Source organism: Kurthia sp. ISK08 (assembly GCF_046159805.1).
In the GTDB taxonomy this organism is placed as follows: domain Bacteria; phylum Bacillota; class Bacilli; order Bacillales_A; family Planococcaceae; genus Kurthia; species Kurthia gibsonii.
Window position 1 is genome coordinate 115,344 of record NZ_JBJXHL010000002.1, and the last position, 115,343, is coordinate 230,686.

At 36.6% G+C, this 115,343-nt stretch carries 105 protein-coding genes, 2 tRNA genes, 1 riboswitch and 3 other annotated features (2 of these 111 cut by a window edge); of the genes, 88 read left to right on the plus strand and 19 right to left on the minus strand.

Going from position 1 to position 115,343, the window contains the following annotated elements; translation table 11 throughout:
- On the minus strand, positions 1–933 hold the 5' portion of the coding sequence (locus ACKVQX_RS04185; RefSeq protein ID WP_068451911.1) for a Xaa-Pro peptidase family protein. 168 nt of this gene lie to the left of the window's left edge; 933 of the gene's 1,101 nt are visible here — the first part of the coding sequence; it begins with the start codon at positions 931–933; its stop codon lies off the left edge, out of view.
- Between the two features lie 244 nt (positions 934–1,177).
- Here ACKVQX_RS04185 and ACKVQX_RS04190 point away from each other — a divergent pair, with 244 nt between their 5' ends.
- The 28 genes from ACKVQX_RS04190 to rplT all read left to right on the plus strand — a co-directional run bounded on the left by ACKVQX_RS04190 (position 1,178) and on the right by rplT (position 33,787).
- The gene (locus tag ACKVQX_RS04190) at positions 1,178–1,858 is read left to right on the plus strand and encodes a metal-dependent hydrolase (protein ID WP_068451914.1); all 681 of its coding nucleotides are present in this window, start codon (positions 1,178–1,180) and stop codon (positions 1,856–1,858) included.
- A 131-nt stretch (positions 1,859–1,989) separates the two neighbouring features.
- Entirely contained in the window at positions 1,990–3,300 is a 1,311-nt protein-coding gene (locus ACKVQX_RS04195; RefSeq protein WP_068451918.1) for a DRTGG domain-containing protein, read from the plus strand.
- A 143-nt stretch (positions 3,301–3,443) separates the two neighbouring features.
- Complete coding sequence (locus ACKVQX_RS04200; RefSeq protein WP_068451920.1) at positions 3,444–4,382, plus strand: bifunctional oligoribonuclease/PAP phosphatase NrnA; 939 nt, start codon at positions 3,444–3,446, stop codon at positions 4,380–4,382.
- Positions 4,383–4,398: 16 nt separating this feature from the next.
- Positions 4,399–7,467 carry a DNA polymerase III subunit alpha gene (dnaE, locus tag ACKVQX_RS04205; RefSeq protein ID WP_068451922.1) on the plus strand — a complete coding sequence of 1,023 codons (3,069 nt, stop codon included), beginning with the start codon at positions 4,399–4,401 and terminating at the stop codon, positions 7,465–7,467.
- Between the two features lie 197 nt (positions 7,468–7,664).
- Positions 7,665–8,318, plus strand: a complete 654-nt coding sequence (locus tag ACKVQX_RS04210; protein ID WP_068451924.1) for a FadR/GntR family transcriptional regulator — start codon at positions 7,665–7,667, stop codon at positions 8,316–8,318.
- Entirely contained in the window at positions 8,315–9,169 is an 855-nt protein-coding gene (accD, locus tag ACKVQX_RS04215) for an acetyl-CoA carboxylase, carboxyltransferase subunit beta (RefSeq protein WP_068451927.1), read from the plus strand. Before ACKVQX_RS04210 ends, accD begins: the two co-directional genes overlap by 4 nt.
- Positions 9,170–9,171: 2 nt before the next feature.
- Positions 9,172–10,125, plus strand: a complete 954-nt coding sequence (accA, locus tag ACKVQX_RS04220) for an acetyl-CoA carboxylase carboxyl transferase subunit alpha (RefSeq protein ID WP_068451930.1) — start codon at positions 9,172–9,174, stop codon at positions 10,123–10,125.
- A gap of 185 nt (positions 10,126–10,310) precedes the next feature.
- Positions 10,311–11,267 carry a 6-phosphofructokinase gene (gene pfkA / locus ACKVQX_RS04225; protein WP_068451933.1) on the plus strand — a complete coding sequence of 319 codons (957 nt, stop codon included), beginning with the start codon at positions 10,311–10,313 and terminating at the stop codon, positions 11,265–11,267.
- 21 nt (positions 11,268–11,288) lie between these two features.
- Positions 11,289–13,049 (plus strand): pyruvate kinase, encoded by a 1,761-nt coding sequence (gene pyk, locus ACKVQX_RS04230; RefSeq protein WP_068451935.1) that lies wholly within the window; start codon positions 11,289–11,291, stop codon positions 13,047–13,049.
- A gap of 35 nt (positions 13,050–13,084) precedes the next feature.
- Positions 13,085–13,480 carry an FxsA family protein gene (locus ACKVQX_RS04235; RefSeq protein WP_068451939.1) on the plus strand — a complete coding sequence of 132 codons (396 nt, stop codon included), beginning with the start codon at positions 13,085–13,087 and terminating at the stop codon, positions 13,478–13,480.
- Positions 13,481–13,923: 443 nt separating this feature from the next.
- Positions 13,924–15,039, plus strand: coding sequence for a citrate synthase (gene citZ / locus ACKVQX_RS04240; RefSeq protein WP_068451942.1), 1,116 nt, complete (start codon positions 13,924–13,926; stop codon positions 15,037–15,039).
- Positions 15,040–15,138: 99 nt separating this feature from the next.
- Positions 15,139–16,401 carry an NADP-dependent isocitrate dehydrogenase gene (icd, locus tag ACKVQX_RS04245; protein ID WP_087680402.1) on the plus strand — a complete coding sequence of 421 codons (1,263 nt, stop codon included), beginning with the start codon at positions 15,139–15,141 and terminating at the stop codon, positions 16,399–16,401.
- A 198-nt stretch (positions 16,402–16,599) separates the two neighbouring features.
- Positions 16,600–17,538: a malate dehydrogenase gene (gene mdh / locus ACKVQX_RS04250; RefSeq protein WP_068451951.1), complete on the plus strand. Its 939-nt coding sequence runs from the start codon at positions 16,600–16,602 to the stop codon at positions 17,536–17,538.
- A 148-nt stretch (positions 17,539–17,686) separates the two neighbouring features.
- The gene (locus ACKVQX_RS04255) at positions 17,687–18,127 is read left to right on the plus strand and encodes a MaoC/PaaZ C-terminal domain-containing protein (RefSeq protein WP_068451954.1); all 441 of its coding nucleotides are present in this window, start codon (positions 17,687–17,689) and stop codon (positions 18,125–18,127) included.
- Positions 18,128–18,184: 57 nt separating this feature from the next.
- Positions 18,185–18,916, plus strand: coding sequence for a response regulator transcription factor (locus tag ACKVQX_RS04260; RefSeq protein ID WP_068451957.1), 732 nt, complete (start codon positions 18,185–18,187; stop codon positions 18,914–18,916).
- A complete protein-coding gene (gene pnpS, locus ACKVQX_RS04265) occupies positions 18,913–20,451 on the plus strand; it encodes a two-component system histidine kinase PnpS (RefSeq protein WP_068451961.1) in 1,539 nt (512 codons plus the stop codon). Before ACKVQX_RS04260 ends, pnpS begins: the two co-directional genes overlap by 4 nt.
- A 218-nt stretch (positions 20,452–20,669) precedes the next feature.
- Entirely contained in the window at positions 20,670–23,297 is a 2,628-nt protein-coding gene (gene polA / locus ACKVQX_RS04270; protein WP_409136048.1) for a DNA polymerase I, read from the plus strand.
- 13 nt (positions 23,298–23,310) lie between these two features.
- Complete coding sequence (gene mutM, locus ACKVQX_RS04275) at positions 23,311–24,183, plus strand: bifunctional DNA-formamidopyrimidine glycosylase/DNA-(apurinic or apyrimidinic site) lyase (protein WP_068451969.1); 873 nt, start codon at positions 23,311–23,313, stop codon at positions 24,181–24,183.
- Between the two features lie 11 nt (positions 24,184–24,194).
- Positions 24,195–24,788, plus strand: coding sequence for a dephospho-CoA kinase (gene coaE, locus ACKVQX_RS04280; RefSeq protein WP_121177877.1), 594 nt, complete (start codon positions 24,195–24,197; stop codon positions 24,786–24,788).
- A 160-nt stretch (positions 24,789–24,948) separates the two neighbouring features.
- The gene (locus ACKVQX_RS04285) at positions 24,949–25,968 is read left to right on the plus strand and encodes a glyceraldehyde-3-phosphate dehydrogenase (protein WP_068451971.1); all 1,020 of its coding nucleotides are present in this window, start codon (positions 24,949–24,951) and stop codon (positions 25,966–25,968) included.
- A 179-nt stretch (positions 25,969–26,147) separates the two neighbouring features.
- Entirely contained in the window at positions 26,148–26,630 is a 483-nt protein-coding gene (nrdR, locus tag ACKVQX_RS04290) for a transcriptional regulator NrdR (RefSeq protein WP_068451972.1), read from the plus strand.
- A gap of 21 nt (positions 26,631–26,651) precedes the next feature.
- Positions 26,652–28,370 (plus strand): DnaD domain protein, encoded by a 1,719-nt coding sequence (locus ACKVQX_RS04295; protein WP_068451978.1) that lies wholly within the window; start codon positions 26,652–26,654, stop codon positions 28,368–28,370.
- Between the two features lie 14 nt (positions 28,371–28,384).
- A complete protein-coding gene (gene dnaI, locus ACKVQX_RS04300) occupies positions 28,385–29,326 on the plus strand; it encodes a primosomal protein DnaI (protein ID WP_068451981.1) in 942 nt (313 codons plus the stop codon).
- A gap of 68 nt (positions 29,327–29,394) precedes the next feature.
- Positions 29,395–29,626: a binding site (T-box leader), on the plus strand.
- 80 nt (positions 29,627–29,706) lie between these two features.
- A complete protein-coding gene (gene thrS / locus ACKVQX_RS04305) occupies positions 29,707–31,641 on the plus strand; it encodes a threonine--tRNA ligase (protein WP_068451984.1) in 1,935 nt (644 codons plus the stop codon).
- A gap of 100 nt (positions 31,642–31,741) precedes the next feature.
- Positions 31,742–32,332, plus strand: coding sequence for a glycoside hydrolase family 25 protein (locus ACKVQX_RS04310; RefSeq protein WP_409136049.1), 591 nt, complete (start codon positions 31,742–31,744; stop codon positions 32,330–32,332).
- Between the two features lie 59 nt (positions 32,333–32,391).
- Positions 32,392–32,542, plus strand: a sequence feature (ribosomal protein L20 leader region).
- Between the two features lie 85 nt (positions 32,543–32,627).
- Positions 32,628–33,134, plus strand: coding sequence for a translation initiation factor IF-3 (infC, locus tag ACKVQX_RS04315; RefSeq protein ID WP_068451989.1), 507 nt, complete (start codon positions 32,628–32,630; stop codon positions 33,132–33,134).
- A 34-nt stretch (positions 33,135–33,168) separates the two neighbouring features.
- Positions 33,169–33,369: a 50S ribosomal protein L35 gene (gene rpmI / locus ACKVQX_RS04320; protein ID WP_068451992.1), complete on the plus strand. Its 201-nt coding sequence runs from the start codon at positions 33,169–33,171 to the stop codon at positions 33,367–33,369.
- Between the two features lie 58 nt (positions 33,370–33,427).
- Positions 33,428–33,787, plus strand: a complete 360-nt coding sequence (rplT, locus tag ACKVQX_RS04325) for a 50S ribosomal protein L20 (RefSeq protein ID WP_409136050.1) — start codon at positions 33,428–33,430, stop codon at positions 33,785–33,787.
- A gap of 149 nt (positions 33,788–33,936) precedes the next feature.
- Here the strand turns inward: rplT and ACKVQX_RS04330 are convergent, their stop codons facing one another.
- Entirely contained in the window at positions 33,937–34,374 is a 438-nt protein-coding gene (locus ACKVQX_RS04330) for an Rrf2 family transcriptional regulator (RefSeq protein WP_068451998.1), read from the minus strand.
- A gap of 168 nt (positions 34,375–34,542) precedes the next feature.
- On the opposite strand from ACKVQX_RS04330, the gene hmpA reads away from it, so the two are divergent.
- From hmpA to argF, 7 genes are all read left to right on the plus strand, one after another.
- Positions 34,543–35,703: an NO-inducible flavohemoprotein gene (hmpA, locus tag ACKVQX_RS04335; RefSeq protein WP_068452001.1), complete on the plus strand. Its 1,161-nt coding sequence runs from the start codon at positions 34,543–34,545 to the stop codon at positions 35,701–35,703.
- 415 nt (positions 35,704–36,118) lie between these two features.
- Positions 36,119–37,588: a DUF5776 domain-containing protein gene (locus ACKVQX_RS04340; protein ID WP_409136051.1), complete on the plus strand. Its 1,470-nt coding sequence runs from the start codon at positions 36,119–36,121 to the stop codon at positions 37,586–37,588.
- 281 nt (positions 37,589–37,869) lie between these two features.
- Positions 37,870–39,354 carry a DUF5776 domain-containing protein gene (locus ACKVQX_RS04345; protein ID WP_409136052.1) on the plus strand — a complete coding sequence of 495 codons (1,485 nt, stop codon included), beginning with the start codon at positions 37,870–37,872 and terminating at the stop codon, positions 39,352–39,354.
- Between the two features lie 85 nt (positions 39,355–39,439).
- A complete protein-coding gene (locus ACKVQX_RS04350; RefSeq protein WP_121177886.1) occupies positions 39,440–39,718 on the plus strand; it encodes a DUF1294 domain-containing protein in 279 nt (92 codons plus the stop codon).
- A 5-nt stretch (positions 39,719–39,723) separates the two neighbouring features.
- Positions 39,724–40,209 carry a dUTP diphosphatase gene (locus ACKVQX_RS04355; protein WP_068452010.1) on the plus strand — a complete coding sequence of 162 codons (486 nt, stop codon included), beginning with the start codon at positions 39,724–39,726 and terminating at the stop codon, positions 40,207–40,209.
- Positions 40,210–40,257: 48 nt separating this feature from the next.
- Positions 40,258–41,343, plus strand: a complete 1,086-nt coding sequence (locus ACKVQX_RS04360; RefSeq protein WP_068452013.1) for a M42 family metallopeptidase — start codon at positions 40,258–40,260, stop codon at positions 41,341–41,343.
- A gap of 163 nt (positions 41,344–41,506) precedes the next feature.
- Positions 41,507–42,472: an ornithine carbamoyltransferase gene (gene argF, locus ACKVQX_RS04365; RefSeq protein ID WP_068452016.1), complete on the plus strand. Its 966-nt coding sequence runs from the start codon at positions 41,507–41,509 to the stop codon at positions 42,470–42,472.
- Positions 42,473–42,523: 51 nt separating this feature from the next.
- Here the strand turns inward: argF and ACKVQX_RS04370 are convergent, their stop codons facing one another.
- Positions 42,524–43,495: a bile acid:sodium symporter family protein gene (locus ACKVQX_RS04370; protein ID WP_068452019.1), complete on the minus strand. Its 972-nt coding sequence runs from the start codon at positions 43,493–43,495 to the stop codon at positions 42,524–42,526.
- A gap of 117 nt (positions 43,496–43,612) precedes the next feature.
- On the opposite strand from ACKVQX_RS04370, the gene ACKVQX_RS04375 reads away from it, so the two are divergent.
- The 9 genes from ACKVQX_RS04375 (at position 43,613) to ACKVQX_RS04415 (ending at position 55,253) form a co-directional block, all read left to right on the plus strand.
- Positions 43,613–44,590 carry a zinc-binding dehydrogenase gene (locus tag ACKVQX_RS04375; protein ID WP_325943257.1) on the plus strand — a complete coding sequence of 326 codons (978 nt, stop codon included), beginning with the start codon at positions 43,613–43,615 and terminating at the stop codon, positions 44,588–44,590.
- 15 nt (positions 44,591–44,605) lie between these two features.
- Positions 44,606–45,367: an RNA methyltransferase gene (locus tag ACKVQX_RS04380; protein ID WP_068452024.1), complete on the plus strand. Its 762-nt coding sequence runs from the start codon at positions 44,606–44,608 to the stop codon at positions 45,365–45,367.
- Between the two features lie 355 nt (positions 45,368–45,722).
- On the plus strand, positions 45,723–46,760 hold the full coding sequence (gene pheS / locus ACKVQX_RS04385) for a phenylalanine--tRNA ligase subunit alpha (RefSeq protein WP_068457291.1): 1,038 nt from the start codon (positions 45,723–45,725) through the stop codon (positions 46,758–46,760).
- A gap of 12 nt (positions 46,761–46,772) precedes the next feature.
- Complete coding sequence (gene pheT / locus ACKVQX_RS04390; protein ID WP_409136053.1) at positions 46,773–49,181, plus strand: phenylalanine--tRNA ligase subunit beta; 2,409 nt, start codon at positions 46,773–46,775, stop codon at positions 49,179–49,181.
- 403 nt (positions 49,182–49,584) lie between these two features.
- Positions 49,585–50,613: an ABC transporter ATP-binding protein gene (locus tag ACKVQX_RS04395; RefSeq protein WP_068452030.1), complete on the plus strand. Its 1,029-nt coding sequence runs from the start codon at positions 49,585–49,587 to the stop codon at positions 50,611–50,613.
- Positions 50,594–51,541 (plus strand): ATP-binding cassette domain-containing protein, encoded by a 948-nt coding sequence (locus tag ACKVQX_RS04400; RefSeq protein WP_068452032.1) that lies wholly within the window; start codon positions 50,594–50,596, stop codon positions 51,539–51,541. The genes ACKVQX_RS04395 and ACKVQX_RS04400 overlap by 20 nt, the downstream gene beginning before the upstream one ends.
- A 1-nt stretch (position 51,542) precedes the next feature.
- Positions 51,543–52,505 (plus strand): oligopeptide ABC transporter permease, encoded by a 963-nt coding sequence (gene opp4B, locus ACKVQX_RS04405; protein ID WP_068452035.1) that lies wholly within the window; start codon positions 51,543–51,545, stop codon positions 52,503–52,505.
- A gap of 30 nt (positions 52,506–52,535) precedes the next feature.
- Positions 52,536–53,444, plus strand: coding sequence for an ABC transporter permease (locus tag ACKVQX_RS04410; protein ID WP_082701379.1), 909 nt, complete (start codon positions 52,536–52,538; stop codon positions 53,442–53,444).
- Positions 53,445–53,462: 18 nt separating this feature from the next.
- The gene (locus ACKVQX_RS04415) at positions 53,463–55,253 is read left to right on the plus strand and encodes an oligopeptide ABC transporter substrate-binding protein (protein WP_068452038.1); all 1,791 of its coding nucleotides are present in this window, start codon (positions 53,463–53,465) and stop codon (positions 55,251–55,253) included.
- 64 nt (positions 55,254–55,317) lie between these two features.
- Here ACKVQX_RS04415 and rnhC read toward each other — a convergent pair whose 3' ends face one another.
- Positions 55,318–56,250, minus strand: coding sequence for a ribonuclease HIII (gene rnhC / locus ACKVQX_RS04420; RefSeq protein WP_068452041.1), 933 nt, complete (start codon positions 56,248–56,250; stop codon positions 55,318–55,320).
- 88 nt (positions 56,251–56,338) lie between these two features.
- Here rnhC and zapA point away from each other — a divergent pair, with 88 nt between their 5' ends.
- The 13 genes from zapA (at position 56,339) to ACKVQX_RS04485 (ending at position 71,052) form a co-directional block, all read left to right on the plus strand.
- Positions 56,339–56,611, plus strand: a complete 273-nt coding sequence (gene zapA, locus ACKVQX_RS04425) for a cell division protein ZapA (protein WP_068452044.1) — start codon at positions 56,339–56,341, stop codon at positions 56,609–56,611.
- Positions 56,604–57,143 (plus strand): CvpA family protein, encoded by a 540-nt coding sequence (locus ACKVQX_RS04430; RefSeq protein ID WP_068452046.1) that lies wholly within the window; start codon positions 56,604–56,606, stop codon positions 57,141–57,143. Before zapA ends, ACKVQX_RS04430 begins: the two co-directional genes overlap by 8 nt.
- 80 nt (positions 57,144–57,223) lie before the next feature.
- Positions 57,224–58,930, plus strand: coding sequence for a DNA polymerase/3'-5' exonuclease PolX (gene polX, locus ACKVQX_RS04435; RefSeq protein ID WP_068452048.1), 1,707 nt, complete (start codon positions 57,224–57,226; stop codon positions 58,928–58,930).
- Positions 58,931–58,943: 13 nt separating this feature from the next.
- Complete coding sequence (locus tag ACKVQX_RS04440; protein ID WP_068452051.1) at positions 58,944–61,307, plus strand: endonuclease MutS2; 2,364 nt, start codon at positions 58,944–58,946, stop codon at positions 61,305–61,307.
- Between the two features lie 24 nt (positions 61,308–61,331).
- Positions 61,332–61,739: a DUF350 domain-containing protein gene (locus tag ACKVQX_RS04445; RefSeq protein ID WP_068452054.1), complete on the plus strand. Its 408-nt coding sequence runs from the start codon at positions 61,332–61,334 to the stop codon at positions 61,737–61,739.
- Between the two features lie 311 nt (positions 61,740–62,050).
- Positions 62,051–63,757 carry a long-chain-fatty-acid--CoA ligase gene (locus ACKVQX_RS04450; RefSeq protein ID WP_068452057.1) on the plus strand — a complete coding sequence of 569 codons (1,707 nt, stop codon included), beginning with the start codon at positions 62,051–62,053 and terminating at the stop codon, positions 63,755–63,757.
- Between the two features lie 96 nt (positions 63,758–63,853).
- On the plus strand, positions 63,854–64,435 hold the full coding sequence (locus ACKVQX_RS04455; protein ID WP_068452060.1) for a TetR/AcrR family transcriptional regulator: 582 nt from the start codon (positions 63,854–63,856) through the stop codon (positions 64,433–64,435).
- A gap of 69 nt (positions 64,436–64,504) precedes the next feature.
- Positions 64,505–65,269, plus strand: a complete 765-nt coding sequence (locus ACKVQX_RS04460; RefSeq protein WP_068452063.1) for an enoyl-CoA hydratase — start codon at positions 64,505–64,507, stop codon at positions 65,267–65,269.
- A gap of 22 nt (positions 65,270–65,291) precedes the next feature.
- Positions 65,292–66,065: an electron transfer flavoprotein subunit beta/FixA family protein gene (locus ACKVQX_RS04465; RefSeq protein ID WP_068452066.1), complete on the plus strand. Its 774-nt coding sequence runs from the start codon at positions 65,292–65,294 to the stop codon at positions 66,063–66,065.
- A gap of 33 nt (positions 66,066–66,098) precedes the next feature.
- Positions 66,099–67,076 (plus strand): electron transfer flavoprotein subunit alpha/FixB family protein, encoded by a 978-nt coding sequence (locus tag ACKVQX_RS04470; RefSeq protein WP_068452069.1) that lies wholly within the window; start codon positions 66,099–66,101, stop codon positions 67,074–67,076.
- 245 nt (positions 67,077–67,321) lie between these two features.
- The gene (trxA, locus tag ACKVQX_RS04475) at positions 67,322–67,636 is read left to right on the plus strand and encodes a thioredoxin (RefSeq protein WP_068452072.1); all 315 of its coding nucleotides are present in this window, start codon (positions 67,322–67,324) and stop codon (positions 67,634–67,636) included.
- 69 nt (positions 67,637–67,705) lie between these two features.
- Complete coding sequence (uvrC, locus tag ACKVQX_RS04480; RefSeq protein ID WP_068452076.1) at positions 67,706–69,481, plus strand: excinuclease ABC subunit UvrC; 1,776 nt, start codon at positions 67,706–67,708, stop codon at positions 69,479–69,481.
- Positions 69,482–69,535: 54 nt separating this feature from the next.
- Positions 69,536–69,711: riboswitch (Lysine riboswitch) on the plus strand.
- Positions 69,712–69,816: 105 nt separating this feature from the next.
- Entirely contained in the window at positions 69,817–71,052 is a 1,236-nt protein-coding gene (locus ACKVQX_RS04485) for an aspartate kinase (RefSeq protein ID WP_068452079.1), read from the plus strand.
- A gap of 55 nt (positions 71,053–71,107) precedes the next feature.
- Here ACKVQX_RS04485 and ACKVQX_RS04490 read toward each other — a convergent pair whose 3' ends face one another.
- Entirely contained in the window at positions 71,108–71,539 is a 432-nt protein-coding gene (locus ACKVQX_RS04490) for a YslB family protein (RefSeq protein WP_068452083.1), read from the minus strand.
- 274 nt (positions 71,540–71,813) lie between these two features.
- Between ACKVQX_RS04490 and ACKVQX_RS04495 the strand changes: the two genes are divergently transcribed.
- From ACKVQX_RS04495 to ACKVQX_RS04555, 13 genes are all read left to right on the plus strand, one after another.
- On the plus strand, positions 71,814–72,425 hold the full coding sequence (locus ACKVQX_RS04495; protein ID WP_068452087.1) for a succinate dehydrogenase cytochrome b558 subunit: 612 nt from the start codon (positions 71,814–71,816) through the stop codon (positions 72,423–72,425).
- Positions 72,426–72,488: 63 nt separating this feature from the next.
- On the plus strand, positions 72,489–74,240 hold the full coding sequence (gene sdhA / locus ACKVQX_RS04500) for a succinate dehydrogenase flavoprotein subunit (RefSeq protein WP_068452089.1): 1,752 nt from the start codon (positions 72,489–72,491) through the stop codon (positions 74,238–74,240).
- A gap of 2 nt (positions 74,241–74,242) precedes the next feature.
- Positions 74,243–75,010 (plus strand): succinate dehydrogenase iron-sulfur subunit, encoded by a 768-nt coding sequence (sdhB, locus tag ACKVQX_RS04505; RefSeq protein ID WP_068452092.1) that lies wholly within the window; start codon positions 74,243–74,245, stop codon positions 75,008–75,010.
- Between the two features lie 154 nt (positions 75,011–75,164).
- Entirely contained in the window at positions 75,165–75,602 is a 438-nt protein-coding gene (locus tag ACKVQX_RS04510) for a thioesterase family protein (protein ID WP_325943263.1), read from the plus strand.
- 112 nt (positions 75,603–75,714) lie between these two features.
- Entirely contained in the window at positions 75,715–76,167 is a 453-nt protein-coding gene (locus ACKVQX_RS04515) for a MarR family winged helix-turn-helix transcriptional regulator (protein ID WP_068452098.1), read from the plus strand.
- Between the two features lie 25 nt (positions 76,168–76,192).
- Positions 76,193–76,987, plus strand: a complete 795-nt coding sequence (racE, locus tag ACKVQX_RS04520) for a glutamate racemase (protein WP_325943264.1) — start codon at positions 76,193–76,195, stop codon at positions 76,985–76,987.
- Positions 76,988–77,209: 222 nt separating this feature from the next.
- Positions 77,210–77,794, plus strand: a complete 585-nt coding sequence (locus ACKVQX_RS04525) for an XTP/dITP diphosphatase (protein WP_121176286.1) — start codon at positions 77,210–77,212, stop codon at positions 77,792–77,794.
- 21 nt (positions 77,795–77,815) lie between these two features.
- Complete coding sequence (locus ACKVQX_RS04530; RefSeq protein ID WP_068452106.1) at positions 77,816–78,331, plus strand: metallophosphoesterase; 516 nt, start codon at positions 77,816–77,818, stop codon at positions 78,329–78,331.
- Positions 78,332–78,403: 72 nt separating this feature from the next.
- Positions 78,404–78,477: transfer RNA gene (locus tag ACKVQX_RS04535), tRNA-Arg, on the plus strand.
- A 463-nt stretch (positions 78,478–78,940) separates the two neighbouring features.
- The gene (locus tag ACKVQX_RS04540) at positions 78,941–79,183 is read left to right on the plus strand and encodes a hypothetical protein (RefSeq protein WP_325943266.1); all 243 of its coding nucleotides are present in this window, start codon (positions 78,941–78,943) and stop codon (positions 79,181–79,183) included.
- A 483-nt stretch (positions 79,184–79,666) separates the two neighbouring features.
- The gene (locus ACKVQX_RS04545) at positions 79,667–80,224 is read left to right on the plus strand and encodes a histidine phosphatase family protein (RefSeq protein ID WP_325943267.1); all 558 of its coding nucleotides are present in this window, start codon (positions 79,667–79,669) and stop codon (positions 80,222–80,224) included.
- Positions 80,225–80,613: 389 nt separating this feature from the next.
- On the plus strand, positions 80,614–81,807 hold the full coding sequence (locus tag ACKVQX_RS04550; protein WP_325943269.1) for an excalibur calcium-binding domain-containing protein: 1,194 nt from the start codon (positions 80,614–80,616) through the stop codon (positions 81,805–81,807).
- 234 nt (positions 81,808–82,041) lie between these two features.
- Entirely contained in the window at positions 82,042–82,416 is a 375-nt protein-coding gene (locus ACKVQX_RS04555; protein ID WP_325943271.1) for a hypothetical protein, read from the plus strand.
- Positions 82,417–82,499: 83 nt separating this feature from the next.
- Here the strand turns inward: ACKVQX_RS04555 and ACKVQX_RS04560 are convergent, their stop codons facing one another.
- Positions 82,500–83,165 carry a VanZ family protein gene (locus tag ACKVQX_RS04560; RefSeq protein WP_325943273.1) on the minus strand — a complete coding sequence of 222 codons (666 nt, stop codon included), beginning with the start codon at positions 83,163–83,165 and terminating at the stop codon, positions 82,500–82,502.
- Positions 83,166–83,242: 77 nt separating this feature from the next.
- On the minus strand, positions 83,243–84,598 hold the full coding sequence (locus ACKVQX_RS04565) for an MATE family efflux transporter (protein ID WP_325943274.1): 1,356 nt from the start codon (positions 84,596–84,598) through the stop codon (positions 83,243–83,245).
- Between the two features lie 126 nt (positions 84,599–84,724).
- On the opposite strand from ACKVQX_RS04565, the gene ACKVQX_RS04570 reads away from it, so the two are divergent.
- From ACKVQX_RS04570 to ACKVQX_RS04580, 3 genes are all read left to right on the plus strand, one after another.
- On the plus strand, positions 84,725–85,402 hold the full coding sequence (locus ACKVQX_RS04570) for a TetR/AcrR family transcriptional regulator C-terminal domain-containing protein (RefSeq protein ID WP_325943275.1): 678 nt from the start codon (positions 84,725–84,727) through the stop codon (positions 85,400–85,402).
- Positions 85,403–85,471: 69 nt separating this feature from the next.
- Positions 85,472–85,804 carry an EamA family transporter gene (locus ACKVQX_RS04575; protein WP_409136054.1) on the plus strand — a complete coding sequence of 111 codons (333 nt, stop codon included), beginning with the start codon at positions 85,472–85,474 and terminating at the stop codon, positions 85,802–85,804.
- Between the two features lie 131 nt (positions 85,805–85,935).
- Positions 85,936–86,385, plus strand: a complete 450-nt coding sequence (locus ACKVQX_RS04580; RefSeq protein ID WP_156422331.1) for a hypothetical protein — start codon at positions 85,936–85,938, stop codon at positions 86,383–86,385.
- A gap of 39 nt (positions 86,386–86,424) precedes the next feature.
- On the opposite strand, the gene ACKVQX_RS04585 is transcribed toward ACKVQX_RS04580, so the two are convergent.
- Complete coding sequence (locus ACKVQX_RS04585) at positions 86,425–86,895, minus strand: hypothetical protein (protein ID WP_068452132.1); 471 nt, start codon at positions 86,893–86,895, stop codon at positions 86,425–86,427.
- Positions 86,896–86,968: 73 nt separating this feature from the next.
- Entirely contained in the window at positions 86,969–88,159 is a 1,191-nt protein-coding gene (locus ACKVQX_RS04590) for an MFS transporter (protein ID WP_068452135.1), read from the minus strand.
- Between the two features lie 61 nt (positions 88,160–88,220).
- Positions 88,221–88,466, minus strand: a binding site (T-box leader).
- Positions 88,467–88,576: 110 nt separating this feature from the next.
- Here ACKVQX_RS04590 and ACKVQX_RS04595 point away from each other — a divergent pair.
- Positions 88,577–88,723: a hypothetical protein gene (locus ACKVQX_RS04595; RefSeq protein WP_325943278.1), complete on the plus strand. Its 147-nt coding sequence runs from the start codon at positions 88,577–88,579 to the stop codon at positions 88,721–88,723.
- A 65-nt stretch (positions 88,724–88,788) separates the two neighbouring features.
- Here the strand turns inward: ACKVQX_RS04595 and ACKVQX_RS04600 are convergent, their stop codons facing one another.
- The 4 genes from ACKVQX_RS04600 to ACKVQX_RS04615 form a co-directional block, all read right to left on the minus strand.
- Positions 88,789–88,938, minus strand: a complete 150-nt coding sequence (locus tag ACKVQX_RS04600; protein WP_325922330.1) for a hypothetical protein — start codon at positions 88,936–88,938, stop codon at positions 88,789–88,791.
- A gap of 176 nt (positions 88,939–89,114) precedes the next feature.
- Positions 89,115–90,050, minus strand: coding sequence for a metal ABC transporter substrate-binding protein (locus tag ACKVQX_RS04605; protein ID WP_068452150.1), 936 nt, complete (start codon positions 90,048–90,050; stop codon positions 89,115–89,117).
- Complete coding sequence (locus tag ACKVQX_RS04610; protein WP_325943280.1) at positions 90,047–90,889, minus strand: metal ABC transporter permease; 843 nt, start codon at positions 90,887–90,889, stop codon at positions 90,047–90,049. Before ACKVQX_RS04610 ends, ACKVQX_RS04605 begins: the two co-directional genes overlap by 4 nt.
- Before the next feature lies 1 nt (position 90,890).
- A complete protein-coding gene (locus ACKVQX_RS04615; protein WP_325943281.1) occupies positions 90,891–91,610 on the minus strand; it encodes a metal ABC transporter ATP-binding protein in 720 nt (239 codons plus the stop codon).
- Between the two features lie 352 nt (positions 91,611–91,962).
- Between ACKVQX_RS04615 and ACKVQX_RS04620 the strand changes: the two genes are divergently transcribed.
- A complete protein-coding gene (locus tag ACKVQX_RS04620; RefSeq protein ID WP_087680369.1) occupies positions 91,963–92,940 on the plus strand; it encodes a proline dehydrogenase family protein in 978 nt (325 codons plus the stop codon).
- A gap of 177 nt (positions 92,941–93,117) precedes the next feature.
- On the opposite strand, the gene ACKVQX_RS04625 is transcribed toward ACKVQX_RS04620, so the two are convergent.
- On the minus strand, positions 93,118–94,446 hold the full coding sequence (locus ACKVQX_RS04625) for a helix-turn-helix domain-containing protein (protein ID WP_068452161.1): 1,329 nt from the start codon (positions 94,444–94,446) through the stop codon (positions 93,118–93,120).
- Between the two features lie 181 nt (positions 94,447–94,627).
- Here ACKVQX_RS04625 and pruA point away from each other — a divergent pair, with 181 nt between their 5' ends.
- Positions 94,628–96,172, plus strand: a complete 1,545-nt coding sequence (gene pruA / locus ACKVQX_RS04630) for an L-glutamate gamma-semialdehyde dehydrogenase (RefSeq protein ID WP_068452163.1) — start codon at positions 94,628–94,630, stop codon at positions 96,170–96,172.
- Positions 96,173–96,336: 164 nt separating this feature from the next.
- A complete protein-coding gene (locus ACKVQX_RS04635; RefSeq protein WP_068452166.1) occupies positions 96,337–96,639 on the plus strand; it encodes an antibiotic biosynthesis monooxygenase in 303 nt (100 codons plus the stop codon).
- A gap of 104 nt (positions 96,640–96,743) precedes the next feature.
- Here ACKVQX_RS04635 and ACKVQX_RS04640 read toward each other — a convergent pair whose 3' ends face one another.
- The 3 genes from ACKVQX_RS04640 to ACKVQX_RS04650 form a co-directional block, all read right to left on the minus strand.
- Complete coding sequence (locus ACKVQX_RS04640; protein WP_068452169.1) at positions 96,744–97,469, minus strand: 3-ketoacyl-ACP reductase; 726 nt, start codon at positions 97,467–97,469, stop codon at positions 96,744–96,746.
- A gap of 171 nt (positions 97,470–97,640) precedes the next feature.
- Positions 97,641–98,813: an aminotransferase gene (locus ACKVQX_RS04645; RefSeq protein WP_325943282.1), complete on the minus strand. Its 1,173-nt coding sequence runs from the start codon at positions 98,811–98,813 to the stop codon at positions 97,641–97,643.
- A complete protein-coding gene (locus ACKVQX_RS04650) occupies positions 98,813–99,313 on the minus strand; it encodes an Lrp/AsnC family transcriptional regulator (protein ID WP_087680366.1) in 501 nt (166 codons plus the stop codon). Before ACKVQX_RS04650 ends, ACKVQX_RS04645 begins: the two co-directional genes overlap by 1 nt.
- 541 nt (positions 99,314–99,854) lie before the next feature.
- On the opposite strand from ACKVQX_RS04650, the gene mqo reads away from it, so the two are divergent.
- On the plus strand, positions 99,855–101,333 hold the full coding sequence (gene mqo / locus ACKVQX_RS04655) for a malate dehydrogenase (quinone) (protein WP_325943283.1): 1,479 nt from the start codon (positions 99,855–99,857) through the stop codon (positions 101,331–101,333).
- A 41-nt stretch (positions 101,334–101,374) separates the two neighbouring features.
- On the opposite strand, the gene ACKVQX_RS04660 is transcribed toward mqo, so the two are convergent.
- Complete coding sequence (locus tag ACKVQX_RS04660) at positions 101,375–102,664, minus strand: globin-coupled sensor protein (protein ID WP_068452181.1); 1,290 nt, start codon at positions 102,662–102,664, stop codon at positions 101,375–101,377.
- Positions 102,665–103,067: 403 nt separating this feature from the next.
- Between ACKVQX_RS04660 and sstT the strand changes: the two genes are divergently transcribed.
- Together sstT and ACKVQX_RS04670 are read left to right on the plus strand one after the other, a co-directional pair.
- A complete protein-coding gene (gene sstT / locus ACKVQX_RS04665) occupies positions 103,068–104,273 on the plus strand; it encodes a serine/threonine transporter SstT (protein ID WP_325943284.1) in 1,206 nt (401 codons plus the stop codon).
- A gap of 56 nt (positions 104,274–104,329) precedes the next feature.
- Positions 104,330–104,403 (plus strand) — tRNA-Arg (locus tag ACKVQX_RS04670).
- Positions 104,404–104,559: 156 nt separating this feature from the next.
- On the opposite strand, the gene ACKVQX_RS04675 is transcribed toward ACKVQX_RS04670, so the two are convergent.
- The gene (locus ACKVQX_RS04675) at positions 104,560–105,093 is read right to left on the minus strand and encodes a recombinase family protein (RefSeq protein WP_068452187.1); all 534 of its coding nucleotides are present in this window, start codon (positions 105,091–105,093) and stop codon (positions 104,560–104,562) included.
- A 99-nt stretch (positions 105,094–105,192) separates the two neighbouring features.
- On the opposite strand from ACKVQX_RS04675, the gene ACKVQX_RS04680 reads away from it, so the two are divergent.
- The 8 genes from ACKVQX_RS04680 to lon form a co-directional block, all read left to right on the plus strand.
- On the plus strand, positions 105,193–106,611 hold the full coding sequence (locus tag ACKVQX_RS04680) for a SulP family inorganic anion transporter (RefSeq protein WP_325943285.1): 1,419 nt from the start codon (positions 105,193–105,195) through the stop codon (positions 106,609–106,611).
- Between the two features lie 65 nt (positions 106,612–106,676).
- Positions 106,677–107,717 (plus strand): AbrB family transcriptional regulator, encoded by a 1,041-nt coding sequence (locus tag ACKVQX_RS04685; protein ID WP_068452193.1) that lies wholly within the window; start codon positions 106,677–106,679, stop codon positions 107,715–107,717.
- 690 nt (positions 107,718–108,407) lie between these two features.
- Positions 108,408–108,833 (plus strand): DUF1641 domain-containing protein, encoded by a 426-nt coding sequence (locus ACKVQX_RS04690; RefSeq protein WP_068452196.1) that lies wholly within the window; start codon positions 108,408–108,410, stop codon positions 108,831–108,833.
- Positions 108,834–108,870: 37 nt separating this feature from the next.
- Positions 108,871–110,064 (plus strand): NAD(P)/FAD-dependent oxidoreductase, encoded by a 1,194-nt coding sequence (locus tag ACKVQX_RS04695; RefSeq protein WP_068452199.1) that lies wholly within the window; start codon positions 108,871–108,873, stop codon positions 110,062–110,064.
- Between the two features lie 387 nt (positions 110,065–110,451).
- On the plus strand, positions 110,452–111,450 hold the full coding sequence (locus tag ACKVQX_RS04700) for a lipopolysaccharide assembly protein LapB (RefSeq protein ID WP_068452203.1): 999 nt from the start codon (positions 110,452–110,454) through the stop codon (positions 111,448–111,450).
- Between the two features lie 105 nt (positions 111,451–111,555).
- The gene (gene tig, locus ACKVQX_RS04705) at positions 111,556–112,842 is read left to right on the plus strand and encodes a trigger factor (protein ID WP_068452206.1); all 1,287 of its coding nucleotides are present in this window, start codon (positions 111,556–111,558) and stop codon (positions 112,840–112,842) included.
- A 208-nt stretch (positions 112,843–113,050) separates the two neighbouring features.
- On the plus strand, positions 113,051–114,319 hold the full coding sequence (gene clpX, locus ACKVQX_RS04710) for an ATP-dependent protease ATP-binding subunit ClpX (RefSeq protein ID WP_068452210.1): 1,269 nt from the start codon (positions 113,051–113,053) through the stop codon (positions 114,317–114,319).
- A 108-nt stretch (positions 114,320–114,427) separates the two neighbouring features.
- Positions 114,428–115,343: the beginning of an endopeptidase La gene (gene lon, locus ACKVQX_RS04715; protein WP_409136055.1), read on the plus strand. Its footprint extends 1,412 nt past the window's final position; the window shows 916 of its 2,328 coding nt (coding positions 1–916); its start codon is at positions 114,428–114,430; its stop codon lies off the right edge, out of view.

A 115,343-nucleotide genomic window follows, 5' to 3' on the forward strand; every position in this document is an offset into this window, starting at 1 on the left:
ACCGTGGATAGAAGGAATTTCGTGTAAACCAATTCCAAGACCATGTCCTAGACGGTGTGTGAAATATTCACCAAAACCAGCATCTTCAATTTTTTGACGCGCTGCACGGTCTAAGTCCATTGTACGAACACCTGGTTTAACTAAATCAATTGCGGCTTTATTCGCGCTTAGTACAGCATCATATACTGCTTTTTGCTCTACATTTGGTTCACCGAATGCAACTGTACGTGTGATATCAGAACAGTAACCTTCATAAACAACACCTAAATCAAACAGTACTAGGTCACCTTTTTTAATTTTTGTGTTACCTGGCGTGCCATGTGGAGAAGCAGCATTTAATCCTGTTAATACCATTGTATCGAATGACATATAGTAACCTTTTTGAAGGATTGCAGCTTCGATTGCCGATAGTACTTCAAGTTCTGTTTTACCTTCAGCTAATTCATCGCAACCTACTTGAATCGCATAGTCAGCAAGTTTTGCTGCTTCACGAATTTTTTCCACTTCATCAGCAGATTTAACAATACGTAAATCTGTTAATACTTGATCAATTCCAACAACTGAACTGTTCGGATAGAAGCGTTGTAAAGTATCTAAACGTTCTACTGTTAAATGTGATTTTTCAATTGCTAATGTTTGAATGGCACTAACAGATTGAGCTGCTTTATTTGCAAGTACTTCAAAAGCATCTTCCTGATCGTCGTGACCTACTACATCGTATGTCCAGCCAGCTGCCTTCGCATCAGGAACCTCCATTTTTGGACAAATCATAAATGGTGCAGCATCTTTAAAAATAAGAATGCCTAGTAAGCGCTCATGTGGATCACTTAAAAATCCTGATAGATAAAAAACATTTTCAGGAGTTGTGATGAATGCAGCATCAATGTTTGCTGCTTGTAAATGATGTTGAATTTTTTCGATTTTAGATGACATAATGTCGTCTCCTCTCAAATCTCTATAATTGAATTTCGTCTGACTTGGGTATAGAACAAACGTAAGAAAAAATGTGTGTACTAGTTATCTTAGGTTTCCATTTTGTAACAGAATATGTTACAAATGAAATACGTACATTTCACATGAAGTCACGTCAATCTAAAACAAGTGTAACGCTTTACCAGTGTATCAAAAAAACAGCATTTGTGTGTAATGTAATCCATATTTTAAGGAGGATTTTTCAATGCAAATATCATTTCATGGACATTCAGTTGTAAAAATCAAAACGAATGACAAGGTCATTTTAATCGACCCATTCATTAATGGAAATAGCCAAACCGATTTAAAAGTAGAGTCAGAATCACCAGATGTAATCTTACTAACACATGGTCACAATGATCATGTTGGTGATACAGTTGAGTTGGCGAAAAAACATGATGCCCTTGTGGTCGCTCCAAACGAATTAGCAGATTATCTATCTTGGCAAGGTGTACGCGTTCATAATATGCATATTGGTGGCGCTTATACATTTGATTTTGGAACAGTCAAATATACACAAGCATTTCACGGGTCTTCTTATGTAACAGAAGACAAACAAATTATTTATACGGGCATGCCAGGTGGTATTTTATTTACAGCAGAGGATAAAACAATCTATCACGCAGGTGATACAGCGCTGTTTAGTGATATGAAATTAATTGGTGAACGACATCCGATTGATGTTGCGTTTGTACCGATTGGTGACAACTTTACGATGGGACCAGAAGATGCTGCGACGGCAGTAGCGTTTTTAAAACCAAAATTAGCTGTACCGATTCACTACAATACATTCCCCGTAATTGAGCAAGATCCAACCCATTTTGCAAAATTAGTTGAGGGAACAGAAGTATTAATTATGTCCGCAGGGGATGTAATCGAACGCTAGTTTTATGAGAAATCCACTGAAAACGCTAAATTTGTAGCAAATTTACTGTACTTTTGTTTTAAAAAGCAGCACGACAAAACAGGAAATATGGTACACTAGGGGTAGAATGAAGTTGGAAAATAGGTGATTCTTTGGCTACTAAACATGAAAAGATAATTCAATACATCGAGACTTTACCTGTAGGTGATAAAATCTCTGTACGTCAAATTGCAAAAGATATGGCAGTAAGTGAAGGAACAGCTTATCGCGCGATTAAAGAAGCAGAGACACGTCGCTTAGTTAGTACGATTGAGCGTGTAGGGACGATTCGTATTGAGAAGAAGAAAAAAGAGAATATTGAACGTTTAACTTTTGCTGAAATTGTTAACATTGTAGATGGACAAGTATTAGGTGGTAAAAGTGGATTGCATAAAACATTAACGAAATTTGTTATTGGTGCAATGAAGTTAGATGACATGATGCGTTATACGGATGCAGGCAGTTTATTAATTGTTGGTAACCGTTCGAATACGCATTTGAATGCTTTAAAAGCAGGAGCTGCTGTATTAATTACAGGTGGTTTTGATGCGGATGAAGAAGCGCGTCGCTTAGCGGATGAACTTGATTTACCTATTATTTCTTCAAGTTACGATACCTTTACAGTTGCAACGATGATTAACCGTGCTATTTATGATCAGTTAATCAAAAAAGAGATTCTATTAATTGAAGATATTGTTGTACCAATTGAAGACACTTCATATTTAAAATCAACTGACACAGTACGTGACTTTAATGAATTAAATTCTCGTACAACGCATGGTGGCTATCCAGTTGTTGATAAACAGAAGAAAACAGTTGGTATTGTGACATCAAAAGACGTAATTGGTAAGCAAGAATCAGACTCGATTGATCGTTTGATGACACGTAATCCAATTACAGTTACAATGAAGACGAGTGTAGCAACAGCTGGACACCGTATGATTTGGGAAGGAATCGATTTATTACCTGTTACGGACGAACATGGCGTGTTACAAGGCGTTGTAAGTCGTCAGGATGTATTAAAGGCGATGCAAATGGCTCAGCGTCAACCACAGCATGGCGAAACGATTGATGACCTTGTGAAAAATGAGATGAAGCTTGAAAAAGACGAAGACGATTCAACGGTTGAATTTACGGTAACACCGCAAATGACGAATCAGTTTGGTGCGATTTCATATGGAGCTTTCACAACATTACTAGTAGAAGCAGGGGCAGCCGCTTTGAAAAAAACAAAGCGAGGCGACAGTGTGGTTGAAAATATGACCATCTATTTCATGAAGCCTGTGCAAATGGAAAAAACCATTCAAGTGTTACCGAAAATTTTAGACATGAGTCGTAAATTTGCGAAAATTGATTTTGAAGTTTATAGCGATGAAATATTAGTATGTAAGGCACTTGTGACATTCCAAGTATTAGAACGATAAAGAGTATTGGGCGATTTTGTTGCCCAATACTTTTTTTATTTACGATTTCAGATAAAATAACTCAGAAATAAATACACCTCATGTAAAAACTGTTAAAATAGAAAGTAGTATTTTCGTTAATTTATTTTAAGGGAGCGATTTAGATGAAACAACAAATTATTGAATGTATTGAAAAGTATCAAACGATTATCATTCATCGTCATGTACGTCCAGATGAAGATGCCTATGGTTCGCAAATGGGACTAGCTGCACTCATTCAATCAAATTATCCCGAAAAAACAGTGTACACACCTGGTACACATGATCCGGCACTTACATATTTAGGTGAACCCGTACATGTGGAAGATGAAGCATATAATGGTGCTCTAGTGATTGTCACAGATACAGCGAATCAAGAACGTATTGATGATCAACGTTATACAATGGGTGAGACATTAATTAAAATAGACCATCATCCAAATGACGATGCTTATGGTGACATTACATGGGTAGACACATCTGCGAGTTCTTGCTCAGAATTGATTTATGAGCTATATGAATATGGGGAAGAACATCGTGCTTGGGGGCTTCCTGCACAGGCAGCACGTTATTTATTTGCTGGAATTGTAGGCGATACAGGACGTTTTAAATTCCCAAGTGCAACAGAAAAAACATTTAAAACAGCAAGTAAATTAGTGAAGCATGACTTTGATCGCTCTACGCTATTTGATGGTATGTATGAATTGAGTAAAGAATTGCTACAATTACAAGGCTACATTTATCAAAATTTCCATATGAACGAAAATGGTGCAGCTTATATTAAGTTGCCAAAAGAATTACTAGAAGAATATGGAGTCACAGCGCTCGAAACAAGTGCGCTTGTCAGTTCTTTAGGAAATGTAAAAGGAATTCGTGCATGGGCTATTTTTGTTGAAGAGCCAGATCAAATTCGTGTTCGTTTACGCTCGAAAGGTTTAGTTATTAATACGATTGCTAAACAATTTAGAGGCGGCGGTCACCCATTTGCTTCGGGGGCTACAATTTATGATTGGTCAGAAGCAGATGATTTAATCGCACAATTAGATGAGGTTTGTGCGCAATAGAAAGGAGAAGAAATGAATGGATGCTCATTTTCCGCAAATCGTAACGTCTGCAAGTATGCTGGATAGTATTGTGAAAATCGAAGAATTATCAGCTGCTTTACAATCGTATGAGCATGCAACAGTTGCCATTACAGACCGTAAGTTGTATGGTTTACTTCATTTCAATCAAGTTATGAAAAAAGCACACATACAACCAGTCTTAGGACTGACAGTAGATCTTGTGTGCCAAGAAAATCTCACGATACCACTTGTTTTATATGCAGCGAATCAACAAGGTTACCAACATCTAATCAAAATTTCTTCTGCGATTTCATTAAGAGAGCAAGAAGATTTACCGTTAAAATGGTTACTTGGTTATCAAAAGGGGCTAATTGTCATGTTACCTGTTGCAATGACACATCATTGTGATGAAGTCATACAAATGGTTCAACAGTTACATGAACAATTAGAATATTTCTATTTAGGGATTGAGCGAGCGAATGGAATCATCCACGAACAAGAATCACTGTGGCGTGATGTTGCACAATCTGAAAAACTAAAAGTGATGGCAACCCAGCGCGTCCATTTTTTAAACGAAGAAGACGTGGAGGCCTATACAGTAGCGAAAGCGATTCAGCAAGGTGTGCGTGTAGAGGACCGTGAACCGCTTAATCCTATAGAACGTGCACATTATTTACCGACAATGTTGCAATTAAAAGAGTGGTTTCAAGATGTACCAGAATGGTTAGATACAACAACGGAAGTATTAAATCAGTGTAAAGTTGAGTTAACGTATGAACAGCATTATATGCCGAAGTTTCAACCATTAGAAGAAGGAAAGACAGCCGAAGTTTTACTTGCGGAGCAATGTAAAAAAGGTTTACAAGAGCGTGGTTTTACAGGACAACAAATATATGAAGAGCGTTTGCAATATGAACTACGTGTCATCAATGATATGGGTTATGCAGATTACTTCTTAATCGTAGCAGACTATATCGCTTTTGCGCGTTCAAAACGTATTTTAACAGGACCAGGTCGTGGTTCGTCTGCGAGTTCACTCGTTGCGTATTGTTTACGTATTACGAATGTTGACCCGATACAGTATGATTTATTATTTGAGCGTTTTTTGAATCCAGCGCGTATTACATTACCTGATATTGACGTCGATTTTGCAGACGCTAAAAGACAAGAAGTGATTGAGTATGTAGCGAAAAAGTACGGAGCCTCGCATACAGCACAAATTATTACATTTGGTACATTATCAGCGAAAGCAGTAGCACGCGACGTCGCACGTGTTCTAGGCTTTACAATGGAGGAGATGGCTCAAATTTCTGCGCTCATACCTTCAAAGCCAGGAACAATGTTACGAGATGCTGAGCCAGCATTTGAACAGTGGATTGGTACAGATGAGCATAAGGTGAAGTGGCTACAAATTGCGAAACGTTTAGAAGGTTTACCACGTAACGCTTCGACTCATGCTGCTGGTGTGATTTTATCACCGATTGCTTTACCTGAAATCGTTCCAATTGAAAAAGGTAGCGATGACATCTATATGACGCAATGGCCGATGAAAGAAGTTGAAGCGGTTGGATTATTGAAAATGGACTTTTTAGGTTTGCGTAATTTATCCATACTCGACCATATTCGATATCTTATTTATGCAGGTGAACGACGTGTACTAGATTTTGAAAAAATTCCTTTAGATGATGTGAGAACGTATCAATTACTACAACAAGGTGATACAACAGGGGTATTCCAATTGGAGTCGGCTGGTATGCGACAAGCTTTAAAAGAAGTATATCCAACTAGCTTTTTAGATTTAGTAGCAGTAAATGCGTTGTATCGTCCAGGTCCGATGGATTTTATTCCTGTTTATAGTAGAAGGAAGCATGGACAAGAACAGGCCGTTTTACCTCACCCGATACTTGCGCCCATTCTTAATGAAACGTACGGTGTTATCGTCTATCAAGAACAGATTATGCGAATCGCTTCTGTTTTTGCAGGTTTTACATTAGGTGAAGCAGATGTATTAAGACGAGCAGTTAGTAAAAAAGAAAAAAATATATTAGATCAAGAACGTCAACATTTTGTACAAGGTGCTCTACAGAATGGGTACGCTAAAAATGTAGCAAATGAGGTATATGATTTAATTGTTCGCTTTGCGAATTATGGTTTTCCGAAAAGTCATGCTGTTGCGTATAGTTTAATTACGTATCAAATGGCTTATTTAAAGGCCAATTTTGCACCGTATTTCTATGCGGCGCTCTTAACAAGTGTTATGGGAGATCGAGAAAAGCAGTTGAAAATCTTGCAAGAAGTACGTGCAAAAGATATTCCATTACTACGCCCCTCGATTCAAAAAAGCGGAAAGAGTTACCGTGTTGAAAACGGTAGTATCCGATTAGCATTAGGAGCAATTCGTGGCGTACCCCAAACTTTTTTGAAAAAATTACAGCAAATGCAGCAAGAGAAAAAAGAGTGGAAAAGTATTTTTGATATGGCATTAAGTATATCAGCACAACATTTTAAAGAAAAAACAATCGAAGCTTTAATCAAAGCAGGCGCTTTAGATGATTTTGAACAAGACCGACAAACACTTCTAGCTACTGTTAGTCGTGCTGAAAATCTTGCTAAATTGTATGCGCCTGATGAAGAAACGACTGTGTTGTATGACACGCGAATTTACGGTGTACCGAAACATGCCGAAGCAGAACCTATGCTTGAAAAAGAAAAACTACAAGGTGAAAAAGAAGTTCTTGGTTTCTATATTTCCAAGCACCCTGTTGAGCAGTTGAAAGCGAAAATGGGGCAACCAGTAGTTCCAATACATCGAGTTTCTTCTATTAAAATAGGTGCAACGATTCAAGTCATAGCAGCGGTTCAAAACATAAAAGTAATTCGTACAAAAAATGGCGAGCAAATGGCGTTCTTAACAATCGAAGATGAAACAGGGGCACTATCCGTTACAATTTTCCCGAAGGTGTTTGAACAAATCAAGTCCTTATTAGAGGAAGATTCTATTTTATATATTGAAGGAAAAGTAGAATCGCGTCAGCAACAAGTACAATTAATTGCTCAAAAAATACAAGATATGAAGTCATTATAAGAAGTAAGTGGCTGTGTTTTATAACAAAGCACACCTACTTACTTTTTGTGTTTTATAATGAAAACGTTAAAAATCAATTCAAAAAATGAATGAGTAAAAAGTCTAGAATTACATGATTTTACTTTACTAACTAAAAAAACTTTTGTATGCTATAAAAAGTGGTCAGACCACTTTTACGAAGATAGGGAGTTGAAGCGATGAATGTAGAGAAGTCCGCGCCAAAAAGATTTATTCAAATAGTGAAAGAGCTTCGAGAAATTATTCGAGTTGAAGAAATTGGACCAGGTGATAAACTGCCTTCAGAACGTGTATTGGCAGAAAGACTAGGTGTTGGGCGATCTTCTGTACGTGAGGCTTTACGAAGTATGGAGCTGCTAGGCTTAATTGAAACCAAACATGGTGGTGGCACATTCCTATCCGATTTTAGAAATCATAAATTAGTAGAAGTATTATCTACATTTGTTTTACAAGAAGAAAAAGATTTAGTAAATGTTCATCACACACAACAAATTTTAGAGCGCGATGCGATTGTTGAAGTTGCAACAGACGAAAAGCTTTGTAAATTACCTGTGTGGGAAAGTTTACTACATATGTTAATTATTGAAGGTCAAATTGAACGAGAAATTTTAGTTCGAGAATTGATGGTATCATCACATAATCGATTAGTATTTAAAATTTGGATGATTTTAAATCAATTCGGTAAGTCACCGTATCGAGGACAATCGACTCCAGCGGAACGAGAAGTACTAGCGACATTTATAAGTGAATTAATTGCAGGGAATCCTGCTCAGGCGGTTCAGGCCTATGAGGTATGGATTGATTTGTTAACTGAAGGGGAGAATATGGAATGAGTATAAAAAATATATTTTCAAAAACAAAACCGAATAAAGTAAAAAAAGCACAGGTTCAAAATGATATTAAAGCAGGTGTTATGCATCAATGTTCAGAATGTAAGCATGTAATGGTTACAAAAGAATTACAGAAGAACTTATATGTTTGTCCAAAATGTAATTATCATAACAAAATCAATTCACAACAACGAATGAATCTAGTGATTGACGAAGGTACATTCCAATCAATTGATGATAATTTAAAAACAACGAATCCACTTGGCTTCCCAGGATACGTTGAAAAAGTACAAGTAGACCAAGCGAAGACTGGTTTGAATGAAGCAGTGTTAACAGGTATCGGCCAAATTGATGGTCAAACGATTGTGTTAGCAGTTATGGATTCGTTCTTCCGTATGGGATCAATGGGGTCAGTAGTCGGTGAAAAAATCACACGTGCGATTGAAAAAGCAACGGAATTAAAAGTACCATTTATTATCTTTACTGCAAGTGGTGGCGCACGCATGCAAGAAGGTGCATTATCGCTAATGCAAATGGCGAAAACATCTGTAGCACTTGAAAAACATAGTCGTGAAGGTCAGTTATATGTATCGGTTATGACACACCCAACGACAGGTGGCGTATCAGCGAGTTTTGCATCTGTAGGTGATATCAATTTAGCTGAACCACAAGCGTTAATCGGCTTTGCAGGTCGTCGTGTTATTGAACAGACTGTACGTGAAAAATTGCCGGATGATTTCCAAACAGCAGAGTTTTTATTAAAGCATGGTCAATTAGATAAAATTGTCCCTCGACATGAGATGAAAGATACATTAAGTACGATTGTTCGTTTACACACGAAGGGAGACAACTAATCATGGAACAAACATTACCATTTGAAAAACCATTAATTGAACTACAAGCTAAAATTGCTGAGTTAAAATCAGTAACGGAGAGCGCTGACATTGATTTTACAGAAGAAATTAAGCATCTTGAAACGAAGTTTGAAACACTTCAAAAAGAGATTTATTCAAACTTAGAACCTTGGGATCGTGTTCAAATTGCACGTCACACTATGCGTCCAACAAGCTTAGATTACATTCACGCCATCTTTGATGATTTTATCGAACTTCATGGTGATCGAAACTACGGAGATGATGAAGCTTTAATCGGTGGAATTGCAAGTATTGATGGACAAGCTGTAACTGTCATAGGACACCAACGAGGTAAGGCAACGAAAGAAAACATTCGTCGTAATTTTGGTATGCCACATCCAGAAGGTTATCGTAAAGCACTTCGCCTAATGAAGCAGGCAGAAAAATTCAACCGACCAATTATTTGTTTTGTTGATACAAAGGGAGCTTATCCTGGTAAAGCAGCTGAAGAACGTGGACAAAGTGAAGCAATTGCCCGCAACTTGGTTGAGATGGCTGGTTTAACTGTTCCTGTTTTATCTGTTGTAATTGGAGAAGGCGGTAGTGGTGGTGCGCTTGGTATTAGTGTAGCTAATCGCATTTACATGCTTGAAAACTCAACATTCTCAGTTATTTCACCAGAAGGTGCGGCATCGATTTTATGGAAGGATGCTTCACTTGCAAAAGATGCGGCAGAAGCAATGCGAATTACAGCTCCTAACTTAAAAGAAATGGCTGTAATCGATGAAATTATTCCTGAAGTTTTAGGTGGGGCACATAAAAACCCAGAGGAGCAGGCAGAATTTGTCGCAGTATCAATTCGTCAAGGGTTGCAAGACTTTAAGGACTTCTCGAAAGAACAATTAGTGAATCAACGCTATGATAAATTCCGTGCGATTGGCTCGTTCGAACAATAAAAATTTGTAAAATATATTTCCAAAGTAAGATTTAGCAGTTATGATAGGGTATAAATAAAGAGGAGGGCTGTTTCGAAGAATAGAGTATATTCATCGTAACAGCCTCATTCTTTCAACACATAGCTGCTTAATCTGTATTCATTATGCTATTGTGTAAAGTGTAAAAACTTGCAGGAGGGGAAAACATGAAAAAAATCGGAGTCTTAACGAGTGGTGGCGATTCACCTGGTATGAATGCCGCAATTCGAGCAGTCGTACGTAAAGCGATTTATCATGGTTTAGAAGTTGCTGGTATTTTTCATGGATATCAAGGCTTAATTGATGGAAATATAAAGCCATTAGAACGTGGTGATGTTGGTGATATTATCCAACGTGGCGGAACAATGCTTTATTCAGCACGTTGTCTTGAATTCAAAGAAGAAGCGGGACAATTAAAAGCCATTGAACAATTACGTGCACATGAAATTGATGGCTTAGTTGTCATTGGTGGTGATGGTTCCTATCGTGGTGCGAAGGCATTAACAAAGCGAGGAATTCCATGTGTCGGTGTTCCAGGAACAATTGATAATGATATTGCAGGAACAGACTATACGATTGGTTTTGATACAGCGCTTAACACGGTCATTGAAGCCATTGATAAAATTCGTGATACTGCCACATCCCATGATCGTTCTTTTATTATTGAAGTGATGGGACGAGACGCAGGTGATTTAGCACTTTGGGCAGGATTAGCAGGTGGAGCAGAAACAATCTTAATACCAGAAGAGCCGCATGATTTAGAAGATATGGCGGAACGTCTGAAACGTGGTCGAGATCGCGGTAAAAAACATAGTATTATTATTGTGGCAGAAGGTGTGATGTCAGGACAAGATTTACAGGTGAAATTGCTTGAGATGGGAATTGAAACACGTGTATCTGTACTTGGACATATTCAACGAGGCGGTTCCCCAACAGCTAGAGATCGTGTATTAGCTTCTCAGATGGGTGCAAAAGCAGTAGAGTTACTATTACAAAATAACGGCGGAAAAGCTGTTGGTATGCGTAATCACGAAATTGTCGCACATGATTTTGAAGAAGTGTTTGAAGAAAGTCCTGAATTTGATAACGAGATGTACAAGTTATCGAAAGAACTATCGATTTAATAAAATTGGAGTGGTCGTGTAATGAGAAAAACTAAAATTGTTTGTACAATTGGTCCAGCAAGTGAATCAAAAGAAACATTAAAAAAATTAATTGCATCAGGTATGAATGTTGCGCGTTTAAACTTTTCACATGGTAGTCATGAAGAACATGCGGAACGAATCAAAACAATTCGCGAAGCAGCAGAAGAAATGAATAAAATCGTCGCGATTTTACTGGATACAAAAGGTCCTGAAATTCGCACGCACCAAATGGAAAATGATGCAATTGATTTAGTTACAGGTCAAAAAATTGCGATTTCAATGACAGAAGTACTTGGTAACCAAGAAGTCTTTTCAATCACATATGACAAATTAATTGAGGATGTATCAGAAGGCTCGATTATTTTATTAGACGATGGATTAATCGAATTACGTGTAACATCTATTGATTCAGAAAAAGGATTAATTCATACAATCGTTGAAAATGCAGGAACACTTAAAAATAAAAAAGGCGTAAACGTACCAGGCGTATCTGTACAGTTACCAGGTATTACGGAGAAAGATGCAAGCGATATTTTATTCGGAATTGAACAAAAAGTTGATTTCATAGCAGCTTCATTCGTTCGTCGTCCAAAAGATGTTTTAGAAATTCGTACGTTACTTGAGTCGAATGATGCAGGTCATATTCAAATCATTCCAAAGATTGAAAATCAAGAAGGTGTCGATAACATCGACGAGATTTTAAAAGTTTCAGATGGTTTAATGGTTGCACGTGGAGACTTAGGTGTAGAAATCCCAGCTGAAGAAGTACCAGTAGTTCAAAAAAGTTTAATTAAAAAATGTAATAAACTAGGTAAACCTGTTATTACAGCAACACAAATGCTAGACTCGATGCAACGTAACCCACGTCCAACACGTGCTGAAGCATCTGATGTAGCAAATGCGATCTTAGATGGTACAGATGCAATCATGCTTTCAGGTGAAACAGCGGCGGGGCTATATCCTGTAGAGTCTGTTGCAACAATGGCGAAAATTGCAGAGCGTATCGAAAATACATTAGATCATAAAGCAATTGTACGCGCGCAAAGTAAGGAACAAGGTATTAGTATGACGGATTCAATCGCACAATCTGTAGCATATACGTCAATTAATTTACAAGTATCTGCGATTTTAGCACCAACAGAGAGTGGTTATACAGCGAAAACAATTGCGAAATATCGTCCAGGTGTAGCAGTTGTAGCGGTGACATCCTCTGACATTACTGCGCGTAAACTAGCGCTTGTTTGGGGTGTTATGCCAATCGTTGCACAAAAAGTACGTAACACAGATGGTATTTTAGAATTAGCAGTTCAAGAAAGTTTAAAACATCATTTTGTCTCGTATGGCGATGTAGTTGTCATTACAGCAGGTGTACCAGTTGGTCAAGCAGGTACAACAAACTTAATGAAAGTACATGTAATTGGCGATATTTTAACAAAAGGTCAAGGAATCGGTAAATCAGTTGCGAATGGCCAAGCAATTGTTGTAAAAGATGCAGAGGAAGCAAATGCAGTCGATACGACAGGACGTATTATTGTCACAATTGGTTCAGATCGTGACATGATGCCAGCAGTGGCAAATTGTGCAGGGCTGATTACTGAAGAAGGTGGATTAACTTCTCATGCGGCTGTTGTTGGACTATCACTTGGTATTCCTGTTATTGTAGGAGTGAAGGACGCAACAAAATTAATTAAATCAGATCAAGAAATTTCAATGGATGCAACTTCAGGTGTGATTTATCACGGCTATTCAAGCATTCTTTAAAATAGCGTCGCCCTTCAATTGAAGGAGGAAAAATAATGCGTAAATTTTTATTTATACTATTACTTGTACCGATTGTCGAGATTGCATTCGTTTTACTATCAGGTAAGTTAATCGGTGCATGGTGGACAATTGCTTGTATCTTGTTAACAGGTGCTTTGGGTATTTATTTACTCAAAAAAGAAGGTCTAAAAGCAAAACAATCTTTTCAACAAAGTATGCGACAAGGGCAACCACCCGGTTTTGCGCTAATTGATGGAATTCTCGTCTTAGTTGCAGGAGTTTTATTAATCTTGCCAGGGTTCTTATCAGATTTACTGGGCATCTTATTGATTTTAAAACCAGTTCGTCATGCATTAAGACCTCTGATGATTCGCTGGCTAAAGAAAAAATATCAAACAAGTAACGTAGTAGTGTACACGCATGATGCATAAAGAGTAAAAAAACGGAAATTAGAAGGGTAAAATGACCTCTAATTTCCGTTTTTGATTGGAAAAAAAACGATATTTATGTGTCATTTTCTTGATGTAAAGTAGCAACTTGATTTTAGTTATAAGTTTTAAAGTACCTTTTATTTCCATAAAAACATGATTTTTGCCGAGTATTTAGAACAAAATAGTAAAAAATAGTAAAATTTAGGATAAAATGAACCTTTTTGGCTGCTTTGAAATTCATCATTTTTCTGTTTAATGTATGGAAAATACTATAAAAAGTGGTGTTTGCATAAAATGATGTCTTTTCATTCACAAAGCCGTCAAAATTGATTATAATGTTTTATGTAAGCGATTTACTTATAGGTTCATATGATATTTTTGGGGTAGCCTTTCTCGTTTTAGGGAATGGTTACAAAGAGAAATGTAAAAAGGAGAGATATATTATGGCATCAACTAAAGGTTTAGAAGGTATCGTAGCTGCAGAAACGAAGATTAGTTCGATTATCGATGACACATTAACTTATGTAGGTTACAACATCGATGACTTAACAAACAATGCAACATTTGAAGAGGTAGTTTTCTTATTATGGCATACACGTCTTCCAAAAGCTGACGAGTTAGCTGAACTAAAACAACAATTAGCTGATAACATGGAAATTCCTTCAGCAATCGTTGAATTATTCAAGTCTATGCCTCTAAAAACAGTACATCCAATGGCAGCTCTTCGTACAGCTGTATCAATGTTAGGTACTTTTGATGATGAAGCAGATGTTATGGAACCAGAAGCGAATTACCGCAAAGCAATCCGTCTACAAGCGAAAATTGCTACAGTTGTTACAACTTTTGCACGTGTTCGTAACGGTCAAGAACCAATTGCTCCAAAACCAGAACTTGGTTACGCTGCAAACTTCTTATACATGCTAAAAGGTGAAGAGCCAGCTCCAATCGAAATCGAAGCATTCGATAAAGCTTTAATCTTACACGCTGACCACGAATTAAATGCATCTACATTCACTGCACGTGTATGTGTTGCTACATTATCTGATGTTTACTCTGGTGTTACTGCTGCAATCGGCGCTCTTAAAGGTCCATTACACGGTGGTGCAAATGAGCAAGTTATGAAAATGTTAAGCGAAATCGGTTCAGTTGATAACGTTGAAACATATATTCAAACTAAATTAGATAATAAAGAAAAAATCATGGGCTTCGGACACCGCGTATACCGTAAAGGTGACCCACGTGCACCACACTTACGTGCAATGTCTGAAAAATTAACAAAATTAACTGGTAAACCAGAATTATATGATATGTCAGTTAAAATCCATGACATGATCGTAACTCAAAAAGGTCTTCCAGCTAACGTTGACTTCTTCTCAGCGTCAGTTTACGACTCTTTAGGTATCGAACATGACCTATTCACACCAGTATTCGCAGTATCTCGTACTTCTGGTTGGGTAGCTCATATCTTAGAACAATATGCTAACAACCGTTTAATCCGTCCACGTGCTGAGTATGTTGGACCAGGAATGCAAACATACGTAGCAATTGAAGAAAGATAATACTGACTTCTTGATTGTTATGTTATAATATAAAAGTCATAGGGCGGGGCTGTTATAGCACTAGCCCTATGATTATGAATATAGTAGGAGGCGCAATTCATGTCTGAAAAAATCGTAGTAGAAAATGGTGTTTTAAACGTACCAAACAATCCAACAATCCCATTCATCATCGGTGACGGTATCGGTCCTGATATCTGGCACGCTGCTTCACGCGTTATCGACGCTGCAGTAAACAAAGCTTACAATGGTGAAAAGAAAATCGAATGGTTAGAAGTTTTAGCTGGTGAAAAAGCATTCAACGAAACAGGTGAATGGTTACCACAAGAAACTTTAGACAAAATTAACGAATACTTAATCGCAATCAAAGGTCCACTTACTACACCAATCGGTGGCGGTATCCGTTCATTAAACGTAGCATTACGTCAAACTCTTGACTTATATGTATGCTTACGTCCTGTTCGTCACTTTGACGGTGTTCCTTCACCTGTTAAAAAACCAGAAGATGTTGACATGGTAATCTTCCGTGAAAACACTGAAGATATCTACGCTGGTATCGAGTACAAAGCTGGTTCAGATGAGCAAAAGAAACTATTAAACTTCTTACAAAATGAATTAGGCGTTAACAAAATTCGTTTCCCAGAAACTTCAGGTTTAGGTATTAAACCAGTTTCTAAAGAAGGTACAGAGCGTTTAGTTCGTGCTGCAATCAACTATGCAATCGAACACAAAAAACCTTCTGTAACATTAGTACACAAAGGTAACATCATGAAATTCACTGAAGGTGGATTCAAACAATGGGGTTACGATTTAGCTGCTAACGAATTCGGCGATCAAGTATTCACTTGGGCTCAATACGATGCAATCGTAGAAGCTGAAGGTAAAGAAGCTGCTGATAAAGCACAAGCTGAAGCAGAAGCTGCTGGCAAAATCATTGTAAAAGATTCAATCGCTGATATCTTCTTACAACAAATCCTTACTCGTCCAAATGAGTTCGACGTTGTTGCAACAATGAACTTAAACGGTGACTACATTTCAGATGCACTTGCTGCACAAGTTGGTGGTATCGGTATCGCTCCAGGAGCTAACATTAACTATGTAACTGGTCACGCGATCTTCGAAGCTACTCACGGTACTGCTCCGAAATATGCTGGTCAAGATAAAGTAAACCCATCTTCAGTATTACTTTCAGGCGTATTAATGCTTGAACACTTAGGATGGCAAGAAGCTGCTGACTTAATTACTAACTCAGTAGAAAAAACAATCTCTTCTAAAGTTGTAACTTACGACTTCGCTCGTCTAATGGACGGTGCTACAGAAGTGAAATGTTCAGAGTTCGCTGATGAACTAATCAAAAACCTTTAATATTTAAAGGCTTTTATAACCCGTTGGAATCATTTGATTCTAACGGGTCTTTTTTTATGTAATTTACAAAATCGTGACATATCTAAAAGGATTAGCGATTGTTTTCCGTTTTTGAAGGGTATAAAAAGAGGGAATGAAGTATAATAAAGGTATTCGTCACCCAACGAAAATAAGAAAAGTATGAGGAGTGTTTTACACATGTCTTTAAAACGTAAAAAGATTGCTGTTATTGGTAGTGGTTATACAGGAGCAACGGCTGCATTTTTAATTGCACAAAAAGAATTAGCAGATGTGGTAATTGTCGATCTTCCGAAAGTAGAAAACCCAACTAAAGGGAAAGCACTTGATATGTATGAGGCATCACCAGTTCAAAATTTTGATGCACGTGTAACAGGGACATCAGATTATGCGCGTATTGAAGGTTCTGACGTGATTCTAGTTACTGCAGGCGTAGCACGTAAACCAGGAATGAGTCGCGATGATTTAGTTCAAATTAATCAAGGTGTTATGAAATCTGTTGCGAAAGAAATTGTAAAACATGCACCAAATGCTGTCATTATTGTTTTAACAAACCCTGTTGATGCGATGACATATACGATTTTTAAAGAAACAGGTTTCCCGAAAAATCGCGTAATTGGTCAATCGGGTGTACTTGATACAGCCCGTTTCCGCGCATTTGTAGCAGAAGAATTGAATGTATCTGTTAAAGATGTATCAGGCTTCGTATTAGGAGGTCACGGAGATACAATGGTTCCTTTAACGCGTTACTCTTTTGCTGGGGGGATTCCGCTTGAAACATTAATTCCAAAAGAACGTCTGACAGAAATCGTCAACCGTACACGTACAGGTGGAGCAGAGATTGTCAATTTATTAGGTGATGGGTCAGCTTATTATGCACCAGCCGCTGCTATGGTTGAAATGGCAGAAGCGATTATCAAAGACCAACGTCGTATTTTACCATCTATTGCTTATTTAGAAGGTGAGTATGGCTATGAAGATTTATATTTAGGTGTTCCAACATTACTTGGTAGTAATGGAATTGAGAAAATTTATGAACTTGAACTAACAGAAGAAGAAAAAACAGCGCTCGATTATTCAGCAGAAGCTGTTCGTGATGTAATGAAAGCGCTAGTGTAATAAATATAAAAAGAGGGATGTTGCGGAAGCAGCGTTCCTCTTTTATTTTGGAAATTATAAAAGTCCTGTTTCTTTTACGAATACAACTCGATTTTTCATACAATTCTTGATACTATAAATATATGGTAGATTACAAAGGGGGAATTCTGTGTTACTAAGCAAAGATTATAAAGTGGGTAAAACATTCGATCAAATCGATGTTGGCACATCTCTGCAAATCACAGAAAATATTGAGAGTAAAGATTTATTGTTATATTTAGGGTTAACGAATGATCAGAACCCGCTATATATCCAGCAGGAATATGCAGCACTTACTACATATGAAAAGCCTGTTGTACCAGTTATTATGTTATCGGGTATTGTAACATCTGCGATTTCCAAATACATGCCTGGACCTGGTTCGTATATATCAGCTATTTCACTACGTTATCCTAAACCATTGCATCACTACGAAACGCTACATCTATCGTTAAAAGTAGTAGTAAAGAATGCAGAAATGAATGAATTACATTTACAAGTAGAAGGAAAAAATAACGAAGAACAGATTGTTGTATCTGGCACTGTAAACGTTATACCACCTAAATTGTAAGATTATATGCACGAATGTTTGAAATGGGGGTTTCAATACATTAGCGGAGGCATAAACATGACAAACACAATCTTAGTAGTAGAAGATGAACTATCGATTGCGACTTTATTACAGTACAATCTTAAGCAAGCAGGGTATGAGGTAATGATTGCGAATGACGGTGAAGAAGGGCTTCAAAAAGCAATCGAACATCGTCCAAACTTGATCTTACTAGACCTCATGCTACCAAAGAGAGATGGTATGGAAGTGTGTAAAGAGTTACGCATTCAAAAAATTGATACACCAATCATTATGTTAACAGCAAAAGATGATGAATTTGATAAAGTATTAGGTTTAGAACTTGGTGCAGACGACTATATGACGAAGCCATTCAGTCCGCGTGAAGTCATTGCACGGGTGAAGGCAGTCTTACGACGTTCAAAAGTAGTAGAATCTGCACAAACAAATGATGAGAAAGAAAAACTTTCTGACTCTGAAAAAACGTATCATATTGGTCCGCTTAGCGTATATCCTGAACGTTTTGAAGCATCATTAGACAATAAAGAGCTTGAATTCACACCGAAAGAATTCGAACTACTAGTTTATCTATTAGAGAATAAAAACCGTGTGTTAACGAGAGATCAATTATTAAGTGCCGTTTGGCATTATGATTTTGCAGGAGATACACGTATTGTAGACGTGCATATTAGCCATTTACGCGATCAAATCGAAGAAAATAGTCGTAAACCGAAATATATTAAAACGATTCGTGGTTTAGGTTATAAGTTTGAGGAGCCTAAAGGGTCATGAATACATTAAAAGTACGCCTATTAATTGCATTTGCGTGCTTGTATGCCGCAATTTTAGCTGGTCTTGGCTTTGTATTAGGCCAGCTTTTTCCTGTTTATATGGAAAATACAGTGCGTTCTAATTTACAAGAAGCACAGCAACATTTAAGTGACTATTTTACTTCTGAAAAAATTCCGATTACGGATAAACAACAACAAGAGCTAGTGAAGCAACTTCCAGATAGTTTCTTATCAAATGATTTAATTACAACACGCTGGCATTTTTGGCTCATCCTCGTTATTGTGCTATTTATTGCGTTCGTCTTACTCATGTTCACAACGAATCGACTGTTAAAGAAATTATCGCTATCTGTGGAACATGTAACACAGACCGCTTTAGAATTAGCGCAAGGGAATTACCGTGCACGTGCATACGAATCATCTGATGTAGCTACAACAGCACTTAGTAAGTCGATTAATGTTTTAGCGCGTAATCTACAAGATATGACAATGATTCGTGAGATTGAGCAAGAGCGTCTCAAAACCCTTATTAATAATATGGGAAGTGCCTTAATTATGATTGGACGTGAAGGTGAAATTTCTGTTGTAAACGATGGTTTTTTAAAGTTATTCAATAAAAATCATGATGACGTTAAAAAACATGTTTTTCGAGAACTTGGTGTTGATGAAAATTTAGAGGAGTTTGTCGATCATGTTTTTATGACGGAAACACCGTATCGTAAGCAAATTGAAATAACCGTTCATCAACAAATTAAACATATGGAAGTGTATGGCGCGCCTGTTATTGGAGCGCATGGTCATTGGCTAGGTGTTGTAATTGTCATGCACGATATTACGGAACTGAAGAACTTAGAACAAGTGCGAAAAGACTTCGTTGCGAATGTGTCACATGAGCTAAGAACGCCGATTACATCGATTAAAGGCTTCTCAGAAACACTTCTAGATGGTGCTTACCAAGATGAAGAAACATTGTTATCGTTTTTAGAGATTATGTATAAAGAAAGTAATCGACTGCAAATGCTTGTACAAGACTTATTAGAGCTGTCGAAAATTGAAAAAGAAGGATTCAAAGTTGATGTAGCACCAACTTCTTTCAATGCAGTTGTAAAAAGTGCGATGGAAATGGCGCATATTCAAATTGAAGAGAAGAATATGGATGTACATTTAGAAGAAGAAGGAGAGGTTCGTGTACTTGGAGATGCGAATCGCCTTACGCAAATTGTTGTCAATTTACTTGCGAATGCCGTATCCTATTCGAAACCAGACAAACGAATTGATTTAAAAGTACTAACACATGGTGAATACGGTGTAGTCGAAATTGCTGACCAAGGAATTGGTATTAAACAAGCAGAAATTCCGCGTATTTTTGAACGATTCTACCGTGTAGATCGTGCGAGAAGTCGTAATTCAGGTGGAACGGGTTTAGGGCTTGCAATCGTAAAACATTTAGTTGAAGCACATAATGGTCGAATTATTGTAAAAAGTGAAGAAGGTGTAGGAACGACGATGCGTATTTATATTCCGTTAGCATCGTAATTTACATGGAATTTACAAAAGGCTAATAGAAACTTCATAACGACTTGCTATACTAAACACATGAAACCCCCTTCATAACATGAATCCAAAAAGAAAGACCCCTTGTATACGAAAGAAACTCAACCTTCCCTAAGGGTGAGTTCCTTTCGTTTTTTTTATTTTGACTGCATAGCATGATAGAATAGAGAAGAAGAAAATACGAACAGGAGTGTGAGGGAATGACACAAAAAAAATTACTGTTGCTAGATGGAAACAGTTTAGCATATCGTGCGTTTTTTGCTTTACCCCCATTAACAAATCATCAAGGGATTCATACGAATGCAGTGTATGGGTTTACAACGATGTTACAAAAAATTCTAGCAGAGGAACAACCAACGCATATGCTTGTAGCATTTGATGCAGGGAAAACAACGTTCCGTCACAGTACGTACACCGAATATAAAGGTGGGCGTCAAAAAACACCACCAGAATTATCAGAACAATTCCCATATGTCCGAAAACTTGTATCGGCTTATAATATGAAGCAGTATGAATTAGAAATGTATGAAGCAGACGATATCATTGGCACACTTGCGAAACAAGCAGAAGAAGCAGATATGCAAGTGGTTATTATCTCAGGTGATAAAGACTTAACACAGCTGGCAACAGACAAAACAACCGTCTACATAACGCGTAAAGGTATGACGGATATCGAACACTATACGCCAGCACATATTTTAGAAAAGTATGGTTTAACACCTGAACAGATTATTGATATGAAAGGTCTTATGGGCGATTCATCTGATAATATTCCAGGTGTGCCAGGCGTAGGAGAAAAAACAGCAATTAAACTATTGAAAGAATACCCAACAGTAGAAGAGATTTATGCGCATGTAAGTGAAGTGAAGGGTGCAAAGTTACAAGAGAAGTTAGTTGCAAATGAAGAACAAGCGAAAATGAGTAAACAACTTGCGACGATTGAAGTGAATGCACCAATTGAAATGACAGTAGATGAACTTGGTTGGGAAGGTCCAGATGTAGATGCCCTATTCGCTTTATGGCAAGAGCTTGATTTTAAAACATTACTTGAAAAAAGCGAATATGAATCGGAAGCACAGGAAACAACCGTACTCGAACATCAAATTGTTTCGAATTTAACTGCTGAACAGCTCGTAGATGGTATGGCCATTCATTTGGAGATGGAGAATGCGCATTACCATACGTCAAAAGCACTTGGACTTGCATTCGTTACGGATACAGCTGCTTACTATATGCCATATGAAGATGTACTCCAATCGGAAGAAGTAAAAGCTTATTTACAAGGTGAAGCAAAGAAAAAATATGTATTTGATTTGAAAAAACATCAAGTTGCGTTTGCGCGTGATCAAATTGAATTAAAGGGTGTTGAATTCGATTTATTACTAGCTGCATACATTGATGATCCAGCTTTTGCCTCTGAAGATATTGCGTCTGTTTCACGTGCATACAACTATACAAATGTACAAACAGAAGAATCTATTTATGGGAAAGGCGCAAAACGAGCAGTACCATCAGAAGAAGTATTAGCAGAACATGTATGTCGCCAAGCGTTAGCCGTTTATACGACGCGCGAACCATTGCTTTCAAAGCTAAAAGAGAATGAACAATATGATTTATATACAGATATTGAACTACCGCTTGCACATATTCTCGGGAAGATGGAGACATGTGGTATTCGCGTTAATAAAGAGACATTAGCTGACATGGGCGAAGAATTAACTGAAAAACTACAAGCAATTGAGGCGACAATTTATACGCTTGCAGGGACAAAATTTAATATTAATTCGCCTAAACAACTAGGTGTTGTTCTATTTGAAACACTTCAATTACCAGTTATAAAAAAGACAAAAACCGGTTATTCAACAGCAGCAGATGTTTTAGAAAAGCTAGCACCTGAACATGAAATTATCGAACACATCTTACAATACCGTCAATTAGGGAAGTTACAATCGACTTATATTGAAGGGTTAATGAAAGAAATTCATGAAGATGACCATAAGATTCATACACGCTATCAACAAGCTTTAACTGCAACAGGTCGTCTAAGTTCAACTGATCCAAACTTACAAAACATTCCGATTCGTTTAGAAGAAGGACGTAAAATTCGTAAAGCCTTTGTACCTGAAACGGAAGGGTGGCAACTATTCGCAGCCGACTATTCACAAATTGAGTTACGTGTACTCGCGCATATGTCACAAGATGAGAACTTGATGCAAGCTTTCTTAAACGGATTAGATATCCATACGAATACAGCAATGAACGTATTCCATGTAGAAGAAGATGAAGTTACTTCGTCTATGCGACGTGCGGCGAAAGCAGTTAACTTTGGGATTGTCTATGGAATCAGTGACTACGGTTTATCTCAAAACTTAGATATCTCGAGAAAAGAAGCAGCAGAGTTTATTGAACGTTATTTCGCAAGTTTCCCAGGTGTTAAAACATATATGGATGATATGGTGAAGATGGCAAAAGAAAAAGGTTATGTCACAACGCTATTAAATCGTCGACGTTATTTACCTGATTTAAAGTCAAGTAACTTCAATTTACGTAGTTTTGCTGAACGTACAGCGATGAATACACCAATTCAAGGTAGTGCAGCAGATATTATTAAAAAAGCGATGATTGATATGGATGCAGCTTTAAAAGAGCATCAATTACAGGCGAAAATGTTATTGCAAGTACATGATGAATTGATTTTTGAAGCACCAGAAGAAGAAATTGCAATTTTAGAAAAGCTCGTACCAGAAGTGATGGCGAATACAGTGAAGTTAGATGTGCCGCTGAGAGCAGATTATTCTGCTGGTTATACATGGTACGATGCGAAATAGGAAGTGAAATGATATGCCAGAATTACCAGAAGTAGAAGGAGTCGTACGTTCACTACAACCTACTGTAACAGGTAGAACGATTGAACGTGTGACAATTTCGCCGACGATTTATACAAGCCATGAAGCAGGTAAACAAAGTATTATTAAAGGGTTGCAGCCGGATGAGTTTGTAGAAGCTGTGACAGGAATGACGATTCAAGATGTTGCACGTCGTTCGAAATATATTTATTTTACGTTAGAGTATGCGGGTGTCACGTATAAGTTAGTGAATCATTTGGGCATGAGCGGTGCATTTTTTGATGTACATGATGTATCGGAAATTCCAGAAGAAAAGTTCCGTAAACATGCCCATGTGACATTTACACTTGATAATGGAAAGAAGCTGATCTATTCAGATATCCGTCGTTTTGGTGAGATGCGCTTCTTACAAAAGATTGAAGATCATCCGCCATTAATGGCGTTAGCACCTGAGCCATTCGATGCTATTGCGAAAGACCATTTTTTAACATATTGTGCGTTACCGAAGTACAGTAAAAAAGAAATTAAGGCGGTCATTATGGATTCACATGTGTTATGTGGCTGTGGCAATATCTATGCAACGGAAGCTTTATTTCGAACGAAAATTAATCCGGGACGAATTACATCCCAATTAAGCGGGGCGGAGAAAGAACAGCTATTTGACGAGATTGTTGCAGTTTTGAGCGAAAGTATCGCATATGGTGGGTCATCAATCTCAGATTATCGAAATATTAATGGTGAAGCAGGCGGTATGCAGGACCGTTTACAAATGTACGGGATGAATATTTGCCCAATGTGTCATACTAATTCAGAACAGAAAATCATAGCAGGACGGAATTCGTATTACTGTCCAAATTGTCAAAAATAGGGGATGTCAAAATGATTATTGGATTAACAGGAAGTATAGCAAGTGGGAAAAGTACAGTAGCGAAAATGCTCGAAAAATATCGTTTTCCAATTGTCGATGCGGACCAAGTAGCACGTCTTGTTGTAGAACCAGGGGAGCCAGCACTGACAGAAATCGTAGCTGTTTTTGGAGAAGAAATCTTATTAGAAGATGGTTCATTGAATCGAAAGAAATTGGGCGATCTCATTTTTCATGACCCATCAAAGCGAGCTATTTTAAATGGAATTATTCATCCGGCGATTCGAAAAGAGATGTTGAGACAGCGTGATGAATGGCTTAACAACGGGGCTGAAGTCGTTATTATGGATATTCCATTATTGTTTGAAAGTAAGTTACAACACTTTGTTGAAAAAATTCTTGTGGTATCGTTATCAGAAGAAAAACAGCTGGAGCGCTTGATGGAACGGAACCAATTGAATGAGGAAGAAGCGCGAGCGCGAATTAGCTCGCAACTCCCTCTATCTGTGAAAGAAGAAGGTGCCGATGCGGTCATCTACAATGAAAGTACATTGGAAAAAACAGAGCAGCAGTTGAACTATATTTTAAAAGAATGGGGTTTAGTATAAAACATAAAAGAATATCAAAAAAGTGATAGAAAAAAGTTGTCAGAAAATAAAAACTTTTGTTTTTGTGTGTAAATATGTTCTACTTCCAGATAAATGTGTTATACTAATTCTCAAATAACACATTTAAAAGAATTTCTTTTAAAACAGGAGGATATATTTCATGACAGTTTCTATTGCTATTAACGGATTTGGCCGTATCGGACGTATGGTGTTCCGTCAGGCGATACTTCAAGATGATTTAAACATCGTTGCCATCAATGCGAGTTACCCATCGGAGACATTAGCTCATTTAGTAAAATACGATACAAACCACGGACGTTTCGAAGGTACTGTTGAAGCGGTTGAAGGTGCACTAATTGTAAACGGTAAACGTGTACAACTTGTATCAGAGCGCGATCCATTAAAATTACCTTGGAAAGAACTAGGTGTGGATATTGTAATCGAAGCAACAGGTAAATTTAACGCACGCGACAAAGCTGCTTTACATCTAGAAGCTGGTGCGAAAAAAGTTATTTTAACTGCACCTGGTAAAAATGAAGATATTACAGTCGTTATGGGTGTAAATGATGACAAATTAGATTTATCAAAACATGATGTTATTTCAAACGCTTCATGTACAACTAACTGCCTTGCTCCTGTAGCAAAAGTTTTAAATGACAAGTTCGGTATTGATAACGGTCTTATGACAACAGTTCATGCTTATACAAATGACCAAAAAAATATTGATAACCCACACAAAGATTTACGTCGTGCACGTGCTTGTGCGGAATCAATTATTCCAACTTCAACAGGTGCTGCAAAAGCATTAGCACTTGTACTACCTGAATTACAAGGTAAATTACATGGTATGGCTCTACGTGTTCCAACACCAAATGTATCACTTGTAGATTTAGTAGTAGACTTAAACAAAGATGTAACAGTTGAAGAAGTGAATGCTGCATTCATCGAAGCTTCTCAAACATCATTAAAAGGTGTATTAGATTTCACAACAGAACCTTTAGTATCTGTAGATTTCAATACAAACCCAGCTTCAGCAACAGTTGATGGTTTAACAACTATGGTTATGGGTACACGCAAAGTAAAAGTACTTGCTTGGTACGATAACGAGTGGGGTTACTCAACTCGCGTAGTAGATTTAACACAAAAAGTAGCGCGTGAATTAGCAGCTGTACAAGCTTAATTTAATCGCAATAATTTAAACTGTAAGTAGAACGGTGCAAGTCGTTTTGCTTACAGTTTTTTTATTGTTCTGTATTCAGTAGTATTTCCCTTAAAAAATATAGGGATTGTTCGGTACATCACACGTTTTTTTGTTATAATAGATAAACTAAATAGTATTTAATTCAGGAGAGAAAAATTATGAGATGTCCAAGTTGTCAGTACAATGGAACAAAAGTGATTGATAGCCGACCTGTCGATGATAATAAAGCCATTCGTCGTCGCCGCGAATGCGAATCATGCGGGTTTCGCTACACCACATTTGAAAAAGTAGAAGAGATGCCGCTAGTTGTCGTGAAAAAGGACGGCTCGCGTGAAGAATTTAGCCGCGAAAAAGTGTTGCGCGGACTTATTCGTGCATGTGAAAAAAGACCAGTTGCATTAAGTGAGCTTGAAGATGTTGTCTTTGCAATTGAACAAGACTTACGAAGTGCCGGTATTGCGGAAGTTAAATCAGAAGATGTCGGTGAAAAAGTAATGGATCGCTTAGCAAAAATTGACGAAGTATCTTACGTGCGTTTTGCTTCCGTTTATCGTCAGTTCAAAGATATTAATGTATTTATTCATGAGTTACGTGAGTTAATTGAGCGACAAGAAAGTGAATCGGACTCAAAAGAAGATTAAACAAAAGAGGAGGAGTTTGAATTGAAACTAAATAATGAACTACATTCTGTAGACCGATTTACAATTCACATTCCATTTCCTCTTTCAAGTTATGAAAGAAAGTTAATTACGCTACTTTATCAGCCTTTAATTGGACCTGAACCAATTAGTCTGTATTTTTTGTTGTGGGCTGAAGGGGAAGATGAAGAAGGTAGAGACTATACACACTACCATTTGATGAATGGACTTGATATGTCGATTGGAGCTATTTTCAACGCACGTATTGCGCTTGAAGCGATTGGATTATTACGTACGTATAAAAAAGAAACAGATGATTTACATTATTTTTCGTATGAAATTTTACCACCTTTAGAAGCAAGACGTTTCTTTGAAGATCCACTTCTATCGATGTTTTTATTCAGTAAAATTGGTGAGAATGCATATCGCCGTTTATTGCAGCGTTTTACACCGAAACGTGTAGCAATCGAAGGAATGACGGAAATTTCACGTCAATTTACAGATGTCTATCAACCGATTCAACAACATATGCCAAAAAATATGATGGTGCATGATATAGCTGAAAAACCATCGAAAATACCATTTTACTATCAATCCTTTGATTTTCCGTTACTGATGTCTGGGTTATCTGAAAATATGATTCCACATCGTTTGATTACCGCTGAGATTAAAGAAACGATTGCAAAAGTTGCATTTATGTATGGTTTATCAGCAATTGATATGAAGCATGTACTCATGATGGCGAATAGTGATGATGAATTAACGACAGATGCGGTGCGTAAATCAGCGAGTGAATATTATAAATTGACGATTTCCAAAACACCACCAGCTATTTCGAAAATGCTGCCACCTGAACAAGCACATGAGCAGGCGAAGGAATGGAATAGTAAACAAGACGAGTTGGTACAGTATTTTGAACAAGCTCGACCAATTGATGTTTTAATCGCTGTGAATGACGGGAAGCAAGTATTTGACCATGAACTTGAAATGTATGAAAGTTTAATTACACAATATGATATTACACCACCTGTTGTGAATGTATTAATTCATTATATCTCGTTGAATAATCCAGGTCATATTAGTAAAAAGTATATTCAAGCGATTGCAGCAGATTGGCGTAAAAAAGGAATTGAAACCGCTACGCAAGCGATGAATGAGGCACGTCAATTCATGGATCAAAAAAATCCAACAGTGAAAAAGGCGACTACAATCGAAGATATGCATGCGGAGTTTGAATTGCTTCAGGCGGCAGCTTATGTTCTTTATCAATTTGAACCAGGTAAAGCAAGTGCTGCTAAACTAAAAAATATCGAAGAGACCTTCAAAAGTTTAATGAAAAAAATTGAACCACCTGTTCTTCTTCAAATGTTGGCAGATGGCAAAGAGCCTTTTGCACATGAATTAAAAGCAGTGACGCAGTTTGCTTCGATGTATGAATGGGAACGACCTTTATTAAATACGTTAATTCATTATGCTCATTTCTCAAGTGAAGGGAATTTGAATTTACCATTCTTAGAGGCGATTGCTTCAGGGTGGCGTAAACAGTCGGTTCAAACGATTGAAACAGCCATTCAATATGGACAAAATTATCGAAAGTCACGCGCTCAAAAATATAGCCGTACGACTTACGGGAATCCTGAGAAAAAAGAATTACCAGCATGGATTAATTCATCAGAGAAGCCAAAAAGTCAGGCATCACTTGAAGAGTTAGAACGTCAATATCGTATGAAGAAGAAATCCTGAGGAGGTGTTGTACGTTGAAACCGATTCAAAATGAATTACAAAAACAAATGGATGCCAAATTTCAAGAACGTCTACAGTCGATTCAAGAAGAACTTTTAAAAGACCCTGTTATTCAGCAATTTTTTAAAGAGAATGAAGGTGCGATTACACGCTCTGTTTTAGAACGTGGATTAGGCAAGTTGTATGAATTTAAAAATCAACAACAAGATTGTTCGAAGTGTCCTTCTGTACAGCAGTGTGTGAATACAATCAATGGCTTTACACCAAAATTATCGCTAACACGTGGTTTAATTGATTTAGAATATACACCTTGTCAGCAAAAACGTATTGAAGATGAACGCCGTCATACGGAGAAGATGATTGCGAGTATGCACATGCCAAAAGATGTGTTACGTGCGACATTATCAGATGTACGCGTCTATAGTGAAGATCGTGAAAATTTATTGCAGGCAGCGCAAAACTTTGTTGACCAAGTGAAGCAGACGGGGGAATTACCACGTAAAGGATTTTATTTATATGGTGATTTTGGTGTCGGGAAGTCCTTCTTAATTGGAGCGATTGCGAATGAATTAGCAGCTTTGCAAATTCAATCTGTCGTTGTCTATGTACCTGAATTTTTACGTGAATTAAAAAATGCGATTGGTACACCACAATTAGAAGAAAAGTTTGATTTTGTGAAAAAAGCACCTGTGTTAATGCTTGATGATTTAGGAGCTGAACAGTTATCAGAATGGACGCGAGATGAAATTTTAGGGTCTATTCTGCATTATCGTATGGCAGAACAATTGCCGACATTTATTACATCGAATCTTGATTATAGTGGTCTTGAAGTATTCTTTACTCAGACTGCACGTGGTGGACAGGACCCAATTAAAGCGAAGCGAATTATGGAACGAATCAAAGCAATTACAGAACCAATTCAAGTGGAAGGCTTAAATTTACGCGATTTAACATAGAAGTGCTTGAATTCTAAAAAATAGTTGCGAGTTCGATTCTGAAGTTTTATAATAGGTTACATTAATATGTAAATGCACAGATAAGGACAACAATGATTAGTGCGACTTTCAGAGAGGAATACAGTGGTGCGAGTATTCTAGTGACGGCTAATGATTTACCACCTTGGAGCAGCGACAGTGAACGAATAGTAATTGTCGACGGTAGCGGCCCGTTAGCCGATCGAGAGCTTCGTCTTTGCAGGTTTTTTTCTGCATGGAAGGAAGAAGGGTGGAACCACGAGCGCAAGCATCGTCCCTTTAGGGAGGATGCTTTTTTGTATGCAAAAAATCTCCCGTTTGTGGCCCGTAGCTTTCGAAATAATAAAAAGGAGAGAATGGATATGTCAGAAATGATTCAATTAACATTCCCAGATGGGTCTGTAAAAGAGTACGAAAAAGGAATTACAACAGATGCAGTAGCAGCGGCAATTAGCCCAGGATTACGCAAAAAAGCAATCGTTGGTAAATTCAATGGTGAGTTAGTTGATACAAAAACACCTCTAAATGAAGATGGCACAATCGCGATTATTACACCTTCAGATGATGAAGCATTAGAAGTGTTACGTCACTCAACTGCCCATTTATTAGCACAAGCAGTAAAACGTCTATTCCCAGATGTAAAATTAGGTATTGGTCCTGTAATCGAAGGTGGTTTCTACTACGATATCGATTCAAAAGAACCAATTACTTCTGAAGATTTCCCGAAAATCGAAAAAGAGATGAAAAAAATCATCGCAGAAAACTTAGAAGTTGTACGCCATGATGTATCACGTGCAGAAGCACAACGTCGTTTTGAAGAAATTGATGACGAATACAAATTAGAATTACTTGAAGCTATTCCAGCAGATGAGCAAGTGTCAATCTACGAACAAGGCGAATTCTTCGACCTTTGCCGTGGTGTACACGTACCATCAACAAATAAAATTAAAGAATTCAAACTTTTATCAATTGCAGGTGCATATTGGAGAGGGAATTCTGATAACAAAATGCTACAACGTATTTACGGAACTGCATTCTTCACAAAAGAAGATTTAAAACATCATCTTCAAATGTTAGAAGAAGCAAAAGAGCGTGACCACCGTAAAATTGGTAAGGAATTAGACATCTTTACTTCAAGCCAATTAGTAGGTCAAGGTTTACCATTATGGTTACCGAACGGTGCAACAGTACGTCGCACAATTGAACGTTATATTGTAGATAAAGAGTTAGCATTAGGCTACAAACACGTATATACACCTGTTTTAGGTTCAAAATCATTATATGAAACTTCAGGACACTGGGATCATTACCAAGAAGATATGTTCCCACCAATGGAAGTAGATCACGAAACATTCGTACTTCGTCCAATGAACTGTCCTCACCACATGATGGTGTACAAATCAGCAATGCGTTCATACCGTGACTTACCACTTCGTATCGCAGAACTTGGGACAATGCACCGCTACGAAATGTCAGGAGCAGTATCAGGCTTACAACGTGTACGAGGTATGACTTTAAATGATGCGCATTTATTTGTTCGCCCAGATCAAATTAAAGATGAATTCAAAAAAGTAGTAGAGTTAATCCAAGCGGTTTATAAAGACTTCAACTTAGAAGACTATGAATTCCGTTTATCATATCGTGATCCAGCAGATACAGAGAAATACTTCGATGACGATGAAATGTGGGAAAAAGCACAAAGCATGTTAAAAGAAGCGATGGACGAGCTAGGATTAGATTACTATGAAGCAGAAGGCGAAGCTGCATTCTACGGTCCAAAACTAGACGTACAAGTAAAAACAGCGATTGGTAAACAAGAAACATTGTCAACAGTACAATTAGACTTCTTATTACCAGAACGCTTCGACTTAAACTATGTAGGTGAAGATGGTAAACAACACCGTCCAGTCGTTATTCACCGCGGTGTTGTATCAACAATGGAACGCTTTGTAGCCTTCTTAATTGAAGAATACAAAGGCGCATTCCCGACTTGGTTAGCACCTGTTCAAGTTCAAATTATTCCTGTATCAAACGATGCGCACTTTGACTATGCAAAACAAGTGGAAGAACGTTTAATCGCTGCAGGTGCACGTGTAGAAATGGATTACCGTGACGAAAAATTAGGTTACAAGATCCGTGAAGCACAAATGCAAAAAATCCCGTACATGCTTGTACTAGGTGATAAAGAAGTTGAATCAAATGCAGTAAATGTTCGTCGTTACGGCTCAAAAGATTCAGAAACAGTTTCTTTAGATGAGTTTGTGGATGCAATTACAAAAGAGATTACAGTAAAATAATAAGTATTCAAATGAGAAGTCGTATTGTCTAGCGGCTTCTCATTTTTTGTCTCGCGCAATCTTTTTTCTTCTATATAAAACATAAAAGGAGATGAAGAAGATGGGGTATATCGTTGATTTTTCAAAATGGCAAAATCGTGTGAACTATGAGGAGCTTTCGAAAGTATGTGATTTAGCCATTTTACGTGTACAGGATGGTTCGTATGTAAAAGATGGTTTATATGAACAACATGCGAAAGGTTGTAGTCAATTTGCTATTCCGTATGGTGTGTATGCATTTGCGCGTTTTACGTCTGTTAAAGACGCTGAAAAAGAAGCGCAGGACTTTTACGAGCGTGCAAATCGAGTGAAGCAGCCTTTGTTTTATGTGGTCGATGTTGAAGTGGAGTCGATGTCTGATATGCGTGCAGGGACGAATACTTTTATTCGTACACTAAGGAATTTAGGTGCGAAAAAAGTAGGTATCTACATTGCGCATCATCTATACCATACTTTTTGTTTAGATCTAACAAAAGCAGACTTCATATGGATTCCACGCTATCATCTAGATGGCAAAACGATTTTAAAGCCGAAGTTCCCGTGTGACTTACATCAGTACACAGAACGAGGACGCATAAAGGGAATTGAAGGCTATGTCGATTTAAATCGTTTGAATGGAAAGAAAAAATTAGCATGGTTTATAGCAGAATAATGTTTGACTTACCTAAAAAAAGGTGATATTATAATTGAGGTAAACAAATACAGAGTTTGTGGTTGAAGTAGAGGCTGCCCGCTTCTCACCTGAGAATCGATCCTTTTAGAAGGTATTGACAGGTTAATTGATGAATCGAACATGCATATTTCGCATGTCAACATATACGCGGGCGGACATTTCGACTAATGTCCGTCTTTTTTTATGGACATCGAAATATCTGTACCGAACAGGGCTCCTTGCCCAAACGCAGTATTTTAATACTACTTGGAGGTGGATTGTTATTAGCAAAGACATGTATGTAAACGAAGGTATCCGTGCTCGCGAATTACGCGTAATCGATCACAATGGCGATCAATTAGGTGTTAAAACTCGAAACGATGCACTGCAACTTGCAGAACGTGCAAATTTGGATCTTGTCCTTGTGGCTCCACAAGCCAAGCCACCAGTTGCTCGTATTATGGATTACGGTAAATTCAAATTCGAACAACAAAAGAAAGATCGTGAAGTTCGCAAAAATCAAAAGATTATTGCACTTAAAGAAGTACGACTTTCACCATCGATTGACGAGCATGACTTCCAAACGAAGTTACGCAACGGAATCAAATTCCTTGAAAAAGGAGATAAAGTAAAGGCATCTATTCGCTTTAAAGGTCGTGCTATTACGCACAAAGAGATTGGTCAACGCGTATTAGATCGCTTTGCGGAGGCTTGTAAAGAAGTAGCAACTGTTGAACAACGTGCGAAAATGGAAGGCCGCAGCATGTTCTTGATCTTAGCACCTAAGAACGAGAAACAATAATTATTAAAGTTATGAGTAATAGGAGGAAATCCAAATGCCAAAAATGAAAACACACCGTGGCGCTGCAAAACGCTTCAAAAGAACTGGTACTGGTAAATTAAAACGTGACCGTGCATACGGCTCTCACTTATTTGCTAACAAATCTACAAAAGCTAAACGTCACCTACGTAAACAATCATTAGTATCATCTGGTGATTACAAACGCATCAAATCTTTATTAGCTTACATGAAATAATAAGAAAACACACACATATACTATTTATCAGAGTGATAAATACAGGAGGTAATGAACTATGCCACGCGTAAAAGGCGGTACAGTAACGCGCAAGCGTCGTAAAAAGGTTTTAAAATTAGCAAAAGGTTATTTCGGTTCAAAACACACACTTTATAAAGTAGCGAACCAAGCAGTAATGAAGTCTGGTCAATATGCATACCGTGACCGTCGTCAAAAGAAACGTGATTTCCGTAAATTATGGATCACTCGTATCAACGCAGCTGCTCGCATCAACGGTCTTTCTTACAGCCGTTTAATGCACGGTTTAAAACTTGCTGAAATCGAAGTAAACCGTAAAATGTTAGCTGACTTAGCTGTAAACGATGCAGCTGCATTCGCTCAATTAGCAAACGCTGCTAAAAAAGCAATCGCAAAATAATTCATACATTCAGGTATGATGAAAGAGTCGAGTCTTCGGACTTGGCTCTTTTTTTATATGCAACAAAAAAAGAAGTGATGGAATTTATTCCTATCACTTCTTTTTGTACATATAAATATTTAATCCTCAAAAGGAAAGGATGCTGTATATTAAGAATCAAATAATAACGCAGCTAATTTTTCTTTTGATGTTAAAAAATCACTTAGATGGTATTCATCAAGTACAGCAATATATGCATGTAGTGCTTTATTTAACGCGCCTTTTAAATTACAAACGGGTGAAATAACGCAACCAACAGATTCAGGATTAAAGCAATCGACTAAATAAAAATCTTCTTCTGTTTGTCGGACGAGCTTCCCAATATTAATTTCTTCAGGTTGCATAGCGAGACGAATACCACCACCACGACCACGGATTGTCTCGATGTACCCCATTTTTCCTAATTCATGTGTCACCTTCATTAAATGATTTTTAGACACACCATAAGCATCGGAAATATCTTTAATTGTCGATAATTCATCTGGCTTTTTTGCGCCAAGATAAAGCAAAACGCGCAGAGAATAATCTGTATATAGTGTCAACCTCAACAGAATTCACCTCCAACTCCTTTTATTATAGCATGTAAAGAAAATAATTTATAAATTTTAAAGATGTATTTTAAATATGTCTTTTTTGTTAAAGATGTATTTTGTATATTGCTTTAAATGGAAAATAGGATTATTCTAAGGGTGTAAAAAAAAGAGAGGATGATTCACATGTTATCTCAACACACAATGGACGTCGTAAAATCAACTGCACCTGTATTAGAAGTACACGGAGTAGAAATTACAAAAACTTTTTATAAAAATTTATTTGAAGCAAATCCAGCTTTATTAAACATTTTTAATCACGCGAACCAAGAAAAAGGTCGTCAACAAACAGCTTTAGCAAATACAGTTTATGCAGCAGCTGTACACATTGAAAACTTACCTGCGATTATTCCAGTTGTAAAACAAATCGCACAAAAGCACCGTAGTTTAGGTGTATTACCAGAGCATTATCCAATCGTAGGAGAATTTTTACTACGTGCAATTAAAGAAGTATTAGGTGATGCAGCAACAGATGAAATTATTCAAGCTTGGGGAGAAGCATATGGTGTAATCGCAGATGTCTTTATCCAAGAAGAAGAAGCGCTTTATCAAGAAGCTGAAAATAAACAAGGTGGATTCCGTGGATTTAAAGACTTTAAAGTTGTGAAGCGTGTAGCTGAGAATGCACTCATTACATCATTCTATTTACAACCAGCAGATGGTTCAGCATTACCAGAATATTTACCTGGACAATATATTACGGTACAAGTAAAAGATCCAAACGAAGAATATATTTTAAATCGTCAATATAGCTTATCAAAATCATATGATGGTGAAAGCTACCGTATCTCTGTTAAACGCGATCAAAAAAATACACCAATCGGTAAAGCATCGAACTATTTACATGACTATGTACAAGTTGGCGATACGCTATCAATTAGTGCACCAGCTGGTTCATTTGTTTATGAAGCAACAGAAAAACCAGTCACATTCATCGCAGGCGGTGTTGGAATTACACCATTAATTAGTATGTTTGAAAAAGCAGCAAGCGAAAATAAAGCCGCAGTGAAATTGATTCATAGTGCATCCCACTTAAATGAGCATGCATTTGAAAAAGCGTTATGCCGTATTGCCATTCCTGAAAATGTGACATATGTACAACACGCTTCAGATGTAGCAGGGAAAATTACGAAAGAAATGTTAGCTGAGCAAGTTGATTTAACAGGTGAAGTATATTTATGTGGACCTGTAGGATTCATGCACGAAGTGATTGCTTCTCTAACTGAACTGGGCATGAGTCGTGACCAAATTCATTACGAATTCTTTGGACCAGCAATGAATATTTAATTCGATTTAACATGGAGTTGTATCGGGTTTGAAAAATTAAATAACACAAGCTAGAACATACGTGTAAAAATAATACCTCATATGACCATAAGAAAAACTGGAATCACGCTGTGGCGCGGTTCCAGTTTTGTGTTGTGAACGCTAAAAAAGCGAAGTGAAATTTTTGTTTAGCCTACTTTTGATTCCATTATTATGACTAATTCTTAATACTTATTTTGATTGAACTTTCTTTTGCTTTTTTAGGTATATACATAGTAATTTTTAATATTATTTCACGTAATAATATTAAAATAAGGTTTTATGGATAAAAAAATAATAAAAAATAAAATGTTATTTGTTTGTAATAATAATTCTTTCTTCTTATACGATATAATAAAAGAAGAAAGAATAGAGAGAACGTGAAAGGAAGGGAAAGATGAAAAAAGTTTATGGTTTAGCCCTATTACTTGTTGTATTTAGTCTCTTTGGATTCTCGCAAAATAGTGAAGCCAAGACACATAAAAATACTGCAAAACCTGAGAGTGTTGTGAAATGGGAATACCCAGCCAATGCAAAACTTGTAAAACAATCTGCAAATGATCCTGTTATTGCAGATATTTCAAAATGGCAAGGTAATATTGATTGGTCAAAAGCATCAAAAGCGCTTGATTTAGTGATTATTCGTACACAAGATGGAAAATTAGAAGATTATATGCATCGTACATATGAATCCAATGCTAAAAAATACAATGTGCCATTTGGTGTTTATTCTTTTGTAAGAGCTGGTACACCAGCAGAAGCACGTGCAGAAGCGCGCTCATTCTATAATCGTGCGAGTAAAGATACAGAATTTTATGTTTTAGATGTAGAAGTACAGACGAATAAAAAAGGGTACTCTATGCGTACTATTATTAATGAGTATATGAAGGAAATGCGTAAATTAACGAATAAAAAAATTGGTTTATATGTAGCGCACCACAAGTATTCATCATTCAAATTAGATGCAAGTAAATTTAATTTTGTCTGGATTCCACGTTATGGTTATTCAGGCCCTATTTATAAACATCAACTTTGGCAATATACTGATAGCGGACGCGTTCCAGGAATCAATGGAAATGTTGATTTAAATCGTTTAGCAGGTGGAACAAAGTTAGAATACTTTACAAATAAAGTAACAACAATTTCAAACTCAGAACTCGTTAAAAAATATTATGTAACGAATCCTAAATATGTTCTTTTAAAGAAACCTGTAAATGTTTATAAGAAAACAAGCTTTGATAAAAAAAATAAAAAGAAAAGCTACAAAGAGGGAACACGTTTAAAAGTTAAAAAGATAGTGAAATCTTCAACAGGTATTCCACGCCTTCAACTAGCAGATGGTTCATATATTAGTGCTAGTAAAAGTTTAGTATTAAAAACTTCTGCTACGTCGAATTTCTATACAACAAATGATAATGTAAAACAAGTCATGACAATTCGTAATTTATATTCATATCGTTCATCAACAAGTAATACATCACCAGAATTTGTTCCAGCGAATACGATTTTTAATGTAAGTCGTGTAGTTTATAATGGTTCAGGCGAAAATCGTTTTGCAATTATTAATGGCAGATTTATCTCAGCAGATAAAAATGATGTAGTCGAAGTACCAGCAACTATTCAAAACTACTTCTTAGAATATGATTCATCTTTAAAGTTACGTACACAAAAAGTAATTTATAAATACGATACATTACTTTTCGGTGATCAACAAAAAGATCCAGAGATGGTTCCAGTCGGTACAGTACTCGATATTCAAGACGTGGTTTATAATAAGTTAGGCTATCCACGATTCAAATTAGCAGATGGTAAATATGTCTCAACTAAAAAGACATTATTTAAACAAATCCCTTGGTATGAACAATAATAATAGAGAAGAAGTTAGGTTTTAGGACCTAGCTTCTTTTTTTGATTCATACTAAAAAATGAGGAAAAGCGTATATAAAATACGCATTTATTTCAAAAAGATAACCAGATAGAAGAAAAAGAGTATGGATATTACAAGATGAAATAAAATGTAATATTATTTTAATATATGAAATTAAAATGACGCGTAAAAGTGTCATAAGTAAAGAGGAAAATTTGTTATGATTTGGATAGTCAATTCAGGCTATAAAATCCTCAAAAATTTGAAAAGGAGAGTGGAAAATGAAAAAACAATTGAAATGGTGTCTATCACTTTTGTTTGCGTTATTTGTAGTAGTCGCATGGCAAAGTAATTCGGCTTCTGCAGTAGAACAAGATGGGACGTTAGCACCAGCAAATCCTGATCGTAAAATCGAATGGGAAGGCACACCATATGTCACAGATACAAACCCGGTGAACGCTAAAAGTCGCACACTAAGCACAAAATCATACACAAATCCCGTTATTGTCGATATCTCGCATCACCAAGGGAATATTGACTGGGCAAAGGCTTCAAAAGTTATTGATTTAGCGATTATTCGTACACAATATGGAAGTGTATTAGAAGATCGTTGGCATAAAAGTTATGAGGCAAGTGCTAAAAAATATAATGTGCCATTTGGCGTATATGCGTATCATTTAGCAACTGACACAGCAGATGCTAAAGTAGAAGCGCGTGATTTTTATAACCGTGCAAGTAAAGATGCAAATTTTTATGTGATTGACGTAGAAGAATTCACAAGTGAATCTGGTGAGAGCATGCGTGCAATCGTCAATTCATTCGTTGCGGAATTACGTAAATATACAGATAAAAAAATCGGCTTATACATAGCGAATCATCTATATGATAAATTAAATCTTGATACATCAAAAGCAGATTTTGTCTGGATTCCACGCTATGGTTCAACTAAACCAGCATATCCACATGCATTATGGCAGTTTACAGACCAAGGGAAAGTAGATGGAATTGGTACATATGTTGATTTAAACCGTTTAAATGGTGTAAGCCTAAGTTACTTCACGCAATCAACATCAAAACCTGTCTCAAATCCACGTTACTATACAAGTAACCCTAAAAAAATTGCAACAAAAACAGTAGCATATGAATATAATTCACGTACTTTTAAAGAAAGTGCGAAAGTAAAACGTCACCCTAAAAATATGCTATTAGATATTGTAGCTGTTGAAAAGAGTGCATCTGGAACACCACGTTTAAAACTAAAAAACGGTAACTATATTACAGCAAACCGTACCTATGTTGTGAAAACACGTTCAGATATTGATGAATATATCACAAAAGTGCCGAAAAAAGCGTTGTTACGTGTGACACAAGGTTTATACAAAAGTACGACATTTAGTACATCGACAAAATTAAAAAATTACAGCACAAATAGCGTATTCACGATTAAAGACATCGACTATACAGATGGCGGAACACCACGATTAAAAACATCAACTGGTTATTATGTGAGTGCAAACAAAGCTTATACACGCTCTGTTGTAAATAATATTTCAGATTATTATTATGTAAATCCAAAAACGATTCAAACAAAAACAAATGTAGGTGTTTATACATCTGTGTCATTCGCTAATAAGACACGTACGATTGCAAAAGGTAAAAAACTTCAAGTGACAGCAGTTACATGGAGCGCTGCAGGAACGCCACGTTTAAAAATTGGTACAGGACAATATATTAGTGCGAATAAAGCCTATGTTGTGAAAAAATAAAAATAAGTAAGAAGAAGGGCGCAAACGAAGCGATTCCTTCTTCTTTTTTTGTTATACTAATCAAGCGAATAGAAATGAGGTATATATGGCTATTTGGATTATTGTATTATCAGTGATTGGTTTTATTGTGATGGGCATTGATAAAAGTAGAGCCATTCGTCACAAGTGGCGTATTAGAGAGCGTACACTATGGATTTTAACAATTGTCGGTGGTGGACTCGGTACATTTTTAGGTATGATGATTTGGCGACATAAAATAAGAAAGCTTCATTTTGTTATTGGATTTACAATCTTCGCTCTAATGGATGGGTATTTTTTATTGTCAGCTATTGATCACTTCGATACTATACATATGAAAGGATGATGAACGTGAATTTACAACAATTATTTACAATGCAAAAAGAATTAGATGCATTTATCGAAAAGACACAGGGGATTGATTTTGATGTCTTTCGTGAAAAAACATTAGCGTTATTAGTAGAATTAGGAGAACTTGCGAATGAAACACGCTGTTTCAAATTTTGGAGTACAAAAGGTCCTTCAGAAGATGCTGTTATTTTAGAAGAATTCGTAGACTCAGTACACTTTTTATTATCTCTTGGTATTATGAAAGGTTTTAATGATTTAACAGAATGGCCAACAGATGCACGTGATGCTTCTTTAACAGAATTATTTTTACAGACACAACAAGCGATTATCGTGTTTGGAAATGAGCCGGAACGCGAAAATTATGAAGAGATTTGGAAGTGCTATGGTGCGATTGCACGCACATTACAATTCGATGCACAGCAAATTATCGATGCATATATTTCGAAAAACGAAAAAAATTATGAGCGACAACGTACAGGATATTAAAAGCTGTTGTATAATGGAAGTATTCTTCAACAAGGGGGATTTCTCAAGATGAAATTAGATCAAACATTAACCATGCTAAAAGATTTAACCGATGCACGTGCGATTGCAGGTAATGAAAAGGAAGCGCGCGATGTCATGAAGCAATACATTGAACCGTATGCAGATACAATCGAAACAGATGGTCTCGGTTCATTAATTGCAAAAAAAGTGGGACAAGAAGATGGTCCGAAAATTATGGTAGCTGGACACTTAGATGAAGTGGGCTTTATGGTGACACAAATTGATGATCGTGGTTTTATTAAATTCCAAACAGTTGGCGGTTGGTGGAGCCAAGTAATGTTGGCACAGCGCGTTCAAATCGTCACACGTTCAGGTGAGACAGTCACAGGTGTTATCGGTTCAAAACCACCGCACATTTTACCAGCAGAACAACGTAATAAGCCGGTTGACATTAAACAGATGTTTATTGATGTTGGTGCAACTTCGAAAGAAGAAGTAATGGAGTGGGGGATTCGCCCTGGTGATATGATTGCACCATACTTCGATTTTACAGTGATGAAAAACGATAAATTCTTACTAGCAAAAGCGTGGGATAACCGTATCGGTTGTGCGATTGCGATTGAAGTATTAAAAGGCTTAAAAGATGAACAACATCCAAACGTTGTTTACGGTTGTGGTGTTGTACAAGAAGAAGTGGGCTTACGTGGCTCAAAAACAGCTACGCATCAAATCAATCCAGCGATTGGTTTTGCAGTAGATGTCGGTATTGCAGGAGATACACCAGGAATCTCACCTTCAGAAGCAGCTTCTAAAATGGGTGAAGGTCCACAAATCATTGTCTATGATGCATCAATGGTCGGTCATAAGGGGTTACGTGACTTAGTCGTTGATACAGCAGAAGAAGCAGGAATTCCATATCAGTATGAAGCAATTCCAGGTGGCGGTACGGATGCAGGTTCTATTCACATTACAGCAAACGGTGTACCAGCAATCTCGATTGGTATTGCGACACGTTATATTCATTCACATGCAGGTATTTTACATCGCGATGACTTTGAAAATACAGTGAAATTAGTGATTGAAGTGATTAAAAAGCTAGATGCTGAAACAGTACAACGTATTACATTTGAATAAACATACAAGAGTTCGAAGCGAATATGCTGCTTCGAACTCTTTTTTTATCTAATCTTACTAGAAATGATAAAATAGTCAGATAAAACATAAAAATTCATTTGACAGAATAAATATACATACATATAATGAGAATTAACAATTAAACGTACAGGAGCGATGCAGTGTGAAATTATTAGAAGAGGTACAATTACAAATTGTCACAAGCTTAAAAGGAAAAGATCTATTATCATTAGTGAATTATTCAAGTGAAGAAGTACAACAATTAATCGACTTAGCGATTCAATTAAAAACGATTACAAAAGAAGGTAAGTGTCCGAAACTATTAGAAGGTAAAACACTTGCGATGATTTTTGAGAAAAATTCAACACGTACACGTATTTCGTTTGAAGTAGGTATGCACCAATTAGGCGGAAAAGGTATGTATATGAATGCACGCGATTTACAAATCGGTCGTGGTGAGTCGGTTTATGATACAGCACATGTATTATCAGGATATGTAGATGGTATTATGATTCGTGCAAATTCACATGCGATGGTGAAAGAATTAGCAGAACATGCATCAATTCCTGTAATTAATGGTTTAACAGATATCTCACACCCATGCCAAGCTTTAGCTGATCTTGAAACAATTAAAGAAGTAAAAGGGCACTTCAAAGGATTGAAACTAGCGTATATTGGTGACGGAAATAATGTAGCACATTCACTTGTGGTAGCAGCAGCACATGTAGGAATGGATGTCGTTGTAGCAGCACCAAAAGGATATGAACCATCCGAACAAGTCATGTTAAAAGCAGCAACAATCGCAGCACAAAATGGTAGTACGGTATCATTTACGAATGATCCAATTGAAGCGGCAACAGATGCAGATGTAATTTACACAGATGTGTGGACTTCAATGGGCCAAGAAGAAGAATCAGCAAAACGCCTACGAGACTTTGAAGGATTCCAAATCTCTTCTGAACTTGTTGCATACGCGAAACCAGATTATATGTTTTTACACTGTTTACCAGCACATCGTGAAGAAGAAGTTGCGACAGCTGTTATTGACGGCGAAAACTCATATATTTTCCAACAAGCAGAGAATCGTCTACATGCACAAAAAGCAGTACTTGTATCCGTACTTGGATAAAACGAGAACAAAAAAGAGAAGTGAGAGATTAACCTCCCACTTCTCTTTTTGTTATGCATGTTTCTTTTCAATTGAAACTTGTTGCTTTGATTCATTTGGAATCGGACGACGTGCCCAGTAACTTGCGATAATTGGTCCTGAAATATTATGCCATACAGCACCGAATGCACTTGGAATAGCAGCAAGTGGTCCTAAGTGTGCTGTAGCAAGTGCTACACCTAAACCAGAGTTTTGCATACCGACCTCGATGGAGATGGCACGTTGGTCTGATAATGAAAGTCCGCACATCTTTCCTGCGTAATAACCTAAAACTAAACCAGCTGTATTGTGTAAGAATACGGCTAAGAAAATAATTAAGCCAGCTGTTGCGATTTTCTCTTGATTCCCTGCAACTACTGCACCAACGATTAAGATGATGGCAGCAACTGAGATTAATGGTACAACCGATACACTGCGGTCGATTAAGTTTGGTGCTAATTTACGAACGATGATACCAAGTGCAACCGGTACTAAAATAACTTGTACAATCGACATAAACATCGAAGACATATTAACAGGCATCCACTGTCCAGCTAAGAAGTATAAAATCACCGGTGTAAAGAATGGTGCTAATAATGTGGATACAGATGTCATTGTAATTGATAAAGGAACATTTCCTTTTGCTAAATAAACCATTACGTTTGAAGCAGTTCCACCTGGTACGGATCCAAGTAATACAAGTCCTGCCGCTAATTCAGGTGGCAATTGTAGTAAGTACGCAATACCAAGAGCTGTTAGTGGCATCACTGTAAACTGTGCAACAATCCCAATCAATACGGGTAGCGGCTTTGTTAAAACTAATTTAAAATCTTTTGCACTTAATGTTAAACCCATTCCAAACATGACAATCCCTAACATGATTGTAATATAGCCTCCGAATGGTAGGAATGCTGTCGGGAAGAAGAATGAGATGACAGCAACTCCGAGTACAAGAAAAGCAAAGTACTTTCCTGTAAATGAACTAATTGATTCTAAAACTTTCATCATATCCACACCTTTTCAAAAATTCTGATAATTTCAAGTATATATAATTTTCTTAAAATAGCAATATAAAAAATGATATAATGAATAAATAAACTAAAAATGAAGGGAAGAATGTCAATGAAAGCGGTTTATGCAGAAAAAAACGAAATTCACGTAGGAGAAAGACCAGAACCTATACTAAAAGATGGAGAAGTACTTGTTCGTATTCAAGCAGCGAGTGTTAATCGTCGGGACCTTTATACACCGAATCGTTTAGCGAAAGATGCGGCACCTTTAATTTTAGGTTCAGATGCAACAGGTATTATTGAACAGGTATCAGCAGATATCGAGAGTTGGCAAGTCGGCGATGAAGTTATTATAAATCCTTCTCTTCGTTGGTTCGATAATACACCTGTTCCACCTGAGGACTTTGAAATTTTAAGTTTGCCAGATCAAGGGACATTTGCAGAAAAAATCGCCATTTCAGCAGAACAAATTGAACGAAAACCAGACTATTTATCAACGGAAGAAGCAGCGACGATTGGGATTGCTCCATTAACAGGTTATCGTGCACTCTTTACAAAAGGACAATTACAAAAAGGGCAGACGGTATTTATTCCAGGTGGAAGTAGCGGTGTTGCGACATTTATGATTCAATTTGCGAAGAATATAGGCGCGCGAGTTATTACGAGTTCACGTTCAGAAGAGAAGCGTGAAAAAGTACGACAACTCGGTGTAGATCTCGTAATTGATACAGCAGAGGACTGGAACGCGGCACTTCAGCATGAGACAGTCGACCTTGTCATTGATAGCGTTGGTGCAGCAACTTTTAATCGTTCATTGGCTGTTTTAAAAAAGGGTGGTACACTAGTAACATTCGGCGCAACAACAGCAGATGAAACAACGATTAATTTACGTGACTTTTTCTACGGTCAGTACACATTACATGGGACGACAATGGGGAGTCGAGAAGAATTTCGTGCATGTCTTTCTTTCATGGAAGCACATCACATTCGCCCAATCGTTGAACAAACATATGCCATCGAACATGCGACACAAGCATTTCAGCAGTTGCAAGAGAGTACACAGTTTGGCAAAATAGTATTAACGATGTAAAAAGGCGGTTTATGAATGAAAAGAATTGAATCATTATCAAATTCATTAGTGAAATATTGGAAAAAATTAGCAACAACACGCAAAGAACGTGACCAATCTGGTGAGTTTTTAGTAGAAGGTTTCCATTTAGTAGAAGAAGCACTTCAAGGTACAGATGTTTTAAACTTAATTGTACGAGAAGGTGTTGAAATTCCTGCTACATGGAATATTGACAACATTTATATGGTAGAAGTAACAGCGGCAATCGCAGCAGAATTGGCAGAGACAGAACGTACACAAGGCATTTTTGCACACTGCAAACAACCTGATTTTGAAGTAAAGTCTTCATGGAAGAAGTTTTTACTGATTGATGCTGTACAAGACCCCGGTAATGTCGGTACGATGATTCGAACAGCAGATGCAGCGGGGATGGATGCTGTTATTTTAGGAAAAGGTAGTGCAGACCCATTCAATCCGAAAACAATTCGATCAACACAGGGTTCTATTTTCCATTTACCTGTATTGCGCGGTGAGCTAGTAGATTGGGTAGAACAATTACAAGAACGTGATATTCCGATTTATGGAACAGCACTTGATGCGACATCTGTGGTATATAACCAAGTACAAAAGACACCTTCATTTGCAGTCATTATGGGGAATGAAGGTAGTGGTATTTCAAAAGAATTACTAACAAAAACGACGAAGAATGTCATCATTCCGATTATGGGTGGCGCTGAGTCATTAAATGTAGCAGTAGCGACTGGAATTGTTCTATATCACTTTGCAACTGCCGAGTAACACTTGAAGTATGGCATTAAAGCGTTTATAATAGTTGAGTATGAACACATAATTCAAATGCGATGATCGGGAAAAGTACGCTATTATAAGCAATTAGGGAGTGTCCACCATAGACTGAAAGTGGAGATGTGCCTCTATAATAGAAGAAGTTCACCCCGTTAGCAGCGTCCGGGACCAGCATTAGCTGTAAAGGTACGCCGGCAAATGAGCCGTTAATTCAACGAAGTGATTGCATGAACGTATGCAATAACTAGGGTGGTAACGCGATATAATCCTCGTCCCTTTTTTAAGGGGCGATTTTTTTATGCTTACAACAGGTTGATCATCCAATAAAAGGAGGAATTTTACGATGGAAATGGCTGCACAATTAACACAGTTAAAACAAGAAGCATTGGATCGTATTCAAGCAGCAACAAATACAAAAGAATTAAATGATGTACGTGTTGCTTATTTAGGTAAAAAAGGTCCAATTACAGATTTATTAAAAGGCATGGGTAAACTTCCTGCCGAAGAACGCCCAAAAATGGGGGCTCTTGTGAATGAAGTACGTGGCGAAGTACAAGAAGTATTAGAAGCACGTATGGTTGAATTAGAAGAAAAAGCAGTGGAAGCACAATTAGCTCAAGAAACAATTGATGTAACACTACCAGGTCGCACAATTAAAGTAGGGAATGCACATCCATTAACACGTGTAACAGAAGAAATCGAAAACTTATTCATCGGTATGGGCTATGAAGTAGTAGAAGGTCCAGAAGTAGAAAAAGATTACTACAATTTTGAAGCATTAAACTTACCAAAAGGTCACCCAGCGCGTGATATGCAAGATACATTCTATATTTCAGAAGAAATCTTAATGCGTACACATACATCACCTGTACAAGCGCGTACGATGGAAGAGAAAAAAGGTTCTTCAATCCGTATTATTTGCCCAGGTAAAGTATTCCGTCGCGATAACGATGATGCAACACATTCACACCAATTCAATCAAATTGAAGGTTTAGTGATCGGTGAGAACATTCGTATGAGTGATTTAAAAGGAACATTAGATGTATTTGCGAAGAAGATGTTCGGTGACGAACGCGAAATTCGTTTACGTCCAAGCTATTTCCCGTTCACAGAGCCATCAGTTGAGATGGATATCTCATGCTTCAAATGTGGCGGTTCAGGATGTAATGTATGTAAAAACACAGGTTGGATTGAAATTCTAGGTGCAGGTATGGTTCACCCGAACGTACTTGAAATGGCAGGATATGATCCTAAAAAAGTAACAGGCTTTGCATTTGGTATGGGACAAGAACGTATTGCGATGTTACGTTACGGTGTAGAAGATATTCGTGATTTCTATACGAATGACGTTCGTTTCTTAGAACAATTCCAAAGAGCAGAAGATTAGGAGGAATAACGCATGTATGTATCATTAAAATGGTTAGCACAGTATGTTGACATTTCAGGTTTTGAACCAGCAGAATTAGCAGAAAAAATTACACGAGCAGGGATTGAAGTAGATGGCATCATCGACTTATCAGCTGGTCTTAAAAAGCTAATGGTTGGAGAAGTAAAAGAAAAAGAAAAACACCCAGAAGCAGATAAATTAAATATTTGCCAAGTTGATTTTGGCGAAGAAGAATATTCACAAATCGTTTGTGGTGCACCGAATGTAGCGGTAGGACAAAAAGTCATTGTTGCACGCCCAGGCGCACATTTACCAGGCGGAAAAATTAAAAAAGCTAAATTACGTGGACAAGTATCAAACGGTATGATTTGTTCACTTCAAGAACTAGGTATCGAAGGTAAAGTTGTACCAAAAGCATATGCTGAAGGTATTTACGTATTACCATCAGATACACCAGTAGGTTCAGATGCAGTTGAAGTATTAGGTTTAGATGATGTGGTATTAGAATTAGGTCTTACACCAAACCGTTCAGATGCCATGAGTATGTTAGGTGTAGCTTATGAAGTAGCGGCAATTCTAGATCGTGAAATTCACCTACCTGAAATCAAGTATGAAGCAACAACGAAAAAAGCAGCAGACGTATTAAATGTACGTGTAGAAGCATTAGAACAAAATCCACTATATGCAGCGAAAGTTGTGGAGAATGTAAAAATTGCGGAATCACCATTATGGTTACAACAAGCATTAATGGCTGTAGGCGTTCGTCCATTAAATAACGTAGTTGATATTACAAACTATATTTTAATGGAATATGGTCAACCGCTTCATGCATTCGATTACGATGCACTAAAAACAGGTGAAATCGTTGTTCGTTTAGCGACAGAAGGCGAAAACATTAAAACACTAGACGGAAAAGACCGCACATTAAAAGCTTCGAACCTTGTAATTACAAATGGTGAAGAGCCAGTTGCAGTAGCAGGTGTTATGGGTGGATTCGATTCAGAAGTAACAGATAAGACAACAACCGTTGTGATTGAATCGGCTTACTTTGAAGGGTTATCTGTTCGTTACACATCAAAAGATTTAGGCTTACGTAGTGATGCGAGTGCGCGCTTTGAAAAAGGGATTGACCCGAACCGCGTATTACCAGCAGCAGAACGTGCAGCGCAGTTAATGGCTGAAATCGCTGGTGGAACAGTATTAGAAGGAACAGTACTTGTAGATGAATTAGATAAAACTTCAGCTCGCGTAGCTGTGTCACCTGACTTCATCAACTCACGTCTAGGTATGAAAATCTCATTAAATGAGATGGTATCGATTTTAAAACGTCTACGTTTTGATGTAGAAACAGCGAACGGTTTATTAATCGTAGATGCGCCAACACGTCGTCAAGATATTAAAATTGAAGAAGATATCGTAGAAGAAATCGCGCGTATGTATGGTTACGACGAGATTCCAAAAACAATTCCTGTAGCAGAAACATCAGTAGGTGGCTTAACACCATATCAAGAAAAACGTCGCGTAACACGTCATCATTTAGAAGGCAGTGGTTTATTCCAAGCGTTAACATACTCATTAACATCAGATGAATTAGCGCAAAAATACGCATTAAAAACAGAAGAAACAACACGTCTTATGATGCCAATGAGTGAGGCACATAGTACATTACGCCAAAGTTTATTACCACATTTAATCGAGGCAGCAGTGCATAATGTATCACGTCAAATTCCATTAGTCGCATTATACGAAATTGGTTCTGTATTCCTAGGTAAAGGCGAAGATGGCTTACCAAATGAAGAAGAACATCTATCAATCGTTATGACAGGTAAATGGCTTGAAAACGCATGGCAAGGCGAACATAAGCAAGTAGACTTCTTCGTGTTAAAAGGTGTAATCGAAGGGTTACTTGAAAAATTAGGTCTATCTGCGCGTATTCAGTACGTAACTTCAAAACAAGAAGGTATGCACCCAGGTCGTACTGCATCAATCGTATTAGATGGTGAAGTAGTAGGTTTCTTCGGACAATTACACCCGAAAGAACAAAAAGCACTTGGCTTAAAAGAGACATATGTAGCAGAGCTAAACTTTAAACAATTAGCTGGAGCAGAAGTGGAACCTTTAGTTTGTCAACCAATTCCACGCTTCCCATCCATCTCACGTGATATTGCATTAGTTGTAGATCGTACATTAGAGGCAGGAACAATTGAAGCAATTATTCGTGAAGCTGGTGATACATTATTAAAATCAGTACATGTATTCGATTTATATGAAGGTGCAAACATGCCAGAAGGCAAAAAGTCACTTGCATTTACATTAACGTACTTTAATCCAGAGAAAACATTAACGGATGAAGAAGTCGTAGCAGTGCATGATGAAGTAATGGCAGCGTTAAAAGAACAAGCGAATGTAGAGGTTCGATAATTTAAAATGCTCGTTAAACCACACAAAATTCTATTTTGTGTGGTTTTCTTCTTCTTTTTTTGAAAAAAAGTATATGTTATATGTTATTGCTATGCTATAATGCAAAATATAGGAAATGGATTTACATAAAAGTAAACTCAATTTTCTCGTTTTTAAGAATATTTTAAAAATTTTTTACAAAAAATAGACAAAAAATTAAAAATTGTGTTATATTAAGACAAATAAAACATATTTCCCTTTAAGAAAATTCCGATAATCGGAATTTATGCATGAATTGCATAAGGGAATTTATTTTAAAAGTCTAATTGTTTCGGTATTCGAAATTTATACATCGTATGTATAAAAAGAATCATACGCTTTGAATAGTTAGAATATTCGAGCTAGATTGGAAAGGGGCAATATTTTGAATACATCAAAAGAATTACTAAAAATTGAAAACTTACATACAAGTTTCCGAATCAAAGATCAGTATTATGCAGCAATTGAAGATATCAATTTAACACTACGTGAGAATGAAGTGTTAGCAATTGTAGGGGAGTCAGGTTGTGGTAAAAGTACGTTAGCCACTTCTATTGTTGGTTTACATGTGGCAAACAATACAAAAGTAGATGGTCAGATTTTATACAACGATCAGAACTTAGCGACATTAAAAGAAGACCAACTGAATAAAATTCGAGGAAATGACATTGGCTTCATTTTCCAAGACCCACTTGCAGCCCTTAATCCACTCATGCGTATTGGCGATCAGATTGCCGAAACATTAAAATACCATACAAAATTAAGTGAACAAGAACGTCAAAAACGTGTTTTAGAATTATTAGATCAAGTAGGAATTAGCCATCCAGAACGTGTTGCAAGACAATATCCACATCAATTGTCAGGTGGGATGAGACAGCGTGTTGTCATTGCGATTGCGATTGCATGCAAACCGAAAATTATGATTGCGGATGAACCAACAACTGCTTTAGATGTAACGATTCAAGCACAGATTTTAGATTTATTAAATGACTTACAAGAAGAAACGAATTCGGGAATTATTTTGATTACACATGATTTAGGTGTAGTAGCTGAAGTGGCTGATCGTGTAGCAGTGATGTATGCCGGACAAATTATTGAACTCGCATCTGTTGAAGAGCTGTTCAGCCATCCAAAGCACCCATATACACGTTCATTATTAAATTCCATTCCACAAGTGGATCACGACCAAGATCGATTAGAAGTTATCCATGGAATGGTTCCAACATTAACGAAAATGCCAAGAACGGGTTGTCGTTTTGCACCACGTATTCCTTGGATTGATCCTTCTAAACATGAAGACAATCCATCACTACACGAAATCAGTCCAGAACATTTTGTACGTTGTACGTGCTGGAAAGACTTCCATTTTGAACATGAGGAAGGAGGACTAAATCATGAGCTTCATACAAATTAAAGATTTACATGTACATTATCCAATTCGAGGTGGCTTCTTTAATACAGTAGTAGACCATGTCTATGCAGTAGATGGTGTATCGATGGAATTTGAAAAAGGCAAAACTTATGGTTTAGTCGGAGAATCAGGTTCAGGGAAGTCGACAACAGGAAAAGCAATTATTGGACTCGAAAAAATTACATCAGGTCAAGTGATTTATGAAGGTGAAGATGTAACGAATAAACGTCGTACACGTAATAGTGCATTCACACGTGATATTCAAATGATTTTCCAAGATTCAACGTCAGCGATGAATCCTAGAAAACGTGTACAAGATGTATTAGCAGAGCCGATTCGTAACTTTATGAATCTATCACCAACAGAAGAAAAGCGCCATATGATTGAGCTGCTTGAAATCGTTGGGATGTCAGAAGAAGCTTTATTAAAATATCCACATGAATTCTCTGGTGGTCAAAAGCAGCGTCTAGGAATTGCGCGTGCAGTAGCGTGTAAGCCGAAGATGATTATTGCCGATGAACCTGTATCAGCGCTTGACTTATCAGTACAAGCACAAGTTCTGAACTTTATGAAAGATATTCAAACTGAATATGGGTTAAGTTATCTATTTATCTCGCATGACTTAGGTGTTGTTCGCCATATGTGTGATCATATCTCTATCATGTATAAAGGACGTTTTGTTGAACAGGGAACGAAAGAAGATATTTATAAACATTCAAAACATGTTTACACGAACCGTTTATTATCTGCAATTCCAACAATCGAACCTGAGACACGCTTTGAACGAAAAATGGAGCGTCGTGCAGTGGAACAAGCTTACCGTGAAAATGCTCAAAAGTACTATGATGCAGACGGAAAGGTTTACCCACTTCAAGTCATTTCAGCTACGCATAAAGTAGCGATGTCAGCAGCTGAGAAGGAGGCACAATAGTATGTGGAAAACCATCGTCAGACGAATCTTAATTATGATTCCTCAACTAATTGTATTAAGTTTAATCATTTTCTGGTTAGCTAAATTGATGCCGGGTGATCCATTAACAGGTCTTGTAACACCTGAAACAGACCCGAACCGTATCGAAGAATTACGTGAGTTAGCAGGCTGGAATGATCCATGGTATGTACAGTATTGGAATTGGATTACGAATGCACTTCAAGGGGACTTTGGAACAAGCTATGCATTCAAAGATAGCGTATCTAGCCTAATCGGAGAACGTGCATTAAATACACTTTGGTTATCACTATTCAGTGTCATTCTTTTATATTTAATCGCGATTCCACTTGGAATTTATGCAGGTCGTTACCAAGGAACTTGGTTTGATAAAGGAACAGTATTATATAGCTTCATTACATATGCGATTCCGACATTTGTACTTGGCTTAATTTTCTTATTCTTATTTGGTTATAAACTCGATTGGTTCCCAACTAGTGGAACGGTCGATGTGAAATATGACCCTGGCACATGGGATTATGTATGGAATAAAATTTATCATCTTATCTTACCAGGTATTACATTCGCTTTATTAGGTACAACAACAATCATTCAATACTTACGCTCAGAAGTAATCGATGCAAAAACACAAGATTATGTAAAAACAGCGCGAAGTAAAGGTGTACCGATGAAGGTCATTTATTCAAAACACATTTTCCGTAATTCATTATTACCAATTGCAGCATTCATTGGTTTTACAATTACAGGTTTACTTGGTGGTTCCATCTTTATCGAAACAATTTTCGGTTATCCAGGAATGGGGCAACTATTCATTCAATCATTAGGGCAGCGTGACTATTCTGTTATTACAGCGCTCGTACTATTATTCGGATTCCTATCTTTACTAGGTAGTTTAATTTCCGACATTGTAATGAGTATCGTTGATCCACGAATCCGTATTGATTAGGACATAATCGAAAATAAAGAGGTGAGAAAGATGCAACAAATTGAAGAAAAAACACTCTTACAACAAGATGAAGGAACGCCCGCAACTGGATTAAAGGTTGTATGGCGTGAGTTTAAAAAAGATAAATTAGCGATGACTTCACTCATCGTATTAGTCGGTATTATCGTTGTCACATTCGTTTGGGCATTCACGATTGACCGAGAAGAATTAATGCAAATTAGTCTATATGATGAATTTGCACAACCGGGAACGAATGGTTTCATTCTAGGGGCAGATCAGGGTGGTAGTGACATCCTAGGTCAGTTAATTCTCGGTACACGTAACTCGTTAACGATTGCCATTGCGATTACGTTAATTACAGGTGTACTTGGTGTTGGTATTGGTTTAGCCGCTGGATACTTTGGCGGAATCGTTGATGCCATCATCATGCGTATTATGGACTTCTACATGACATTACCAACATTGATGATCATCATCGTGTTCGTAACGATTGTTCCAAAATATAATGTCACCACATTTGTACTCATCATGAGCGCATTCTTGTGGGTAGGAACAGCGAGGTTAATTCGAAGTAAAGTGCTCTCCGAGGGGAAACGTGATTATGTAAGTGCCTCTAAAACGATGGGGACAGGCAATTTTGCCATTATGTTAAAAGGTATTTTGCCAAACATTAGCTCATTACTAATTGTTGAGCTGACACTGAACTTTGCCGGAAATGTCGGCATTGAAACAGGTCTTACGTATTTAGGATTTGGTCTACCGCCAAATGTACCGAGTTTAGGGACATTGGTAGGGGCTGCAAGTAACCCAGTTGTTCTTGAAAACAATTGGTGGGTATGGTTACCCGCGTCAATACTCATTCTCGTATTGATGCTGGCAATAAATTATGTTGGACAAGCTTTACGTCGAGCAGCAGATTCAAAACAAAGATTAGGTTAAAAAAGGGGAGGAAATGAAATGAACAAAAAGAATTGGCTATTACTAACAGTTCTTGCGGCGATCATGCTTGTATTAGCAGCATGTGGCGGCGGCGACAAGAGCGGCGAAAAAAGTAACCAAAAAGAAAAAGTAGATACGTCAAAATTCCCGTTACAAACGACGAATAAAGACGAATCAATTAAGGGTGGTACATTAAAAGTAGCATTACAATCAGATGCACCATTCAAAGGTTTATTCCTTTACGAAGTATATGAAGATGCATATGATGCAGAAATCTTAAGCTATACTTCAAACTCAATTTTCACAACAAAAGAAGACTTCTTAATCGATAATGATGGTCTTGCAAAATTAGATGTAGATACAGATGCTAAAAAAGCAACAATTACAATCAAAAAAGACGTTAAATGGTCAGATGATCAACCATTTACAATTGATGATGTTATCTATCCTTACTATATCATCGGCGATAAAGACTACACAGGTGTACGTTACGATACAGACTTCCAAAATATCGTAGGCGCAAAAGAATACCATGACGGTAAAGCAAAAGACATCTCAGGTATTAAAAAGATTGATGATTACACAGCTGAAATCTCATTCAAAAAGATCTCACCAGCAATCTACTCTGGCGGTGACGGTTTATGGGGTTACGCAGCTCCAAAACATCAGTTAGAAAAAATCGCTGTAAAAGATTTACAAAAATCAGACGCAGTACGTAAAAACCCTGTAACATTAGGTGCATTCGTTATTAACAAAATCGTTAAAGGCGAATCAGTAGAATTAGTAGCGAACAAAAACTACTACAAAGGTCAACCAAAATTAGACAAAGTAGTTATCGAAGTTGTTCCTTCAGCTTCAATGGCAGCAGCATTAAAAGCAGGTAAATACGATGTTTCAGTACCAAACTACCCAGCAAATGATTACGCTTCAATCAAAGACTTCAAAAACATTGAAATTTTAGGTCGTCCAGAATTAGCTTACTCTTACTTAGGTTTCAAACTAGGTAAATGGGATTCTAAAAAATCAGAAGTTGTAGTAGATGAAAATGCAAAAATGAACGATAAACAATTACGTCAAGCAATTGCTTACGCAATGAATATCGAAGAAGTAGCAGATGTATATTATGATGGTTTACGTACACGTGCTAACTCTTTAATTCCACCAGTATTCTCGTCATTCTATGATGATTCATTAAAAGGCTACAAATACGACAAGAAAAAGGCTGAAGAATTATTAGACGCAGCAGGTTATAAAGATACAAACAACGACGGTTACCGTGAAGATAAAGACGGTAAACCACTTACAATTAAGTTAGCAGGTATGGCTGGATCAGATAAAGATGATAAAATTGTACAATTCTACATCCAAAACTGGAAAGATGTTGGTCTAAAAGTAGAATTATCAACAGGTCGTCTAATTGAGTTCAACTCATTCTATGAAAAAGTAAAAGCAGACGATAAAGATATCGATATGTATATGGCAGCATGGGGTACAGGTACAAACCCATCACCAATCGGTCTTTACTCAAAAGCAGCTCAGTTCAACTATAGCCGTTATACTTCACCCGAACTTGAAAAATTATTATTAGACATCGATTCACCAGAAGCTTTAGATCCAAAATACCGTGCAGAAGCATTCAGTAAGTGGCAAGAATTCATGTCAGATAACGCAGCAACAGTTCCAATGTACTTCCGTACGGAAATCATTCCTGTGAACAAACGCGTTAAAAACTGGACAATTGATTACTTAGCAAAAGATGGTATCGAAAAAGTAGAATTAACTGCTGACGAACCAGTAAAAGGCGAATAATCAATCGAGCATAAGAAAAGGAGGAATTCCATTATGGGGGAATTCCTCCTTTTTGTTGTATTGATTAAATGAGACGTTTTTTAGAAGCGATTCGAGAAGCTTTCGTCGTGTTCGCAAAGTGCCATTTCGTCACTTCATAAAGTGCGTCCTCACCTTGCGTCAATAAAATTTGCGCAGCAACTTCATCGACCTTTGCACTAGCTCCTTTTGGTAAAGTCACACCGACTTCTTTTGATAGACGGTCCATCTCACGTAAAAAAGCATAGCGTGCAATAATCGAAGCGGCAGCTACAGAGAGATGAAGTTGTTCAGCCTTCGTAGCAAATAACACATTTTCGCGTACGATTTCCTTTTCGTTTTTCAAATGATTATAATACGTATTACGCTCAGCAAATTGGTCAATTAAGATGGCTTCAGGTTTTTCAGGTGCAATTTTAGCTAAGACTTTTTTGAGTGCCTGATTGTGAAGAACGGCTTTAATTTTCCCTTGAGACCAGCCCTTCGCTTGCACTTCATTATACTTTGGATTGTGTAAGATGAGTAGTGAGTACGTAAGTGTCTTAATCAAATCAGGTGCAATCTTTCGCATGAAGTCATCTGTTAGCATTTTTGAATCTTTCACGCCAAGTTCTTTTACCAGTTCAATTTGATGAGCAGGAACATAGACAGCTGCAACTGTAATCGGGCCAAAGTAATCACCCGTACCTGTTTCATCTGAACCGATGACAGACTTTGATGCAAAATCTTCAGGCAACGTATCGCCCTTCGATGACGTCACATTCTTTGATGGGTTTGGTATACCGAACTGTTGCGCTTCTTCTGCCGCACGTCCACCCTGGAACATAACTTTTCCAGAGCGATAAGACGTGATCGAGACTCCATTTGCTTTTGCTGCAAATACAACCCCAGGTGCATTACGCTCGACTTTATAGGGTGTGTAATGCGCGTGAACTTTCTGTTGTGCTTCTTTTGTTAGTTGAATGACAATATTAGACATATTTTTAACACCTTTCGTTGTATCATTATTCACAGAATGAATGATTTCATGGTATGATGAGAATGAGATTTTTAAGGGAGGGATACTGTTGGGAGATTGTCCGAAAAATCGCATTGCCATTGAAATATATGGTCAAACATACAATATGGTTGGACCAGAGTCAACTGCTCATATGCGTGCTGTCGCTGCCACAGTAGATGAGCGTATGCGAGAGATCAAACTTGCAAACCCTGTGCTTAGCAGTACCCAACTCGCTGTACTTACTGCTGCCAACGCAGTAAATGATTTAATGAAGCTGCAACAAAAATATGAAGCCTTAGAGGCGGAACTGAATAAACAAAAGGATGAAGTGAATGATTGACCTACTTATCATTATATTATTTATAGCAGCACTTGTATCCGGCTATAAAAAAGGGTTCATCACGCAGTTGTTGAACTTGGTCGGTCTACTAGTTGCGCTAATCGTGGCTTATATTTATTATAAGCCTTTTGCAGAGAAAATCGTACTATGGGTTCCATATCCAGCAGTTACGGAAAATACGGCACTGAAGTTTGCCAATGACGCACTTGATTTGAATTTAACATTCTATCAATTGCTTGCATTTGCTATTATTTTCTTTGTTATTAAAATTGTATTAAGCATCTTATTCTCAATTTTTGATTTCTTAAAGGATGTACCAGTACTCGGCGTATTCAATCGCTTCCTCGGTTCATTACTTGGTTTTGTACAATGCTATATTATGTTATTCATCATTTTATATGTGTTAGCATTACTACCAATCGATTCGATTCAAAAATATGTAGAAAGCTCAATTTTAACGAAAGTCATATTGGAATTTACACCGATTTTATCATCGATGTTCCAAAAGATGTGGTTCGTGTATTTACAGTAATTACATACCACCAACCTAATCAAAGAGAGCTGCTCCGTTTTTCGTGAGTAGCTCTTTTTTTCAGAAGGAGTTTGAAGAACATGAATAAAAAAGAAGTTATCAAAGTACTAGAAAAGATTGCTACCTATTTAGAGTTACAAGGCGCAAATGCCTTTCGAATTTCTGCCTATCGTAAAGCAGGTGCAGCACTTGAAAACGATCCGCGCAGTATGGAAGAAATAGATGACGTAACAGCTTTAAAAGGAATTGGTAAAGGAACGGCTTCCGTTATTACGGAATTGCTTGAAACTGGCGAGTCATCTGAGTTGAAGCAATTACAACAAGAAGTACCTGTAGGACTGCCACCTTTATTAAAAATCCCAGGACTCGGCGGTAAGAAAATTGCAAAATTATACGCTGAACTCGGCATTGATTCAGCTGAATCGTTAAAAGCAGCTTGTGAAGAAGGGCGTGTACAGCAACTTGCTGGTTTTGCTAAAAAGACCGAAGAAAAAATTCTCACTGAACTTGAAAAGTTGGGTAAGCGTTCAGAAAGTCATCCGCTTTGGCAATTAGAAACAATCGTGCCGAAGTTAGATGCGATTCTTGCTTCAATTGAAGAAATCGATACGTTCTCAGTGGCAGGTAGTTATCGACGAATCAAAGAATCGAGTAAAGATGTAGATTATATGATTGCGACAAATGAACCGACTGCTGTAAAAGAAGCTATTTTAGCGCAAGTAGAAGCAGCAGAAGTAATTGCAGCTGGCGATACAAAAATATCCGTTGTTTTAACAGGTGAAGATGCACCGAATGTCGATTTTCGCATTGTAGAACCTGAACAGTATGCAACAGCACTTCACCACTTTACAGGTTCTAAAGATCATAATGTGCGCATGCGCCAAATCGCAAAAGAACGCGGTGAAAAAATTAGTGAATATGGTGTGGAATTAGCAGATGGTACGATGCAAACTTTCCAAACCGAAACAGAATTTTTCGCACACTTTGATTTACCTTTCATTCCACCGACTTTACGTGAAGGAAAACGTGAGTTTGAAAGCTATACGGATATACCAAAGCTTGTTACAATAGAAGATGTTCGCGCAGATTTGCATATGCATACGACATGGTCAGACGGTGCGCATACAGTCGAAGAAATGGGACGAGCTTTAATCGAGAAGGGATATACGCATGGTGTGATTACCGACCACTCGCAATATTTAAAAGTAGCGAATGGTTTAACACCAGAACGACTGCTACAACAACAAGAAGAAATCTTCACTTTTAATAAACAAGTAGAAGGCTTTCACTTATTACGCGGTACAGAGATGGATATTTTACCAGATGGCACACTTGATTTTTCAGATGATGTACTGGCGAATTTAGATTTTGTTATTGCGTCGATTCATTCAAGTTTTAGTCAACCACAAGAACAAATTATGGAACGATTGCATACGGCGATGAAAAATCCACATGTTGACATGATTGCCCATCCAACAGGACGGGTTATTCATCAGCGTGATGGATATAATCCAGATATGGAACAATTGATTGCATGGGCAAAAGAATACGGTAAGATTTTAGAGCTGAATGCCAATCCGTATCGACTGGACTTATGTATCGAACATTTAGAAATGGCTGCAAAAGCAGGTGTGAAAGTTGCGATTAATACAGATGCACATGCTATTGAACAGTTACGTTATATGGAGATCGGTACAAAATATGCGCAAAAAGCATGGCTTCATAAAGATTTAATTGTGAATACATGGTCATTTGAGCGCTTTATGGAGTTTTTAACGAATAAATGAGGAGGTGTTTTGAATGATTGCAGAACGCGCATTGAAAACACTAGAATATGAAAAAATTATTGAACAGGTTGCTAATTACTGTACGAATTCAATTGGTAAATCAACGATTGAACAATTAAAACCAGAAACAACTTTAGAAGAAGTAAATCGTTTATTAGATGAAATGGACGAGGGACTTGCCATTTTACGTCTTCGCTCGAATGTACCACTTGGTGGCATTTTTGATATTCGTCCAAGCGCGAGACGTGCACAAATTGGCGGTGTACTTAGTCCATCAGAATTGATGGAGATCTCGTCAACTATTCGTGCTAGTCGTATTTTTAGAGAATTCATCGAAGAAATAATGATAGACGAAGACTTAGAGATTCCTTATTTTGAAGAGAAAAAGGAACAACTTCCGATTTTAACAGGACTACAACATGAGATTAATAGCTGTATTGATGATAATGCTCATGTGACAGATTCAGCGAGTTCAGCACTTCGTACAATTCGTCAGCAATTACGTATGCAAGAAGGACGTGTACGTGAACGTTTAGCGAGTTTAACGCGTGGCACGAATGCTGCAAAAATGTTATCAGATTCGATTATTACGATTCGTAATGACCGCTTTGTAATTCCTGTAAAAGCTGAATATCGTAGCCACTATGGTGGTGTTGTGCATGACCAATCTTCATCTGGTCAAACACTTTACATTGAACCTGATTCAGTCGTGCAAGCGAATAACGAAATTCATAGTTTAAAAGTGAAAGAAAAAGCAGAAATCGAGCGTATTTTAGGTGTACTATCAGGTATGGTACAAGAAGTGGCGCATGAATTATTCGTCATGGTACAAGTACTAGGTCAAATCGATGTCATTTTAGCAAAAGCTAAATATGGACAAGCGAATAAATGTTCAAAACCAACAATGAATGCAGACGGCTATATTAAATTAACTGCAGCGAGACACCCGCTACTTGATCGTGATATTGCAGTTGCCAATAATATTGAATTTGGTCGCGAATTTACAGCAATCGTGATTACAGGACCAAATACCGGTGGTAAGACGGTTACTTTAAAAACAGTCGGTCTATGTACATTGATGGCGCAATCAGGTATTCCAGTACCTGCATTAGATGGTTCAGAGTTAGCCGTATTTGATCAATTATTTGCAGACATTGGTGACGAGCAGTCAATCGAACAAAGTTTATCGACATTCTCAAGTCATATGGTAAACATCGTAGATATTCTACAAAAGTTTGATGAGAATTCACTTGTCCTATTTGATGAATTAGGTGCAGGAACAGATCCACAAGAAGGTGCCGCACTTGCTATTTCAATTTTAGATGAAGTACATGGACGTGGTGCGCGCGTTATGGCAACAACACATTATCCGGAATTAAAAGCTTATGGATTTAATCGTCCAGCTGTCGTTAATGCAAGTGTGGAGTTTGATGTCGAAACATTAAGTCCAACATATCGCTTATTAATCGGTGTACCTGGACGTTCAAATGCCTTTGAAATTTCGAAACGACTAGGTCTACCTGAACACATCATCGAAACATCACGTTCTTACACAGGAACAGAGACACATGAAGTTGAATCGATGATTGCTTCATTAGAAGAATCTCGTTTGAAATCTGAAAAAGATGCGGAAGAAAGTGCGCGACTATTAGAGGAAGCACGTATTTTACAAGCAGACTTAGATGCACGCTTAAAAGAATACGATGAGCTAAAAGAACAATTAGAAGCAAAAGCAAAAGAAAAGGCGAAGAAAATTGTAGAAGAAGCAAAACGTGAAGCAGAATCTGTAATTGATGAGTTACACAAAATGCAGATGAATGCACATAAAGTTGTAAAAGAACATGAAATTATTGAAGCGCGTAAACGTTTAGAAGATGCTGCACCAGCAGAAAATAAAGTGTTGAAAAAGCAACGTCAAATTCAAGAACGTGCACAGCAACTGCAAAAAGGTGATGAAGTCAAAGTAACAACTTATGGTCAAAAAGGTGTATTAATTGAAAAAGCATCGGATCATGAATGGGTTGTACAGATGGGTATTTTAAAAATGAAGCTAGATGAAGCAGATTTAGAATACATCAAGCCTGAAAAAGTAAAAGAGTCTGTTAACGTAACGAATGTACGTGGACGTGAAGCTGTGAAATTAGAGCTTGATTTACGTGGTGAGCGCTATGAAGATGCGCTATATCGTACAGAAAAATATATTGATGATGCCTTGTTATCGAACTATCATCGCGTATCCATCATTCATGGTAAAGGAACCGGAGCATTACGAAAAGGTGTACAAGATTTATTAAAACGTCATCCACGTGTAAAATCATATCATTTCGGTGAAGCGAGCGAGGGTGGGTTCGGTGTTACAATCGCCGAATTAAAATAGATAGAAGGACGGAGGTTTTCGTTCATGGATGCGTTTTGGCAACATCCTGCTGTTATTATGACAGGATATTATAGTGTGGTTGTCCTTTGTTTAATTGTGTCAATGGCTATTTTCGAAGCTGTTACACGCTATAAAAATTGGCAAGAGATTAAAAATGGTAATATGGCTGTTGCTTTTGCAACAGGAGGTAAAATCTTAGGGATTTGCAATATTTTTCGCTACTCGATTGAGAAGAATAATTCACTCCCAGAAATGCTTGGGTGGGGACTATTCGGCTTTATTCTCTTAATTATTGCTTATTTATTATATGAGTTTTTAACACCTTCATTTAAAATTGATGAAGAGATCGCAAAAGATAATCGTTCAGTTGGCTTTATTTCCTTTGCTATCTCCATCGGTTTATCTTTTGTCATCGGTGCGAGTATTTCTTAATGAAAATCAGTGTGATGTAAAAATCACGCTGGTTTTTTTATTTTTTCATAAATAACATAGCGTATTCGAGTGTAAAAAGAACATGAAAGACAATTATTTATAATGAAATAGAATTTTTCTGAACATTTTCTATGAATAGTCATTCATTTGTGTTAAAGTGTTGGTATATAGGAAAATGTGAAAACTTTGTATGTTTTGTTTCGTTTTTGTTGGAAAAATGCATTTTTTTCTTATTCATCATTTGAAAGCGTTCACAAACTTCTATATAATAAGAAGTAATATTTAACAAATTTTATAAGGAGTGGATTGAAATGACTGAGAAGGTTTGGTTGAAGCATTATCCAAATTATATTCGTGCAAATTTGGATTATGAAGAAATTCCGTTACAACAGTTTTTAACAAATGCCGCAAGGAACACCCCTGAAAAAATTGCTATTCACTTTATGGGAAAAGACATTAAGTACAAAGAGTTACATGAATCTGCACTAAAGTTTGCCCAATACTTACAACAATTAGGTATTGAAAAAGGAGACCGAATCGCGCTTATGCTCCCGAATACACCCCAAACGGTCATCTCTTATTACGGCGCACTTTATGCCGGTGCAACAGTTGTCATGACGAATCCGTTATACACAGAGCGAGAAATTGAGTATCAGCTAAAAGATTCAGGTGCAAAAGTAATTGTTAGCTTAGATATTTTATATCCACGTATTATGAAAGTATTTAAAAATACGGCACTTGAAAATGTCATTATTACAAGTATTAAAGATTACTTACCATTCCCTAAAAATTTGTTATATCCGTACGTGCAGAAAAAAGAACAAGGTGTGCAAGTCCACGTTGCCCATAGTGGAGTTAGCCATCAGTTTATGGAGATTTTAAAAACGTCACAAGCGATTGAACCAACGATTGATTTTAATTTTGAAGAAGATTTAGCATTGCTTCAGTACACAGGCGGTACGACAGGTTTTCCAAAAGGAGTTATGCTGACACATAAAAACCTCATTGCGAATACACGAATGTGTGCCGAATGGTTAACAGAACCGAATGCCCAAAGTGAACCTCCTGTTATTTTAGGAATTTTGCCAATTTTCCATGTATATGGTATGACAACCGTTCTACTGTATACAGTCATGCAAGGTGGCAAGATGGTGCTATTACCGAAGTTTAATGCAGAGATGATTTTAAAGACGATTCAAAAGCAGCGTCCGACATTATTCCCAGGCGCACCAACAATTTATATTGGCTTAATTAATCATCCGCAAATCAAAAAATATGATCTTTCTTCTATTAAAGCATGTATTAGTGGTTCGGCTCCGCTACCAGCAGAAGTACAAGAACAGTTTGAAGAATTGACAGGTGGTAAATTAGTCGAAGGTTATGGTTTAACAGAATCATCACCTGTTACACATGCTAATCTCTTATTCGAGAACATTCGTCAGAAAAATTCAATCGGTATTCCATGGCCAGATACAGATGCCATGATTGTTGATGGGTCAATCGAACGTCCAAGAGCGAACGGCGAAATCGGTGAACTCGTTGTAAAAGGTCCACAAGTTATGAAGGGATATTGGAATCGTCCAGAAGAAAATGCGATGACATTAGAAGATGGGTGGCTAAAAACAGGCGACCTTGGTTATATGGATGATGACGGTTTTTTCTATGTAGTAGACCGTAAAAAAGATGTGATTATTGCAGGTGGTTATAATATTTATCCGCGTGAAGTCGAGGAAGTATTGTATGAACATCCAGATGTAGTAGAGTGTGTAGCAGCCGGCGTTCCAGATCCATATCGAGGTGAGACGGTTAAAGCATATATCGTATTGCGTGAAGGTGCGACAACAACAGAAGCAGATTTGAATAAATTCTGCCGTGAGAACTTAGCTGCGTATAAAGTGCCGCGCATTTACGAATTTAGAGCAGAGCTACCAAAAACAGCAGTTGGTAAAATTTTACGTCGCGCTTTAATTGATGAAGAAAAAGAAAAACAGCAACAATCACGACAAGAACAGGCATAATGACAGAGAATGCTTGACATTATTTTCAATGAATAATATCATAACACTATGAATGAATAACCATTCATTATTGTTTGGAAAAGTGGTGTGATTTGTATGAAAAGAGAAAAACCGAAGTATAAGCAAATTATTGATGCCGCAGTTATTGTAATTGCAGATAATGGCTATCATCAAGCGCAAGTATCTAAAATTGCAAAACAAGCTGGTGTAGCAGATGGCACAATCTATTTATACTTTAAAAACAAAGAAGATATTTTAATCTCGGTGTTCCGAGAAAAGATGGCTGTATTTATTGAAAGCTTGCAAGAAGTTAATCAAGAAAATACGACAGCGGCTGAAAAGCTCGAATTTATGATTACGAACCATTTCCGCGTGTTGTCGAATGATAAATATTTAGCGCGTGTCACACAATTAGAATTACGACAATCGAATCGTGATATTCGCCTAAAAATCAACGCCGTATTAAAAGAATATCTTGAACAACTGGATACCATTTTAGAAGAAGGGGTAAAAGCTGGCGAGTTTGATGCCAATATGGATCTTCGCTTAGCACGACAATTGATTTTTGGAACAGTTGATGAAGTGACGACATCATGGGTTATGAAAGATCACAAATTCGACTTAACTGCACAAGCACCAAAAGTATATCAATTGTTATTAAATGGTATTAAAGGTTAAAATGAATATAGGTAAGTTTTTCCACTTACCTATATTTCTATAACAACATATACGAAAAGGGGTAAGAACATGGAATTTCTAAAGCTAAACAATGAAGACGGTGTCGCAATCGTTACAATCGTAAGACCACCAGCAAATGCAATGAGTCAACAACTTGTAAAAGAGATTGCAGAAGCACTTGATCAAATTGAGAAAAACCATTCAACGAGAGTTGTTGTAATCCATGGCGAGGGAAGATTCTTCTCAGCCGGCGCAGATATTAAGGAATTTCTATCCGTTCCAAATATCACAGCACATGTTTCTGAAGCACAATCTATTTTTGAACGTCTTGAAACGTTCGAAAAACCTGTCATCGCTTCGATTCATGGCGCAGCTTTAGGAGGCGGTTTAGAATTGGCGATGAGCTGTCATCTTCGCTATGTTTCTAAAACGGCAAAGCTTGGATTACCTGAGCTCTCATTGGGACTAATTCCTGGCTTCGGAGGAACACAGCGACTTCCGCGGTATGTTGGCTCAGCGAAAGCTGCTGAAATGATGTTTACAAGTGATCCAATCTTAGGAGAGGAAGCTGTAAACTGGGGCTTAGCCAATGCGGCATTTGAAGAAGAGGAACTGTTGGGTAAAACACTCGACATTGCGAAAAAGATCGCACTAAAAAGTCCAATCTCTTTGAAAGCTACAATAGATATGCTGAACTTCTCAAAAACAGATCGTTTTTACACTGGAATTGATGAAGAAGCACAAGCATTTGGTCGCGTATTTGCAACAGAGGATGCGAAAGAAGGAATCACAGCCTTTGTTGAGAAACGTCAAGCAGTATTTAAAGGAAAATAATACTATTTAGGAGGTTTACATTATGAACATCTATGTATTAGTGAAAAGAACTTTTGATACCGAGGAAAAAATCGTCATCTCAGGTGGCGCAATTCAAGAAGACGGCGCAGAATTCATCATCAACCCGTATGATGAGTATGCGATTGAAGAAGCGATTAAAGTGCGCGATAGCGAAGGTGGGACAGTAACAGTTATTACGGTTGGTAATGACGAATCTGAAAAACAACTTCGTACAGCATTAGCGATGGGTGCAGATCAAGCAGTACTCATCAACGCAGAAGAAGATGTAGAAGACTTAGATCAATTCTCTGTCGCAACAATCTTAGCAGCTCACTTAAAAGAGCAAGATGTTGATTTAATCTTCGCAGGAAATGTTGCAATTGACGGTGGCTCAGGTCAAATCGGACCACGTCTAGCAGAATTATTAGATATTAACTATGTAACAACAATTACAGGTTTTGAATTAAATGGACGTGACGTGAAAATTGTGCGTGATGTAGAAGGTGACTCAGAAGAGATTACAACATCTCTACCACTTCTTGTAACAGCACAACAAGGACTAAACGAACCACGCTACCCTTCATTACCAGGTATTATGAAGGCGAAAAAGAAACCTTTAGAAGAATTAGAATTAGATGATTTAGATTTAGATGAAGACGATGTAGAACCAAAAATCAAAACTGTAGAGGTATTCTTAGCACCAGAAAAACAAGCTGGTCGAGTTCTCGAAGGTGAGATTCGTGACCAAGCGAGAGAATTAATTTCGTTATTACGTTCAGAAGCAAAAGTCATTTAACAAACGATGAAAAATTGATTGGAGGAAGAACATATGTCTAAAAAAGTAGTTGTATTAGCAGAAGCACGTGAAGGCGCATTACGTAATGTTTCATTTGAAGCAATTAGCGCAGCGAAGAAAATTTCAGATGGTGGCGAAGTAGTAGTAGCGCTATTTGGTCAAGATGTTTCAGGTTTAGCCAATTCATTATTCGAGTACGGCGCAGATCGCGTTGTTTTAGTGGAACATCCACACTTGAATTTCTATACAGCAGATGGTTACAGTCAGGCACTACTTGCAGTTGTAGACCAAGAAAAGCCAGAAGCAATTGTGTTAGGTCATACAGCTCTTGGTAAAGACTTATCTCCAAAAGTGGCAAGTCGTTTACAAACAGGCTTGATTTCGGATGTAACGTCAATTGAAGGAGAAGGCGACGATGCGCAGTTCATTCGTCCAATTTACTCGGGTAAAGCTTTTGAAAAAGTGGAAGCAGCAAGCGAGCCGTTATTCGTAACGGTTCGTCCAAATAACATTGAACCACTTGAAGCAGAAGCAGGCAAAACAGGTACAGTCGATACATTATCAGTAGATATTACAAATTTACGTACAGTTGTTGAAAACGTAATTCGTAAAGCAACAGATGGTGTAGATTTATCAGAAGCAAAAGTCATCGTATCAGGTGGTCGTGGTGTGAAAAGCGAAGAAGGTTTTGCTCCTCTAAAAGAGTTAGCAAACTTACTTGGCGGTGCAGTTGGTGCATCACGTGGTGCATGTGACGCAGAATATTGCGATTACTCATTACAAATCGGTCAAACAGGTAAAGTTGTAACACCTGACTTATATATCGCAGTTGGTATTTCAGGTGCCATCCAACATTTAGCTGGTATGTCGAACTCGAAAATTATTGTAGCGATTAATAAAGATCCAGAAGCGAATATTTTCAAAGTAGCAGACTACGGTATTGTTGGTGACTTATTTGAAGTGATGCCGCTATTAATTGAAGAAGTAAAAGCATTAAAAGCGAGCGTATAATAAAAAGAACTGTTCCTTTGAATTTCAGAGGAACAGTTTTCTTTTGTCAAAAGTGAAGCAGAAAGATTGGCAAGTTAACTCTTTTTTTAATATAATAAAATAAAATCATGGATTTGAAATATAAAATACAAGATTTTTGTATGAAAATGAAGTAAGAGACGATTATGTAGGCATATTTATACGAATTCAAGTCGTTCCATGCTATAATTCAAACATATCGTTTATATAAGAGGAGGAAATAAATTATGGCAATTGTATATTCAACAGACGAATCATTCCAACAAGACGTAGCAGAAGGTGTAGTACTAGTAGACTTTTGGGCTACTTGGTGCGGACCTTGTAAAATGATTGCGCCAGTTCTTGAAGAACTAGATGCAGACTTAGATGGTAAAGCAACAATCGTAAAAGTGGACGTAGACCAAAACCAAGAGACAGCTGCTCAATTTGGCATCATGTCAATCCCAACACTACTTGTTTTCAAAGATGGTAAACCAGTAGATAAAACAGTTGGCTTCCACCCGAAAGAAGCTTTAGCAGATTTACTAGCTAAACACATGTAATCGTGAATTAAACTTGAATAGAGGCTGTCCTGCATAACAGGTACAGTCTCTTTTTTTGAAGGTGATGAAATGAACGAAATCAAACAAAAATTAGCTGTTCTCCCTGACCAACCAGGTTGCTATTTAATGAAGGATCGTCAAGGAACAGTCATCTATGTCGGTAAAGCGAAAGTACTGAAAAATCGTGTGCGCTCTTACTTTACAGGCTCGCATAATGAGAAAACAGCACGCCTTGTTTCAGAGATTGTCGATTTCGACTACATTGTAACATCTTCTGATTTAGAGGCTTTTTTACTTGAATTGAACTTAATTAAATTACATGATCCAAAATATAATATCATGTTAAAAGATGATAAAACGTATCCTTATTTGAAAATAACAAATGAACCGCATCCACGTTTGTTAATGGTGCGAAAAGTTAAGAAAGACCGTGCAAAATATTTTGGACCCTACCCGAATGCTTATGCAGCAGCAGAAACGAAAAAGTTATTAGACCGTATCTATCCACTGCGAAAATGTGATGTCATGCCTAATCGTGTCTGTCTATATTATCATATGGGACAATGTTTAGCCCCTTGTGTAAAAGATGTACCAAAAGATGCATATAAAGAGATGATTCAAGAGATTACAGACTTTTTAAATGGCGGACATGAGCATGTAAAGACGGAACTAGAGGAAAAGATGTATAAAGCATCTGAAGCACTCGATTTTGAACGAGCAAAAGAGTTACGCGATCAAATTGCGAATATCGACCAAATTATGGCGAAACAAAAAATTACGAAGACGACGGACTTTACGAATCGTGATATTTTTGGTTTTGCAGTGGATAAAGGATGGATGTGTGTTCAAGTATTCTTTATTCGTCAAGGGAAGTTGATTGAGCGCGATGTATCATTATTCCCTTCATATGGTGAACCACTAGACGAATTTACAACTTTTATTGCGCGTTTTTATGAAGAAGCGAACCATTTAAAACCGTCTGAAATTATCATACCAAAAGAAGTGGACGCAGAGATGTTGCAACAGGCTTTAGACATTAAAGTACATGCGCCACATCGCGGCTATAAAAAAGAAATGCTCGATTTAGCAACACAAAATGCGCATGTGAAAATTGATGAGAAATTTAATATGCTACAGCGCCAAGAAGAGCGAACAATTGGTGCATGTGAAGAATTAGGTGATGCGATGAATATTCAAACACCACTTCGCATTGAAGCATTTGATAACTCACATATTTTCGGTTCGGATACGGTATCTGCGATGGTCGTATTTGAAGATGGTCGCCCGCGTAAAAAAGACTATCGTAAATTTAAAATTCAAACAGCTTCTGCGCATGATGATTACGGTGCGATGCGTGAAGTATTAAGAAGACGTTATCAACGTGTTGTAAAAGAAGGACTACCACTTCCAGATCTACTTGTAACAGATGGTGGGAAAGGACAGATGGAAGTCGCGCGTGAAGTACTTGAAGATGAACTAGGCCTTGATATTCCGATTGCAGGTCTTGCAAAAGATGATAAGCATAAGACAGCCCAGTTACTTTATGGTAATCCGCCACAAGTTATTCCACTGAAAAGAACGAGTGAAGGGTTCTATTTGCTGCAACGTATTCAAGATGAAGTGCATCGATTTGCGATTAATTTTCACCGTCAATTACGTGAGAAGAATGCACTCACTTCGCAACTTGATGACATTCCAGGTGTTGGGCCAAAGCGGAAACAGCAAATGTTAAAACACTTTGGTTCGATGAAAAAAATTAAAGAGGCAACAGAAGAAGAATTAATTGCTGCTGGATTACCGAAAAATCTGGCTAGTGCCGTAATTGCGCATTTTCTGAAAAAATAATTGTCTTTTGCCAAATATTGTGATAAAGTAACGTTAATTAAAAATCACTGAAAAAGTGATGATAGAGGAGCAGGTGTCAAGAGTAGCCTTTTTGAGAGTGTAGTAACTCAGTGAAAGAAGGTGAAAGGGGAAACTGCCGAAGTGATGAAGGAACTACGACTTCATTGCTGGTTCTGTATTGAATAAATGCAGAATTGTCAGAGTGTACACTCTGGAGGGCTATCTCACATGAATGTTCATTTTTGAATAGACATGCATAAGCAGCCCAACATTTCGATGTTTGGCTGCTTTTTTTATTGAGAGAACCCACATTACAATATGTAGGGGGAGAACGTATGGGAACTTATGTTATGAAATTTGGTGGCACATCGGTGGCAACACCGGAACGTATTCAAAATGTAGCGAAAAGAGTTTTACAAGAAGTGGAAGTGGGGAATAAAGTGGTTGTTGTCGTTTCAGCGATGGGAAAAACGACAGATCATTTAGTCGAGATGGCGAACCATGTATCGACACATCCATCAAAACGTGAGATGGATGTACTACTATCTACAGGTGAACAAGTTACAACAGCTTTACTGACGATGGCGCTTCACCAATTAGATGTACCTGCGCAGTCTTTTACAGGGTGGCAGGCAGGTATGATGACCGATGATGTTGCGAGTAATGCACGCATTGAACAGATTGATTGTGAGAAAATCACGACCTGTTTAAATGAAGGGAAAGTAGCCGTTGTAGCAGGTTTTCAAGGGATTGATCATGAAGGTAATATTACGACACTTGGTCGAGGTGGCTCAGATACAACAGCTGTCGCGATTGCAGCTGCGATTCAAGCAGAACGCTGTGATATTTATACCGATGTTGATGGGGTTTATACAAGTGATCCACGCTTCGTACCAAATGCACGTAAATTAGCAGAATTAAGTTATGATGAAATGCTCGAATTAGCACATTTAGGAGCAGGTGTTTTACATCCACGCTCTGTTGAATTAGCGAAAAATTATCAAATGCCCATGTCTGTTCGTTCAAGTTATGAACAAGTAGAAGGAACCGTTTTAAAGGAGGAAGTTCAAATGGAAAAAGATTTAGTTGTACGAGGAGTAGCATTCGAAGGAGAAATCGTTCGTTTAACAGTTTATTTTAGCGAAGCATATATGGGGTCATTAGCGAACATCTTCACAACATTAGCGAAGCACCATATCAATGTGGATATCATTGTACAATCCATCATTCCAAACGCATCACCAACGGTATCATTTTCAGTGAAAAAAGAACAATTAGAAGAAACATTAAATGTGTTAAAGGAATATAAAAATACATTAGGTTATGATTATATTGATCATGAACTAGAACTTGCAAAAGTATCGATTGTCGGTTCAGGTATGGCATCCAATCCAGGTGTTGCAGCGACGATGTTTGATTGCTTATTTAGATTAGGCATTCCGGTGAAGATGGTCAGCACATCTGAAATCAAAGTATCCGTCGTTGTACCACAAGAAGAGATGTTTAAAGCGGCGAATGCCTTACATGAACAGTTTGAATTATCAAAAGCAGCAGTGGCAATAGAAAATTAAATGGATAAAACAAAAAGTCCCTTGCGAATTTGAAGGGGCTTTTTGTATGTACGCATTATTTTACTTCTTCTTGATGAATTGGATCTTTTAAATCCCATTTCACTTGGAATGTTACGCGACCTTTTTTTACATCTACTTCTTCATAACATTCTGTTAAGAAGCCATTATGTTTTTGAATTTGTTCAGCGATGAAACCAGATTCAATTCGGAAACAGCGTTGTTCAAATTTTAAAATATCTGCATCGCCTGTTAAGACATAGATAGCTTCAGACTTACCTAATTTCGTTTGCTCGAGAACACCCCATGACGCCTCAGCGAAAAAGGCAGGTAATTCCTCAATTTCAAGTAGTGGGAACTTACGTGCAGTTTCTTTACCGCACCAGTAGAGGATATCCGCCTCATTTTTACCAACAATTGTTGAGAGAATATGGTCGCGAATAATTTCGTAACCAAAAGCTGTAACATTTTTCATTTCCATTGTAGACATGTGTAAATCCTTCTTTCATATTTTTTGTCGAATTTTTGTCCTTTTTAGAAAAAAACGCTTTCAAATAGCGAAAAATCGACTTTGATACTATTTTTTCGGAGTAATTGATACTGCTGAAAAACGTTGGTAACCTTGACGTTCATTGGGAGTGGGAGTACAATGAACTTGTCATAATATTGTACCATGATAAAGTAAACAGTCAAAGAATGTCAGACAAATTAGTCGTGAAGTTTTTGACTTGGATTTACTTTAAGTATTAAGGGGGGTAACAGTCTTGTCGAAAGATCGAGAGTTTTACTGGCGTCGTCTACATTCTCTACTAGGTCTAATTCCTGTAGGTCTATTCGTGACGGTCCACTTGTTAATCAACTATTCAGCTACAAACGGTGAAGCAGCATTCAACAAAGCTTCAGCTACAATGGAAAGTCTTCCATTCTTACCAATCGTTGAGTGGGTAGTAATCTATATCCCATTAATGTTCCATGCATTCTATGGTGTATACATTGCGTTCACTGCGAAACCAAACTTGAACCGTTTCGGAACAACTCGTAACTGGTTCTTCATGTTACAACGTGTAACAGGTATTTTCCTTGTGATTTTCATCGCTTGGCACATCTTCCAAACACGTTTACAAAAAACAATCAATGGTGCCGAAATTGATTACAACTTAATGGCTGACGTTGTATCAAATCCAGGAATGCTTATTTTCTACATTGTTGGTATCATTGCAGCTACGTTCCATTTATCAAACGGTATTTGGTCATTCTTAGTAAGCTGGGGACTTATTCAATCTCCAAAATCACAAAAAGTTACAACTTACATTACAATGATTTTCTTTGTACTGTTATCAGTAGTTGGCGTAATGGCGATCTTAGCTTTCGCATAATTAACTCTTATGATGAAAGTATGAAAGCGCTTGACTACTAATTGAACGAGGAGTGAGAGGAAAATGGCGAAAAGTAAATTAATAGTAGTTGGTGGAGGTCTAGCAGGTTTAATGGCTTCTATGAAAGCTGCTGAGCTAGGCACTGAAGTTGAGTTATTCTCATTAGTTCCTGTTAAACGCTCACACTCTGTATGTGCGCAAGGTGGAATTAATGGCGCTGTAAACACTAAAGGTGAAGGGGATTCTCCATGGATTCACTTTGACGATACTGTTTACGGTGGAGACTTCTTAGCAAACCAACCACCAGTAAAGGCAATGTGTGATGCTGCACCTGGTATCATCCATCTATTTGACCGTATGGGCGTTATGTTTAACCGTACACCAGAAGGTCTTCTTGATTTCCGTCGTTTCGGTGGTACACTACATCACCGTACTGCATTCGCAGGCGCGACTACAGGTCAACAACTTCTTTACGCACTAGATGAACAAGTTCGTAAATGGGAAGTTGAAGGTCTAGTTAAGAAATACGAAGGCTGGGAATTCCTAGGTTTAGTATTAGATGAGAATGGCGTATGTAAAGGTATTACAGCACAAGATTTAACTACACATGAAATCAGAGCATTCCGTTCTGATGCTGTAATCATGGCTACAGGTGGCCCTGGTATTATCTTTGGTAAATCAACAAACTCAATGATCAACACAGGTTCTGCTGCATCAATCGTTTATCAACAAGGCGCTAAATATGCAAACGGTGAATTTATCCAAATCCACCCAACTGCAATCCCTGGCGATGATAAACTACGTTTAATGTCAGAATCAGCACGTGGTGAAGGTGGCCGTATTTGGACATACAAAGACGGTAAACCTTGGTACTTCCTAGAAGAAAAATATCCAGCGTACGGTAACTTAGTTCCTCGTGACGTTGCAACTCGTGAAATCTTCGACGTATGTATCAACCAAAAACTTGGTGTCAACGGTGAAAACGTTGTATACCTAGATTTATCTCACAAAGATCCACACGAGTTAGATATTAAACTTGGTGGTATCATCGAGATCTATCAAAAATTCGTTGGTGACGATCCACATAAAGTACCAATGAAAATCTTCCCAGCTGTTCACTATTCAATGGGCGGTCTATGGGTAGACTACGATCAACAAACAACAATTCCTGGATGTTTCGCTGCTGGTGAGTGTGATTACTCTCAACACGGTGGTAACCGTCTAGGTGCAAACTCTTTACTTTCTGCAATCTACGGTGGTTCAGTAGCAGGTCCAAAAGCAACTGAATATATTAAGAGCCTAGATAAGCACGTTGAAGATCTTCCAGAAGAGCTTTACGCTGCAGCAGTAAAAGAACAAGAAGAGAAATGGGAAGAAATTCTAAACCTTAACGGTACAGAAAATGCTTACCTATTACACAAAGAACTTGGTGAATTAATGACTGAAAACGTAACAGTTGTACGTCATAACGATCGTTTAGAAAAAACATTAGTGAAGTTAGAGGAGTTACAACAACGTTGGAACAACATTAACATCAATGATACAAACAAATGGTCTAACCAAGGTGCTCAATTCACTCGCCAATTGAAAAACATGCTTGCTCTTGCGCGTGTTATGGCTAAAGGAGCATTATTACGTGATGAGTCTCGTGGTGCACACTACAAACCAGACTTCCCAGAACGTGACGATGAAAACTTCTTAAAAACAACAATTGCTCAATTCACACCTTCATTCGATCCAATCATCACTTATGAAGAAGTAGATTGTTCAATGATTAAACCACGTAAACGTGACTATACTGGAGGTGCTCACTAATCATGGCAGAACAAAAAATGTTAGATGTTGAAGTACAACGTCAAGACAGCGCTGATTCTCAACCATATTGGGAGAAATTCAAAGTACCATACCGTCCAAATATGAACGTAATTTCGGTATTAATGGCGATTCGTGAAAACCCTGTAACTGCTGATGGTAAGAAAACAACACCAGTAACATGGGACATGAACTGTCTAGAAGAAGTATGTGGCGCTTGCTCAATGGTAATCAATGGTCGTCCACGTCAATCTTGTTCAGCACTTGTTGACAAGTTACCACAACCATTAAAATTACAACCAATGAGCACATTCCCTGTAATTCGTGACTTACAAATCGACCGTTCTCGTATGTTCGACTCACTTAAAAAAGTAAAAGCATGGATTCCAATCGATGGTTCTTACGATTTAGGTGAAGGTCCACGTATGCCAGAGCGTAAACGTGAGTGGGCTTACGAACTTTCAAAATGTATGACTTGTGGTGTTTGCTTAGAGTCTTGCCCTAACGTAAACTCTCACTCTTCATTCATGGGACCAGCTCCATTATCTCAAGTACGTCTATTCAACGCACATCCAACAGGTGCAATGAACAAAGACGAACGTTTAAATGCAATCATGGGAGACGGCGGCTTATCTAACTGCGGTAACTCTCAAAACTGTGTAGCAGCTTGTCCAAAAGGTATTCCTTTGACAACTTCTATCGCTTCACTTAACCGTTCAGCAACAGTTCAAATGTTCAGAAACTTCTTCGGTTCTGACCATATGGTTGACTAATTTAATACGTAAATTTACGTTATAATTCGAAGCAGGAATCGCCTATAAGCGGTTCCTGCTTTTTGATTGTTTCGTCAGACGAAAGGCTATTCTTTTTCAAAGAACTTGAAATTTGTTACAATATGAATAATTATTCAGTTTGGAGGGATGAAAGATGAAAGAGAGTTATATTCAAGATTTTGAAGCATGGCAAAAAGAGTTTACATTTTCAATTGATATTGAGGTGCGCTTTTCAGAAACCGATTTATTTGGACATTTGAATAATACGGTTCCATTCGTCTATTTTGAGCAGGCGCGTATTGCTTTAATGAAAGAATATGAATTAGTAGGAGCCAATCTTTCACCTGATTCACCGATTGTTCCTGTTGTAGCTGATTTACAATGTGATTTTTTAAAGCAAATTTTCTTTGAAGAGACCATTCAAATGTTTGCGAAATTTGCAAAATTGGGTAGTTCATCAGTAGACATTCATTATATGGGTGTTGTGAATGGAGAAGTACGTCTAACAGGACGTGGTACACTCGTTCAAATGAATGCACATACTGGAAGGGCAGAGAAGTGGTCCATGCCACAAATCCAACGAATTCATTAAGTTTCTTAAGAATTTATACGAGATGGCTTGCCAATTTTCAGAAATACATTCACAATATAATTAATGATCATTCGTATATGGAAATACTATGTACGAAATAGGAGTGAACTAAATGGCTGAAGAAGGTTTCGATGTAAATGCACAAAATATCTGTATACTAGAAAAAGACTTAAGACACATTGCAGCGATTATTAAACAAAAGGGACGTGAAATTTTAACGAATTACACGATTACCCCACCACAATTCATCGCTTTACAATGGCTTGATGAATTAGGCGATATGACGATTGGAGATTTATCAAATCGTATGTATTTAGCTTTTAGTACAACGACAGATTTAATCGATCGTATGGAGAAGAATGAACTTGTACAACGAGTTCGTGACACAGCAGATCGACGTGTCGTGCGCATTCATCTTTTACCAGAAGGCGAAAAGATTATTCGAGAAGTAATCGAAAAAAGACAATTATATTTAGTTGATATTGTAAGTGATTTTGAAAATGAAGAAATCCAACAATTATCGGAACTATTACAAAAATTATACGTTCGTATGAATGAAGATTAACAATAAAAGATTAGAGGCGGTTAGTGTGAATGCTCCCATCGGTGTGATTGACTCGGGTGTAGGTGGATTAACCGTTGCAAAAGAAATGCTTCGCTATCTACCAAATGAGACGATTTATTATATTGGCGATACAGCCAGATGTCCATATGGGCCACGAACGGCAAAACAAGTAGTGGAGTTTACAACACAGATGGCACAGAAGTTAAAAGAGATGGGAATCAAGATGCTAGTTATTGCTTGTAATACAGCAACAGCAGTAGCACTTGAACCACTTCAAAAAACCTGTGACTTCCCTGTGATTGGCGTAATTAATGCAGGTGCTATGGCTGCAATGAAAGAAACAAAAACCCATCAAATTGCGGTCATCGCAACAGTGGGTACAGTAAAGAGTGGCGCGTATGAGGAAGCGATTGGTTCGCTTTATTCTAAAAGCCAAATCTATTCGCTTGCATGTCCACCCCTTGTACCTATGGTTGAAAGTGGTCAATATGAAGGGCCTTTTGCAGAAAAGCTTGTAAAAGAAGTGCTATCTCCATTGAAAACAATCTCTTATGATACGATGATTTTAGGCTGTACGCATTATCCAATTATTCAACATCTTATTGAAAAAGTAGTTGGTGAAGATGTACATGTTGTGTCATCCGCAAAAGAGACGGCGCTCCATGCAAAAGATTTACTTGCATATTACAGTCTAGAAAACAAATCGACACATCATGCGAAGCATCGTTTTTTTGCAACAGGATCTGTACCGATGTTTCAACAGATTGTAGATGACTGGCTACAGCTTCCTGAGCTGCAAGCAGAGAAAATTGAATTATAATTGCATACATATATGCAAAATAAAAATATGCTGGGACATAAGTACAAAAAACACATCCCACATAAGCATAAGAAAAACTGGAATCGTGCTGTGGCGCGGTTCCAGTTTTTCGTTGCGAACGCTAAAAAAAGGTAAGTGACCTGTTTTGTTCCAGCATGTTTTTTCGTGTCTATGCACCGTTTATGCTAAAATAGACATACATTGTACGGGAGGTAAGGAAGAATGAAAAAAGTAGTAATTGCCACAAAGAATAAAGGAAAAGCAAAAGATTTTGAAGTAATCTTTGGACCACTGGGTTATGAAGTCGTAACGATGTTTGACGTAGCCCCAGATATGGAAATAGAAGAAACAGGAACAACATTTGAAGAGAATGCCATCTTAAAGGCAGAAACACTCTCTAAAGCGTTGAATCTTCTTGTAATAGCAGATGATAGCGGACTGATGATTGACGCGTTAAACGGCGAGCCAGGCGTGTATTCAGCACGTTATGCAGGCGACCATGACGATGCTGCAAATATCGAAAAAGTATTAAAGAATTTACAAGGTGTACCGGAAGCAGAACGCACAGCACGCTTTGGTTGCTGCTTAGCCATCACAGGCCCAGATTACCCAACACAAACAGTATTCGGCACATGTGAAGGTATTATTTTAGAAGAACGTCGCGGCGACAATGGCTTCGGTTATGATCCAATTTTCTACGTACCTGAAAAAGGACTAACAATGGCACAAATGTCACCAGCTGAAAAAGGCGCAATCTCACACCGCGGTAATGCACTCAAGCTATTACAAGAAAAAATCAATCTCTAATTCGATAAGGTGGTTGGCTAGATGAAAGTGGTTGTGTTAAGTGACACACATGGTAATGCAGAAATCATTGAACAAGTATATGAACAAGAACAGGGAGCAAATGCTTTCTTTCATTGTGGCGACAGTGAGTTAAGTTATGATGATCCCCGTTTTCACGAGATGTACCGCGTAAAAGGGAACTGCGACTTTGATTCCGACTATGTAGATGAACTCGTTGTACCGATTGGAGAACGCCGCATCTTCATGACACATGGACATTTATACAATATTAAAATGACGCTGACACCGCTTGATTATAAAGCGCAAGAAGTAGAAGCAGACATCGTATTATTCGGACACTCGCACGTACTCGGCGCACAACAAGTAGGACGCACACTCTTTTTAAACCCAGGAAGTCTCCTGTTACCAAGAGGCGGCAATCCGAAGAGCTATGCAACAATTGAATGGGAAGAAGATCAAGACGAATTCACAGTCACATTCAAAACACCCGACCAACAAATCATTTCACAACACTATTTTTCTATACCAAAAAAATAATGTTGACATATTATCTAGCTTTGTCTATAATAAGTATTGTCCTTGAGAAATTCACTTTTCTCAAGCAACACTGTCTCAGTAGCTCAGCTGGATAGAGCAACGCCCTTCTAAGGCGTCGGTCGGGGGTTCGAATCCCTCCTGGGACATACAAGTTAGAGAGTTTAAATCCTTGGTGTATAAGGATTTGTCAAACGTGAAGGGATTATAACGGGGATTAAACAATGTAGTGAAATCCTTAAAATAATCCCTTCTTACTTTTTTGAAATGGATTATAATAAGAATAAGTTTATGTAATCATCTTCCTAATAATATTAGGAAGATTTTTTTGTATGACTAAAAGTAAAGGAATTATCTGAAACAAAAATACTCTTTTTTTTCATATTTTATTTAAATCAACCTATAATTATAGTTAAAGGTTGATTTGGTTTTGAAAAAATTAACAAAAGATCGTTATAAAGATGGAAAATTGAATACCAGAAGGTACTACGGGAAAAACTGACATAGATATATTATGTAAATCATGGTGATCCTAAAAAGCATGCTCATCTCCATAAATGATGATACGATTTTAATAGGTACTAAAATAATAAAAGTGAAGAGGTGAAAGAAGTGAGCGAAAAAGAGTGGAAAGAATTTAAAGAAGGAATAGTAGATGAAGAACAGGAACTAAGCTTTTCCTATAAATCAGAAGAATGGTGGATAAGCCGACTATACGGTAAAGAAAAAAGCTATTTATTAACATGTTCTAAGGATTCATACACACAAGAGTTCCTAACAGCTGAAGAATTATTTACGAATGGAATTATTGATGGGAAAAAATTTATTGAAAGAGTACCTGATTTAGAATGGTAATTAATAGAACACTATATAATGCTAGAAATTATCGAAAAAATGGTAGAAAAAGAAGACTTTGAACAGATGATACGAATGATGTTAACACTTAAAAAATACGAGAGATTACGTAGATTATCAAATGTATAATATTCTTAAATTTGATGTGCTTATTAAATACATAATGTAGTACCATAATTTTGAGTAACCGACATAGACTCGGTCTGTTTTAGAGAAGATACCTATAAAAATAAGTTCTTTATGCAAATTTTACACTAGCTTGTACAATTTAGAACACTATACGAGTATCTTTTTTAATTCTTACAATACCGTTATAAAGTTCTTTTATTTTCAAGTTTATTTTATTAAGAGATATAGTATGTCAAAAGAATTAGTTAATACAATTTTGTATTAATATAAATAACTAAATTTTATTTTAATTTACAATCAGTTGATGGAATATTCTTATTAAAATATAGTAATAAACCGATTAGGAGAGAATAATTGATGACAAATTTATATTTTGTGAGGCATGCTCATTCTATTTATACTGTGGATGAATTAAAAAGACCTTTATCCAGCCAAGGTATAATTGATGTAGAAAGAATTACAGAGATACTTGAAAAAGAAAATATTGATTATGTAATATCCAGTCCATATAAAAGAGCAGTGCAAACAATTGAGAGGATTGCTCAATTAACAGATAAAGAATTAATAATTGAGAGTGACTTTAAAGAAAGAAACTTGTCTGAAAAGCCAATTGAAAATTTTGATGAAGCAATTACAAAAGTATGGGAAGATGAAACATTTTCATGGGAAGGTGGAGAGTCTAATCTTATAGCTCAAAAAAGAGGCGTTAAGGCAACGATAGAAGTACTAGAAAAGTATGAGGGTAAAAATATTGTAATAGGAACACATGGTAATATTATGGTTCTAATTATGAATTTTTTTGATAAGCGGTATGGATTTGATTTTTGGAAAGAGCTTGATATGCCAGATATTTATAAATTAACTTTTGAAAAAACAAAACTTAAAGAAGTGAATAGAGTTTGGAAAAGATAATACAAACTTTGATTATAAAGAATATAAAATTATTGAACCTACGCTATTTCTGTCAGAGTTTGATGAGAAATTCAAATTCCATTTTTCAAAAGATTTGTAGAATTCTATACTGAAAGTTCCGTTTTTAACCCCTTCTGGATATGCATTTTCTTCAGCACTTGTAATCTCTTGTTTACTAATAGTAGAGCTATTTGTACATGATGATAGTATAAGTAATACAAATAATATAATAAGAGTCTTTATAATTTTCATTTTAAACCTTTTTTTATATTTATGGTTAAATAATCCTTTAAAAGTGTATAAATGTATATCAAAAATTTGATTTAGATTTTATTATAATTAATTTGTATGGTAATGTTTAAATATTACATATAAGATAGAGGTTTATTTTGAAAAAAATAATATTTTTTATAGTAATGATTTTTGGTATATGTATATTTTCAGACCTTAATAGTTTTGCTCATAGTGGCAGAACTGATTCGAGTGGTGGGCATAATTGTAGTGCCAAATCACAGGCAAAAGGTTTATGTACAGGTTATCACTATCATAACGAAGGTGCTACTGTAAATTCGGTAGGTGAAGAAGATATATCATCTAATTATAAAAATTGTGATGACTTTACTGATTATGATGAGGTTATTTCCTATTGGAATGAAAAGGGGTATTCTTCAACATATGATCCAGAAAATTTAGATGGAACAGGTGATACAGTAGACGATGGTATCCCTTGTGAGCCACCTATTTACTATGATTTAACAAAAGTAAATAACAGTCCACAACAAGTTGCTGAAAAAGAAGAGTCTGATGGAACTGAACTTGCAGAAGTGGTGGGATTTAATGACGGTTATAAAAATAACAAGAAGAATGTGAAAACGCAAGGTTCGGAATCTTATCGAAAAGGATATGAAGAATCATATTTAAAAGCTTATCAAGAAGGACAGCAGAAATTCGATGAGGAAAAAATAACTATTTATAACGAAGGTTATAGTTTGGGGATGAATAATGAAAAATTAATTATTCCAACTACATTAGCTACCGTACATATCGCAACTTTTAAGTCAGGTTTTAAAAAAGGAGAGCAGTTTTATAAAGAAACTCAAAATGAGAAATACTATAATTTAGGCTATAATGATGGTGAAATAGATAAATATGTTTTACCGGATATTAAGGAAAAAGAGTTTCTGAAAAGTTATAAAAAAGGTCATTTAAATAGACAAAAAGAATTACGAAAAGAATATATAGATCAAGGTTATCAAGCAGCTTTTACAAATATTACTTATACAAAGCCGAATATTAATAATGAAAAATTTATAGCTTGGTATAAAATAGGGTTTGAATCTAATGTGGAAGTTAAAGAACTGCAAGATTATGCTTTCGAGCAAGGTAAGTCTGGAGAGGATTTAGTAATACCTGATAAGTATGAACAAGGTGAAACCATTTACGAATATTATTATGAAAAGGGAAAAGAAGAATACATCAGCCTTATACCATACATTATATGTATCGTGGTTATTATAGTTCCAACAATATATTTATTCTATTTTAGAAAACGTAAGAAAAATAACTTTATTAAAAGTAAATAGCAAATCAGCTAAATACAATAAAACATCCAAATTCTTAAAATGAGAATTTGGATGTTTTTCTATATTCATTAAATGTATGAGCAAATTGTATTTAATCATTTTAATCGAGCGTTTTTCGAATAACGTTACCATTTTTATAAACCCTTATTTATATACAATACTCCTAAGAATCTCTATAATATAAATAAGTGTATTGTTAATATTTGTAATTATGTAAAATGAAGGGGTAATGCTATGAAAAAATTAATTGCTTTTATTTTATTTTCGCAGCTATTTTTGTTGGCAGCTTGTGAAAATACGACTGTATTTAGTGGGGAGTCGAAAGATTGGAAGATTAAATATGTGTCGTCTTCTGATAATAATCAATCGGGGTATTTTGATTTAGTTATTGTGTACATAGGAAAAGAGCCAGCACCTGCAACGATTAACTACGAATATTCGCTTGCAAATAAATTCAATAGAAAAGCTGAGAATTTAGAGTTAAAAGATAATAAAGTTCAATTTGAAAAGGTTGCCTGTGACGACTGCGAAATCACAGAAGATACAACCATTCCTTTTGAAATTCAATACAATAATAAGTCTGAGATTATTGAATTAGAGCCAAAATAAAAGAAAAGGCATTTTGAGTAGAATGATAGACTAAACCCCCTCCTAACTTTTTGAAAAAGAACTTAGAGGGGGTTTTATATTCGTTAAATTTGTGAGTAACTTGTGCTATTTTTCTTTGTTAGGGTATTTTTCAAGGTGATCCACAACTTGTAGCAGCCAACGCCAATCACAGCGCCGAGTGTGTTTAATAGAATATCATCAATATCTGTACTGCGTCCCATACCGATACTAAAGGCAGAGGAGAGGATGTTATGTAAGAATTGAATGATTTCAATCAATATGGTACATAAAAATGAATAAAAAATCGCTTGTTTACTGTTTTTAACCCATTTGAAATAGAGCAAGGCAAATGCGAGTGGTGCAAGCATTAGTGCGTTTCCGATAATCTGAAATGCGGGTGATGGATTGTTAGAGATCACTTCCATTATGCCTTTGAATGGCACGATATTCACTGAATAAAAAATAAAACTTAAGTTCTTAGGTGTATATTGTGCGAAGTCAAAGAAGAATGTTAGCTCAATGGTTTTTCGGTATAGTACGCAAATATAAGTCGTAAAGCCAATACCAACGAGCCAGTCCATTATATTTTGTAAATTCGTACGCTTTAATAAAAAAATCATGATAGTAACGATGATTGCTAGGTTGAGAAAAGCTTGTATAGTGTTGAGCAGATTGAAACGACTTATATACGCTAAAATGTTCATACCGAAGAAGAGAATCGGAATAATTAATAAAAGATATTTTTTCATAAATGCCTCCTTTTTATTATACTAATCATAGCATTAATTACAAAAAAAGGGATATTTACTTATTTGTCTATCCAATTTTACTCATGCAAAAGACTATCTAAATCAGGTTGTAGCTGGTGGCGCAGTAGGTACAGCATCGTAGCACCGACTATGAATGCAATAAATTCTGCGATGAATAATGACCAAACGACGCCGTGGAATCCGAAATAATGTTGTGCAATAAATAAGGTCGGAATTAATGTAACACCTTGAACAATCGACATGACAAATGCGGCAGTTCCTTGTGCTGTAGCTTGGAAAATACCTGTGAATAGCGTGGTTAATCCTGTTACAAATAAAGATAGGAATGTGACATGGAGAATATAGCTACCCATCTCGATCAGAGTTGGATCTGTTGTAAAGAAGCCGATTAAAGTATTTGATGTGAAAAATACAATGATTCCAAAGATGAATGCACATGTAACCATCATACGAATAGTGAATGTAATCGTCTGTTTCATACGTAGTTTATTAGCAGTGAATGAGAAAGCGATGAGCGGTACAATTCCTTCGCAAAGTCCGAGTAAGATGAATTCAGGAAATTGCAAAAGACGTGAGGAAATACCGTACGCAGCAATGGCTTCATTTCCATAGTTAGCAAGGAATAAGTTGAGAATAAGTGCCATAGCACCTAAGAAAATACTCATGATAAATACAGGAATACCGATTTTAAAGACATTGGTCATAATTGTTTTAGATAGCTTAAACCATTTATATGAAATCGTTAAAAATTCACTTTTCGAATGAATATAGTACATGTAGAACAGGCTGGCAATCATGTTTGAGATGACTGTAGCAGTGGCTACGCCTACGATTCCCCAATGGAAAACGAAAATCACAAGAACGTCTAATACAATATTGACGATGACACTTAGAATCATACCTATCATGGATGTAATCGCAGCACCTTCAGAACGTACAATGTTTTCAAGCGTGAAAAATAATGCAACAAAGGGCGCACCTAACAGCATGACTGTAATGTATTGCTTCGTGAAATGAGCAGAAGTCGTTGTAGCTCCAAGTAATTGCACGATGTGGTCTACATTCAATAGACCAATGATCATGACGATGATACCAATTACTAAACTACTGTAAAAAGCAAATGACGAAACGTGTTTGACTTCATCATATTGATGTTCTCCTAGCAATCGAGATATGAATGTGCCACTACCCATACCAATTAAATGTCCAAAAGCCATGATGAGTGCGAAAAGTGGAAGTGTCAGAGCAAGTGCAGTGAGCATTGTAGTATTGTGTAATGTTCCTAAAAAATAAGCATTCAAAATAGAATAAATGACACTCATTGATGTACCGAGCATCATGGGAACTGCAAAGTGTGCCACAGCTTTACGAATGGGTGCTTGTTCAAAGTAGTAGAGAGAATCTTGGTTCATAAAAATACCTTCTTTCGTGTTTTGTCTAACGGTGTTAGATTGAATCTTACAGTGTTAGATGTTATCATGTGATTACATGTTTGTAAAGTTAAAACTTACACTGTTAGATAAAATGGAGGGGTTAAAGTGAGGAAGTCACAGCCACAAATATCTGAAGATAAAATTTTAGAGGCATCATGGGCAATTCTCGGAGAAGAAGGTATTGAAAAATTGAGTATGCGAAAATTGGCAGAACGCTTGGGAATTCAAGCACCTTCACTTTATTGGTATTTTAAAAGTAAACAAGACTTATACCAACGTTTAGCAAATGATATTGCGCGAATTATTTTAAGTGAATTGAAAAGTGAAGGGGAGTGGAAAGAGCAGTTGCATGATTTTGCAGTGACAACGAAAAATGTGTTGAAGCGCTATCCATGTTCGACGCAAATTATGATGATGACATTACCAAATGAGCCGAATTTAATTCGTTTTACAAACCGTCTATTGCAGTGTGTAGAGGACACATCATTAACAGAAGAACAAAAAATTCAAGTTGTGACAACAATGTTGAACTATGTGTATTTCTTTGTATTAGATGATTATCAGCACCAACTGAATGTCGCTGCGATGTCGAAACAGCGTGATGAACTACCAGGAGAGGAATTAATTGCTTTATTAAATACGATGCCAGAAAAAGAAGTAGGGCTATTCCGCAATTTATTTATGAATGGTTTATTTGAAATGATGGGAACAAATCAAGCTTTTGAATTTGGCTTAAAAGTTATTTTACTTGGGATTGAGCAAGTAATGATTGAAAAGAAATAAATCGTTATATCCCTTGAATTTTCTGACAATTCATCTATAATGAATGGAATATGTCGGAGAGGGGAGAGCGTGTTGGAAATTGTACAATCGAAGCAGCGAAAAATGTATGTAGTGGGGATTGTGAGCCTGTTAGTATCGGCTATTTTAACATCGATTAGTCAGGTCTATTATGCGAATAAAGTACAACTCGTTCATCCTTTTCTATTCACAGGTATTAGTTTTTTCATAACGGTTGTATTTTTTCAAATGGTGGCAATGAAACAACGTGTGCAAGTCGAGTGGAAGCGAGCTTTTCTGCCATTATTAAAATTAAATCTAGCATCTGTATTGGCATTTATGGGATTTTATTTTGCATTAAAATATATTGAACCAGCGATTGTCAGTTCTTTGGAGATGGGGTAGGACCGCTATTTGTTCTTGTTATTGCACTTCGAACGCGCGTTCATATTCCGCGCATACAGTGGTGGATTGCACTTGGTACACTTGGAGCTTGTCTATTACTCATCTACGCCATTTTTTCAGGGAATTCAGGCGTGACAGAATGGCGCGTTGAAAATAGCTGGGGAATCGTTACGAGTATTTTTTGTGGCTTAGGAGCTGTTCTTTGTACCATCTATTCAAAACAATTAAGTACACTTGGTTGGAGTAGTTCGATGATTTTGTCGAAGCGTTTTATCGCTATTATTATTCTGTCGTTTATCGCTACATATGATACATTGATACTTTATTTTCTCGAAAATATCGCGTGGATTATGATGGTGACCATAATGGAGGTATTAATTCCCATGTATCTATTACAGAAAGGCATTCAATATTGTGAGACGTTCATCGTCATGATGTCGCTGTGCTTCATTCTTGTCTTCACTTTCTTTTTTCAATTACTCGACCCGAGATTAACATGGTCATCTTTGACATTCACAGGTGTTTGTTTATTATTAATACTCGGCATTTTAAGTATGTGGCAAGAGCAAAAGAATGTATAAAAAAGAGGCTTAGGGAGTTATCCCAGAGCCTCTTACTTTTTATTCAGACCATTCATGATCTAACACGAAATCCTGTCCTTCTTTATGGAATGTAGATTTCGCTATTTTTTGATTGGAACCTTCACGATTCCAAAGAATAATCACTTTACGTACATTTGCATGTTCTTTTCGTACAGATTGTACGATTTGATCTGCTTGTTTTGAAAAATCAGGTGTTTCGGCTGATTTTGGAACTTCAACAAACACTTTCGCTGCATTTCCATCAATCGTCATATTCTGTGTAAGCTTCTCTGTTTTTTCATACTCTTGCACAGTTCCTTCTTTAGGTGTAATGAAAAATAGACTCATCATAGAAGCAATTCCAATACCTGAAATGACTAATAAAACGATAGGTAAGATGAATTTTGTATTGCGTGTTTTTGGACGGATAATGGCTAAAATTAGTAGGATGACACCTGATAACGCCATAATACCAAATAAAAATAATGCCATAACTGTTAGAAACATCATAAACGGTTCACTCCTTTCTACTAGTCTAACAAATATTCCATCATCTGTAATGAGAAAACGGTATAATATGACTTTAGTAAGGGAAGTTTTTCTTTTTAAAATATATTATATAAAAAAGGAATAAACTAAATAAGAAAAATAGAAAAGAACCGATTATGCCAACTAGCCGCAATGAAAACAGAGTAGATAAATATCCAAGAGTTAATGTGAAAATAATGATTCCAATAGCTTCTACAACCCCAACGATACTTTGAAATCTTCCTAAAATAGAGGTAGGTATATTGTTTTGATAAAAAGTTATAAAGCCTGTTTGTGAAAACGGAAGACAAAATCCAATGAATAACATACTAATCAAAACATGTGAAAAGTTGAAAGAGCTATAATAACTGATGTATCCAATACTTGTCGTTAACGTACCTATACCAATCAAAAAAGATAATGAAAAATATTTTGCAAATAACGTATTAATAAGAGAACCTAATAGAATACCAGTTCCAAAAATACTAAGTAAAAACCCATATTCTGCATCTGTTAAATCAATTACGCTTTTAGAAAAAGCAGCCTCAATGGAATCAATTGCTGTCATAAAAATAGTCATACCTAAGAAGAAGCAATAAATAACGAAAATAAAGTGATTTTTTTTACTATACATTACAATAGTGAGGAAATCTTTTTTAATTACCTTGAAAGATAAATCTGTATTTTCTGTTTGAGATATTTGTACGTTTGGCAAAAAGTAGATAATACTAGCAGAGAAAAGTAAAATGCATGTATTAAAATAAATTGTTTGATTTGTAGATATAAATAATAATAAGACACCTGCTATAATTGGACCTAAAATAGCACCACAAGATTGAATAAGAATTTTGAGTGAATTAAACTTTTGTCGTTCATTAACGGGAATGAGTTTTGTAATATAAACAGTGGAAGCGGTTGTGAAAATAGCGTTACTAAGTTGTACTAAAAAAGATAAAATATAAATACCGATTAGTGAATTCGTAGTTGGAATGAATAAGATACAGATAGCGCGAAAACAATCTAAGAAAATCATCATTTTTCGTATATTTAGTCGATCAATGAGTGACCCTGCCCAAAAGCTAACAACTAGCATAGCGACAGGGGAAAGGGTATATAGAATAGCAATAGATAATGCAGATTGAGTTTGATTAAAAATTTTTAAATTTAATGCAATTAAATAAATCCATGCACCAATATTTGAGATACCAAGACCTAATAGTAATAATAAAATGTATGTTTTTTTCAATGTCAGCACCACATTTCTATAAATTATATGAAATAAAAAAGTTCACCCCCAAGAAATGAATCTTGAGGGTGAACTTAGTCACGGTGCCACCTCAGTTTATTCCATATATCACTATAGGAATCTTATCAAGTACGACTAAAAAATAGTGATACTCTATCTCAGTAACGTGAGAATCCGTTGTACCATCATGTTAAATCCGATACACAGCTCCAAGACTTGGTTCAATAAAGTATAAAACCCTCTTTTTCAGCTAATAGAGGTCTCTGTAGATTTATACAAAATTTACTCTTCTTTTCATCGCCTTTATAATTTTTAATAGTTTACCTCACTTTGAAGAAAACTACAAACTGAAAAAAATGTATATGTTATGATTTTTCATTGTATAATAGAATCATTGAAAAAAAGTAGGTGAGTTCAATGGGGAAATATCAATTAGATACAAAAGGGCAAGTAGCAGTGACAAAATATCATGAAAAGCAAAAGCCAACACGCACAAACCAACAAGAGAAGATGGAGAAGATGCGTGAATTATACTTGAAGAAAAAACAAGCTAAAAAATCATAATAAAAGACTGTGACAGTGAATTGTCGCAGTCTTTCTTTTATTCTTCTACTTCACCGATGCGTCCTTCAATCATAATTACGAACGGTATAAGCACGATTTTTCACACCGTCTATAATCAGAAAAGGTTCATGACCCAATTCATCATCTGTATTTTGAAAAAACAGTAAACCATCATACGCCTTATTAATTTTTAAAGTCTTTTTGAGTACGACCATTCGCCAATTCTGTACATACGATTTGTCATATAGTTTCCTCCTAGAGTAACTATTCTATGAGGCTCTATCCCCGTCGTAATGACTTCACAATCGTTTATTTCCTGGGGAATATTATGATGTTAATAAATAGTTAATAAATAAAAACAGCGAGAATTATCTCGCTGCTTTAAAAAGTGTTATTTTTTCATTAAGCCATCATAAATTTGGTCGAAATTCCATTTCATCATGTTGTAGTAACTATCGCCATGATCGCCTTTTTCAGAAATAGAGTCTGTAAAGATTTTTGCATGAATTGGAATACCTGTTTCTTTTGAAATGGTCTTCATTGGGCGATCATCTACGCTACTTTCAACGAATAGGGCAGGTACTTTTGATTTGCGTAATTGATCAACTAAATTTTTAATTTGATCTGGTGTACCTTCTTCTTCTGTATTGATTTCCCAGATGTAAGCTGAAGGAATTTGATATGCAAGAGAGAAGTATTTAAAACTACCTTCACTTGTGACAACCATACGCTTGTCTTTTGGAATCTTACTAAATTTTTCTTTCGCTTCTTGGTGTAATTTCATTAGTTTTTGCGTATAATCTGCAGCGTTTTTAGCATAATAGTCTTTATTATCCTTATCTAATAACACTAATTTTTGTGTAATGTTATTCACGTAAATCATACCGTTTTCAAGACTTAACCATGCATGCGGATCTTCTTTACCATCTGCATTTTTACCTTCTAAATAAAGAGGTTCAACACCTTCTGATACAGCAAAGTAATCGCGGTTTTCTTTCTTATTTGCATTGTTCATCAGTTTTGTGAACCATGCGTCACCACCTGTTTCAAGGTTTAAACCGTTATAAAGAATTAAGTCAGCATCCGTTGCTTTTTTAATATCTTCTGGTAATACTTCATAGTCATGTGGGTCTTTTCCGACAGGTACAATACTATGTACATCGACTTTATCACCTGCAATTTCTTTCGTCATATCATATAGAATCGAGTTTGTAACAACAACTTGTTTACGATCTGTCTCTGTTTTTTTTGCTTCGCCATTACCACACGCAGCAAGAGCGATGGATAGAATCAATATAAGACTCATCCAAATGGTTGATTTTTTCATGAACGAAGAACCTTCTTTCTTAAATGAATTTGTTTTGGTGATACTAAAAAGCTAATTAAAAAGATACTAGTAGCGGTTAGAACAATTGTCGAACCAACTGCTAAATTGAATGAGTAACCAATGAATAAGCCGATTACTGAAGCGAGCGCTCCGAAAAAGGCGGATAAGAAAATCATGTTACGTAAACTCTTTGTATAGAGGTAAGCAGTAGCAGCAGGTGTTATGAGTAGAGCTACGATTAAAATGGTTCCGACACTTTGCATCGCTGTAACAGATACAACAGTTAAAAGTGCCATTAATAAATAGTGATAGGCATTGACGCGCACACCGAATGCTTTCGCCATATTTGGGTCGAAAGAGGTGAGTAGTAATGGCTTGAAAAACAGCCATACAATGCTAAGTACAATCGCAGCAATACCAATAGTTAACCACTTATCAACATCTTGAACAGCTAAAACATTCCCAAATAAGATGTGGAATAAATCTGTTGAACTGTTCGCAAACCCGATTAAAATAACACCTAGTGCTAGGAACGAACTAAAGGTGATTCCAATCGCTGTATCGCCCTTTATTTTACTATTGTTCGAAATGAAGGTGATAATGATTGATGCGAAAAGACCGAATAAAATAGCGCCAATAAAGAAATTGATACTAAAGATATACGAAATGGCGACACCGGGAAGTACTGCGTGTGAAATAGCGTCACCCATAAGAGACATTCCGCGTAAAATAATAAAGCAACCAACGACACCAGCGACGACACCAATTACAATCGATGTGACCAGTGCATTTTGTAAAAACTCATAATTAGTTAGTCCATCAATAAAGTTTGAGAACATGTTATAACACCCCTAATCCAAGTGCAGCACCATATGTTTTAGCAAGCTGTTCTTTTGTAAATGTTTCTTTTGTGGGACCTTTAGCAATAAGATGTTGATCCATCATAAGAATTTCATCAAAATAATCATCAACTTTACTTAAGTCATGATGCACAATTAGAATCATTTTTCCCTCATCGCGCAGTTCACGAAGTAAAGACATGATGACTTGTTCACTTGTCGCATCAATTCCTACAAACGGTTCATCTAGAAAGATGAATTTTGCTTGTTGTACAAGTGTTCGAGCGATTAATACGCGCTGGAATTGACCACCAGATAACTCACCAATTTGATTGTTTTTGTAAGACAACATATTTACTTTTTCTAAAGCGGCATCGACTTGTTCCCACTGTGTTTTCGAGATTTTTTTAAACCAACTCATTTTAGGGTAGAGACCTAAAGAGACACATTCGCGTACGGTAATAGGAAATGTATCATCAATCGCACTTTTTTGTTCAACGTAAGCAATTTCTCGTTGTATTTTACTGAATGGCTGTTGATTGAATAAGACAGTTCCTTTACTCGATACTAATTTTAAAATACCTTTGATTAATGTTGATTTGCCTGCACCATTGGGACCAAGTATCCCGATGAGTGCAGGTTTTTTAATTTCAAATGATACGTCTTCAACAGCTGGACGATTACCACCATAAGAGACGGTTAAGTTTTGAACAGTTAACACTTTCCCACAACCCTTTCTTTTTCTTGTATAAAATAATATTCACCTTAACTAAAAATGTTTCCTTAAAGAAACTTTAATCATATGATACAGGTTCTCATTTAATTTGTAAATAGATATACTACATCGAGTAAATTGTTTTTTCAGAAAAATAATAGATTGCATGAAGTAAGAGCGTAAAAAAGCGTTTACAAAGAAAAAAATTTGTTGTCTTTGAAAGCTAGGTGTATCAAGGATTTTAGAATATTTTTTTTCTTTTTCTTTTTTTAAAAATAAAAATTGTTCTTTTAATTTCGAAAAATATAGTGTTATAATCTCGTTGCAAACAAATTTAGGGTGTTAGGGAGGAATTTTCATGGCATTACGTGATGTATTTATGTATTTATCTGAAAATCAAGTATTAAACGGAATGGCTCAAAAATATGGTTTACGTATGGGGGCGCAAAGTGTTGTAGCAGGTACAACAATTCCAGAAGTAGTTAAAACAATTAAAGAATTAAACAAGGCGAATATTTCATGTACAGTAGATAATTTAGGGGAATTTGTATTTGAAAAATCAGCTGCAACAGAAGCAAAAGAGAATATCTTAAAAGTGATTCAAGCGATTCATGATGAAAACTTAGATGCGCATATCTCACTAAAACCATCTCAATTAGGTCAAGATATCGATGTTGATTTCTGCTATGAAAACTTAAGAGAAGTTGTAGCCTTAGCACATCAATATGGTATTTTCGTAAACTTCGATATGGAAAACTATGCACGTCTTCAAAGCTCATTCAGCTTACTTGAAGAACTACACAAAGAATATGACAATGTAGGTACTGTAATTCAAGCGTACTTCTTCGAATCAGAAGCAAACATTGAAAAATATAAGAATTTCCGATTACGTATTGTAAAAGGTGCGTACAAAGAGAGTCCAGAAGTAGCATATCAATCAAAAGAAGATATCGATCAAAACTATTTACGTCTAATCGAGCAGCATTTATTAAATGGCAAGTTCACATCGATTGCGACACACGATCATAACGTAATCAATCATGTGAAAAAATTCGTAAAAGACAACAATATTCCAAATAGCAAGTTCGAGTTCCAAATGTTATACGGCTTCCGTAAAGAAATGCAATACGATTTAGCACGTGAAGGCTATAATTTCTGCACATATTTACCATTCGGTAATGACTGGTATGGATATTTCATGCGTCGTTTAGCAGAACGTCCACAAAATATGGCACTTGTAACGAAACAAGTATTCAATAAAAAGACAAATACAGTTCTTGCAGTTGGTGCAGCAACATTCTTACTAGGCCGCTTATCAAAAAAATCGAAAAAGTAATCAAAAAAGGAGTCGCACATGATGGCGGCTCCTTTTTGTATGCAATTTTTTAGGTGAGTGACCTATTTCCGCTCTCGAATGTCCCATTTCGATCAACGAATGCCCCGTTTTGCTGTACGAATGTTCGAATTCACATGAAACTAGTCAATTGAAGTCTTCTTATTACTCAAAACCTTATTACTTCACAAACTGTTTTGCGTCAATTTGAAAATTTTTCATGCGATATTGGAGGCTTTGGCGACGAATGCCAAGTGCTTCGGCTGTTTTAGAAATATTCCCATCATGCATTTCGAGTGCTTTTGTAATGTAATATGCCTCAACTTCTTTCATGTAGTGGTCGAGGGGGCGAAGGTCGTTCGAGTTTTCAATAATAAATAACTCACTTGAATTTTGTTCTTCTGTCGGTAAGCTATTTTGAATTTTCCACTTGAAATGAGGTGGGAGTAAGTTTACATCAATGACGGTTTCAGTTGTAATGATGTTCGTCATTTCATCAAGAAGAACTTCAAGCTCTTTTAAATTACCAGGCCAATCATAATTTAAAAATAATTCCGTTACTTCAGGAGAGAGTGCCTCGATTGATGAACCGTATTGATCGCGATGACGCTGGAAATAATCGTTAATGAAAGGCATAATATCTTCTTTTCGCTCGCGTAGCGGCGGAATATAGATTGTAATTGATGAAAAAAGACGATACAGGTTTTTAGAAAGTGCCTGTTCCTGAATTAAATCAATGGGATCTTTACCAACACTCGCAATCATCATATGTCCATGATGTGGATGTTGTTCAAATAAAGCTACAATTTTTTCCTGTGCCTCAATAGATAAATATTCAATGCGCTCAGCGAAGAACGTAATTTGTTCTTCTTTTGCGATATATTTTTCAAACTGTTTTAAAATCGTTTCTTCATCGCGACGACAAATCATCGTAACAAAAGCTTGGTTTGGTTGCTGTAAATCATGATGAATACCTTCCGCAATCATATCAATTCCTGTTCCAGATTCGCCAATGAGTAGAACAGGCATCTTACTTAGTGCTACGATTTTCGCTTTTTGAATGACATCTTTCATGACAGCAGAAACCGCTGTAATAATATCAAATGTTAGTGGAGCACCGTACCTTCGAAGAGGACGGTACATCATAAATTCGAGTTGTGTAATATCGCGTGCGAATTCTACTGCTCCGATTAATTCTTGTTGTTCATGTAGGGGATAGATGTTGCTAATATATGTGACTTCTTGATTTTTCTTATTCCAAAACGTCTTTTTATGGTTGATTAATGGTTTTTCGGATTGTAGTACATGATAAATTTCACTTTGTTCATTTTCAAAATCGATAATTTCATGGGCGCGATAGTTTTCAAAGTCAATCGTATCGATGCCTTCAAGCTCACGCATCTTTTGATTATAGATGATGAGGTTTCCTTCTACATCTACAACACGGATTCCTGTATCGCCTTGTTCGATAATGTATTGATAGATATGTAATAGTTTTTGCTTTTCCATATGTTCCTCCTGTACCGCGCTTCTTCCCTTTATTTTACCATCAGTTTAAAAATTTTGAGGGAATTTTAAAAAATTTAGAAAATTCCTATTGATTAATGCTAAATAATATTGCATTATATACTTAGTTGAGAAATTTATGTGCAAAATAATTTGGCACTTCAAAAACAAGGGGGAAATATACATGATTCCATACAAACACGAACCATTTACAGATTTTTCGAAAGAAGAGAATAAAGCAGCGTACTTAGAAGGATTAGCAACAGTAGAAGGTTACTTAGGTCAAGCATATCCACTCATTATTGGTGGCGAACGTGTAACGACTGAAGATCAAATCACTTCTTACAATCCAGCAAAGAAAACAGAAGTAATTGGTACAGTTTCAAAAGCAACGAAAGATTTAGCTGAAAAAGCGATGCAAGTAGCAGATGAAACATTCAAAATGTGGAGTCAAGTAGAACCAGAAATTCGTGCAGATGTATTATTCAAAGCGGCATCAATTATTCGTCGTCGTAAATTTGAATTCTCAGCACTATTAACACTTGAAGCAGGTAAGCCGTGGAATGAAGCAGATGCAGATACAGCAGAAGCAATCGACTTCTTAGAGTATTATGCACGCCAAATGCTTCGTTTAAAAGACGGTCAAAAAGTAGAGAGCCGCGTGGGCGAATACAACCGTTACGACTACATTCCTCTAGGGGTAGGGATTGTAATCTCACCATGGAACTTCCCGTTCGCAATCATGGCTGGTACAACAGTGGCAGCAGTTGTAACCGGTAACACAGTATTATTAAAGCCAGCTTCTACAACACCAGTAGTTGCTTATAAATTTATCGAAGTATTAGAAGAAGCAGGTCTTCCAGCAGGCGTTGTGAACTATGTACCAGGTTCTGGCGCAGAAGTAGGTGACTACTTAGTTGACCACCCACGCACACGCTTCGTATCATTCACAGGTTCACGTGATGTAGGTTTACGTATTAACCAACGTGCTTCAGTACTAAATGAAGGACAAATTTGGATGAAACGTGTTATCGCTGAAATGGGCGGTAAAGATACAATTGTTGTCGATAAAGAGGCAGATTTAGAATTAGCAGCGCAATCAATTGTGAAATCAGCATTCGGCTTCTCAGGTCAAAAATGTTCAGCATGTTCTCGTGCAGTCATCGTAGAAGATGTGTACGATGAAGTAGTAGAGCGTGTAGAAGAATTAACAAAAGAATTAACAATTGGTGATCCAACAAACCCAGATAACTTCATGGCAACAGTAATTGATGAAGCGGCGTTTAAAAAGATTACTTCATATATCGAAATTGGTAAAACAGAAGGTAAATTATTAGTAGGTGGAACAGCAGACGATTCAGTTGGTTACTTTGTACACCCAACAGTATTTGCAGATGTAGCGCCAAGTGCACGTATTATGAAAGAAGAAATCTTCGGACCAGTAGTAGCGATTGCAAAAGCAAAAGACTTTGATGAAGCAATTCAAATTGCGAACGATACAGAGTACGGTTTAACAGGTGCAGTTATTACGAAAAACCGTTTAAATCAAGAAAAAGCACGTAAAGAATTCCATGTCGGAAACCTTTACTTCAACCGCGGTTGTACAGGTGCGATTGTAGGTTACCAACCATTCGGTGGTTTCAATATGTCAGGTACAGACTCAAAAGCAGGCGGACCAGATTACTTACAATTACACATGCAAGCAAAAACAACTTCAGAAATGTTCTAATCATGTAACTAGCATCGTATTTTTATGATGCTAGTTTCTTGTATATATAATAGGAAGAAACTCAAATTAATCATCTTTAAATAATAATGATAATCATTTTCATTGACAGTCATTCAATTTATTTAGTAAGATAAAGATAATTGGAAAAGAAGGGAAGATTACATATGATTGTACAATTACGTCGCTTTACAGTAACAGAAGGAAATGGCCATCTTGTAGTTGAAAAATTTAAGCAGGGTGGGGGATTAGTGGAGCAACAACCTGGCTTTATTGATAAAACTGTTCTTCAAAAGAAAGTACGTCGTGGTGAAGAAGAAGTCATCATGATGGTACGTTGGGAGTCAGAAGAAGCATGGAAAGCGTGGGAGAAAAGTCCAGAACATATTGCAGGGCATCGCAATAATCGTGGTAAAGAAAAGCCAGAGTATATTGTGAACGTAGACGTTTCGATGTATGAAGTAAAATAAAGTACATAAAAAACAAGCTGGGACAAGACATTTCACTAGCGTTTGTAACAAAAAACTGGAACCGCACCACAGCGCGATTCCAGCTTTTTTATGTTCAAGAGATTTTAGTATGGATTTGTACCTAAAATTGTTGCTTGTTTTACATAAATACGGTTTGGTAATGTTAATTGGTTAACAATTACTTCTGCAAAGTCTTCAGGATGCATCATGCGATCTACTTTTGACTCATCAATTAAACCAGATTCGCGTGCTAATTCTGTTACAACCGTACTTGGTGCAAGCGCTGTAACACGAATGTTATTACGGCGTACTTCTTGAGCTAATGACTCAGTTAAGCCGATAATACCGAATTTAGCAGCTGAATAAGCAGTAGATGTTGCAGCGCCGTTTAGACCATTTGTAGACGAGATATTAATAATATCGCCTTCATTTTTCTCGATTAATTGTGGTAATACTGCATGTGTTACATGGTACGTACCGAAAATGCCTGTATCAACAATTTTCTTCCACATTAATGGATCTTGGTCTAACAGTGTACCGAACTCACCAATTCCTGCATTGTTAATTAGAATATCTGCTTTACCTGTTTGTTTTGTTAGTGAATCAATTGCTGCATCGACTTCTTCTAAATTTGTCACATCTGCAGTTACAAAAGCAGCTTTACCACCATCAGCGATGATTTTTTCAGCTACCTCTTTCACTTGTTGTTCTGTACGAGCAAGTAGCCCAACTGTTACACCTTGTTTTGCTAATGCTTCTGCTACAGCACGACCAATACCTCGTCCTGCTCCTGTAATGAATGCTACTTTACCTTCTAATGATTGTGGCAAATTTATCAATCCTTTCGATTCTGTTCTACATTTAGTAGTATATGCTTTTTTGGAAATAGAAAAAAGAAATATGCTTATGAATTGGCATGAAATACACCATTAATCCATACCCGAATTCAATATGACTACACAAAAAATCGGAACCATATGTGTATATGATTCCAATCATGCTTATTTAAAGTTTTGAATAAAACGTTCGATTCGTTTTAAAGCCTCTTGTAATTGTTCAAGTGAAGCAGCATATGAACAACGAATATGACCTTCGCCACTTTCACCAAAAACATCACCTGGTACAACAGCTACTTTTTCTTGTTGTAAAAGTTGTGCAGCGAACTCCTGTGATGTTAGTCCAGTGGATTTAATCGAAGGGAATGCATAGAATGCACCGCCTGGGTTATGGCATGAAAGCCCCATATCATTGAAAGATTGGACGATGAAATTACGACGGCGACGATAGCTTTTTACCATCTTTTCAACTTCTGAACGACCATTTTTCAACGCTTCGATAGCTGCATATTGTGACATCGTAGAAGCACACATTAATTGATATTGGAAGATTTTTAGCATTGCTTCAGCAATTGGTTCAGGCGCGCAAACAAAACCTAAACGCCATCCTGTCATTGCAAAGCCTTTAGAAAATCCGGATACTAAGATCGTACGCTCATGCATTCCAGGAATGGCTGCCATACTTGTGTACCCTTCATCATAAGCGAGTTCAGCGTAAATTTCATCGGCGATAATTAGTACATCGTGTTCAATCGCAAACTGTGCAATGGCTTCAAGCTCAGTTTTATTTAACATTGTACCTGTTGGGTTATTAGGAGAGCATAACATAATGGCTTTTGTACGCTCAGAAACGACTGCTTCTAATTGACTCGGTAAGATTTTAAAATCATGTTCTTTTGTTGCTTGAACTGTGATGGCTTTACCACCAGCAAGTTCGACCATTGGAACATAAGATACGAAACATGGCTCAACAACAATGACTTCGTCTCCTGGATCTAAAATGGTACGCATCGCAATATCAATTGCGGAGCTTGCGCCAACTGTAACGATAATTTCATTCTGAGGATGATATGAAACATCAAATTCTTTCTCCATATAATGTGCAATTTCTTGACGTAATTCAAATAGCCCGGCATTTGGAGTATAGGCTGTGTAACCCATCTCAAGCGAGCGAATGGCTTCTTCACGCACATGCCAAGGCGTAACAAAATCAGGTTCACCTACACCGAGTGAGATGACACCTTCCATACTTGCTGCAAGGTCAAAAAAACGGCGAATACCTGATGGCTTAAGTTCATTCACCATTTTCGATACGTAAGATTTTTTAGTTAATGTCATTAAGGTGACACCACGATTCGTTGATCTTCTTTACCCGTTTCTAAAACAGTGCCATCATGTTTATATTTTTTTAGGATAAAGTGTGTTGTTGTTGAAATAACAGAATCAAGTGTTGAAAGTTTCTGTGAAACAAAGTTTGCAACTTCGTTCATTGATTTACCTTCCACAATAACAGATAAATCATAGACACCTGACATAAGATAAACCGATTGAACTTGGTCAAAACGATAAATACGTTCTGCGATATCATCGAAACCCACACCTTGTTTTGGTGTTACTTTCACATCAATCATTGCACGCACACCAGGATGTTCCTCAACCTTTGTCCAGTCAACAAGTGAGATGTAGCGAACAAGGATTTTTTCGTCTTCTAATTGCTTGACAATTGCTGTTGTTTCTTCTAAAGATAACCCCACCATTTTTGCCACATCTTCTAAAGGCATACGTGCATCTTTTTCTAAAATTTCAATAATCTCAATCTGTTGAGCATTTAGTTTCATATAAAATCTCCTCATGTGTAACATTTATTTTTTCTTATTATAATACAAGAAAAGCTTATAGGAACATAAAAAATAGAAATTTTCTAAAATTAGTCTATCTGTTATAGAGCAGTGGTAATTTGTTGGAAAATAAGACGTTATACCTATGTGAATTTATATCGTTATATAACTTTAATTGCTACATTTCATAATAAATTTAAGTGAAAAAACAAGGTCATTGAACAAACTTGATGAACAGTCATTCAAAAAATGAATGTCTATTCTTCGCTTTTTATCACATTTTTTCCATTATATATTCACAATTTATGTTAGTTAAATGGTAAAAAAATCTATGTTATGTATGTTTTTTGTTGATTCTTGTTCACAGAATTATCACTTGTTTCGGTCTAGTGTTATTCTAAAAATAATTGTGATACACTAGGAAAAGGATATTTTTGATATTGAAAATTGTATGCAATGTAGTAAGTATGTAATTTGTTAAGACCCTTTGTGTTAGCGCATACATTTTTTCGGCAAAATTTAGTATATAAGGATGGTAAGCATGAGTAACAAACAAACTTCGACTGACGTTATTTTAGTTGGTGCTGGTATCATGAGTGCAACTCTCGGTACAATTTTAAAAGAATTAGCACCAGACTGGAACATTAAAGTATTTGAGAAACTTGATAAACCAGGCCTTGAGAGTTCGAATGAATGGAATAATGCGGGTACAGGTCACTCGGCATTATGTGAGTTAAACTACACGCCTGAAAAAAATGGTGTTGTTGAAACTTCTAAAGCAGTCAACGTAAATGAACAATTCCAAGTGTCACGTCAATTTTGGTCTTATTTAGTGGAAAATGGTCATATCCAAAAACCAGAAGAATTCATTAAACCAATTCCACACTTAAGTATGGTACAAGGCGAAGATAATGTAGCATTCCTTAAAAAGCGTTTTGAAGCACTGTCAAAAATCCATTTATTCGATGGAATGGAATACTCAGAAGATCAAGAAACATTAAAACAATGGATTCCATTAATCATGAATGGTCGTACAAGTAGCGAGCCAATCGCTGCAACACGTATTGAATCAGGTACAGATGTTAACTTCGGTTCATTAACACGTATTTTAATGTCTAGTCTTGAAGAACAAGATGGTGTAGAAGCAACTTATAATGCTTCAGTTGAAAACATTAAACAAAATGCTGACGGTCGTTGGGAAGTAAAAGTGAAAACAGCTGATGGTAAAATCATTACGCAAACAGCGAAGTTTGTATTCTTAGGTGCTGGTGGCGGTAGCTTACACTTATTACAAAAAACAGGTATTCCTGAAAGTAAACACATCGGTGGTTTCCCTGTAAGTGGTCTTTGGTTAGTATGTAATAACCAAGAAGTAGCAGATCAACATCACGGTAAAGTGTACAGTACAGCTGAAGTAGGTGCTCCTCCAATGTCAGTACCTCACTTAGATACACGCTATATCGATGGTAAAAAAGCTTTATTATTTGGACCGTTCGCAGGATTCTCTCCAAAATTCTTAAAAACAGGTTCAAACTTAGACTTATTCACATCAATTAAGCCGAATAACATTTTCACGTTACTTGCATGTGGTGCAAAAGAAATGGGCTTAACAAAATACTTAATTCAACAATTAATGTTAAATAAAAAACAACGTGTGGAAGAATTACGTAAATTCGTTCCACAAGCAAAAGATGAAGAGTGGGAAATCGTTATCGCTGGTCAACGTGTTCAAGTAATCAAAGACACAGACAAGGGTAAAGGTACACTACAATTCGGTACAGAAGTAATCACTGGCGCAAATGGTTCAGTAGCAGCTTTATTAGGTGCTTCACCAGGTGCTTCTACAGCTGTACAAGTTATGCTAGATGTAATTAACAAATGTTTCCCAGAAAAAATGAACGAATGGGAACCAAAAATTAAAGAGATGATTCCTTCATACGGTAAACAATTAGTGGAAGATGAAGCTCTATTCAAAGAATTACATGCATCAACTACAAAATCTTTAAAATTAGAAGACTAAAAAAACGAGGTATCGCGATTAAGCGGTACCTCATTTTTATTTTAAAATGCATGAATCGTATCATTTAGTTCTTTCGCTGAATTTCGTAGTTCGCTTGAAGTGGAAGACATGGAAGAAATACCGCTTGCTAATTCACTTACTTGTTCGCCAACTTCCTTAATATCACCAATCGTTTTTGTAATATTACTTGAAATATCATCAAAGGATTCTTTGAGCACTTCATTTTGTTCTGTACCTTGGATTACAAGTTGTTGGATTTGATGAATCACTTCCACAACTTCACTTGTTACTTCATTGGATTCTTCTATTAAGAGAGCAATTTGCTCAACAGATGTTTTTGTTTGATCGGCTAATTTACGTACTTCTTCAGCAACAACTGCAAAACCTTTTCCATGTTCTCCAGCACGCGCAGCTTCAATTGCAGAGTTAAGTGCTAGTAAATTCGTTTGGTTTGCAATTGATTTAACCATTTCAATCACATCTTTCATTTCAGTAGAAGAATTATTCAATGCCTGAACCATCGAAGTCATTTCATTTGTCTTAACATGGATTGCCTCAGTTTGTTCACTTAGGTGCTGCATTTGTGCAAGTCCCTTATCAGATGCTTCTTTCGTATCTAAAGATTCCTTTACAGTTGTTTTCACGCTATTTTCTACACAGACAGTATGATTCATTAATTCATTTACAGCTTCTGATGTATGAGATGCTTGCGTATTTAAATGGTCAGCAACAGAGCCTAAATCTTCTCGTACTTTCCGGTTCACTTCTTCTCGCTGTTGTTCAATTAATTGATCGGAATAACGATTGTACTCTTCTAAAACGAGTTGTTGTTCAAAACTAGAGATTTTACCGAATGCATCGATTGCTTGGAACTGTTCATGTATAGGTATTGGAAGCGTTTTTATAATTTGGCGTACTTCATATTCCAATTTTTGAAAAGCACCTAAATACCATTTAGGATATAAACCAATTTTCACATGGGCATGTGCTACTTGTTTTCGTGCTTGAATATATGCCGCATCAATTTTACCAGCAAACATTTGCTCAATATGACCATAAAGTGTTTGGCTTAGTCGTTCAACTGAGCTATGATTTTGAATCATTTTAGCCAGATGCGGTGGAGTAGAAATCGCTTTATAAAAATGTTCTACAATTTTTGGCATATGCGGCAACATATAAGAATGAAGTGCCTGAACGATTTGCAAATCATGTTTTTTTAAATCAATCATATCGAGTTGTAACAGATAGTCTGAATCGGTTAATGAAATACCAACATGCTCTACATTCGTTTGCAATGTAGCTGTGGCTGCTTTTGATTTTAAGAAAAACATGGAAAACACCCCTATTTTTTATATTTGTATCTATAGTACCATTGTTGAATGTAAAAATCGTGTTTAAAATACTGTATTTATGTAATTTTTTTTAAAAAATGAATAAACATGTAGATATGTTTGTAAAAAAATACACATAAATTTAAAAGAGTATATAAATATTAGTTCAAAAGAACTTTATTTTTTCAGTTTTACACTTTTTAAATAGTGTAAAATATTTTGTTTTTACAGAATAATTAATTATGTAAAAAGAAAAAACGAAAAAAATATATTCTAATATAAAAAATAATCTATAAAACTTAAATTGTTTATGTTAAACTGTATTCTATGGGAATACATTGTGTTTTCTCAGGTGGAAAAATGAATTTATTATTTATATTTGTATAATTTTGGAGGAAAAAATATGGGGAATTTATTTCAAAAGTGGAGTGATACAAGTCTTGTTCTACGTATCGTTATGGGGATCATCCTCGGTGCAGTTTTAGCAGTTGCCTTCCCAAGTGCAACTTGGTTAGCGATGCTTGGTACATTGTTTGTAGGTGCATTAAAAGCAGTAGCACCAATTTTAGTTTTTGTATTAGTTATTAATGCATTGACAAGCCATGTAAGTGGACAAAAAACAAATATGAAGGGCATCGTGTTCTTATATTTATTTGCAACATTCATTGCAGGAGCAGTCGGTGTAATTGCCGCTAAATTATTCCCTGTTAAATTAACATTTAAAGAAGTGGAAGCAGATTTGCAGCCACCTGAGAATGTATGGGGTGTTATGGAGACGCTTTTAAATAATATCGTATCGAATCCAGTAGACGCATTAATCAATGCAAATTACATAGGTATTCTTGCATGGGCAATTGTTTTAGGGTTAGCGTTAAAAGCGGCAAGCAGTACAACAAAAACAGTAATCACGAACTTATCAGAAGCTGTTTCAAAAGTAGTTCACTGGGTAATTAACTTAGCACCATTCGGTATTATTGGGATTATGTATAATACAATCGTAACAAGTGGTTTTGGTGAATTAAAACACTATGGTACATTAATTATTATTTTAGTAGGTTCTATGTTATTAATTGCACTTGTTATCAACCCGATTATCGTTTTCGTTGTAGCACGTCGTAATCCATATCCGCTAGTATGGGCATCTTTAAGAGAGAGTGGTTTAACAGCGTTATTTACACGTAGTTCGGCAGCAAATATTCCAGTGAATATGGAGCTATGTGAAAAGCTTGGTTTAGATAAAAATACGTATGCTATGTCGATTCCTTTAGGTGCAACAATTAATATGGCTGGGGCAGCAGTTACAATCTCTGTCTTAACGATGTCAGCTGCTTATACACTAGATGTGCATGTAGATATCGCAACAGCAATCATCCTAATGGTTGTCACAGCAATTTCAGCTGCAGGTGCTTCTGGTGTACCAGGTGGTTCATTATTATTAATTCCATTAGCATGTGGTTTAATTGGTATTCCGAATGATTTAGCAGTTCAAGTAATTGGTGTGGGTTTAATTATTAGTGTTGTTCAAGATTCTTGTGAAACCGCATTAAACTCTTCATCAGATGTTGTATTTACAGCAACAGCTGAATATGCAGCAGAACGTAAAAAGTAATAGAATTACTCTTGAAAGCTTTAAAAAAGAGGCATATACTTTATCTGTTGTATACTGTCTCAGTAGCTCAGTAGGATAGAGCAACAGCCTCCTAAGCTGTAGGTCGTAGGTTCAATTCCTATCTGGGACATTTAAAAAAACAGGTTGGGACATACGTGTAAAAAACACCATCCCACATGAACATAAGAAAAACTGGAATCGTGCTGTAGCGCGGTTCCAGTTTTTCGTTGCAAACGCTAAAAAGGAAAGTGAAATGTTTTGTCTCAACCCATTTATTATGCCTATTTTATTGATCGAGTTGACGATAGAGCGTTGATTTTGAAATACCTGTTTCTTCTTTAATTTGGTGTAATGTATATTGTTTACTATAATACATTTCAATTGCACGTTGCATCTGTACATCTGACTTTTTAGGTCTCCCAATAACAGTTCCGCGTTTTTTTGCCTCTTGTAATGCGAAAGTTGAAGCATGGCGTTTAAAGATAGATTGTAATTTCGAAAAGTAACGTAAACCATCTAATAATGATTTTTTAAATAATTCTGTTGAACACATACATTCGTCCAAGAAAATAATTGTAAATTCATCTCGTTCAGCAATTTGTAGGACGTCGATTAATTGTTGTGTAGAATCTGCCAACACCTCAATGTTTTGAACATATAACTCATCCTCTGTTGTTAATTGCATGAGAAGTTCTTCAAATACCTCTCTATTTTTTGCTAAACCGTGCTTCTCTTCATGTACATCATCCAAATTTACTTGTACCAACTGTTGTGTAACGTCGTTATCACAAACAGTTGGTCTTTTATAACCATATCGCATAATAATCTCCTTCCCAAAAGTATATACTTATGAAACTTTTTTTGTTACGATTACTTCTATTGTACGCTATTTTTATTCCATATGAGAAAGGTGATTTTTTTGCAGGTTATAAAAGAACAATGGTTTTCATCTATTCGTGCTGATATTTTAGCAGGGGTTGTAGTAGGTTTAGCGCTAATTCCAGAAGCTCTAGCCTTTTCGTTCATTGTCGGTGTCGATCCGAAAGTCGCACTCTACGCTTCATTTACAATGGCTGTCATGACGGCTTTTGTCGGAGGAAGACCCGCAATGATTTCTGCAGCGACTGGAGCAATGGCGCTCATACTCGTCACGCTAATGGCGAATCACGGGTTACAATATGTACTTGCTGCAACAATTTTAACGGGTATTATACAGTTTTTTATGGGGATTTTTGGAGTTGCAAGACTAATGCGCTTCATACCTAATTCAGTCATGTTAGGATTCGTTAATGCACTAGGCATTATGATTTTCTTAGCGCAATTACCATATTTAAAGAATGGTTCAGTTGCAACTTATGCTTTTGCAATCGTTACATTGATTCTAGTTTATGTGATACCAAGATTTATTCGAATAATTCCAGCACCACTCATTGCGATTGTTATCATGACATCGCTCGCGATATTTGGGAACTTTTCATTACTGACAATTGGTGATTTAGGCACAATGCCAACAACATTACCGACATTCTTCTTACCAGATATTCCTTTGAATTTTGAAACACTCCAAATTATTTTACCGTATGCTTTAGCACTGGCAGTTGTTGGATTACTTGAATCTTTACTTACTGCACAAGTTTTAGACGGTTATACAAAAACTACGTCAAATAAAAATAAAGAATCACGCGGTCAAGGAATCGCAAATATTGTAAATGGCTTTTTCGGTGGTATGGCTGGTTGTGCTTTAATCGGTCAATCTATCATCAATGTAAAGTCAGGTGGTCGAGGTCGACTATCTACATTAACAGCAGGTGTCTTTTTATTATTTTTAATATTGGTTCTTGGTGATGTCGTCTCTAAAATTCCGATGCCTGTTTTAGTAGGAGTTATGATAATGGTGAGTTTTACGACATTTGACTTTAAAACGATTCGCTTCATACGAAAAGCACCAAAATCAGAGAGCTTCATTATGATTACAACTGTAATAGTGATTTTGGCAACGCATAATTTAGCGATTGGTGTAGGTGTGGGCGTGTTGATGAGTGCGATTCGTTTCATGGTGAAAAGCGCAACGCCGACTTTTTTACTAACAGGTGAAACATGCACAATTACAGGTCCACTCTTTTTTGCCTCAGCTGAAAAGTTAGCACCTATTGTAGAAAACTTTCAAGGAAAGAAGTTAGAATTTGATTTTTCAAATAGTCGTATTTGGGATGAAACCGCAGTGACGAAAGTTCTTGAAATAAAGAATCAATTGGAACAAGAAGGAGTACATGTCACGTTTACGGGTCTCGATTTACAAAGTCAGCAATTACTCGAACGACTTACACCGATTAAATAAATATCAACTATTTTCAGTCACGAAAGAATGTGATAACGTAAAAGTTGAAAAGAGGCGACGAGATTTTGAAACTTCAAAGAATTTTACTTACAGCAATTGTCGGCATATGTGGAGGATTACTATTTTCAAAACTTCATATACCTGTACCGTGGCTACTCGGACCATTACTCTTTGTTTTGATAGGTAATAGTTTACGTTCAGAATGGTTTTATTGGCCTAAATCGTATAAAAGTATTGGAATGGTGTTAATTGGTTATACAATCGGTCAAGCACTTACAGGAGAGGCTGTACGAGAGATTGGCAGGCAATTACCATATATGTTTGGCATGACGACTTTACTTATTTTACTTAGTGCGGGCATTGCATGGGTTGTATCAAAGAAGTCAGCAGTGAACTACCCTACAGCACTCCTAAGCAGTATTCCAGGCGGTATGACGCAAATCATTATGATGGCTGAGGAAATGAAAAGTGTGAATTTAACTGTTGTCACGGTGACACAGACAATTCGTTTATTATTTATTGTCATTGGAATGCCACTACTATTGACAACGTTTCATTTAACAACAGTCCCGACACAAACAGAGCATGTATCGGAATGGATGTCATTTGAAACAGTGCTCATTCTACTTATTTGTATATTATTAGCCTTTATAGGTAAAAAATATAAATTTCCGACTGCTTTTTTACTTGTACCAGCGCTCGTTACCGCTATTTTACAAAACATAGGCGTCGTAGGAGTGGAATTAGCGAATCCGATTTTGTCATTTGCACAACTCATGATTGGGATTAATATCGGCATGATGATGAAACCGAGGGAGTTAGAGCAAAAAGGACGGACGATTGCGCTCGCTGTAACAAGTGCAGCTGCATTATTTATTGTAGCGATGCTACTAGGTATTATTTTTGCACAAGTAAATCATTTAGATTACGCGACAGCACTTTTGAGTTTAGCGCCAGGTGGTATGGATCAAATGGGGGCAATTGCGCATGCGATTCATGCAAATTTATCAATTGTTGCGGGATATCAAGTATTTCGTGCTTTTTATATTTTATTCGTTATTCAACCGATTATTGCCTATTTTTTACGCAAACAAATTATTAAATAAAGTAAGAAAACTTTCATCTGTGTATGGAAGTTTTTTTATAGTATTTAAACACATTTTAACATTTCAGAATGTTGAGAATACAAGGTTTGTATCACTTTTTTTAATGAAAAAGGCAAGTGACATTTTTGTGTAAGCTTTATAAGATATATACATGTTTTCTTAGGGAAAAGGGTGAGAAAATCATTTAGAACGTCTAAGATTCTTTAATGATAAAATATTTTTTTAAGAATAAAAAGTGGCGTGAAAACGCATGGTTGTGAGGATTTGTGAAACTTTGAACAAAGTCATAGAATAGTTGAGCGAAAAAAAGCTTTCAGTTCTATTGGAATTCCTGAAATTGAGGTGTATAATGCAACATGGAAGCTATAAATGAAGTGAACACACTATAAAATTTAAGTTCGAAATTCTCTTTCTTTTATATGAATTTTTCTCATTTTTCAATAAAAATACGTCATATATTTTTATGATAAATCGAAAAAGGGTATTAAAGAAATATGACAGTATAGTCCTTTAGTTTATAGGTGTTTAAAAGCAATAAATATGTCTAGAAAACAGATGTTGCAGTTGCTACCATTACATGGCATCATGTAATAGTAAGATGAGAATTGTATGAATAATATGACTCTTATGTAAGTAAAACGTTCGGGAATTCCCGACAGAAGAAATAGCTATTGTAAAGGAGAATTGGATATGTCAGAACAGACTACTCAATCAGTACAACCGGCAGTAAGCCAACAACAATTAGACGTTTTAGATCAATTATTAAAACCTGAAGTACAAGAATCACTAACTCAACTAGTGGACCAATTACCAAAGTTAACAGAAATGGTAACAACTTTAACAAAAGCATATGACGTAGCACAAACTTTAGCTACTGATGATGTATTCCGCAGCGATGCTGTTGGTGCTGTAACAGAAATGGCTCAACCAGTCGTAAACTCTGCTAAATCACTTGCTGCTACTGCAATTGAAGCAAAAGATCGTGCTGCTGAAAGCAACGAAACAATCGGTTTATTCGGTATTTTAAAACTGTTAAAAGACCCACAAGTACAAGGTGTCTTCCGTTTCGCAAACGCATTCTTAGAAGTTTCAAAAGAAAACAAAGCTTCAAAATAATTTTTAAAACACTTAGTAACATGGAGGTTTAACTATAATGTCAAAAAAAATCGTCATTCTAGGTGCAGGTTATGGCGGCGTATTATCTGCATTAACGTTACGTCAATTTGCAACTAAAGAAGAAGTAGAAATCACAGTTGTGAACCAATTCCCAACTCACCAAATCATCACTGAATTACACCGTTTAGCTGGCGGTACTATTAAAGAGAAAGCGGTAGCATTCCCACTTTCTAAACTTTTCAAAGGAAAAGACATCAACATTAAAATCGCAAAAGCTGATGCATTCTCAGCTGACGACAAAACAGTTAAATTATCAACTGGCGAAACTTTAACTTATGATGTATTAGTAGTAGCTGTAGGTTCTAAAACAGGTTTCTTCGGTATCCCAGGATTAGAAGAAAACTCAATGGTTCTTAAATCAGTTGAAGATGCAAACAAAATTCGCGAGCACATCATTGGTCGTATTAAAGAATACGCAAAAACTCGCAATGAAGCAGATGCTACAATCGTAATCGGCGGCGGTGGTTTAACAGGTGTTGAGCTTGTTGGTGAAATCGTTGACCACATGACGAAAGAAGCAATTAAATACGGCGTACAACCAGCAGATTTAAAAATCAAGCTAGTTGAAGCAGGTCCAAAAATCTTACCTGTATTACCAGACGAGTTAATCGAGCGCGCAACAAAATCGCTTGAAAATCGTGGTGTAGAGTTCTTAACAGGCCTTCCTGTAACAGGTGTTGAAGGTAACGTGATCTCTCTTAAAGACGGTCAAACAATTACTGCAAACACACTTGTTTGGACTGGTGGCGTAGCTCAGTACCCAATCGTAGAAGAATCAGGTCTTGTATGTAACCGTGGTAAAGCAGTAGTAAACGACTTCCTACAATCAGAATCACATAAAGATGTATTTGTAGTAGGTGACGCTGCAGCTGCATACCCTCCAGGTGCAAACAAAGAAACGGATCGTCCATACCCTCCAACAGCTCAAAATGCTTGGCAAATGGGCGAATTAGTTGGATACAATGTATTCGCATACTTAAAAGGTAGTGAAATGAATGACTTCACTCCAGTTAACTCTGGTACATTAGCTTCTTTAGGTCGTAAAGATGCTGTAGCAACTGTCGGTGGAAGCAACACTGAATTACGTGGCTTACCAGCAACATTGATGAAAGAAGCTTCAAACATTCGTTACTTATCACACATCAAAGCATTATACGGTATCGTATACTAAGCCGAAATGAATAAAACGACTTCATGAGAATGTTCTCATGAAGTCGTTTTTTGTTGTTTCAATACATTTGTTGAGGCAAAATAAAAATGCTTTAGAGGACGTTGCTTCTCCTAAAGCACGGGTGGGGACTCAGGTATTACATCTGAGTAAAGTTTTGGGGAATAGATTCTATTTATATAGAGGGTCTATGTAAGCTCACTCAGAAGGGGAATGCCGAGTGAGCCATTGGGGTTGAACACAATCTCATTTCACCAATAAGGGAATTTCTAATAATAAAATACCCCGACGAAAACGTTGTAAACCTACCAACATGAATTGTTTCATGATTTTGCGTGTTCAGTAAAAGCACATATGATAAACTATGGAAGAATGGGGAGAGTGACGAAGTTGAAAAGAAAACAGAAGATATATCAGAACGAAAAAATCGTCATGTTTCCTGGAACGGTGGAACGACTTCTTCAACAGGGTCACGCGCATGCTGAGAAGTTTGAATATCATGAGGCTATTCAATGTTTTCAAGATATTCTTCAATACGAGGAAATGGATGAACATACGCTTCATGTGTACGCCTACTGTTTACACGAAACAAGACAATTTGAACAGGCTAGAGAAGTAGTGGAGTCTCTATTAGCACAAGGACCAAGTCAATATATTGAAACAATGGAGCTGTACTTATCAATTTGTATGGAGCTACGCGATTTTCAGCATGTACAACAGATTGTTCGTTCTTTATTGGAAGAAAATGTTGTGCCAAACTCTTCAATTGAACGTTTCACAAGTATTTATAATTTGAGTGAAAAGTTATTAAAGTTATCGCATTCGGAACAAAGTATAGAGGAAGAAGTAGCAGAGGTCGTGTTATCATTAGATGTTTTTTTACACTTACCTGTATACGAACAGCTGCATCGTCTTCAATCTTTATCAGAAATGAACGTTCGACCTTTAATAGATGAAATTCGCACAATCATTGAAACGGAAGAAGTACATCCGATTGTTCGCAGTGTGGCACTTTGCTTATTAGTAGAGCAAGAGGTGAATGGTGACTTAACAATTCGTAAGTTTGAGCAAACACTTACAGTTAATCCAATGACATTACCTACTCCAGATGAGCTGCCTGTCACACAATCTGTAAAAAAAATCGTAAATGAACGGCTAGAGAAGGAAAGTAGCACATTAGAAATGGTACAATATGTTTTGACACGTCACATTTTAGTTACTTATCCTTTTGAATGGTTTGGGGCTTCTGCTGAAAAGGTATCAGAGGGATATATTCATTATGTTCATTCTTTATTAGGACAAGAAATATCCGATGAAAGTGAAACAGATAACAAGGTGATGGAACTCATCCAACAACTTGAAAAATTTTCAGATATACCAGAAGTATGAAATCTGTTGAAACTATGTAGAACTATGATATACTAAAACAGTTGTCAAAGTCGTAATAACGAACGCTTTTAAAGCACTTTGAATTTATTTTTGGAGGTTATATTCATGTCAGTTAAATTTGAAAAACAAGAAGGAAACAACGGTTTATTAACAGTTGAGCTTCCTGCTGAAACAGTAAATGCTGCATTAGATCAAGCATTTAAAAAAGTAGTAAAACAAATCAACGTACCAGGTTTCCGTAAAGGTAAAATGCCTCGTGCAATGTTCGAGAAAAAATTCGGTGTTGAATCTTTATACCAAGATGCACTTGAAATTTTAATCAACGAAAACTACCCAACAGCTCTAATCGAAGCAGGTGTTGAGCCAGTAGATCAACCAGAAATCGATTTCGAAAAAATCGAGAAAAACGAACCATTCACATTCACAGCTAAATTAGTATTACGTCCAGAAGTTGAACTTGGCGAATACAAAGGCTTAGAAGTGAAAAAAGGTTCTACTGAAGTAACAGAAGAAGAAATCAATGCAATCATCGAAGGTCACCAAGCACGTCTTGCTGAACTTGTAGTTAAAGAAGATGCTGCAATTGAAAACGGCGATACTGCTGTAATCGATTTCGAAGGTTTCCACGAAGGTGAAGCATTCGAAGGCGGAAAAGGCGAAAACTACGCACTTGAAATCGGTTCTGGTTCATTCATCCCAGGATTTGAAGAGCAATTAGTAGGCGTAAAAGCTGGCGAATCTAAAGATATCGAAATTACATTCCCAGAAGAATACCATGCAGCTGAATTAGCTGGTAAACCAGCTACATTCAAAGTGACAGTTCACGAAGTAAAAGCAAAAGAACTTCCAGAGCTTAACGATGAATTAGCAACTGAAATCGATGCTGAAGTAAAAACTTTAGATGAATTACGTACAAAGTTAACTGAACAAGCGAAAGCTGAAAAAGAAATGTCAGTTGAAACTGCATTACGTGACGAATTAGTTGAAAAAGCAGCTGAAAATGCTAAAATCGACATTCCAAACGGTATGATTCAAACAGAAATCAACCGTATGTTACAAGAATTCGAACAACGTTTACAAACACAAGGTATGAATCTTGATCTTTACTACCAATTCTCTGGTCAAGACGAAGCAGCATTACGCGAGCAAATGAAGTCTGACGCTGAAAACCGCGTACGCGTTTCATTAGTACTTGAAGCAATCGCAGCAGCTGAAGCTCTTGAAGTAACAGAAGAAGCTCTTGAAGCAGAATTAGAAAAAATGTCAGCACAATTCAACATGGACGCTGAACAAATCAAAGCTGCTTTAGGCGGTACTAGCATCTTAGAACACGACATCAAAATCCAAAATACAGTTGAGTTCTTAGTTGACCAAGCTAAAATTTCTGAGTAAGATTTAACAAGTTCGTAAGTCGAATTTGCTTAAATACGATGCACGAATGGAGCAAGGTATGGACTTCCCATACCTTGTTTTTATCATAGTTAAAAAATAACCTGTACATAACACAGAAAAAAAGAGTTAATAATAGACAAGCAAGACGTAATGTTTGATAATATTAATAGAGTCTTGTAATATTGTTGCTTGAATAGGGGTGAAATAATTGTTCAAATTTAATGATGAAAACGGTAATTTAAAATGTTCATTCTGTGGGAAACCACAAGAGCAAGTACGTAAACTTGTAGCTGGTCCTGGTGTCTACATCTGTGACGAATGTATTGATTTATGTTCAGAAATCGTTGTAGAAGAGTTAGGAACAGAAGAAGAAATTGAACTGAAAGACATTCCAACACCGAAAGAAATTTTAGGTACTTTGGATAGTTATGTAATTGGACAAGAGCGTGCTAAAAAAGCCCTATCTGTTGCGGTATATAATCACTACAAACGCGTCAACTCAAAAAGTAAAGTGGACGACGTAGAATTATCTAAATCAAACATTGTTTTAATCGGACCTACTGGTAGTGGTAAAACATTACTAGCTCAAACACTTGCACGTATTATTGATGTGCCATTTGCCATTGCAGATGCGACTTCATTAACAGAAGCAGGTTATGTTGGGGAAGATGTTGAAAATATTCTTTTAAAGTTAATTCAAGCTGCGGATTATGATATCGAAAAAGCAGAGCGTGGCATTATCTATATCGATGAAATCGATAAAGTCGCACGTAAATCTGAAAATCCATCAATCACACGTGATGTATCTGGTGAAGGTGTTCAACAAGCCTTACTAAAAATTCTAGAAGGTACGGTTGCAAGCGTTCCGCCACAAGGTGGTCGCAAACATCCACACCAAGAATTTTTACAAATTGATACGACGAATATCTTATTCATCGTAGGTGGAGCTTTCGATGGAATCGAGTCAATTATTAAACGTCGTATGGGTCAAAAAGTAATCGGCTTCGGTACTGCGGATAAACAAGAAACAGATGATAAAAACTTAATGAAACATCTGATTCCTGAAGACTTATTAAAATTTGGTTTAATTCCAGAATTTATCGGTCGTTTACCAGTATTGGCAAGTTTAGAGCAATTAGACGAAGATGCACTTGTACAGATTTTAACAGAACCTAAAAACGCATTAACAAAACAATATGAAAAAATGATTGAATTGGATAATGTACAATTAGAGTTCGAAAAAGATGCATTATACGAAATTGCAAAACTTGCGATTGAACGTAAAACAGGTGCTCGTGGATTACGTTCGATTATTGAGAATGTAATGCTTGATGTGATGTTTGAATTACCATCTCGTGATGACATTGCGAAATGTATAATTACGAAAGAAACACTTACTGAAAAGGCTCATCCAAAACTTTTATTAGAAGATGGCACTGAAGTGAAAGATTCAGATAACGAAAAAACATCAGCCTAATTTAAAAGGATTTTAGCTGACTTCGATGGAGTGCTTATATTGCACTGTTTTGAAGTCAGTTTTTTTAATGAATAAAGTGTTAAAGTTTATGTGGAGGTGCAAGTTTGCATGACAACAAAATTGAGAACGTATCGAATTCCATTGCTGCCTCTAAGAGGTCTAGTAATCTATCCTAAAACGCTGTTACATATTGATGTGGGTCGTGAAAAATCAACTGCAGCTGTAGAACAAGCGCTAAATGATGACAGTATCCTATATGTTGTAACACAAAAAGAAATTGCAAAAGAATCACCAGACTCAGATGATTTTTATCGTATGGGCGCACTCGTGAAAATTAAGCAATTAATCAAGCTACCAAATGGCGCCTCACGTGTATTAGTAGAAGGTATTTGTCGTGCGCAAGCTATTGATTATATCGAAGAAGAAAAAATGACGGTAGTTGATGTAGAAGTATTTGAAGACGATCCGACATTAACTGTTGAATTAGAAGCGTTGATGCGTACTTTATTAGATGCTTTTAAACGCTATGTGAAAGCTTCAAGCAAAATTTCTCCTGAAGTCATTGAAACATCAGAAGAAATTGAAGAGCCTGGTCTACTAGCTGATACTATTGCAAGTCATTTGCCATTGAAAATGGTTGCAAAACAAGAAATCTTACGTACAATTGACGTTCAAAAAAGATTAGAAATTCTTGTTCAACGTATTTTTAATGAACAGGAAATTTTAAATGTGGAGAAAAAAATCCATACAAAAGTGAAACGTTCCGTTGAAAAATCTCAAAAAGATTTTTATTTACGTGAGCAAATGAAGGCGATTCAAGATGAATTGGGTGAAACAGAAGGTAAAATATCTGAGGTTGATGAATTAAAGAAAAAAATTATCGAAGCGAAAATGCCTGAACATGCTGAAAAAGCAGCACTAAAAGAGTTGAAGCGCTATGAACGTTTGCCAGCACAAGCAGCTGAAAGTGGTATCATTCGTAACTATTTAGATTGGTTGATTGATTTACCTTGGTCTAAAAAGA

Bases quoted from the DNA above. Each gene is read 5' to 3' on its own strand.
- ACKVQX_RS04610 (WP_325943280.1), bottom strand. From the start codon at position 90,889: ATGTTCTCAAACTTTATTGATGGACTAACTAATTATGAGTTTTTACAA.
- accA (WP_068451930.1), top strand. From the start codon at position 9,172: ATGGAACAAACATTACCATTTGAAAAACCATTAATTGAACTACAAGCT.
- pyk (WP_068451935.1), top strand. From the start codon at position 11,289: ATGAGAAAAACTAAAATTGTTTGTACAATTGGTCCAGCAAGTGAATCA.
- ACKVQX_RS04415 (WP_068452038.1), top strand. From the start codon at position 53,463: ATGAACAAAAAGAATTGGCTATTACTAACAGTTCTTGCGGCGATCATG.
- ACKVQX_RS04445 (WP_068452054.1), top strand. From the start codon at position 61,332: ATGGATGCGTTTTGGCAACATCCTGCTGTTATTATGACAGGATATTAT.
- pnpS (WP_068451961.1), top strand. From the start codon at position 18,913: ATGAATACATTAAAAGTACGCCTATTAATTGCATTTGCGTGCTTGTAT.
- ACKVQX_RS04340 (WP_409136051.1), top strand. From the start codon at position 36,119: ATGAAAAAAGTTTATGGTTTAGCCCTATTACTTGTTGTATTTAGTCTC.
- ACKVQX_RS04285 (WP_068451971.1), top strand. From the start codon at position 24,949: ATGACAGTTTCTATTGCTATTAACGGATTTGGCCGTATCGGACGTATG.
- ACKVQX_RS04565 (WP_325943274.1), bottom strand. From the start codon at position 84,598: ATGAACCAAGATTCTCTCTACTACTTTGAACAAGCACCCATTCGTAAA.
- infC (WP_068451989.1), top strand. From the start codon at position 32,628: ATGTATGTAAACGAAGGTATCCGTGCTCGCGAATTACGCGTAATCGAT.
- coaE (WP_121177877.1), top strand. From the start codon at position 24,195: ATGATTATTGGATTAACAGGAAGTATAGCAAGTGGGAAAAGTACAGTA.
- ACKVQX_RS04370 (WP_068452019.1), bottom strand. From the start codon at position 43,495: ATGAAAGTTTTAGAATCAATTAGTTCATTTACAGGAAAGTACTTTGCT.
- sstT (WP_325943284.1), top strand. From the start codon at position 103,068: ATGGGGAATTTATTTCAAAAGTGGAGTGATACAAGTCTTGTTCTACGT.
- ACKVQX_RS04200 (WP_068451920.1), top strand. From the start codon at position 3,444: ATGAAACAACAAATTATTGAATGTATTGAAAAGTATCAAACGATTATC.
- ACKVQX_RS04555 (WP_325943271.1), top strand. From the start codon at position 82,042: ATGAAAAAATTAATTGCTTTTATTTTATTTTCGCAGCTATTTTTGTTG.
- ACKVQX_RS04465 (WP_068452066.1), top strand. From the start codon at position 65,292: ATGAACATCTATGTATTAGTGAAAAGAACTTTTGATACCGAGGAAAAA.
- ACKVQX_RS04375 (WP_325943257.1), top strand. From the start codon at position 43,613: ATGAAAGCGGTTTATGCAGAAAAAAACGAAATTCACGTAGGAGAAAGA.
- icd (WP_087680402.1), top strand. From the start codon at position 15,139: ATGTCTGAAAAAATCGTAGTAGAAAATGGTGTTTTAAACGTACCAAAC.
- ACKVQX_RS04620 (WP_087680369.1), top strand. From the start codon at position 91,963: ATGGCATTACGTGATGTATTTATGTATTTATCTGAAAATCAAGTATTA.
- polX (WP_068452048.1), top strand. From the start codon at position 57,224: ATGAATAAAAAAGAAGTTATCAAAGTACTAGAAAAGATTGCTACCTAT.
- ACKVQX_RS04515 (WP_068452098.1), top strand. From the start codon at position 75,715: ATGGCTGAAGAAGGTTTCGATGTAAATGCACAAAATATCTGTATACTA.
- ACKVQX_RS04675 (WP_068452187.1), bottom strand. From the start codon at position 105,093: ATGCGATATGGTTATAAAAGACCAACTGTTTGTGATAACGACGTTACA.
- opp4B (WP_068452035.1), top strand. From the start codon at position 51,543: ATGTGGAAAACCATCGTCAGACGAATCTTAATTATGATTCCTCAACTA.
- ACKVQX_RS04600 (WP_325922330.1), bottom strand. From the start codon at position 88,938: ATGGTCGTACTCAAAAAGACTTTAAAAATTAATAAGGCGTATGATGGT.
- pheT (WP_409136053.1), top strand. From the start codon at position 46,773: ATGTATGTATCATTAAAATGGTTAGCACAGTATGTTGACATTTCAGGT.
- ACKVQX_RS04525 (WP_121176286.1), top strand. From the start codon at position 77,210: ATGAAAAAAGTAGTAATTGCCACAAAGAATAAAGGAAAAGCAAAAGAT.
- ACKVQX_RS04430 (WP_068452046.1), top strand. From the start codon at position 56,604: ATGATTGACCTACTTATCATTATATTATTTATAGCAGCACTTGTATCC.
- rnhC (WP_068452041.1), bottom strand. From the start codon at position 56,250: ATGTCTAATATTGTCATTCAACTAACAAAAGAAGCACAACAGAAAGTT.
- nrdR (WP_068451972.1), top strand. From the start codon at position 26,148: ATGAGATGTCCAAGTTGTCAGTACAATGGAACAAAAGTGATTGATAGC.
- ACKVQX_RS04360 (WP_068452013.1), top strand. From the start codon at position 40,258: ATGAAATTAGATCAAACATTAACCATGCTAAAAGATTTAACCGATGCA.
- ACKVQX_RS04260 (WP_068451957.1), top strand. From the start codon at position 18,185: ATGACAAACACAATCTTAGTAGTAGAAGATGAACTATCGATTGCGACT.
- ACKVQX_RS04440 (WP_068452051.1), top strand. From the start codon at position 58,944: ATGATTGCAGAACGCGCATTGAAAACACTAGAATATGAAAAAATTATT.
- rplT (WP_409136050.1), top strand. From the start codon at position 33,428: ATGCCACGCGTAAAAGGCGGTACAGTAACGCGCAAGCGTCGTAAAAAG.
- pfkA (WP_068451933.1), top strand. From the start codon at position 10,311: ATGAAAAAAATCGGAGTCTTAACGAGTGGTGGCGATTCACCTGGTATG.
- ACKVQX_RS04455 (WP_068452060.1), top strand. From the start codon at position 63,854: ATGAAAAGAGAAAAACCGAAGTATAAGCAAATTATTGATGCCGCAGTT.
- ACKVQX_RS04345 (WP_409136052.1), top strand. From the start codon at position 37,870: ATGAAAAAACAATTGAAATGGTGTCTATCACTTTTGTTTGCGTTATTT.
- ACKVQX_RS04400 (WP_068452032.1), top strand. From the start codon at position 50,594: ATGAGCTTCATACAAATTAAAGATTTACATGTACATTATCCAATTCGA.
- ACKVQX_RS04490 (WP_068452083.1), bottom strand. From the start codon at position 71,539: ATGTCTACAATGGAAATGAAAAATGTTACAGCTTTTGGTTACGAAATT.
- ACKVQX_RS04350 (WP_121177886.1), top strand. From the start codon at position 39,440: ATGGCTATTTGGATTATTGTATTATCAGTGATTGGTTTTATTGTGATG.
- accD (WP_068451927.1), top strand. From the start codon at position 8,315: ATGAGTATAAAAAATATATTTTCAAAAACAAAACCGAATAAAGTAAAA.
- hmpA (WP_068452001.1), top strand. From the start codon at position 34,543: ATGTTATCTCAACACACAATGGACGTCGTAAAATCAACTGCACCTGTA.
- tig (WP_068452206.1), top strand. From the start codon at position 111,556: ATGTCAGTTAAATTTGAAAAACAAGAAGGAAACAACGGTTTATTAACA.
- ACKVQX_RS04595 (WP_325943278.1), top strand. From the start codon at position 88,577: ATGGGGAAATATCAATTAGATACAAAAGGGCAAGTAGCAGTGACAAAA.
- ACKVQX_RS04530 (WP_068452106.1), top strand. From the start codon at position 77,816: ATGAAAGTGGTTGTGTTAAGTGACACACATGGTAATGCAGAAATCATT.
- ACKVQX_RS04380 (WP_068452024.1), top strand. From the start codon at position 44,606: ATGAAAAGAATTGAATCATTATCAAATTCATTAGTGAAATATTGGAAA.
- pruA (WP_068452163.1), top strand. From the start codon at position 94,628: ATGATTCCATACAAACACGAACCATTTACAGATTTTTCGAAAGAAGAG.
- ACKVQX_RS04635 (WP_068452166.1), top strand. From the start codon at position 96,337: ATGATTGTACAATTACGTCGCTTTACAGTAACAGAAGGAAATGGCCAT.
- ACKVQX_RS04450 (WP_068452057.1), top strand. From the start codon at position 62,051: ATGACTGAGAAGGTTTGGTTGAAGCATTATCCAAATTATATTCGTGCA.
- ACKVQX_RS04585 (WP_068452132.1), bottom strand. From the start codon at position 86,895: ATGATGTTTCTAACAGTTATGGCATTATTTTTATTTGGTATTATGGCG.
- mutM (WP_068451969.1), top strand. From the start codon at position 23,311: ATGCCAGAATTACCAGAAGTAGAAGGAGTCGTACGTTCACTACAACCT.
- sdhA (WP_068452089.1), top strand. From the start codon at position 72,489: ATGGCGAAAAGTAAATTAATAGTAGTTGGTGGAGGTCTAGCAGGTTTA.
- dnaE (WP_068451922.1), top strand. From the start codon at position 4,399: ATGGATGCTCATTTTCCGCAAATCGTAACGTCTGCAAGTATGCTGGAT.
- ACKVQX_RS04235 (WP_068451939.1), top strand. From the start codon at position 13,085: ATGCGTAAATTTTTATTTATACTATTACTTGTACCGATTGTCGAGATT.
- mqo (WP_325943283.1), top strand. From the start codon at position 99,855: ATGAGTAACAAACAAACTTCGACTGACGTTATTTTAGTTGGTGCTGGT.
- ACKVQX_RS04485 (WP_068452079.1), top strand. From the start codon at position 69,817: ATGGGAACTTATGTTATGAAATTTGGTGGCACATCGGTGGCAACACCG.
- ACKVQX_RS04660 (WP_068452181.1), bottom strand. From the start codon at position 102,664: ATGTTTTTCTTAAAATCAAAAGCAGCCACAGCTACATTGCAAACGAAT.
- ACKVQX_RS04650 (WP_087680366.1), bottom strand. From the start codon at position 99,313: ATGAAACTAAATGCTCAACAGATTGAGATTATTGAAATTTTAGAAAAA.
- trxA (WP_068452072.1), top strand. From the start codon at position 67,322: ATGGCAATTGTATATTCAACAGACGAATCATTCCAACAAGACGTAGCA.
- ACKVQX_RS04645 (WP_325943282.1), bottom strand. From the start codon at position 98,813: ATGACATTAACTAAAAAATCTTACGTATCGAAAATGGTGAATGAACTT.
- ACKVQX_RS04470 (WP_068452069.1), top strand. From the start codon at position 66,099: ATGTCTAAAAAAGTAGTTGTATTAGCAGAAGCACGTGAAGGCGCATTA.
- ACKVQX_RS04460 (WP_068452063.1), top strand. From the start codon at position 64,505: ATGGAATTTCTAAAGCTAAACAATGAAGACGGTGTCGCAATCGTTACA.
- pheS (WP_068457291.1), top strand. From the start codon at position 45,723: ATGGCTGCACAATTAACACAGTTAAAACAAGAAGCATTGGATCGTATT.
- ACKVQX_RS04310 (WP_409136049.1), top strand. From the start codon at position 31,742: ATGGGGTATATCGTTGATTTTTCAAAATGGCAAAATCGTGTGAACTAT.
- uvrC (WP_068452076.1), top strand. From the start codon at position 67,706: ATGAACGAAATCAAACAAAAATTAGCTGTTCTCCCTGACCAACCAGGT.
- polA (WP_409136048.1), top strand. From the start codon at position 20,670: ATGACACAAAAAAAATTACTGTTGCTAGATGGAAACAGTTTAGCATAT.
- mdh (WP_068451951.1), top strand. From the start codon at position 16,600: ATGTCTTTAAAACGTAAAAAGATTGCTGTTATTGGTAGTGGTTATACA.
- citZ (WP_068451942.1), top strand. From the start codon at position 13,924: ATGGCATCAACTAAAGGTTTAGAAGGTATCGTAGCTGCAGAAACGAAG.
- ACKVQX_RS04210 (WP_068451924.1), top strand. From the start codon at position 7,665: ATGAATGTAGAGAAGTCCGCGCCAAAAAGATTTATTCAAATAGTGAAA.
- ACKVQX_RS04690 (WP_068452196.1), top strand. From the start codon at position 108,408: ATGTCAGAACAGACTACTCAATCAGTACAACCGGCAGTAAGCCAACAA.
- ACKVQX_RS04605 (WP_068452150.1), bottom strand. From the start codon at position 90,050: ATGAAAAAATCAACCATTTGGATGAGTCTTATATTGATTCTATCCATC.
- ACKVQX_RS04510 (WP_325943263.1), top strand. From the start codon at position 75,165: ATGAAAGAGAGTTATATTCAAGATTTTGAAGCATGGCAAAAAGAGTTT.
- ACKVQX_RS04410 (WP_082701379.1), top strand. From the start codon at position 52,536: ATGCAACAAATTGAAGAAAAAACACTCTTACAACAAGATGAAGGAACG.
- ACKVQX_RS04695 (WP_068452199.1), top strand. From the start codon at position 108,871: ATGTCAAAAAAAATCGTCATTCTAGGTGCAGGTTATGGCGGCGTATTA.
- thrS (WP_068451984.1), top strand. From the start codon at position 29,707: ATGTCAGAAATGATTCAATTAACATTCCCAGATGGGTCTGTAAAAGAG.
- sdhB (WP_068452092.1), top strand. From the start codon at position 74,243: ATGGCAGAACAAAAAATGTTAGATGTTGAAGTACAACGTCAAGACAGC.
- ACKVQX_RS04190 (WP_068451914.1), top strand. From the start codon at position 1,178: ATGCAAATATCATTTCATGGACATTCAGTTGTAAAAATCAAAACGAAT.
- rpmI (WP_068451992.1), top strand. From the start codon at position 33,169: ATGCCAAAAATGAAAACACACCGTGGCGCTGCAAAACGCTTCAAAAGA.
- ACKVQX_RS04560 (WP_325943273.1), bottom strand. From the start codon at position 83,165: ATGAAAAAATATCTTTTATTAATTATTCCGATTCTCTTCTTCGGTATG.
- ACKVQX_RS04625 (WP_068452161.1), bottom strand. From the start codon at position 94,446: ATGGAAAAGCAAAAACTATTACATATCTATCAATACATTATCGAACAA.